The organism is Cupriavidus sp. GW821-FHT07C08 (assembly GCF_059419025.1).
The window spans coordinates 1-110,724 of the sequence record NZ_JBWKQZ010000033.1; the positions used below are offsets into that span (position 1 = coordinate 1).

A 110,724-nucleotide genomic window follows, 5' to 3' on the forward strand; every position below is an offset into this window, starting at 1 on the left:
TAGCGTCGTAAGGTAGCGGTTTGAACGGGATTTCCCCGGCTTCGGTGCTACTTTATTGCGTTGAGCGCGTAGCTTGGTGTTAGCGCCGGTGTAAAAATGACCCACCCCGCCGAAGTAAAACTGACCCACCTGGTGGAGGATGGCGGATTTGCCGCCGATGCTGACACAGGAGCAAGCAGTGGAAATCAGGGTATTGGCGAAACGAGGTGCGGGAGTGAGGGAGATTGCACGGCAGACGGGTCTGTCGCGCAACACGGTGCGGCGCTATTTGCGCGACGAACAAGCCTGCCGGTACGGGCCGCGTGAGTCCAGAGCGACGAAGCTTGAACCGTACCACGGCTATTTGCTGGAGCGAATCGAGGCGGCACGCCCACGCTGGATTCCGGCGACCGTGCTGCTGCGCGAGTTGCGCGAGCGCGGCTACGACGGCGGCGTCAGCCAACTCAAGGTATTTCTCGCACCGCATAAGCACGCCGAGCCCGAGCCGCTGGTGCGCTTCGAGACGGCGCCAGGCAAGCAGATGCAGGCCGACTTTACGGTCATTCGGCGCGGGCGAGATCCGCTGCTGGCCCTGGTGGCGACGCTGGGCTACAGCCGCGCCAGCTTCGTGCGCTTCACGGCCAGCGAGGATGCCGCGACGCTGTGCGCCTGCCTGGAAGAGGCGCTGGCCTTCTTCGGCGGCGTGCCCGAGCACATCCTGTTCGACAACGCCAAGTCGGTGGTCGTCGAGCGCGACGCGCACGGCGACGGCCGCCACCGCTGGAACCGGGAACTGTTGGCGCTGGCCGAGCGGTATGGCTTCGCGCTGAAGGTTTGCCGCCCCTACCGGGCCAAGACCAAGGGCAAGGTCGAGCGCTTCAATCGCTACCTCAAGGAGAGCTTCGTCGTGCCGCTGGCTGCCACGCTCAAACAAGCCGGGCTGAAGCTGGATGTCGAGGCCGCCAACCAGTACATCGGCCGCTGGCTGACGGAGGTGGCCAATACACGGGTCCATGCCACCACTGGTGAGCGCCCCGCGGTGCGCCTTGCCGTCGAGCAAGAGGTTTTGCTGCCGCTGCCGCAAGCGGGGAGACTGCTGCCTGTACCCACGTCCATGCGCCCCATCCCGCGCGAGAGCCTGCAGCACCCGCTGGCCGTGTATGACAGCCTGCTGGAGGTGGCGGCATGAACCTGCAGCACGAGCGCATTGCCAGCCTGTGCGGTCAGCTCAAACTAGACCGCGTGGCGCTGGAGTGGGGGCCGCTGGCACAGCGGGTGGCGACCGAGGATGCCAGTCTGGCCGACTTCCTGGAGCGGCTGCTCAACACTGAGGTTGCCGCCCGCGAAGAGCGCAAGCGTCAGGTGCTGACCAAGCTGGCGACGCTGCCATCGGTAAAGACGCTGGAGCAGTACGACTTCGGCTTCGCCAGCGGCGCGCCGCGCATGCAGATACAGGAGTTGGCCAGCCTGGCGTTTATCGAGCGCGCCGAGAACGTCGTGCTGCTCGGGCCGTCCGGCGTAGGCAAGACACATCTGGCGACGGCACTGGCCTATCGGGCCACGCAGGCTGGCATCAAAAGCCGCTTCCTGACGGCGGCCGACCTGATGATGCAACTGGCGACTGCCCGGCAGCAAGGGCGGCTGCGCGAATACTTCAATCGGGCGGTGATGGGTCCCAGGTTGCTGGTGGTCGACGAAATCGGCTATCTGCCCTTCGGGCGTGAGGAGGCGAACCTGTTCTTCAACGTCGTCGCCAAGCGCTACGAGCGGGGTTCGATGGTGCTGACCAGCAACCTGCCGTTTGCGCAATGGGCGAGCGCCTTTGCCGACGACCAGACGCTGACGGCGGCGATGCTTGACCGGCTGCTGCATCACGCGCACATCGTGCAGATTACAGGGGAAAGCTACCGGCTCAAGGACAAGCGCCGGGCAGGACAAACGAACGGCCGAGCCGCCGTCAAGGCGGCGGGCTGACGGGAGCCAGGTGGGTCAGTTTTACTTCGGCGATTCTTGCCAAAGTGGGTCAGATTTAAATCGGCGTTGACAGCTTGGCTTGCCGTTTTGACAGGGCCTGAATTTTCTTGCCTTTGTCGGCTAGTGCGCGCTCGCGTTGCTGAATGGCCAGCTCAAGCTGACCTCGTTCGTACTTTTTGAGTTCGACCAAGCCTGCATGGCGCATTTCAGCTTGCGTCAGCATGGAACCGACCTGATGCGAGGTAAAGCCTTCCCTCGTTAAGGTGGCGTAGGCGGTCGTTCGAGTGAGGTTTTGTCGATACAGAAGACTCCAAGCCTTACGCGCGCCCCACGACCAGCGTTCCGAGTTAACCGCCAACAAGGCGGCTAACTCGGGGGTCAGATTGAGGCGGGTTTCAAAGGTGTGGAGCAAAAGCCTACCTAGAGTACTGTATGGATATACAGTACTCTATGCTTTTCTCGTTACCCACGTCAACACTTTAAGCGACCCCCTTGCCTTTTGGGTGGCGTTTTTCCTTTTGGGGGATGGCGCCATGGCGCCAAGCCCCCAAACAATTCCGTATCTCCCCCATTGGCGCATAATCCCGCACTCGCACATTTTTTCAATCCATAGGAGCAGTACGTGTCCGAGCAGGAAGCCAGCTACGACCACGCCATCGGGCTAGCCAACCAGGGGCGCTTCATCGAAGCCCTGCAGATTGCCAACCAGCTGTCGCAGGCCCGCCCCGAGGTGGTTGATTTCGTCACGCTGCGGGCGCGGCTGCACTTTGACAACGGTGACGCCAACGCCGCGCTGGCGGTGCTGGACGAGGCGCTGGCGCGGCTTGATACGCAGCCGCTGCAGCCGCCGCACCGCTGGGCCTCGCGCGGCGTGATCGCGCACCGCTACGGCGCCATGCTGATGAGCCTGGGCCGCGATGCCGAGGCGCTCCCGTGGCTGCATGAGGCCGCGCAACGCAGCGGCCTGCTGACGGGCGAATGGGCCTCGCATTTCCACGCTGGCCTGGCCGCCCTGCGCTTGGGCGACATGGCCGCCGCGGCGCGTTACTGGCATGACCTGATGGTCCGCAATCCCGACCTGGGCGCCGACGACATCGCACCGCTGGTGACGGACTACATCGCCCGGGCCGAGGCCGCCGGCGTGCCGGTGGAGCCGCTGATGCGCGTCTGCCTGGGCCGCGTGGCGCTTGACAACCCGCATCTGCTGGCGCTCGATCCCGCCGCCGGTGACACCGTGGCCGCCGACCAGGCCGCCCGTGTGCTGGCCGAGCACCCTGACCACCCCGAGGCGCGCCGCCTGCGCGCACCGCTGCGCCACGGCGTGGGCGACGTGCAAGGGGCACTGGACGACCTGGCGGTCTACCTGCGCCAGGTACCCGACCCGCAGAGCCAGGTACGCGAACTGGCCTGGCGCCACCAGCTGGCGCAGCGCGCCGACAGCACCCAGCCGGCCGATCGCGAGCCGTGGCTGCGCTTCACGCTGACCGACCAGTCCGACGACGGTGCCGGCTACTACCGCGCCGCCATGGCGCTGGGCGAGTTCATCGACGAAGTGCCGGCCGCCGAGGCCGCGTTGCGGCCGGTGCTGGTGCAGGCCGGCCGTGCCGGCGTGGCGCGCTTCGACCAGTACTTCGCCACCGGCCAGGGCGATGCCGCGGGGCACGGCGGCAATGCCGACCCGCATGTCTATTCGCTGCTGTGCCGGCTGCTGTCGCGCAGCCTGCCGGCCGACGCCGCGCACGTGGACGAGCGCATCGCGCTGCACCAGCAGGGCATGGCCGCCAGCGAGTTCATCGACCACTGGATCGACCTGCTCGACTGCCACGCCGACGCGGGCCAGCACCAGAAGGTGGCCGAGCTGGCCGGCGAGGTGCTGAACCGCTACCCGCTGGAGCGCAATCCGGCTGACGTGACCTGGGCCTTCTGCCGCATGATCGCGGCCTGGAAGGCCATGGGCGGCGCCGAGCCGACCGAGGCCGCGCGCGCCGCGATGATGCATATGGATGCCCGGCTGGATGCGCTGCCGGTGGAAGCCCGCAGCGAGGCCGCGCACCCGATGGCGCATGCGCGCGCGCACTTTGCTTCGCTGCTGCAGGCGCAGGTGGCCGGCATGGACGAGCACGACCGCACCGATGCCCTGGCCGAGATCGAGGCCCAGCAGCGCCGCGCGCTGCTGGTGGAGGACGCTTGGCTGTACAACCGCTTCGGCCAGGTCTGGCGCGACATGGGCGAGCCCGAGCGCGCGCTGCCGCTGTTCGAGCAGGCCGTGGCGCTGACCGAGGGCGATCCGCTGGACCAAGCCGGCCCGCGCGTGCAGCGCGGGCTGGTCCACAACGCAGCGCGGCGCCACGATGCCGCGCTGGCCGACTTTGTCGCCGCCTTCGCCGTGCGTGACGACTGGGATGCCGAGGTGTACCTGCGCGCGGTGCAGTCGGCGCTTGGCCTGGACCAGCGTGAAACCGCGCTGGGGTATTTCGAGAAGGCCCGTGCCCGCGGGGCCGCGCAGGGCTCGACGCGCACTTTATATGCACAGGTGGAGGCCGCGCTGAAGGCAACGCGGCCGATGTGGAAAGTCTGGGGCGTCTGAAGCGTCGCTCCGGACCCGCGAACGGGCCGGAGATGTAAGGGATGTAAAAAACGCCATCCGGAGATGGCGTTTTTTACATGCAGATGACAGAAGTTGTGTGTGCGTTTTGTGCGGTGTCGGACAATCACTGACATGGATTGTGAAGTGCTTACATTACCATGTCGCCATGAATGGACTGAGCCAACTTTTTCCAAGCCTCCCGCTCGCGCCCGGCGGCCTGTTCTGGGTCGGGCTGGCGCTGGTCGGCGCCGGCCTGGCCGGTGAGCTGAGCCGGCGCTGGCTGCGCTGCCCGCGCATCGTCGGGTATGCCGCGGCGGGGCTTTGCGCCGGCATGCTGGGGCGCAGCATCGTCGACGAGAACATGATCAACCAGACCCGTATCCTGATCGATATGGCGCTGGCGCTGGCCTTGTTCGAACTCGGGCATCGCCTCTCGCTGACCTGGCTGCGCGCCAACCGCTGGCTGCTGCTGACCAGTGCCTTTGAAAGCCTGCTGACCTGGGGCCTGGTGGCGGCGGTGCTGCAATGGATCGGCGCCTCGCCCGGCGTGGCGATCCTGGCCGGCGGCATCGCGGTCAGCACCTCGCCCACCATCGTGCTACAGCTCAAGAATGAGTTGCGCGCCGACGGCCAGGTCACCGAGCGCCTGATGGCGATGGCCGCGCTCAACAGCATCTACGCCGCCGCCATCGTGCAGGTCGCCACCGGCTGGCTGCATTCGGAATATGGCAACCTGGGCGCGGCGCTGCTGCATCCGCTGTACCTGCTGGTGGGCTCGTGCCTGCTGGCGTGGGTGGTGGGCAAGCTCGGCCATGCCATCTATGACCGCATGTCGGCCGACGATCACTACAGCTTCCTGGTGCTGGTGGGCCTGGTGCTGTTCACGCTGGCGCTGACCCGGGTACTAAAATTGTCGATGCCGCTGACGCTAATGCTGGCCGGTGTCGTGTTCAAGCACCAGGACAACCAGCCGCATGTGTGGCCGCCGCATTTTGGCAGCGCGGGCAGCCTGCTGATCATCGTCATGGTGGTGTCGCTGGGCCTGCCGCTGACGGCACAGGACTGGGCCGTGGGCGGCGTCTACGCCATCGCGCTGGTGGTGCTGCGTCATGTGGCCAAGCTGGCGGGAGTGGTGTCGCTGGGCTCGTTCTCGGGCCTGAGCCTGCGCCAGTGCATGGCGCTGGGGCTGGCGCTGGCGCCGATGTCGGGCCTGGCCTTCCTGCTGATGCATGACGTGGCGCGACTCTACCCCGGTACCGGCCAGCCACTGGCGGCCATCATCCTGTGCGCGCTGGCCATCGAACAACTTTTCGGTCCGGTGATCGCGGCCTGGGCGCTGCGCTACGCAGGCGAAGTCCGCGTCGACATCCGGGCCAATGGAGGAGGGCGCTGATGTCGCTCGAACCGTTCAAGCATTCCGAGGCACTGACCTTCGGCGTGGAGCTGGAACTGCAGCTCGTCAACCGTCATGACTATGACCTGGCGCCATTCGCGCCCGACCTGCTGCGCGCGCTCAAGAGCGCCGAGCATGCCGGCGACATCAAGCCGGAGATCAGTCCGTCGATGATCGAGATCAGCACGGGGATCTGCCACAGCTACCAGCAGGCGCTGGAAGAACTGACCGTGATGCGCGACCTGATGGTGGCCGCCTCGCGCCCGCTGAACCTGGGCATTGCCGGCGGCGGCACCCACCCGTTCCAGCAGTGGGCCGACCGCACCATCTCGGATTCGCCGCGCTACCAGTACATCTCCGAGCTGTACGGCTACCTGGCCAAGCAGTTCACCGTGTTCGGCCAGCATGTGCATATCGGCTGCCCCAGCGCCGACGAATCGCTGTTCCTGCTGCACGCCATCGGCCGCTATGTGCCGCACTTTGTGGCGCTGGCGGCATCCTCGCCCTATGTGCAGGGCGTGGATACCGGCTTTGCCTCGGCGCGGCTGAATTCGGTCGCGGCCTTCCCGATGAGCGGGCGGGCGCCGTTCCTGCTGACGTGGGACGCCTTCACCGCGTATTTCGAGAAGATGCGCAATACCGGCGTGATCGAGAGCATGAAGGACTTCTACTGGGATATCCGGCCCAAGCCTGAGTTCGGCACCATCGAGGTCCGCGTGATGGACACGCCGCTGACGGTGCAGCGCGCCTGCGATATCGCCGCCTATATCCAGATGCTGGCGCGCTACCTGCTGCTGTCGCGCCCCTTCATGCCGCAGGAAGATGATTACCTGGTGTACACCTTCAACCGCTTCCAGGCCTGCCGTTTCGGGCTGGAGGGGGAGTACGTGCATCCCAACGAACTGACGCGCATGCCGATCGCCGACCATATCCTGTCGATCTGCAACGCGCTGGTGCCGCACGCCGAGGCACTCGGCTCGCTGGAGGCGCTGGCCAATATCCGCGCGCTGGCCGAGCGCCGCGACGGCGATGCCGAGTGGCTGCGCCAGGTCGATGCCGATGCGCGCAGCCAGCGTGAAACGGTGCGCAAGGCGTGTGACCGATGGGCTGCCTGAGCCTGCGCCGGGCTGCCCCCTGTCTTATTTGACGCTGTAGCCGCGCCCCTGCATGCAGGCGCCCCAGGCCTGGTAGTACGAGCCCATCGCCTGGCTGGTATTGGCCGCCGCCTGCTGGTTGGCCGCGTTCGCCTGGCGGCGCGACTGCCGGTGCGCCACGCCGCCCCCCACCGTACCCGCTGCAGCGCCGACCGCCGCGCCCTTGCCGGCATCGCCAGCCATCGCGCCCACCACAGCACCCGCCGCGGCGCCGCCCGCGGCACCCCGCACGCGCTGGCCACTCTGCGCCTGGGCCGGCGGCGGGGCGTTGGCGGCCTGTGCCGGATCCACGCCGGTCTGCTGCTTGGCCCAGCTGTAGCACGCGCCGTCGTCGCTGGCCTGCTGTTGCTGGCTCTGGCCCTTGGCCGGATAGGCCATAGGCTTGTTCTGCGCCATGGCCTGGGCCGGGATCAGCGCCGGGGTCAGCGCAATGGCCGCGGCCAGTACGCCGAGGCCACGGTACAGCTTGCGATGCGGGCATTGCTTCATGATGATCTTCCCCCACGGGTGTCGGCTACGCGGCGCTGGATGCACCGACCGGTGCGCAAGTGGCGAGCCGTTCTGTGAAGGCCAGTATTTGCGGCCCGCAGGGGTAAGTCAAATCAGCGTTTTGACGGCCTGATGTTATTTGTTTGTGGTGGGTGGCGGGGACAGCAGGAACGCGACCGCCTCCTGCCACCAGGCCGTGTCGACATGCCCGGTCCAGTCGTTATGCCCGGCGCCGCCGATCACCGCCAGCCGCCGGGGTTCGCCCAGCGACGCATAGAGCGCCTGGCCGAAGCGAGCCGGTACGATGGTGTCGCGTTCGGCGACCGCGACCATCACCGGGCGGCCGAAGCCTTCCAGGCTGGCCGCGCTGTCGTAGCGGTCGCGCAGCACCCAGCCGGCCGGCAGCCACGGATAGTGATGCGAGGCAATATGCGCAAGCTTGTCCCACGGCGTGATCAGCAGCACGCCGGCGACGCTCTCGCGCTGGCGCGCCGCGGCCGCTGCGGCCACGCCCGCGCCCAGCGACTCGCCGATCAGCAGCAGCGGGCCGCCGAACTGGCGCCGGGCCAGCGCGATCGATTGCTCCGCGTCTGCCACGAAGCTGCGCTCACCCAGCGCGCCGGTGCGCGGGCCGTAGGCCGGGTACTCGGCCAGGATCACGCGAAGGCCCAGCTTCGTCAGCGCGCTGGCGTAGTAGTCGCGATGCCCGGCGTGCCCGGCATTGCCATGAAAGACCATGGCGGTGGCGCGCGCCGGGCCGGCCGGCTCGGCGACCAGTCCGCGAAAGTCCTGCGGCCCCGGCCAGGCGCGCAGCCCGGGCGAGACCATGTCATCGACCGACGCCTTGTCCGGGAAGTAGAGGAAGTGATCCTGCAGCATGCTGATTCCGGCAAGCAGGACTAGTCCCGCGCCGAGCCAGCGCAGCACCCTGCGGCGAACCGATCCAGTCCGCGGCGACACCAGCCGCGCTGGCGCCGGTGCCGGGACGATGGCGGGCATGGCAACGCGCTCAGGCGCCGGCGAACACCGGTTCGCAGCGCACCTCGGTCCTGACCGAGTTGGCGATAAAGCAGGCGTCATGCGCGGCGTGGTGCAGGGCATCGAGCTCTTCGCGCGTGGGCTCGCGCTCGCCGCCAAACGTCACCTGCGGTCGCAGCGTCACCACGGTCATCGCCATCTTCCCGTCGGCGTTCCTTGCCATCACACCAGTGGCCGCATCGAGGTAGCGGTCGACGACGAAGCGTTGCTTCGCCGCCAGCGACAGGAACCACAGCATGTGGCAGCTGGACAGCGAGGCGATGAACATCTCCTCGGGATCGACCGCGCTCGCATCCGACATCGGCAATGGCACCACATGGGGCGACGACGATCCCGGGACTTCCGCGCCGCCGTCAAAGCGCAGCACATGCCTGCGGCTGTAGCGGTTGCCGGCGAAATCCTGCCCGTCGCGTTGCCACAGGACCTCTGCGGTGTATGTGGACATGCAAAGACTCCTAGCGTTGGGAAAACCTCAGGCGCCGTGCGGCACGCTTTCGCCGTCGCGCAGGCCCAGGCGCTGGTTGGCCGGCACGGCGACATCGATCAGCTTCGGGCGCGGCAGGTTCAGGTTGCGCATCATCTCGATGAACTCTTCGCGCGTGCGGCCGGCGACGCGGCTGTTGTGGGCGCGCTCCTGGCCGATGGTCGACGAGGTGCGGCCCTTGTAGTCGTGGGCCGGGTAGACCTGCGTGTCGTCGGGCAGCGCAAACAGCTTTCTGGTCAGGCTGTCGTAGAGCGTGCCGGCGTCGCCCGACTGGAAGTCGGTGCGGCCGCAGCCGTCGATCAGCAGGGCATCACCGGTGAAGACGCGGCGTACGATGCCGTCGGGCGTGGGCTCTTCCCACAGGTAGCTCATGCTGCCGGCGGTATGCCCGGGGGTATGGATGGCGCGCAGCACCTGCTTGCCGAAGGCGACAGTGTCGCCGTCGATCAGCTGCTTCTGGGCGGGCTTGATATCGCAGCCGGACGGCGCCGCCGTGTGCGCGCCGGTCTGCAGCGCAAGGTGGCCTGCCGAGGTGATGTGGTCGGCATGGGCGTGGGTCTCGACGACCCACGCGAGGTGCGCGCCGGTGTCTTGCAGCAGCGCCATGTCGCGTTCGAGCTGGTGGTCGACCGGGTCGATCAACAGCGCGTCCCCCGTGGCGGCGTCGATCAGCAGGTAGGTGAAGGTGGACGAGGTTTCGTCGAACAACTGGTGGAAGGTCTGCATGGCGGTCCTCTTCTTTTGCCATCGGGGAACGCCGCCATGATACGCCGCGCCATTCCGTTGGGCACTAGCAGCAGGGGTTGTCAGCACTCCACGATATTCACCGCCAACCCACCCCGCGCTGTCTCCTTGTACTTCGTCTTCATGTCGGCGCCGGTCTCGCGCATGGTCTTGATCACCGAATCGAGCGACACGTAATGCGTGCCGTCGCCGCGCAAGGCCATGCGTGCCGCGTTGACCGCCTTGACCGAGGCCATCGCGTTGCGCTCGATGCACGGGATCTGCACCAGTCCGCCAACGGGGTCGCAGGTAAGGCCGAGATTGTGCTCCATGCCGATCTCGGCAGCGTTCTCGACCTGCGCCGGGCTGCCGCCCTGTACCGCCGCCAGCGCGCCGGCGGCCATCGAGCAGGCCACGCCGACTTCGCCCTGGCAGCCGACCTCGGCGCCGGAGATCGACGCATTGAGCTTGTACAGCAGCCCGATCGCACCTGCGGTCAGCAGGAAGTCGACCACGCCTTGCTTGTTGGCGCCCGGCACGAAGCGGTCGTAGTAGTGCAGCACCGCGGGGATGATGCCGGCCGCGCCGTTGGTAGGTGCCGTGACCACGCGCCCGCCGGCGGCGTTCTCTTCATTGACGGCGATGGCATACAGGTTGACCCAGTCCATCACCGAGAGCGGGTCCGACAGCGTGCGCTCGGCGCGCTCGGTCAGGCTGCGGAACAGCTCGGGCGCACGGCGCTTGACCCTGAACGGCCCCGGCAGCTCGCCGTCGGTGCGGCAGCCGCGCGCGACGCACGCCTGCATCACGTCCCAGATATGCAGCAGGCCGCTGGTGACTTCCGCCTCGCTGCGCCACGTCAGCTCGTTCTCCATCATCAGCCGCGCGATGCTCTTGCCGCTGGCGCTGGCCATCTCCAGCATGTCCTTGCCGCTGCGGAACGGGTGTGGCAGCTGCTGCGCGGCATTGAGCACCTGCGTATTGGGTGCGCCCGCGGTCACGACGAAGCCGCCGCCGACCGACAGGTAGCGCGCCTCGCGCAGCGATGCACCGCTGGCGTCGAAGGCATGGAACTTCATGCCGTTGGGATGCTCGGCCATGGCCTCGCGCCGGTAGAAGGCGATGTGCTCCTTTTCGACGAAGGGCACGGCATGCTGGCCCAGCAAGGACAGCTCGCGGCTCGCGCGCAGCGCGGCCAGGCGCGTGTCGATCGAATCGGGGTCGATGGTGTCGGGGGCCTCCCCCATCAGGCCGAGGATCACGCCCTTGTCGGTGCCGTGACCCTTGCCGGTGGCGCCCAGCGAGCCGTACAACTCCACGCGCACGCTGGCCACCTGCGGCAGCAGGCCATCGCGCTCAAGCCCCTGCGCAAACATCAGGGCCGCGCGCATCGGGCCCACGGTATGCGAGCTCGACGGGCCGATGCCCACCTTGAACAGATCGAAAACGCTGACTGCCACGGGAAGTCTCCAGGATGTCGATGGCCCGTGCAGGGCTCTTGTCGTTTTGCAGCCTTCGCTCAGAACGGGCGCCGCACGGCGCGGCGCCCTTCATATCGAGCATAGTGCTTCGGCGGGCGCCCGGTGCCGCGGGCGGCCCGTCCGAAGCTCAGTCGACCACGTAGTCGCTGACCGGCACGCAGGCGCAGAACAGGTTGCGGTCACCGTACACGTTGTCGGCACGGCCGACCGGCGGCCAGTACTTCTGCGTGCGCAGCGATGCCACCGGGTACGCGGCTTCCTCGCGCGTGTACTTGTGGGTCCACTCGTCGGCGGTCACCACCGCAGCCGTGTGCGGCGCGTGCTTGAGCGGGTTGTCGTCGCGGTCGAAGGTGCCGTCGGCAACGCGGCCGATTTCCTGGCGGATCGCGATCATCGCGTCGATAAAGCGGTCCAGCTCGTGCAGTGCCTCGCTCTCGGTCGGCTCGATCATCAGCGTGCCCGGCACCGGGAAGCTCATGGTCGGGGCGTGGAAGCCGTAGTCCATCAGGCGCTTGGCCACGTCTTCATTGCTGATGCCGGTGTCCTTTTGCAGCGGGCGCAGGTCCAGGATGCACTCGTGCGCGACCAGGTCGTGCTGGCCGGTGTACAGCACCGGGTAGTACGGCGCCAGGCGCTTGGCCACGTAGTTGGCCGCCAGGATCGCGTTCTCGGTGGCGGCGGTGAGGCCGGCCGAACCCATCATCGCGATATACATCCACGAGATCGGCAGGATGCTGGCCGAGCCGAACGGCGCCGCCGACACGCCGCCGATGCCGCGGTCGTCACGGCGGTAGCCGACGCTGTCCTGGTTGGGCAGGAAGTCCGCCAGGTGCGCACCGACCGCGACCGGGCCCACGCCCGGGCCGCCGCCGCCGTGCGGGATGCAGAAGGTCTTGTGCAGGTTCAGGTGCGACACGTCGCCGCCGAACTGGCCCGGTGCCGCGGTGCCGACCATCGCGTTCATGTTGGCGCCGTCGACATAGACCTGGCCGCCGTGCTTGTGCACGATCTCGCAGATCTGCTGCACGCCCTGCTCGAACACGCCGTGCGTCGACGGGTAGGTGATCATGATGGCCGCCAGGTTCTTGCTGTGCTGTTCGGCCTTCTTCGCCAGGTCCTGCAGGTCGACGTTGCCGTCCTCATCGCAGGCCACCACCACCACCTTCATGCCGGCCATCTGCGCCGACGCCGGGTTGGTGCCGTGCGCCGACGACGGGATCAGGCAGATGTCGCGATGGCTCTCGCCGCGGCTGGCGTGGTAGGCGTGGATGATCAGCAGGCCCGCGTACTCGCCTTGCGAGCCGGCGTTGGGCTGCAGGCTGACCGCGGCGTAGCCGGTGGCGGCACACAGCATGGCCTCGAGCTGGTCGATCATCTCGCGGTAGCCCACGGTCTGGTCCAGCGGCGCGAACGGGTGGATCTGGCTGAACTCGGGCCACGTCACCGGGATCATCTCGCTGGTGGCGTTCAGCTTCATCGTGCACGAGCCCAGCGGGATCATGGTGCGGTCCAGCGCCAGGTCCTTGTCGGCCAGCATGCGCAGGTAGCGCAGCATCTCGTGCTCGGCGTGGTGCGTATTGAAGACCGGGTGGGTCAGGTATTCGCTGGCGCGTGCCAGTGCCGCCGGGAAGGCGTCCTGCGCGACGGCCTCGAGCTTGTCGAAGTCCAGTTCGGTGGGCAGCGGCTTGCCTTGCGTGAACACTTCCCACAGCGCGACCACGTCGGCGCGGCTGGCGGTCTCGTCCAGCGAGATGCCGACGCGCGTGGCGCTGATATGGCGCAGGTTGATGCCGCGCGCGGTGGCTGCGGCATGGATCGCATCGGTGTTGAAGCCGGTTTCCAGCGTCAGCGTGTCAAAGAAGCTGGCGTTGGTGCGCGCGAAGCCGAGCTTTTCCAGGCCGGCGGCCAGCGTCGCGGTCAGGCGATGCACGCGCTGCGCGATGCGCTTCAGGCCCTGCGGGCCGTGGTAGACGGCATACATCGAGGCCATCACGGCCAGCAGCACCTGCGCGGTACAGATGTTCGAGGTGGCCTTCTCGCGGCGGATATGCTGCTCGCGCGTCTGCAGGGCCAGGCGGTAGGCCTTGTTGCCCTGCGCATCGATGGTCACGCCCACCAGGCGGCCCGGCATCGAGCGCTTGAAGGCGTCCTTCACCGCCATATAGCCGGCGTGCGGGCCGCCGAAGCCCAGCGGCACGCCGAAGCGCTGCGAGTTGCCCACGGCCACGTCGGCACCCCATTCGCCGGGTGCGGCAATCAGCGTCAGCGCCAGCAGGTCGGCGGCAGCCACCACCAGGCCGCCGGCGGCGTGCACGTCGTCGGCAATGGCGCGGTAGTCGTTGACGTCGCCGTTCACGCCCGGGTACTGCAGCAGCACGCCGAAGGCGTTGGCCGCGGCGGCCTCGGCGGCGGGGCCGACCTTGACTTCGATGCCCATCGGCAGCGCACGCGTGCGTACCACTTCCAGCGTCTGCGGCAGCACGTCGTCGGCCACGTAGAAGGTGTTCGAGTCGTGCTTGTTCACGCGCTGCAGCAGCGTCATGGCTTCGGCCGCGGCAGTGCCTTCATCCAGCATCGACGCATTGGCGATGTCCAGGCCGGTCAGGTCGGTGACCATCTGCTGGAAGTTCAGCATCGCTTCCAGGCGGCCCTGCGAGATTTCCGGCTGGTAGGGCGTGTAGGCGGTGTACCAGGCCGGGTTCTCGAAGATATTGCGCAGGATGACGCCTGGGGTGACGGTGTTGTAGTAGCCCTGGCCGATAAAGCTCTTCAGCACGCGGTTCTTGCCTGCCAGGCCGCGCAGCTTTGCCAGCGCGGCTTCCTCGCTCAGCGGCTCGGTGAACTCGCCCATCGGCATGCCGTCGCGGCGGCGGATGGCGGCGGGGATGACGGCGTCGATCAGCGCGGCGCGGCTGTCATAGCCGAGCACCTTCAGCATGTGCTGCTGTTCGGGAGTATCGGGGCCGATATGGCGGGCGGCGAAGGCGTCGCGCGCCTCCAGTTCGGCCAGCGTGGGCCGGGTTACTTGGGCGGCGTTCATGGGAAGCGGGGCGTTCATTGGCAAGAACCTCGTGGGGTGCGCGCCGGCCGGTGGTCAGCCGGGACGGCGCGCGTCAGTCTGCAGTGGCCGGTCCATCGTTGGACCAGCGCCGCGGGCGTCAGGCGCCGACGCTGGCCTTGTAGGCGTCGGCCGACATCAGGCCGTTGACGTCGTCGCCGTTGGCCGGCTTGAGCTTGAACAGCCACGCGTCGAAGGCGTCGGCATTGACGCTTTCCGGCGCGGCCGTGGCGGCCTCGTTGACGGCGATCACTTCGCCGGCCACCGGGGCGTAGATGTCGGAAGCGGCCTTGACCGATTCGACCACTGCCAGCGCGTCGCCGGCACCGACCGACTTGCCCACTTCGGGCAGTTCCAGGAAGACGATGTCGCCCAGCGCGTCCTGCGCGTGGTCGGTGATGCCGATGGTGAGCGTGCCGTCGGCTTCGACGCGTACCCACTCATGCGACTCGGTGTACTTGAGGTCAGCGGGGAAATTCATGGAGGTTCTCCGGATACAGATCTGTTTCTTGTTGGGTGATGCCTGCCCGGCGAAGCTGCCGGCAGGCGAGGGCGACCGTTGGTATGAGCCTCAGCTCACGAGTGCCTTGCCATTACGCACAAACGGCAGTTTAACCACAGTCGCGTTGAGTTTGCGGTCGCGGATCTCCACCTGCACGGTATCGCCCACGGCGACATCCTTCGGCAGGCGGGCAAAGGCGATGGACTGCGACAGCGACGGGCTGAAGGTGCCGCTGGTGATTTCACCGTCACCGGCCGGGGTGATCACTTTCTGGTGGGCGCGCAGGACGCCGCCTTTGTCACGCAGGATCAGGCCGAGGAATTGCTGGCGCGAACCGGCAGCGGCCAGCGCCGCCTTGCCAGTGAAGTCGCGCTCGCTCTGCAGGTCCACCGTCCAGGCCAGGCCCGCATCCAGCGGCGAGGTGTTGATATCCATGTCCTGGCCGTACAGGTTCATGCCGGCTTCCAGGCGCAGCGTGTCGCGCGCGCCCAGGCCCGCCGGGCGCACGCCGGCGGCGTTCAGCTTTTCCCAGACGGCGGCAACGTTCTCGGCCGGCACCACCAGTTCAAAGCCGTCTTCGCCCGTGTAGCCGGTGCGCGCCACCATGATCTCGCCGATGGCCGGGTCCTGGACCACGGCGGCGTTGAAGGGCTTGAGCGCATCCGAAGGCTGGGTCGAGGGGAAGGTGCTCCACACCTTGGAGCGGGCGTTGGGCCCCTGCACGGCGACGATGGCCAGAGGCTGCACGCCTGCAGGCGCAACATCCTCACGGCGCGGCGTGATGGTCACATCGCTGCCGGTGGCGGCATTGCGCGCGCGGATCCATTCGATGTCGCCCAGCGCGGTGCTGGCGTTGACGACCAGGCGGAAGCGGTCCTCGGCAAAGAAGTAGACGATCAGGTCGTCGATCACGCCGCCTTTCTCATCCAGCATGCAGGAGTAGAGCGCCTTGCCCGGGGTCTGCAGCTTGTCGACATTGTTGGCCAGCAGGCCGCGCAGGAAGCTGCGGGTATTGGGGCCGGTGAGGTCGACCACGCACATGTGCGACACGTCGAACATGCCGGCGTCGGTGCGCACGGCATTGTGTTCTTCGATCTGGGAGCCGTAGTTGACCGGCATGTCCCAGCCGCCGAAATCAACCATGCGGGCGCCGAGGGCGCGGTGGATGGCGTTGAGGGGCGTGGCCTGGAGCGTCATGGAATCCTCTGGGGCAATCTCGGTTGGCGAAAACAAAAAAGGGCCATCCGCCGCAACGCTCGCCGCGCCTGAATGTGGCGTAGCAATCCGCTGCGGCGGATGACCCCTCTGTCCTCGATACCTGAGAGATTACAAGGCGGATCCTGCCGGACCCCGTCCTCGTGCGCCCCTTCGGTGGGCACGCTCGCCACGAATGGCGGGTGCCGCTCTCCAGAGTGCGGCATGCATCGTGTGCATATTGCATGCCGATCCGATCGGTCCGTGGTGCCTGAGAGTTTTCGGGTGATACCCCTTCGGCGGCGCAGGCAATGCGCGCTCTCCCGGTCGGATGCGCGCAATGTACGGGAGGCCCCGGCCTTTGTCAAACCGGCCAGGGGAGCCTGCCGTACCTGTCGCTGCGGGCTGGCTTACTTCTTCTTGTCGTCGGTGACAACGTTACCGATCACGCCGCCCACGGCCGCGCCACCCAGCGTACCCAGCGCACTGCCTTCGGTGAGGATGGCGCCGCCCACGGCACCCGCGCCCGCGCCAATGGCGGTATTACGCTGCTTCGGGGTCATGTCCGCGCAACCGGCAAAGGCCGCGACGGTCACGCCGATCAGGGTCACCTTGGTCAAAGTCTGCAGGGTTTTCATTATTGGCTCCGATGTGATGATTCAAGCATGTCAACCCCGCCGTGCAGGCCGGGGGACATACAGTTAGAGCGTTGCGTTGCGCGATTGGCTCCGGCCTTTACGAAGTGTTACGCCAGTGACACAACTGGCCCTGTCAACGCGGTTTGCGCTGACTGACCTGCCGCGGCCAGCGTGTTAACATCGTCAGCTTTGCCGCCGAGCCCGTTTTTGGGGTGCCGGCGTGTCCCGCCTGGCCTTCCGCTGTTCCTGCTGATTTCCCCGCCTCCAACCGCATCCCTCGCATGACCCATGGCCTGAACCCCGCCCAATCTGAAGCCGTCCGCTACCTGGACGGCCCTTGCCTGGTGCTGGCCGGAGCGGGCTCCGGCAAGACCCGGGTGATCACGCAGAAGATCGCGCATCTGATCGAGGACAAGGGTTTCGAGCCGCGCCATATCGCCGCCGTCACCTTTACCAACAAGGCGGCCAAGGAGATGCAGGAGCGCATCGGCAAGCTGATGGAGGGCAAGACCACGCGCGAGGGCAAGCGCATCCCGCTCAAGCAGCTGACGGTCTGTACCTTCCACTCGCTCGGGGTGCAAATCCTGCGCATGGAGGCCGAGCACGTGGGCCTGAAGCCGCAGTTCTCGATCATGGATTCGGACGACTGCTTCGGCCTGATCCAGGAGCAGCTCGGCACCACCGACAAGAAGCTGATCCGCGGCGTGCAGGGCACGATCTCGCTGTGGAAGAACGGCATGGTCGACCCGGAGGCAGCGATCGCGCAGGCCGCCAATGCCGACGAGCACCAGGCCGCGCTGGTCTACCGCAACTACGTGGCCACGCTGCACGCCTACCAGGCGGTGGATTTCGACGACCTGATCCGCCTGCCGGCCGAGCTGTTCGCGCGCAATGAAGCCGTGCAACTGAAGTGGCAGAACCGCCTGCGCTACTTCCTGGTCGACGAATACCAGGACACCAACGCCTGCCAGTACCAGTTGCTGAAACTGCTGGCGGGCGGCTCGCACCTGCGCGCGCCGGCCTTTACCGCAGTGGGCGACGACGATCAGGCAATCTATGGCTGGCGCGGCGCCACGCTGGACAACCTGCGCGGGCTGCAGACCGATTTCCCGGACCTGAAGGTGATCAAGCTGGAGCAGAACTACCGCTCCACCGTGCGCATCCTGGAAGCGGCCAACGCCGTCATCGCCAACAATCCCAAGCTGTTCGACAAGAAGCTGTGGAGCGAGCACGGCATGGGCGACCCCATCGCCATCCACCCGATGAACGACGAGGAGCACGAGGCCGAGTCGGTGGTGTTCCGCCTGTCCGCGCACAAGTTCGAGCGCCGCGCGCAGTTCCGCGACTACGCCATCCTGTATCGCGGCAACCACCAGGCGCGGCTGTTTGAGCAGATCCTGCGGCGCGAACGGATTCCCTATGTGCTGTCGGGCGGCCAGAGCTTCTTCGACAAGGCCGAGATCAAGGACATCTGCGCCTACCTGCGCCTGATTGCCAACCCCGACGACGATCCCGCCTTTATCCGCGCCATCACCACGCCGCGGCGCGGCGTGGGCAACACCACGCTGGAAGCGCTGGGCACCTTTGCTGGCCAGGCCAAGGTGTCGCTGTTCGAGGCCGCGATGATGGGCGGCATCGAAGGCAAGCTGCAGCCGCGCCAGTTGGAGCCCCTGCGCGTATTCTGCGAATCGATGGTGCGGCTGGCCGACCGCGCGGCCAAGGATCCGGCCACCGTGGTGCTGGACGATCTGATGGAAGGCATCCACTACGAGGCCTACCTGTACGACAGCTTCGACGAACGGCAGGCGCAGTCGCGCTGGACCAACACGCTGGAATTCCTGGACTGGCTCAAGCGCAAGGGCACCAAGCCAGAAGGCGCCGAGGGCGAGGAAGCCACCGGCTTCGACAATGCCGACGGCTTCGGCAGCGAAGGCAAGAACCTGCTCGAGCTGACCCAGACCGTGGCGCTGATGAGCATGCTGGAAGGCCGCGAGGAAGACCCCGACGCAGTGCGGCTGTCCACGCTGCACGCGTCCAAGGGGCTGGAATATCCGCACGTGTTCCTGGTCGGCGTGGAAGAGGGCATCCTGCCGCACTGCCGCGAAGACGAGGACATGAGCGACGAGAAGATCGAGGAAGAGCGGCGGCTGATGTATGTCGGCATCACCCGCGCCCAGCGCAGCCTGCATGTCAGCTGGTGCAAGAAGCGCAAGCGCGCGCGAGAGACCTACTCGTGCCAGCCTTCGCGCTTTATCGGCGAGATGAAGCTGGAGGAAGCGCCTGCGCCGGTCGATGAAACCCCGGCGATGAGCCCCAAGGACCGGCTCGGCGCGCTCAAGGCGCTGCTGGGAACCGGCGGCAAGACGGCCCCGGGCTGAGCGGCCTGCGCACGCGCCTGTCCTTACCGCGCGGCTGACGCCGCCAGCGTGACGTACTGCGAGCCGCGCTGCCCGTGCGTGAAGTCGAGCGGAAAATCGCCCACGTCCACGCGCCCCTGCAGCGCCCGCCGCATCTCGGCCGCGCCGCTGCCGCGCGGGCCGGCCAGCGCGCGCGCCAGCCACGCCGCGCCGATATAGCCGGCCAGCGTGGCCGGCGACGGCGGCTCATCCAGGTATTGCTTCATGCGCGCCACGTGTTCCTTCACCACCCGCAGCGTGGCCTGTTGCGGCCCGGGCGCGACCTGGGTCAGCACCATGCCCCCGCTGTAGCCAGCGCCCAGGATCTCGCGCGCGGCGGTGGCGCTGACCGACGACAGCCCGACCAGGAAACCGTACCAGCCCTGCACCGCCAGCGCGCGGCCGAGCCCGGCGTAGGCAAGGGTATCGCCCGCCACGATCACCGCGCCCGGGCGGGTCGCGGCGATGCGCCGGGCGGCGGCCTCGGGATTGGCGTCGAGCGGCACTGCGCGCGTCCCGGTCTGCGCCTCAAGCCGGGCCAGCGACGGGGCAGCGAAGTCCGGCGCCAGGGCCAGCGCGATGCTGGTCAGGCCATAGCTGCGCAGCTGACGTACCGCCGCGTCCAGTTCGGCCTGGTAGTCGGCGCGGGTGAACCAGACGTTGTCGGCCGTCAGCCCAAGGCCCGATAGCGGCGCCACGATCTGCACGCCGCGCCGGCCCAGCTCGGCCGATGCGGCCAGCGCCGGCAACAGCCGGTCGCCGGGGCCGAACAGCAGCTCGGCGAGGTCGGTATCGGCCAGCGACACCGCCTGCGCCAACGCGCGGCGCGGGTCGGGATCGGCGTCGCGGACCACGTGCGCGATGCGCACCGGGCCGTTGCCGGCGTTGACGGCGTCAAACATGACCTTGGCCCCGGCCAGGTAGTCGCGCGCAAGGTCGGCTTGCGCGCCGCCGCGGTCGAGCAGGTGGCCGACCACGACCGTGCGGCGCGCCTGCGTCTGCGCCAGCACTGGCCAGGCGGGCAGGGCCAGTGCCGCGCCGGCGGCGGCAAGCAGGCGGCGCCGTTGCCGGGCCGGTGCTGCCAGGTGGCTGCGCAGCGGTGGGTACGGCGAAAACATCGGAGTCTGGTCGGGAGTTGGCATTGCAGGGGCAGGTGACGCGCGGGCCGGCGGTGGCGCGCAGCGTATCCGCCACACATGACACCAATGTGACGCCCGCCGCCCGCAGGTCCAATGCCCGCGCTTGACGGCGGTCAACGCGCCAGCGGCGGTGCGGCCCTACGATGGGCTATCACACACCCATACCCCCGCGCCCCCATGACTCCGTCTGCCATGACTTCCCCTGCGCCCGACCGCCGCGCGCTGTCCGACTTCCGCGCGCTGGCCGGCCGCATCGACGGCAACGGCCCGCGCTATACCTCGTACCCGACGGCCGACCGCTTCCGCAACGGCCCCGACCTGTCGCTGTACCACGACGCACTGGCCGCCTGCCGGGCCGACGCGCCGGCGCCGCTGTCGCTGTATCTGCATATCCCGTTCTGCGAGAACATCTGCTACTACTGCGGCTGCAACAAGATCATCACGCGCGACCATGGCCGCAGCGCCCGCTACGTCAACTACCTGGGCCGCGAGATGGCGCTGGTGGCAGACCGGCTCGGGCCGCGCCGCCAGGTGCTGCAGTCGCACTGGGGCGGGGGCACGCCGACCTTCCTCGACCCCGGCGAGATGCGCCGCGTGATGGCGCTGCTGCATGAGCATTTCGAGCTGGCGGCCGAGGGCGAGCATTCGATCGAGATCGATCCGCGCCGCGTCGACCACGCCCGCATGGCGCTGCTGGCCGAACTGGGCTTCAACCGCGTCAGCCTGGGCGTGCAGGATTTCGATCCCGAGGTCCAGCAGGCCATCCATCGCATCCAGCCCTTCGAAGAGACCCGCGCCGTGGTGGATGCCGCGCGCACGCTGGGTTTCCGCTCGGTCAGCCTGGACCTGATCTACGGCCTGCCGCACCAGACCGCGGCGCGCTTTGGCCGCACCATCGAGCAGGTGCTGGCGCTGCGTCCCGACCGGCTCTCGGTCTATAGCTACGCGCACCTGCCGCATGTGTTCAAGCCGCAACGCCGCATCGACGAAAACGCCTTGCCGCCCGCGGGCGAGAAGCTCGACATCCTGGTCTCCACCATCGAGCGGCTGAGCGCCGAAGGCTACGTCTATATCGGCATGGACCATTTCGCGCTGCCCGACGACGACCTCGCCGTGGCCCAGCGCGAAGGGCGGCTGCAACGCAACTTCCAGGGCTACTCCACGCACGCCGGCTACGACCAGATCGGACTCGGCATTTCCGCGATCGGTGCGATCGCGGGGCGCTACGTGCAGAATGCGCGCACGCTGGACGAGTACTACGGCGCGCTCGACCACGGCCGCCTGCCGCTGGCGCGCGGCGTGGCGATGAACGCCGACGACCACCTGCGGCGCGAGATCATCGGTGACCTGATGTGCAATGGGGTGCTCGATATCCCGGCGCTGGAAGCGCGCCACGGCATCCGCTTCAGCACGGCCTTTGCGCCCGAGCTGGCCGACCTCGCCGCACTGGGCGCGGACGGGCTGGTGCAATGCGCGCCGGAACGCATCACCGTGACGCCACTGGGCCGGCTGCTGGTGCGGCGCGTGGCGATGGTGTTCGACCGTTACCTGCGCGAGGATGCCGCGCGGCCCGCGGACGCTGGTGCCCGGGCCGCCGCCGCCAACGATGGCGCGCAGCCGGTGCGCTTCGTGCCGCGGTACTCGCGCGTGGTGTAGCGGCCGCGCAGGCGGTACGGACGAAAAAAAGCCCGCGCACATTGCGCGGGCTTTTCGTTTGCAGCGGACGGACTTACTTGGCGGCGCTGGCCATATAGTCCGAGGCGGCGATCACGTCCGCGTCCGGGCCGGCGTAGCCACCCTTGGGCGGCATCACGCCCTTGCCCTTGAGCGCAAAGTTGTGGACCGCGTCCATGCCTTCCTTCAGGCGCGGCGCCCAGGCGGCCTTGTCGCCGAACTTGGGCGCACCGGCTACGCCGGCGGCGTGGCAGGCGGCGCAGACCTGCTCGTAGACCTTCTTGCCCACGTCGGCCGAAGCGGCCGGCGCAGCAGCGGGTGCGGCGGCAGCAGCTGCCGGGGCCGCAGCAGTGGGCGCTGCCGGTGCAGGCGCGGCAGCGGCGGCCGGAGCGGCGGCAGCTTCAGGGGCTGCGGCGGTCGCCGGCGCGGCGGCAGCCGGGGCAGCCGGCTCCGGGAACTTGGCGCCGCCGGCGTCGGCCATGTAAACCACGGCACGGGCCAGTTCATAGTCGGCGTAGTCGTCCGGCGTGGTGCCGGCGCGCGGGGCCATCGCGCCCTTGCCGTTCATCACCGACTTCATCAGGCCGTCAAAGCCCTGGCCGATGCGCGCGGCCCAGTCGCCGGCGTTGGCGTACTTGGGTGCACCCGCTGCGCCGGTGGCGTGGCACGCGGCGCAGATTTCCTTGTAGACCTGCTCGCCCGTCTTGAAGACGCGCGGTGCGTTGGGATCCTTGATTTCGAGCGAGGCGACCGGCTTGATGCGGTCGTTGACGGCTTCCGCCGTGGTGGCAGCCCCGGCGCTTTCCGTCGAGCCGTGTCCGACAAAGTTGACCAGCAGAATGATCACGATGATCGGCACCAGGAAAGCCGCGATCACGACTGCGATCAGCTGCTTCGGGGTTTTGATGGGAGACTCGTGTTCGTCGTGTTCGTTGTGGACGTCGCTCATACAGAACTCTCAGTTTTGCAGGAAACCTTCTGGCCGCTTACGCTCGGCTTGCTTATTCTGGCCCGGTCTTGGTCACTCGCTGACCGCTGTCCGGCCCCCATCCGGACCGCCCGTGCTGCCTGCGGCCCTTGCCTGACTTGGGTCTGTTGCTATTTGCGCGCTGCGGACTGTCTCCCGGACCGGGCCTGATTGTCGCCGACAACAAGCCGCGCGGCCTTGACCCCGGTCGACTCATTGCATCGGCGGTGTGGCGGGCACGATTTGACGCAAATAGCTGGCGATTATAGCGCCAAAGGCCCCCCGCCAGTGCCAAAAAGCGGCGGTTGCGAGACGTTCCCTGAAGCCTCTGGCGGGCCCGCATGGACGGCACGGGGCAAAAGCGGTATCCTATGCGACTTTCCTGCGGCGGCCACTCGCCCGCCGCAACCGCTGTACCCACAAACCGGTTGCAAAACCGTCCTGTGCGCCCGTAGCTCAATGGATAGAGTACTGCCCTCCGAAGGCAGGGGTTGCTGGTTCGATCCCAGCCGGGCGCGCCAAATTTCTTTCCGATATGTAGTGCGGTGTGATGCTGGTCGCGGACACGCGTGCCGGGCCGAAGCCCGAGACCGTCATGCAGCCAGGGCGGTCTTCCATAGCACCATCGCGCCGATGTTCAGCCCGACAGTTCCCCAGAAAATTGCCTGGAACGCCGCCTTGCGGTTCTTGTGCCGAAGCAGATGTTGGGCGGCCAGCGCGCCTGGCCAGCCCCCGCAGAGCGCGAGCAGGTGCAGATGAGCTTCAGGGATGCGCCATGCGTCGCGGCGGGCGCGCGCCTTGTCCTCCGCGTAGGCCAGGAACGCGATGATGCTGGCGAGGAGGCTGGCGATGCCGACCTGCCGGGGCAGATAGCCACCGAGGGCGCAGGCGGTGATGACCACCACGGCCGCGAGGCCGGCCAGCGCTGGCAGCCAGCTTGCCTCTTCGGCCTGCCTGGGCGCGCCGGCGATGGCGACGTCAAGCGCCTGTATCCGGCCATCCTTCCCCCTGGAGAGTTCGAAGCTGACTCGGTCGCCGGGCTTGGGCGTCACGGCGCGCGTTTGCAATGCCGTGATGTGGAAGAAGACATCTTTCGTGTCCGCGTGGACGTTGATGAAGCCGAAGCCCTTCTCGGCATGCCACGATTTGATGCGACCCGCTTTTCGCATATCTTTGCCGCGTGTTGGTATGAGGCAGCAAGTGTAGGCGAAGACCTGCGGCCGGCCACCGTCAGTTCGTGCCGGCGGGAGCCGGGGCGCTTCCCGGCGCGGGTTCCGGCATGCGATCGTCGCCGCGCAGCGGGCGCAGAGGCGCTTGCTATGATGCGGCCATGACCGACGACCTAGTCATCCCCCATCACGAATACCTGATCACGGCGATCCGGGCGCAGGGCGCGGGCGGCCAGAACATCAACAAAGTGTCCAATGCCGTGCACCTGCGCTACGACGTGTATGCCTCCTCGCTCGCGCCCGACCACAAGGAGCGCCTGCTGGCGCTGCACGACCACCGCATCACGCGCGACGGCGTGGTGGTGATCAAGGCGCAGCAGTTCCGCAGCCTCGACCAGAACCGCGACGAAGCGGTGCGGCGGCTGCACGAACTGGTGCGCAGCGTGGCCACGCCGCCGCGCGTGCGCCGGCCCACGCGGCCGACGCTGGCCTCGCGCCGGCGCCGGCTGGACAGCAAGAGCCAGCGCGGCCAGGTTAAATCGCTGCGCGGCCGGGTGTTCGAATAGCGTCTGGCATCAGCGCGCCGATTGCAGCGCGGCAATGCGCTGCTCGATCGGCGGGTGGCTGGAGAACAGCGCCATCCACGACTTGCCGCCGGCAATGCCCATCGCCTGCATGTTCTGCGGCAGGCCATCCGGCTCCAGGCCGCCCAAGCGGCGCAGCGCCGCCACCATCGGCGTGGGCGTGCCCATCATGCCGGCCGCGCCCGCATCGGCACGGAATTCGCGGCGGCGCGAGAACCAGGCCACGATGATGCTGGCCAGGATGCCGAACACGATTTCGCAGATGACCACCGTGACCATGTAGCCGATGCCCGGGCCGCTCGATTCCTCATCGTTCTTGCGCAGCATCGAATCGACGAAGTAGCCGACCACGCGCGCCAGGAAGATCACAAACGTGTTGACCACGCCCTGGATCAGCGTCAGCGTGACCATGTCGCCGTTGGCCACGTGTGCGACCTCGTGCGCCAGCACCGCTTCCACTTCTTCATGGGACATCGATTGCAGCAGGCCGGTGGACACCGCTACCAGTGAGCTGTTCCTGGTCGCGCCGGTGGCGAAGGCATTGGGTTCGCCATCGTAGATGGCGACTTCCGGCATCGGCAGGCCGGCGCGCTGCGCCAGTTTTTCGACGGTCTGCACCAGCCACAACTCGGTGCTGGTGCTGGGATGGGTGATGACCTGCGCGCCGGTCGACCACTTGGCGATGGTCTTGGACATCAGCAGCGAGATAAAGGCGCCACCGAAGCCCATCAGGGCGGCGAATGCCAGCAGCGTGCCCAGGTTCAGGCCGTTGGCGGTCAGGAAGCGGTTCACCCCCAGCACGCTGGCGGTGATGCTGAGGACAAGCATGACGGCGAGGTTGGTCGCCAGGAAAAGCAATACGCGTTTCATGTGTGTGTGGAGCAGTGGTGTGTAGGGCTGTACAGCCAGGATGCGGACGGGCCGCAGACGCGCGCCGCACGCTCAGGCGCGGCACGCAGGAACAGGCGGGCACGGCCAGGCCGCGCCGGTGGGACTCAGGCGCTCGGCGGACGCGGCAGCCGCGGCAGGTCGGGTTCGGGCAGCGGGGCGCTGGCATAGCGCGGCGGTCCGGCGCGGCCGCCCCAGGCGGCCAGGCGCAATGGAGATGCCGGCAGCAGTTGCTCGGCAAGGTCGGCGCCGGGCTGCCACTGCGGCTCGGCGGCTTCGGAAGCGGGTGACGGCTCGCCCGTTGCGGCGGTTCCGGCAGCGTCGTCGTTGCCGATGCCGGCCGCTGGCGCGGCAGACATCTCGCCGGTGGCCACCACGGCGTGCGCGAACGCTGCCGCCCAGCCCGGCAGGGGCAGGAAGGCCAGCATCATGACCAGCAGGAGTAGCCGGAGGGAGCGCACGAAGGGGGACGGCTTATCGGTAGAGGTGGAAGGAATTCTACAGGATGCGGCATGGCGCAGGCGCCGCCCGCAGGGCCCGTCGCACGCCGGCGTCACCCATTCAATAAGTGATGCATCGGGCACCATGGCAAGACCTGCCGGACGGGCCTACACTATCGCTAACCCTGTAGTCGTTACAGGGTACAAAGCGAGGATCATGGATCATGCGCATCGGCGAACTCTCCCGTACCAGCGGCTGCGATGTCGAGACCATCCGCTATTACGAACGCGAAGGCCTGCTCGACGCGCCGCGGCGCGAGGCCAACGGCTATCGCCGCTATGACGACGGCCACCTGGTCCAGCTGAATTTCGTGCGCCACTGCCGCTCGCTCGGCATGGGCCTGTCGGATGTGCGGCGGCTGCGTGAGTTCGAGCGCAATCCGTCGCAGGACTGCGACGACATCAATACGCTGCTGGACCGCCAGATCGCGCAGATCCATGCGCAGCGGGTGGCGCTGGAGGCGCTTGAGGGGCAGTTGCGCGCGCTGCGCGAGACCTGTCACCACCACCAGCCCGCCAGTGAGTGCGGCATCCTGCAGAACCTGCAGCAGGCCGCGGCCGGCGCGGCCTGTGAATGCCATGCGGGCGCGCACGAGGCCGGGCATGCTGCCAACGGGTGAGGCGCGCAGGCGCGTCGCTGTGCTACGATGGCTATTCCCGTGATCGCACCACTGCGGTGCACGGGCCCCGGCGGCAGCGCAGCCAGTGAGCGATGTAGTGAGCAACGACTTACGCGGCTCGCCTGTTCAGAGAACCATCCGCTGCCCCTTATCAAACATTCTGCATGACCATGACTGATCGCCTGACGCCGATGCCCGATGCGCCTGTCCGCCTGATGCGGACCGGCCGCGCGCACGCGTTTGCGATCGCCACGGCCAACATCCTGCCTCAGCGCGCCACGCGCGCGGTCTCTCCCCGCCGGATCAGCGCACCGCCTGATTCCGCCCGGTTCCCAGCCTGATTCGTCTCCATAGCGGGGCCCGGGCCGAACCGGGCCCGAGCCAGCGTTTTCAGTTTTTCCGGCCACCGCCGCAAGGCCCACGCCGGATTCGTTGATGTCCGCGCTGCCGCGCAAACGCCATACCTGCCAGACCTGACCGCCGCCGCCTGCCATGCTGGCCGGGCCGCGCCAACCACCTGACTGCCGGAGGACCCGCCATGACGGCCACCAAAACGAATACCGCCACCCTGTACCTGACCGAACTCGACGTGACCCGCCTGGAGCGCATCGCCAGCCGCGCCGGCTCGGCGCAACTTGAGGACATGCTCGACAGCCTGCTGGCGCGCGCCACCATCGTCGCGCCCGAAGAAATCCCGACCGACGTGGTCACCATGAACACGCGCCTGGTCTGCAACCTGCCGGGCGAGCAGGCCCCGCGCAACTGGACGCTGGTGTACCCCGACGCGGCCGACTTTGATGCCGGCCGCCTGTCGGTGCTGTCGCCGGTGGGCCAGGCGCTGCTGGGCGCGCGCGCAGGGCAGACCGTTAGCTACCGGCTGCCCGACGGCCGCGAGCAGCAGGTGAGTGTCGCCGGGATCGCGTTCCAGCCGGAAGCCAGCGGCCAGTACACGCTTTGAGCCGCATCCCGGCCGCCTGAGGCGTGCTGCCGGGGCCACGCAGGCACGTCCGGCGCCGCGTGTGCCTGGCGATCCATCGACACCATTCATCGGCAAGCCAGTCGTTTCACGACTCGCAACGCACCATTCGTCGCAGCGGTATTTCTGCTTGCGTGGACTGTGACTAATCTTCAGTCCGTGCTCGCATCGCAACATAGATTGCAGAGCGGCCGGAGTCTTATCCCGGTCCATACAAGAAAGAACGACGAAATCAGTTGAAGGAGTCCCAAATGATCGCCAGACGTATCCTTGGCGGCGCGCTCGTGTTCGCGGCTGTCGCCGCGTCCGCTGTGGCGTTGGCTGCCCCCGCTGCCAGCAAGGTTGGCAAGTTTGATGTGTATGCCGATGCGCTGAAGGCCGGCAAGTACGACGTGTATACGGACGGCGCCAAGCAAGGCAAGTTCGATACGTACACGGACGGAGCCCGCACCGGACGCTTCGACCCATACTCGGAAGGCTCGCGCCGCGACGGCAAATTCGACAGCTTCACCGAAGGCTCGCATAGCTTCAGCGGTGAGATCTCCAAGCAAGGCAGGTTCGATACCTTCAGCGAAGGTACGCACACCTTCACCGGTGATATTGCCGATCGTGCGCTCGACAACTCCCGCTCGGGTGACGGTTCGCTGTACGGCTATCGCGTCTGATCCTCGCAGGTCTTCCCAAAGACCTCGTGCGGCCACTGCGGTGGCCGCAAGTTTTCTCTCCCGCCTGCCCGGCTGACCTCCTCCTCCTTCTCTCTTCGCCAGGCAGGCGTTTTTCTATTCCGTCGGCTCGTGACCGCGTCAGCGCGCAGGCATGCTTATGCCGAAGGCGGCTGCGTGGCGGTCGCGTCGTGTCCGGGTTCCGGCTGCGCGCGCGGCAACCTGCGCGCGATCGCTGCATAGAGCAGCGGCACTGTCAGCGTACCCAGCACCGTCGCACCCAGCATGCCGCCCAGCACGCCGGTGCCGACCGCCTGCTGCGCACCCGCGCCCGGGCCGGTGCTGATCGCCAGCGGCACCACGCCCAGCACAAAGGCCAGCGAGGTCATCACCACCGGCCGCAGCCGCTGGCGCGCCGCGCGCGTGGCGGCCTCCACCGCGCCCATGGTGCCCGCACCGCTGCGCCGCAACTGCTCGGCATATTCGACGATCAGGATCGCGTTCTTGGCCGCCAGCCCCATGATCACCACCACGCCCACCTTGAAGTAGACATCGTTGGGCATGCCGCGCAGCCAGATCGCCGTGGCCGCGCCCATCAGGCCGGTCGGCACGATCGCGATCACCGCCAGCGGCAGGGTCCAGCTTTCATACAGCGCTACCAGGCACAGGAAGATAAACAGCAGCGACAGCGCGAACAGCCACGGCGCCTGCGTGCCGGTCTGCTCCTGCTCGAAGGCGCGCCCGGTCCAGCGCACGTCGTATTCCGGCCCGAGTTCGCGCACCAGTTCGGCCAGCCGCGTCATGGCCGCGCCGGTGGTGTGGCCCGGCGCCACCTCGGCATTGATGCGCACCGAGCTGAAGCCGTCGAAGCGTTCGAGCGTGACCTCGCCGCGTCCCCATTCCAGCGAGGCGAACGCGGCCAGCGACACCATCGCGCCCTGTGCGTTGCGCACGTGCACGCGCGCGAGCTGATCCGGCCGCATGCGGAAGGGCGCGTCGGCCTGCAGGATCACGCGCCGCACGCGGCCCTCGCGCGCGACTTCGTCGATATAGCGCGAGCCCAGCGTGGCCGACAGCGTGTGGTGCACGGTATCGGCATCGACGCCGAAGGCCTCGGCCTTGCGGTAGTCGATCTTCAGATCCAGCGCGGGCACCGGCTGGCCGGTGGTGGCGCGCACCTCGCCCAGCACTGGGTCTTGCTTGGCGCGTTCGAGCAGCCTGTCGCGCGCGGCGAAGAGCGCCTCGCGCCCCACCGGCTGGCGCGCGACCAGGCGCATGTCCAGGCCACCGATGCTGCCCAGTTCCGGTAGCGCCGAGCTGTTGTACGCAAACAGCTGCTCCGCGCCGCGTCCCGGCCAGGTTTCCAGCCCGGCCGACAGCCGCTCCAGCACGGCCTGGGCCGTGTGCTTGCGCCCGCGCGCCTTCCAGTCGGTCAGGCCGATAAACAGGCTGGCGCGCTGCTCGCCGCTGCCGCCGCTGGACCAGCCCAGCACGGCAAAGCTCGAATGCACCGGGTAGTGCTCGTCGCGCATCCATTGTTCCAGCCCGGCCACCAGCCGGCGCGTGTCGGCCTGCGTGCTGCCGGCGGGCAGCTCGACATCGACCACGATCTCGCCGGTATCCTCTTCCGGCAGGAAGCCGCTGGGCATCTTCCACAAGGCGTAGCCGCATGCCAGCGTCAACGCAAGATAGACCGCCAGCCAGCGCAGCCGCCTGTGCTGCAGCGCCTGCACCCAGCCGGCATAACGCCCGGTGAAGGCGGCAAAGCGCGCATCGAACCAGGCCAGCGGCCCGCGCGCCGGCGCCGCGCTGTGGCGCAGCAGGCTGGCGCACATGGCCGGCGCCAGCGTCAGCGCAAAGAACAGCGAGAACGCGATCGACACCGCCAACGTCACCGCAAAGTGTCGGTAGATCACGCCCACCGCGCTGCCGAAGAACGCCATCGGCACGAACACCGCGCACAGCACCAGCGTCACCGCCACCAGCGCGCCCGAGACCTCGCGCATCGAGCGCGCCGCGGCCTCCATCGCGCCCACGCCGTCGGTGCGCATGATGCGCTCGACGTTCTCGACCACCACGATGGCATCGTCCACCAGGATGCCGATCGCCAGCACCACGCCGAACAGCGTGATCACGTTCAGCGACAGCCCCAGCGCGTACAGGCAGGCGACCGTGCCCAGCAGCGACACCGGCACCACGATGCACGGGATCAGCGTCGCGCGCAGGTTGCCCAGGAACAGGTACAGGATCAGGAACACCAGCACCGTGGCTTCGACCAGCGTCAGCACCACGCGCGAGATCGAGGCCTGCACGAAGGTGGCGCCGTCATACGAGATCTCATAGTGCACGTCGCCCGGAAAGCCCTTGCTGGCGGCATCGAGCGCCGCGCGCACGGTGCGCGAGGTCTGCAGCACGTTGGCACCGTCGGCCAGCTTCAGCCCGATCGACGCTGCATTGCGCGTGTTGAGCGTGGAGCCGTAGCGGTAGTCGCTGGCGGCCAGCTCCACCCGCGCTACGTCGCGCAGCAGCACGGCCGAGCCGTCGGTGGCCGCGCGCACCACGATGCGCCCGAACGCCTGCGCATCGCTCATCGGCGCGGGCGGGCGCACGATCGCCTGGAACGGCTGGCCCGGCACCGCAGGCGCGGCGCCCAGCTGGCCCGGCGTCACGTTGCCGTTGCGCGCGCGGATGGCGGCCTCGACCTCGGCCGTGGTCAGGTTGAAGGCGTGCAGCTTGTCGGGATCGAACCAGATCCGCAGCGCGTACTCGGCGCCATACGGTTCGGCCTTGCCGATGCCGGGCAGGCGGCGCAGCAGCGGCAGCACCGAGCCGGCGGCAAAGTCGCCCAGCGCGGTCTCGTCCAGCTGCCCGCTGTCGGACACCAGCGACACGTACATGAAGGCGCTGCTGCTGGCCTGGTCGACATAGACGCCGCCGCGGCGCACCGCCTCGGGCAGCAAGGGCTCGGCCTGCGCCACGCGGTTGCGCACGTTGACCTGCGCCAGCTGCGGGTCGGTGCCCTGTCGGAAGCCCAGCGTCACCGTGGCGGTGCCGCCCTCGCTGCTGGAATCCAGGTAGAGCAGGCCGGGGATGCCATGCATCTGCTGCTCCAGCACCGCGGTGACGCGGTCCTCCACCGTGCGCGCGGACGCACCCGGGTAATCGGCATAGATGATCACCGTGGGCGGCGCCACCGCCGGGTACTGGGCGATGGGGATGCGGTTCAGGGCCACGAGGCCCGCTACCACGGTCAGGATGGCCAGCACCCAGGCAAACGCCGGGCGCTTCAGGAAAAACGACGCCATGTCAGGTCAGGGCTGGCACGGGCGCACGGCAAGTGAAGATCGGCCGTGGCTCCGGTGCGGTTGAAACGGAACGGCTTGGGTGTGGAGACGCCGCAAGGCTCAGCGGCAAGAGGCGGCAAGTCGCGGCAAAGCTGGGCCGATGTTGCTGATGGTGCCGATCTGGCCGCGGGGCGGGTCGCCTGTCGGTCAGCGGCCGCGTGGCCCGTCGACCGGGGCCGGCGTGCACCGCGGCGCGTGCAGGGGTCCTGTGGGGAGAACCCGGCGCTGCGGCAGGAAGGATCGATGAGGATTGACGCCGGCGACTGGCCGTCGCAATGCGGCCTTGCCGGCGATTATAGACAGGGAACAGGGTCCGGACAACGCAAACGTCACATTGCCGGCACCCCTCAGACGTCGGGGGTCAAGCCCGCGCTTACAGGTCGCGCGAGGCGAAGGTATCGCACTTGCGGATATCGCCGGACTCAATGCCGCGGCGCAGCCAGCGCACACGCTGCTCGCTGGAGCCATGGGTAAAGGCCTCCGGCACGACATAGCCCTGCGACTGGCGCTGCAGCCGGTCGTCGCCGATCGCGGCGGCGGCCTTCAGGCCTTCTTCGACATCGCCAGGCTCCAGCAGCTGCTGGTTGGCGCGCTGCGCGGTGGCGGCCCAGACACCCGCCAGGCAGTCGGCCTGCAGTTCCATGCGCACCGACAGCTGGTTCGCCTGCGCCTCGCCCATGCGGCGGCGCGCGCTGTCGACCTTGTCCGATACGCCCAGCAGGTTCTGCACATGATGGCCGATCTCGTGCGCGATCACATAGGCCTGGGCAAAGTCGCCGCTGGCGCCGAAGCGCTGGCGCAGCTCGTCATAGAAGGCCAGGTCGATATAGACCTTCTGGTCGCCGGGGCAGTAGAACGGGCCCATCGCCGACTGGCCGGTGCCGCAGGCCGTGGGCGTGGCGCCCGAGAACAGCACCAGCGTGGGGGCTGCATAGCGGCGGTTCAGCTGGGTTTCAAAGATGTGTTGCCAGGTGCGCTCGGTGTTGCCCAGCACCTTGCGCGTGAACACCGTCATCTGATCCGTCGCCGGCGGGCGGTTCACCTGATGCTGTTGCTGCTGCTGCGGGCCGGAGCCTTGCAGCACTGAGGCGCCCTGCATGATCAGCATCGGGTCGATGCCGAAGAAATAAGACGCTGCCAGTGCGATGACGATCGTGCCGATGCCAATGGTCTTTGGCCCGGCGCCGAACCCGCCGCCGAATCCGCCGCGGCGGTCTTCAACGTTCTGGCTTTCGGCTTCGTCATCTAGGCGCATGGGGGCTCCGGGGGTAGGGGGAATTGCAGGGTGGGGGGGTGGCAATCAGTATAGCAATCTGGGGTTGGATGCTATTTTTGGTGCGATGCGGTCGGGTGTCGTTCTTGGCGGGCGTGGGCTGTTTCGCCGGCGTAGCCGGCGAAACAGCAGCGCGTGCCAAGGACGACACCCGACCGCATGGTAACCAAGACAAACAAAAAAACACCACCCACTCGCCCTGGAGACGGGCAACGCAGGCGGTGTGCGGCAAAACAAAGAAACCGGGTTTGCACCCGGTTCCGTCATGACCTGAACGTTCCGGGACGGGAACGAAAGCAGCGCTGTCAGGCCAAGGCAGCCACACGCGCAGCCGGTGCGGTTGCCACCGCGCTGGCGCCAACTTCAGCCACGCGCAGCAAGTTGGTAGTCCCGCCTTGCCCGAACGGCATCCCCGCGGCGATGGTGATCTGGTCACCCGGCACGGCATAGCCTTCGGCCACCGCCGCGCGTGTGGCGGCTTCGACCATTTCATCCACGCTCTGCACATCCGGGCTCACGGTGGAGTGGACGCCCCAGGCAATGGCCAGGCGGCGCGCGATTTCCAGGTTCGGCGTGATGCTGACGATCGGCGCGCACGGCCGCTCACGCGCGGCGCGCAGCGCGGTGGCGCCCGATGACGTGTAGGTCACGGTCGCCGCGGCGCCGATGATCTGCGTGACTTCGCGCAGCGCCGCGCAGATCGCATCCTGGCGCGTGTTCAGCGGGGTCTCATGCTGGGCGTCGAGCAGGTTGCGGTACAGCGGGTCGCGTTCCACCTCGGTGACGATGCGGTTCATCATCGACACCGCGGGCACCGGGTAGCGGCCGTTGGCCGACTCTGCCGACAGCATCACCGCGTCGGCGCCTTCATAGATGGCGCTGGCCACGTCCGACGCTTCGGCGCGGGTCGGCACCGGCGAGTCGATCATCGATTCCAGCATCTGCGTGGCGATCACCACCGGCTTGCCCAGCTGGCGGCACACGCGCAGGATGCGTTTCTGCACGCCGGGGACGCGCTCGGGCGGCAACTCCACGCCGAGGTCGCCGCGCGCCACCATCACGGAATCGGACACGCGCACGATCTCTTCGAGCTGCTGCAGCGCGGCCGGCTTCTCGATCTTGGACAGGATGCCGGCACGGGTGCCGACGATCTCGCGCGCTTCGACGATGTCGGACGGGCGCTGCACGAACGACAGGCCGATCCAGTCAGCGCCCAGCGCCAGCGCGAAGTCCAGGTCCTTGCGGTCCTTCTCGGTCAGCGCGGGGATGGGGATCACGGCGTCGGGCACGTTCACGCCCTTGCGGTCGGACAGCGTGCCGTTGTTGACCACGCGCGTGGTGATGGTGCCGGTGGTCACCGCTTCGATCGACAGGCGTACCTTGCCGTCGTCGATCAGCAGCGACTGGCCCGGCTGCGCGGCGGCGAAGAGCTCGGGGTGCGGCAGGTAGACGCGGGTGCCGTCGCCCGGGGTGGGATCGCTGTCGAGCACGAACACATCGCCCGCGCGCACCGCGACCTTGCCGGCGGCGAAGGTGCCGATGCGCAGCTTCGGGCCCTGCAGGTCGGCCAGGATCGCGATCGGGCGGCCGGTCTCGGCCTCGATCTTGCGCACGGCGTCGTAGCGCGCACGGTGGTCTTCGTGCGTGCCGTGGCTGAAGTTCAGCCGGAACACGTCGGCGCCCGCCTCGAACAGTTCGCGGATCACCGCGATGTCGGTGCTTGCGGGTCCAAGCGTGGCAACGATCTTCGCTTTGCGCTGGCGTCTCATGATGTCTCCTCTTCCATTCTCGGACGGCGCGCCACGTGGCGCGCCGGGTAATGCTGTTCAGGTGAACGACTGCTTCGGTACGGCGGTGCTGCGCTGACGACTGCAGGCCTACACGATCAGGATGGCGCGGAAGTCATTCACGTTGGTGCGGGTCGGACCGGTGACGATCAGGTCGTCCACGCCGGCAAAGAAGCCATACCCGTCGTTGTTGTCCAGGTGCGCGCGCGCCGACAGCCCGCGCGCGGCGGCGCGGGTCAGGGTGTCGGGCGACAGCAGCGCGCCGGCGTTGTCCTCGGAGCCGTCGATGCCGTCGGTGTCGCCGGCGATCGCGTGCACGCCGGCCAGGCCGTCGAGCGCCACCGCCAGGGCCAGCAGGAACTCGGCATTGCGCCCGCCGCGGCCCTTGCCGCGCACGGTCACGGTGGTCTCGCCGCCGGACAGGATCACACAGGGCTTGCTGAAGGGCTGGCCGCGCTGCGCCACCTGGCGCGCGATGGCGGCATGCACTTCGGCCACTTCGCGGGCTTCGCCCTCGATGCAGTCGGACAGGATGTGGGCCTCGTAGCCCAGTTCACGCGCGCGCGCGGCCGCGGCTTCCAGCGATTGCTGCGCGGTGGCCAGCGTCACGTTGCGGTGGCCCTCGAAGCGGGCATCGCCGGGCTTGGGCGTTTCGCCGGCGCCGCTTTCCAGGTGGGCGCGCACGTTGGCGGGGACTTCAATGCCGTACTTGGCGATGACGGCCAGCGCGTCGGCGCAGGTGGTCGCGTCGGGCAGCGTCGGGCCGCTTGCGATCAGGGTCGGGTCATCACCGGGGATATCGGAAATCAGCAGCGTCTCGACGCGTGCCGGGGCGCAGTGCAGCGCGAGCCGGCCGCCCTTGAGCGCCGACAGGTGCTTGCGCACGCAGTTCATCTCGCCGATGCTGGCGCCGCTGCGCAGCAGCGCCTTGTTGACGGCCTGCTTGTCGGCCAGCGTCAGGCCGGGCGCTGGCGCGGCCAGCAGCGCCGAACCGCCGCCGGAGATCAGGCACAGCACCAGGTCGTCGGCAGTCAGGCCCTGCACCAGTTCCACCATGCGTTGCGCGGCGCGCGCACCGGCTTCGTCGGGAACGGGGTGCGCGGCTTCCACCACTTCAATGCGCTGGCAATCGGCACCATGGCCGTAGCGCGTCACCACCAGGCCCGACAGCTCGCCTTGCCAGTTCGCCTCGACCGCCTGCGCCATCGCGGCAGCGGCCTTGCCGGCGCCGATCACTACCGTGCGGCCCTTGGGCGGCGTGGGCAGGTGCGGCGGCAGGCAGTGGCTGGCGCTGACGGAAGCGACCGCGGTATCGAACAGGTCGCGCAGCAACGCGCGCGCGTCGGACTGTCCGGGATGCGCTGCGGCGCGCTGGGGCGAGAGCAGGGCGGCTTGAGGTTCGGTGGCGAGCATGAAAAGTCCTGGTGCTGACGGGGAAAGCTAGTCGTCCCCGCAGGGCGGGGACGACGTGGTTGCTGCTTACTTGGCGATCTGGTGGTTAGACATGATCTCGATCGCGCGGCACAGGGCCGAATGGTCCTGTTTGCCAAGGCCGTTGGCGGCGCAGGTGTTGAACAGCTCCTGTGCGGTGGCGGTGTTGGGCAGTGCCACGCCCAGGGCCTTGGCACCCTGCAGCGCCAGGTTCAGGTCCTTCTGGTGCAGCTCGATGCGGAAGCCCGGGTCGAAGGTGCGCTTGACCATGCGCTCGCCGTGCACTTCCAGGATGCGCGAGGCCGCGAAGCCGCCCATCAGCGCCTGGCGCACCTTGGCCGGATCGGCGCCGGCCTTGGAGGCGAACAGCAGGGCTTCGGACACGGCCTGGATGTTCAGCGCGACGATGATCTGGTTGGCCACCTTGGTGGTCTGGCCGTCACCGTTGCCACCGACCAGCGTGACGTTCTTGCCCATCAGGTCGAACAGCGGCTTGACCTGGTCATAGGCTTCCTGCGGGCCGCCGACCATGATCGTAAGCGTTGCCGCCTTGGCGCCCACTTCACCGCCGGACACCGGTGCGTCCAGGTACGAGGCGCCCAGCTTGTTGATGCGCGCGGCGAAGTCCTTGGTCGCGATCGGCGAGATCGAGCTCATGTCGACCACGATCTTGCTGTGGCTGGCTTCCTTGCCGGCAGCCTTGAACGCGGCGGCCACGCCCTTTTCGCTGAACAGCACGGCTTCCACGTGCGGGGTGTCCGGCACCATGATGACGATGATGTCGGCACGCTTGGCGACTTCCTCGGCGCTGGTGCAGACGGTCACGCCTGCATCGACCAGCGCTTGCGGGGCCGGGTTGACGTCATGCACGAACAGCGTGTGGCCGGCGGCGCGCAGGTGGCCCGCCATCGGTGCGCCCATGATGCCCAGGCCGATGAAGCCGACGTTGCGTTGGTTTGCCATGTTGATGTCTCCTTGAATGAGATTAAGTCTGTCTTGGTTGGCGTAGGTGGTAACCCGTTACTGCACGCCGTGCTCGGCGCGCCAGCCCAGGCCGGCTTCGGTGGTGGTCTTCGGCTTGTACTCGCAGCCGATCCAGCCGTTGTAGCCGATCTCGTCCAGGAACTTGAACAGGAAGTGGTAGTTCAGCTCGCCGGTCCCCGGTTCATTGCGGCCCGGGTTGTCGGCCAGCTGCACGTGCCTGATCTTCGGCAAGTTGGCCTTGATGGTGTTGGCGATCTCGCCTTCCATCCGCTGCATGTGGTAGATGTCGTACTGCACGTACAGGTTGGGCGCATTGACCTGGTTGATCAGGTCCAGCGCCTGCTGCGTGCGCGACAGGAAGAAGCCGGGAATGTCGAAGGTGTTGATCGGCTCGACCAGCAGGTCGATATGCTCGGCGGCCAGCGCGCTGGCGGCGAAGCGCAGGTTTTCCACCAGCGTTTCCTGGGCCTGCTCGCGCTTGACGTTCTGCTGCTGGATGCCGACCAGGCAGTTCAGCTGGCGCACGCCCAGCACCTTGGCGTACTTGATGGCCTCGCCCACGCCGTCCTGGAACTCGCCAACGCGGTCCGGGTGGCAGGCAATGCCGCGCTCGCCCGCTTCCCACTTGCCGGCGGGCAGGTTGTGCAGCACCAGGTCCAGCTGGAAGCGGTTCAGGCGGTCAGCGATCTGGTCCGCGTGAAAGGCATAGGGGAAGAGGAATTCCACGCCGCGGAAGCCCGCGCGCGCGGCGGCTTCGAAGCGGTCGAGAAACCCCACTTCGTTGAACAGCATGGTGAGGTTGGCCGCAAGTTTAGTCATGAGTCTCTCCGGTTTAGTTGTGTTGTCGTTCTGCCGGTGCAGAACCGGTGATGCAGGGGCGCTGGATTTGCGCGGGCCGTAGCCCGCGCTTCCATGTTGGAATGGTGCTGCTTACGCCGTTTCCACTTCTTCCTTCAGGATCGCTTCCTCGATGTCCTCGAGGTCTTCGATCGGCTCGAACTCGTTGACGTTGTCGATCTCGGTGCCCATCGCGATATTGGTCACGCGCTCCAGGATCACCTCGACCACCACCGGCACCGAGAACTCGGCCATCAGGTCGCGCGCTTCGGCAAAGGCCGGGGCGATGTCTTCCGGCTTGAACACGCGGATCGCCTTGCAGCCCAGGCCCTCGACCACCTTGACGTGGTCCACGCCGTAGCCGTTCAGTTCAGGCGAGTTGACGTTGTCGAAGGCCAGCTGCACGCAGTAGTCCATCTCGAAGTTGCGCTGCGCCTGGCGGATCAGGCCGAGGTAGGAGTTGTTCACCACCACGTGGATGTACGGCACCTTGAACTGCGCGGCCACGGCCAGCTCTTCGATCATGAACTGGAAGTCGTAGTCGCCCGAGATCGCCACCACGTCCGAATCCGGCGAGGCGGTCTTCACGCCGATCGCGGCCGGGATGGTCCAGCCCAGCGGGCCGGCCTGGCCGCAGTTGATCCAGTGGCGCGGCTCATTGACCGACAGGAACTGCGCCGCGGCGATCTGCGACAGGCCGATGGTGCTGACGTAGCGCACGTCGCGCGGGAAGTACTGGTTCATCTCGCGGTACACGCGCTGCGGCTTGACCGGCACGTTGTCGAAATCGCTCTTGCGCTGCATGGTGCGGCGGCGCTTCTGCACGTCGGCCACCCACGACTTGCGGCACGGCAGGCGGCCGGCCATCTTCATTTCGCGGGCAACTTCGACGAACAGTTCCAGCGCGGCCTTGGCGTCCGACACGATGCCCAGGTCCGGGCCGAACACGCGGCCGATCTGGGTGGGCTCGATATCGACGTGCACGAACTTGCGGCCCTTGGTGTAGACGTCGACGCTGCCGGTGTGGCGGTTGGCCCAGCGGTTGCCGATGCCCATCACGAAGTCCGAAGCCAGCAGCGTGGCGTTGCCATAGCGGTGCGAGGTCTGCAGGCCGACCATGCCGGCTTGCAGCGGGTGGTCGTCGGCCAGCACGCCCCAGCCCATCAGGGTCGGCACCACCGGCACGTTGACCAGTTCGGCGAACTCGACCAGCAGGTCCGCCGCGTCAGCGTTGATCACGCCGCCGCCGCACACGATCAGCGGGCGCTCGGCCGCGTTCAGCATCGAGATGGCCTTCTCGATCTGGGCGCGCGAGGCAGCCGGCTTGTACGGCTGCAGCGGCTGGTAGGTGTCGACATCGAATTCGATCTCGGCCACCTGCACGTCGAACGGCAGGTCGATCAGCACCGGACCCGGGCGGCCCGAACGCATGATGTGGAAGGCTTGCTGGAACACTTGCGGCACCAGTGCCGGCTCGCGCACGGTCACGGCCCACTTGGTCACGGGCTTGGCGATCGATTCGATATCGACGGCCTGGAAGTCTTCCTTGTACAGGCGGGCGCGCGGGGCCTGGCCGGTAATGCAGAGGATGGGGATCGAATCGGCCCAGGCCGAGTACAGGCCGGTGATCATGTCGGTGCCGGCGGGGCCCGAGGTGCCGACGCAGACGCCGATGTTGCCCGGCTCGGCGCGGGTGTAGCCTTCGGCCATGTGCGAGGCGCCCTCGACGTGGCGGGCCAGCACGTGGTTGATGTTGCCCGACTTGCGCATTGCCGAGTAGAACGGGTTGATGGCCGCGCCCGGCACGCCGAATGCCGTGGTCACGCCTTCCTTCTCCAGCACGGCGATTGCCGCGTCAATTGCTCTCATCTTTGCCATGATCTTGTCTCCAGTGATGGTGTGAATTCCGTTGGAGTCGATCCTATTCCCGCAGGCGGGGTGGGATAAACAGAAGGGAGATCAGTTGATTCGATACCTGGGGTACGCAATATCGCCTTGGAAGCCCAATTGGACGGTCGGCGAGCGTACGCCGGAGTAGGCAATTGGATATGTGGTGTGACGGTACGGGCACGCAGCGCAGCGGTGGGTACGGGCCGGCGCCGGCGGGCCGCCGCAGCGCAGTGCGGCAAAATGGCGGGATTCCTCGCCATCCGGGCCGACCATGTATTCCAGGCTGCCGTCTACCTACGAACTGCTTGAAGCGCTTGCCGCCGCCCCGCCCGGGCCGGCCGCCGACCCTGCGGCGCCGGGCGGCCGCCTCGGGCGCGCGCTGTGGGTGGGCTTTATCGGGGCGCTGGTCGCGACCATCCTGAGCGGCGCGGCCCTGGCCGTCTGGCGGCTGTGGCTGAAGCACCCGGTGCCGCTGTGGTCGCTGCGGACCTTCGAGGCGCTGCTGGCCCTGTCGGCCGCCTGCTATGTCGGCGCCGGACTCACGCGCGCCGGCATCGTGCTGGCCAGGCTGCGCCATCCGCTGCGCTGGCAGGCCGCCGAGATGGACCGCCACAGCGTGGCCGAGGATGCGCTGCTGCGCCGGCTGGCGCGCATCCCGCCGCCGCAGCTGCAGGCACGCCAGCGGCGCGTGGTGTTGCAACTGCGGTTGTGGGAAGGTGCTGCGCGCACCCTGGCAATGCTGCTGGCACTGGCGCCGGCCGCGGCCGTGGTGGCCGCGCTGCCGCGTCATCAGGCCATGGCCGGGGCGCTGCTGTGGATCTACGGCGTGATGGTGGTGACCGGCGCGGCCTGCTACCTGTACCTGCACGTGCAATGCAGCCGCCCGCTGCGGCGGCTGGCCCATGTGCTGGGCGAAGCGGCCGAGATGAACGCGCAGGTCAGAGCGCGGGCGGCTCCGGGCGGCTGATTCCGCACCGGCGCCGGGTGACGCGGCCTGCCCCTGGCAGCGGCCCTGACGCGGCCATATGCGGATGCCGCGATCCTGCCCATCAGCCGCGCAGGGATGCCACATCCCCGGGGATGCCGCACAATGGCGCCCGGGAGACGAATATCCGATGGACAAACTCAAGCAAATCGAAGCCTTTATCGCCGTGGTGGAGCACGGCAGCATGGCGGCCGCGGCGCTCACGCAGAACGTGACGCCGGTGATGATCGGCCGCCGCATCAACGCGCTGGAAGCCCGCATCGGCGTCAAGCTGCTGCACCGGTCCACGCGCCGCATCGCCGTGACCGAGCAGGGCGCGGTGTTCATGGAGCAGTGCAAGAAGGCGCTGGCCGACCTGGACCGCGCCGAGATGCTGATTGCCGAAGGCAAGCACAAGGCCACCGGCCACCTGATCGTTTCGGCACCGGCGGCGTTCGGGCGCAAGCACGTGGCACCGCACGCGCCGGCGTTCCTCACGGCCAACCCGGAAGTGCAGATCTCATTCAACCTGACCGACCGCGTGGTCGACCTGGTGCGCGAAGGCTATGACGTCGGCATCCGCATCGGCGGCGCCATCGACCCGAACTTTGTCGCGATCAAGCTGGCGTCGAACAAGCGCGTGGTGTGCGGCACGCCGGCGTACTTCGCCAGGTACGGCGTGCCGCAGACGCTGGACGACCTGGCCCAGCACAACTGCCTGGCGTTCAACCTGCAGGGCGGCCAGCAGCGCGGCTGGTACTTCAGCCAGAACGGCAAGACCGTGACCGTGCGCGTCAACGGCAACCTGGACTGCAACGACGGCGAGCTGCTGCACCGCTGGACCGGCGAGGGCCTGGGCCTGGGCTGGCGCTCGACCTGGGAGATCCTGCCGCAGCTGGAGAGCGGCGAACTGATCACGGTGCTGGACGAATACGCGCTGCCGGACTACGACATCCTTGCCGTGTACCCGCAGCAGCGCCCGGTGCCGGCCAAGATCCGTTTCTTCATCGAGCACCTGAAGGCGCAGTTCGCGCGCCCGGGCTACTGGATGGACACGGCGGGCGGCAACTGAGGCCGCCGCCGAGCGCGATGCCGATCACAGCCTGGCTGGCCGACCTGGTGGTCATCGTGCATGGGCTGTTTATCCTGTTCGTGGTGGCGGGCGGCCTGCTGGCATTGCGCTGGCCGCGTGTCGCATGGCTGCACCTGCCAGCGGCGGCATGGGGCGTGCTGATCGAATGGTCCGGCTGGATCTGCCCGCTGACGCCGCTGGAAAACACGCTGCGCCAGGCTGCGGGGCAGGCGGGCTACAGCGGCGGTTTTGTCGAGCGCTACCTGCTGCCGCTGATCTATCCGGCCGGGCTCACGCCGGCGGTGCAGCTGTGGCTTGGCCTGGTGGTGCTGGTGGTCAATGTGGCAGTCTATGCGTTGTGGTGGCGCCGCCGGCGAGCCGCGCGGCACCACCACTGAGCGGCCTGCTTCAGCCCGCCGGCTCGAAGCGCGGCGCGCGCTTCTGCATATTGGCCAGCACTGCCTCGCGCTGGTTGGGCGAGCCGACCAGCCGGTCCTGCTCGTCGGACTCGGCCTGCAGGATGGCGGCATTGTCGCCGCGCTCCACCACCGCCATCAGGCGCTTGGCCGCGCGGATCGCATCCGGGTTCTTCTGTGCCACCTGGCGCGCGGCTTCCAGCGCCGCGGCGCGCGGGTCGTCGGCAAGGTAGGTGCCAAGGCCCAGTTCGCAGGCTTCGGTGCCGCTCAGCACGCGCGCGCTGTAGATCAGCTCGCGCAGCACGTCGGGGCGCACCAGGCCGCGCGTGAGCACCATGCCGGCCATGTCGGGCACCAGCCCCCACTTCATTTCCATGACCGACAGCCTGGTATCGGGCGCGACGTAGCGTACGTCCGCCCCCAGCGCCACCTGCAGCCCGCCGCCGAAAGCCACGCCGTGGACCGCGGCGAAGACCGGCACCGGCAGTTCGCGCCAGACCATGCACGCGTACTGCGGGCGATTGGACATGCCGTGGGTACGCTTGCCGAGGCGGCCCGCGCCGATGCTGTCGTTGTGGGATTCGCCGCCGCCGTCCGACAACATGCCCGCCATGCGGCCCATGTCCAGCCCCGCGCAGAAGGCGCGGCCTTCGCCGGACAGGACCACGGCGCGCAGGTCGGGCATGCGCGCCAGTTGCTCGCCGGTCTCGACCAGTGCGTCGAACATGGCCTGGTCGAGCGCGTTCATCTTGTCGGGGCGGTTCAGGCGGACATCGGCGACGCCGTCTTCGATGGTGACGAGGATACGTTCGTTGCTGCTGGCGCTCATGCGCTGGCTCCTTGTGATGCGGGTTCTCAACGGCCCTTGAACTGCGGCTTGCGCTTCTCCATGAAGGCGGCCACGCCTTCCTTGCAGTCATCGCTGCGGCTGGCGCGCGACTGCAGCGTGGCTTCCACTTCGAGCTGCGCGGCCAGGTCGTTGTCGAAGCTCTGGTTGAGGGCTTCCTTGATCATGCCGTAGGCCATGGTCGGCATGGTGGCCAGGTGGCGGGCCAGCTTGCCGGCCTCGTCCTGCAGCGCGTCGTCGGCGTGGACCTTCCACACCAGGCCGATGCGCTGGGCTTCCTCGGCATCGATCTTCTCGGCCAGGATGGCCAGCGCGCGGGCGCGCATCTCGCCGGCATAGCGCGGCACGAAGTAGGTGCTGCCGGCGTCCGGGACCAGGCCGATCTTGGAGAAGGCCTGCAGGAAGCTGGCCGAGCGGGCCGCCAGCACCACGTCGCCCGCCAGCGCCAGGCTCATGCCGGCACCGGCGGCCACGCCGTTGACCGCGGTGACGACCGGCTTGGGCATCTGGCGCAGCGTCATGATGATCGGGTGGTAGCGCTCGCGCAGCAGCGTGCCGGAATCGGTGATGCCATCCTTGCCGCGCGCGGCCAGGTCGGCGCCGGCGCAGAAGCCGCGGCCCGCGCCGGTGATCAGCACGGCGCGCACCGCGGCGTCGCCGGCGGCGCGCTCCACGCCCTCGCGCAGCTCGCGCATCAGGTCGCCGTTCATCGCGTTGAGCACGTCCGGGCGGTTCAGGGTCAGCGTGGCCACGCCTTCGCTGGCTTGATAGAGGACGGATGCCGTCATTGGGGGTCTCCTGGTCTCGTGGTCGGTATTCGGTACGGTGATTACTGCGGCTTCTTCAGCGCATCGGCCGAGGCGTCGCCCAGCTTGCTGCCGCCGTCGCAGTCGAGGATGGTGCCGGTGACGTAGTGCGCGTTGTCGCTGCTGAGGTACATCGCGGCATCGGCGATATCGTCCTTGGTGCCGTAGTCGCGCAGCGCCAGGCGGGCCTTGTAGCGCGCCTCCATCTCGGGCGTGGGCGCCAACCGGGCCATGCCTTCGGTGTCGGCGATCGGGCCGGGCGAGATGCCGTTCACGCGCACCCCGGCCGGACCCCATTCCATCGCCAGGCACTTGATCAGCATGTTGATGCCGGCCTTGGCGGCGCAGGCATGGGCCTGGAACATCATGGCGTTGACCGCCTGCGGCGCGGTGATCGCGATCAGCGACGCACCCGGCTTGGCCAGGTGGTCGAAGCTGGCGCGGAACACGTTGAAGGTGCCGAGCAGGTCGATGTCGACCACGGTCTTGAAGGCATTGGCCGACATGCCGACCACGGGCGCGAGGAAGTTGCCCGCGGCGCCGGAGATCACCACGTCGATCGGGCCCAGTTCGTCCTGGGCGCGCGCGAAGGCCGCTTCCACGGCGGCATAGTCGCGCACGTCGGCGGCCATGCCGATGGCGGTGCCGCCGGCCGCGGTGATGGTGTCGGCGGCGGCCTGGATGCGCTCGGCGGTGCGGCTGATCAGCGCCAGCTTCGCCCCGGCGCGCGCGAAGCCGTGCGCGATGCCGAGGTTGATGCCGGAGGAGGCGCCGGCGACGAATACGGTCTTGCCGACAAAGGCGTCGGCGCGGAAGGCACTGGGCATGGGAAGTCCTCTCGATCGATGGTCAGGCGATGCGGGCCGCAATCCGGCGTCAGGCAGGACCGCGGCGGGGCGAAATGCAGGGGAGGGCTAGCGCCGGCGGCGTGGCGGCACGGCAGGTATCGCGCGATGGCGCATGACGGTCTCCATGTATCTGTTCTGGTGTGCGTCCGCCCCGGGTGCTGCGAGGGCGGCGCCGGCCTCTGGTTCGGGCCTCCGGCATCCTAACCCGAAGCCGGAATTCGATTTCGCGTATCGCCGGCAATGCCCGCCACCGCGGACGCAACAATGGCGGCGCCGGGAATGCCGTCCGGGCGCTGCAACTAGCTGGCGGGAAAGGGAAAAACGGGTGCGGGACCGCGAGGCGGCCAAGCGGCGGGACAGGGCGCCATTCCGTAGCGCAAAACCCAGTCCTCAGAAAAAAGAAAGCCCGCACACCGTTGCAGCGTGCGGGCAGCCTTCCGACGATGAGGTGCCGGAAGGCGGAGTGCTCATGAAGTGCGCCCCCGCGTCTTCATGGCGGGGTCAAGTGTGCGCGCGGGCTGCAGGGGCCGCTTTGACTCACATCAAGTGGACGCCTACGCGAGCAGCGCGGTCACCAGGTCCTTGCCGCGCGACACCGGCGCGGTTTCCTCGAAATGCAGCGCACCTTCCACGTGGCCCAGGTGGTCCACCATCAGCGCGACGGCCCGCTCGACATCGCCGGCGCGGGCGGCCTCGATGAATTCGCGGTGCTCGTCCGACGAGCAGGCCGCGTCGCGGCGCGACTGGTACAGCATGGTGATGACCGCGCTGCGCGTCGACAGCTCGCGCATCATCTCGGTCAGCACGCCGTTGCCGACCACCTCGGCCAGCACGATATGGAAGTCGCCCAGCAGCCGGGTGCGCACCTGCGCATCGTTGCCCGTCAGCGCCTTGCGCTCGGCCGCCAGGTGCTTGTCGATGCGCTTGTAGTCGGCCGGGGTCGCCTTGGCGACGAACTCGCGCGCCAGCGCCGCTTCCAGGATGCGGCGCACCGCGAAGACCTCGCGCGCCTCTTCGGCGCTGGGCTTGGCCACGAAGGCGCCCTTGTCCGGCACGATCTGGATGACCTTGTCCTTGGACAGCATCAGCAGCGCCGCGCGCACCTTGGTGCGGCTGACGCGGTAGACACTGGCCAGGGCCTCCTCGCGCAGCTTGGTGCCGGGCGGCAGGCGGTGCGAAACGATGGCCGCGACTATGTCTTCGGCGATCGCCTCGGCGGTCATGTCAGGATCGATATGCTCGGGCATGGCAGCGCACTTGCGCAGAGGCTGCGCGGTTGGGGAGATGCGTGATTCTAGTCTACTGCGGCAGATGAATCGTCCCCGAGGGGCTGCGCAGCAAGGTCATAGGCTAGGCGCAAAGCGCAGCAATAGCACGGCTATTGCGAGCATTTGCAACGACGCCTACGGCCTTGAGGCGCAGTCCAGCGGGGGCGAGCTCATCTGATGCAGTGGACTACCGCCCTGGCACGGCGACCGGAGATCCGGCGTCCACGCCGTCCTCCGCCATCGCGGCCAGACCCGCATCCAGGTCGGTCGCTTCAATGGTGCCGTTGAGCACGCCATGGGCCCGTTCGCGGTCGATATCCTTCTCCCAGGCGGCCACCACCACGGTCGCCACGCAGTTGCCGATCAGGTTGCCGAGCGCGCGGGCAATGCCGATGAACCAGTCCACCGACAGCACCAGCACCAGCCCGATCGCCGGAATCGCCGGGTGCGCCGACAGCGTAGCCGCCAGGATCACGATGGCCGAGCCGGGGATGCCGTGCGCGCCCTTGGAGGTGACCAGCGCCACCGCCAGGATGCCAAGCAGGTCGCCCAGCGCCAGCGGCGTGTTGGTCGCCTGCGCGATAAACACCGCGGCCAGCGTCAGGTAGATCGAGAACGCATCCAGGTTGAACGAGTAGCCGGTCGGGATCACCAGGCCCACCACCGACTTCTTGATGCCCATGAACTCCAGCTTCTTCATCACTTGCGGCAGCACGCTGTCGGACGAGGCCGTGCCCAGCACCACCAGCAGCTCGGCGCGCAGGTAGCGGATCAGCTTGATCACCGAGAAACCGCACACGCGCATGATCGTGCCCAGCACCACCAGCACGAAGATGGCCACCGCGCCGTAGAACAGGAACACCAGGAAGCCCAGCTGCTTGAGCGAGCCGATACCGTACTTGCCCACGGTAAAGGCCACCGCGCCCAGCACGCCCAGCGGCGCCAGCTTGATGATGAAGCCCATCATCTTGAACAGCGTGTGCGAGAAGGTATCGATCAGCCTGACCAGCGGCCGGCCCGGCTCACCCACCAGCGACAGCGCGCAGCCGAACAGGATCGATACCACCAGTACCTGCAGCACGTCGCCATTGGCAAAGGCACCGAACACGGTATTGGGGATCAGCTTGAGCAGGAAATCGACGGTGCCCTGGTCCTTCACCTTGGTGGCATTGTCGATATAGCCGGCGATGGCCGACGCGTCGAGCGAGCGCGGGTCGACATTCATGCCGACGCCGGGCTGGAACACATAGGCCAGCAGGATGCCCAGCGCCAGCGCGATGGTGGTGACGATCTCGAAATACACCACTGCCTTGATGCCGACGCGGCCAACCTTCTTCAGCTCGCCCGCGCCGCAGATGCCGGCCACCACCACGCAGAACACGATCGGGCCGATCAGCATCTTGATCAGCTTGATAAAGGCATCACCAAGCGGCTTGAGCTTGGCGGCGAACTCGGGGAAGGCCAGGCCGAGTGCCGTGCCAATCACCAGGGCAATCAGCACCTGGCCAAACAGCGAACGGGTGAAGCGGGTATGCAAACGGGGCTGGGGGGTGCCGGGGCGGGGCTGCGAGGGAACTGCATGCTGCATGGTTGTCTCCGTACCGGGCCGGTCCGGCGCCTGTGCATTGGCTGGTGCTGGCTGGCCCATCTGATCCAGGAATCACCGGCGGCCCCGTACTGCTCTACTGGCGGGTGGCTGCCGGCCTTACGTTCCGTGCGGGGCTTCCGGGTCGGGAGCGCGCCACCTCGCGGATAGCCCCCCTGTTGAGGCGGAATCCACGCAATCGCCTGACCGGACCGGATTGTCCGCGGCAAATTGTCTGAACGTGGAAGCGAATATAGTGCATATCATTTTTGTATGCAATTTTTGAATTCACTGTGCTACCATGAATCGCACAGAATAGAGCTTCGGCCCGGGCGCCCCGCCCGCGCCGGCAGGCCTTGCGGCAGACACCGGCAGGCCTTGCCGGACCACCCGCCGCGGCGTTCACGCACTTCCAGCAGGAGACAACGCATGGCAGCAAATCCGTCGCCGTCCGCCGCAGAGACTGGCACGCGCATCATGGCCTGGGCCGACGCCCTGGCCGTCCACACCGAGCAGCCCGGCATGCTCACCCGAACCTACCTGACCGAGGCCCACCACGGCGCCGCCGCGCAGCTGACCGAATGGATGCAGCAGGCCGGCATGACGGTGCGGCGCGACGCCGCCGGCAACGTGATCGGCCGCTATGAGGGCACCACGCCCGACGCGCCAGCGCTGCTGACCGGTTCGCACTTCGACACCGTGCGCGACGGCGGCCGCTATGACGGCAACCTCGGCGTGATCCTGCCGACCGCGTGCGTGGCCGAATGGAACCGCCAGGGCAAGCGCTTCCCGTTTGCGATCGAGGTGGTCGGCTTTGCCGAGGAAGAGGGCGTGCGCTTCAAGGCCACGCTGCTGGGCAGCCGCGCCATCGCCGGCACCTTCGACAACAACGTGCTGGACAATGTCGACGACAGCGGCAAGACCATGCGCCAGGTGATGCGCGAGGCCGGTTTCGACCCCGCTGCCTTGCCCGCCGCCAGGCATGACAGCAGCCAGGTCGCGGCCTTTATCGAAGTCCATATCGAACAAGGTCCGGTGCTGCTCAATGAAAACCTGCCGGTGGGCGTGGTGACCGCCATCTCCGGCGCCACCCGCTTTATCGTCGAACTCGAAGGCCTGGCCGGACACGCCGGCACGGTGCCGATGGACATGCGCCGCGACGCCGCCATGGCCGGGGCCGAGATCGGCCTGTATATCGAGAAGCGCTGCGGCGGCAAGCCGGGCCTGGTCGGCACGGTCGGCCAGTTCAACGTGCCCAACGGCGCCACCAACGTGGTGCCCGGCCATGCGGTGTTCTCCATCGACATCCGCTCGGGCATTGATGCCGAGCGCGAGGCCGCCGCCAACGACGTGCTGGCCGAGATCGAGCGTGTGTGCGCGCGCCGCAACGTGCGCGCGCAAGTGCGCAAGACCCACGAGGCGAAGAGCGTGCCGTGTGCCCCGTGGCTGCAAGAGCAATGGGCCGCCGCGATTGCCCGCCAGGGCGTGCCGGTGCGCCATCTGCCGTCGGGCGCCGGCCACGACGCCATGGCCATTGCCGCCATCGCCGACGTTGCCATGCTGTTTGTGCGCTGCGGCAACGGCGGCATCAGCCACCATCCCACCGAAACCATGACCGCCGAGGATGCAGCCCTGTCCGCGCGCGTGTTCAGCGATTTCGTCGAGCACTTCCGCCTGCCGCAGTAAGCCAGCGCAGACTCCCCGGAACCCACCCGAACCCTCCTCCGTAGTTAAGAGAACAAGTCATGACCGCACGAGACAATATGAACCCCACTGAAACCACGCTGACGCAATTCATCGACCAGCACCGTCCGGAACAGGAAGCCTTCCTGGCCGAACTGGTCAAGGTTCCCTCGGACAACCCCGCAGGCGACTGCGACGCCCATGGCAAGCGCGCCAAGGAACTGCTGGAGGGCCTGGGCTTCACGGTGGAGGCGCACAAGGTGCCGGACGAGCTGGTGAAGGCAGCCGGCATGATCAGCGCCACCAACCTGGTCGTGCGCAAGCAGTTCGGCACGGGCGGCCCGACCATCGCCATGAACGCCCACGGCGACGTGGTGCCCCCGGGCCTGGGCTGGACCAAGGACCCGTACGGCGGCGAAGTGGCCGACAGCGAGCACGGCCCGGTCATGTACGGCCGCGGCGTGGCGGTGTCCAAGTCGGATTTCGCCACCTACACCTACGCCGTGCTGGCGCTGATGGAAGCCGAGAAGCAGGGCGCCACGATCAACGGCGCGGTCGAGCTGCAGTTCACCTATGACGAGGAAACCGGCGGCGACATCGGTCCCAAGTTCCTGCTCGACAACAACCTGAGCAAGGCCGACTACGCCATCTCGGCCGGCTTCTCGTATGGCATCACCTCGTCGCACAACGGCTGCCTGCACGTCGAAGTGACGGTCAAGGGCAAGCAGGGCCACGCCGCCATGCCGCACACCGGCGTGGACGCGATCGAAGCCGCCACCCACATCCTGCAAGCCATCTACGGCCTGCGTGCCGAGCTGGCCACGCGCAAGTCCAAGGTGCCGGGCATCGACACCGCCACGCTGAACGTGGGCCTGATCAAGGGCGGCATCAACACCAACGTGGTGCCTGACCTGGTGACCTTCCGCGTCGACCGCCGCATGATTCCCGAGGAAATCGGCTTCGACGCCGAAGGCGAGATCCGCGCCGTGGTGGAAAAGGCCGCCAAGGACCGTCCGGGCATCGAAGTGAAGGTCGAGCGCATCATCCTGGCCGAGCCGCTGTCGGAACTTCCGGGCGTGGAAAAGCTGATCGGCGCCCTGAAGAGCCGTGCCGAGTCCGTGTTCGGCGTGGAGATCCCGGTGCAAGGCGTGCCGCTCTACACCGACGCCCGTCACTACACCAAGCGCGGCATCCCGACCGTGCTGTACGGCGCCGGCCCGCGCACGCTGATGGAAGCCCGCGGCCATAACTCGGACGAGAACCTGCGCCTGAACGACCTGAACCGCGCGACCAAGGTGGTGGCGCTGGCGCTGTCGGATCTGATGAAGTAAGTCATTTCATTGAGCCGGACCGCCAATAGGCGGTTGGCCAATACAAAAGCGCCACGGAAACCCCGTGGCGCTTTGCTTTTATGTTCTCGATCTGTTGTGCTGGTTGCCAACGGCACGTTGCACCCTAGGAAGGGCGCCGCGATGTGTGCGCGATCCCCACAATCCAGATCACTCCTTCGTTGAGTTCGTAAATCAGTCGGTAGTGCTCGTGCGCCACGAATTCACGAGCGCTCGGCGAGCGGCCTGCCGTTCCAAGTTCAGGGAATTTCTGCAGCCGCGCAGCCGCCTCATTGAACCGCTTTTCCATCCGGACAGCGGCAACCGGATCATGCTGTGCGATGAAGCTCCGGATCGCTGTACGTTGTTGCAGTGCCTGTGGCGTCCAAATGAGCCTCAAGCTTTCCGCAATATCGCGGCACACCACTCGGCGGACTCGGTTTCCACCTGCTCGTTTGGAATGCCGATGCCGGCACGCATCGAAGCCCTGCCTTCCTCAACCATCTGCTGGAAAAGGACCTCGTCGTCGCGGGCTTGCTGGCGCCGCGCCAGATACTCGCGCACCAGCGCCTCAGCAACCTGCGAGGTGGTAAGGCCTTCAGCCGCGGCCTCGGCCATGAATGCATCACGCAATTGCGGGTTCAGCGTGAGAATGAACGTGGTCTCTTCCGACACAGGGCCCCCGCGTGCCTATGGGACACGTCTGAACTTGCCGCGGCCGATTCCGCCTACTCCGGCAGCGTCGTCGCCCCCGCCCCCAGCACCCGCTGCATCAGCACCGTATCGATCCACTGCCCGTGCTTGAACCCCACCGCCTCCAGCCGGCCGACAGTGCGGAAGCCCAACCGTTCATGCACGGCCAGCGAACCCGTGCCTTCGCCGCCTGCGGTGCAGGCGATCACGGCGACCATCTGGCGCCAGGGCCCGGTCTCGCAGCGGGCGACCAGTTCGGCCAGCAGGGCCTGGCCCAGGCCCTCGCCGACGCGGCGGTAATCGATATAGATCGAGTCCTCGATGGCAAAGCGGTAGGCGCTGCGCGCGCGGTAGGACGAGGCATAGGCATAGCCCAGCACCTCGCCGTCGCGCACGGCGACCAGGTAGGGCAGGCCCTTGCGCTGCACGTCGGCAAAACGCTGCTGCATCTCGTCCAGGCTCGGCGGCGCTTCCTCGAACGAGGCGCGGCCGTGCAGCACGTGGTGCGCGTAGATGGCGTGGATGGCGGGAACGTCGGCGGGCGTGGCGTCGCGCAGGGTGAAGGGTTTGCGCGTGCCGGCGGACGGCGTCGTGGTGGAAAGGGTGGTGGAAGTCATCGGGAATGGCGCCCTATGCAAGGACTTGGGGCAACGCAGGATGCGTGCCGGGCACATGCACCAGCCTGATGCTGCGCGAGGGCCGGTGTCTTGTATATAGTGCGGATTGATTTGCACCGCATTAGTGCCAACGCCCCGGGGCGGGGCACGGCAACGACAAGAAAGGACCCTGCCATGATCACCATCTACCACAACCCCCGCTGCTCCAAGTCGCGCGAAACGCTCGCCCTGGTCCAGGCCGCCAGCGAGCGGCTGGGCGAACCGGTGGAAATCGTGGAATACCTCAAAGAGCCGCCGTCGCTGGCCACGCTGCGCCAGTTGCACACCATGCTGGGCGTGCCGGTGCGCGAGATGCTGCGCGACAACGAAGCGCCGTATGCCGAGCTGGGCCTGGCCGATCCCGGCCTGACCGAGGCCGAGCTGCTGGCGGCCGTGGCAGACAACCCGATCCTGCTGCAGCGCCCGGTGGTGGTGCGCAACCGCCGCGCCGCGATCGGCCGGCCGCCCGAGAACGTGGCGCCGCTGCTGGCCTGAGCCAGCCAATGCACGGCCCCAAATAAAACCGGCCCCCACGTTGTGGGGGCCGGCCGGTGCTTGAGGCAAACAGCTTCAGGCGGGTCGTCTAATGAACACCCAGCCAGTGCATGGCCTCCTGACCGAAAGCGATGGCCGCAAGCACGACCAGCAGCACCACCAGCGTCACCGTGCTGACGTATAGCGTGGCCTTGGCGACTTCGGCGTCCTCATCCGAGGTGTGGCGATGGGTAATGGGCGTGGCGCCCCGCGTGGCATGCGGCCAATGGATCCGGCCGGCCAGGTCTTTCAAGTGCAGGTCGGTATGAAAACGCATGATCGACACCTCCTCGGCAGGCGCCGCGCGATCCGGGCAACATAGCTCAAACGGCATATGGCGTGGCTGCGCAAGTGCGCCGGATAGTCTGTGGCTCGTTTCGCCCGGTACGCCATATCCGCTTCTACTATAGGCGCGCTGGCGTCAGATGCGTACGCAAGCCTGCAAGGGGCGTGCCGCCGGGGCTGCCGCGGCGCAGCAACCGGTTCAGGGATGCCCGGGCGAAGGTGAGGGCTCGCTAGCATCCGCTGCCGCGTCGGGCACCACGTTGGCCAGAGCGGCCTCGCGCTCACGCAGCGTAGCCAGCATGTTGCAGAACAGCGCACCCTGTTCAAGCGCATCATCCAGCGCCACATGGGTGTGCGGCAGCGGATCCATCCAGGCGGCCGGGAAGGCCGCCTTGACGGTCTTGCGATAGGGGCGCCCGGTCAGCGCAAAGCCCAGCGTCTTGATGTCGAGGGCGGCCCAGCCAAAGGGCGAGCGCCCGGCGAACCGCATCATGTACCAGAACATCCAGGTGAAATCGAAGCCGGCCGGGAAGGCCACGAAGACCGGCTTGCCGGGCAGGCTCTCGACCCATTCGACATAGCGGACCATGGCGTCCTCGGGCCGCTGCAGGTCGCGCCGGCAGGCGCTCCAGGCCTCGGGCTGGGTCTGCCACCACTGCATCTGCACCGGGTGGCCGGCGGCGCCGGGCAGGGTCTCGAGGTTGGCGGAAAACGTGCCCACCACGGTCTTGTCCGCCAGCATCGCCGCGGACGCGAACGACAGCATCGAATGCGGGCCCGGGATCGGGCCGTCGGCCTCCACGTCGGTGCTGACGTAGATCTCCGGGCGGGTGTCGGGCGCCTGTCGCTTGGCCATGGCGTCAGCCCACGTCGATCAGATGGTCAGCCACGTAGGGGTTGTTGCGACGCTCTTCGCCGAAGGTCGAGACCGGGCCGTGGCCGGGGATGAAGGTCACGTCATCGCCCAGCGGCCACAGCCGCGTGCGGATCGAGCGGATCAGGTCGGCGTGGTTGCCGCGCGGAAAGTCGGTGCGGCCGATCGAGCCGGCGAACAGCACGTCGCCCACCACCGCCAGCCGGTTGGCGCGCGAGAAGAACACCACGTGGCCGGGCGTGTGGCCGGGACAGTGGTAGACCTCCAGCGTCTCGTTGCCGAACTGCACGGTGTCGCCGTTCTCCAGCCAGCGGTCTGGCTCGAAGCTCTCGGCCTGGCCGAAGCCGAAGCGGCGCGTCTGCTCGGGCAGCTGCTCGATCCAGAAGCGCTCGTCCTGCTGCGGGCCTTCGATCGGGATGCCTAGCTCGCGCGCGAGCGCCGCGGCGCCGGCGCAGTGATCGACATGGCCATGCGTCAGGAAGATCTTTTCCAGCGTGACGCCTTGCTCCTTGACCGCCGCGCAGATGCGATCCAGGTCGCCGCCGGGATCGCAGACCGCGGCGCGGCCGGTGCTTTCATCGATCAGCAGCGAACAGTTTTGCTGGAAGGGCGTGACGGGAATGAGCAGGGCTTTCATGGACGATTTCTTGTGCGCCGGGCGCCTTCTGGCCGGGCGCCACGGACTGGCCCGCACGGACGGCGGGCGGTGCCCAGCATTGTAGCGCCGGGCGGCGATTCACCGCCCCCGATGCAAGCCGCGTGCATTATGCGTTACCCGCGCAAAAGCCCTGTCTCGGGCGGAAATCCCTTGCCACAAGCGGGATTCCGGGCAGATAGGCCACGATGGTGCGAAATCGCACAGACTTCGTAACAAATTGAAAGAGATAGTCGTAAAGAGTCAATGTTAGACTGCCGCCCATGTTACGGATCTCCGCTCTCGCCAAGCGCTGGCAACGGCTTGCCAAGCTCGGCGCATGCACCGCATGCGCCGTGGTGCTGGCCGCCTGTGCCACGCCCCCTGAAGGCAACAACGCAAGCAACGACAACGCTGGCGCTGTACCCACGCGCGCGGCAAAGAACGGCAAGGCCGGCAGAATCGATCGCACCGACGCCGACAAGTCCGCGCGTGCCTCGGACAGCGGCAGCTGGAACCTGTTCGGCTATGACGCGGACGAAGGCCGCAGCGGCAGCTCGCTGGAAGGCCTGCGCGCCGACATCGGCACGTTCGAGCAGCGCGGCGTCGCGTCCTGGTACGGCAAGGGCTTCCACGGCCGCAAGACCGCCAACGGCGAACGTTTCGACATGCGCGCCATGACCGCCGCCCATCCTTCGCTGCCGCTCGACAGCTGGGTGCTGGTGCGCAACCTGCGCAATAACAAGGTAGCAGTGCTGCGCATCAATGACCGCGGGCCGTACCACGGCAACCGCGTACTGGACGTGTCCTTCGGCGCCGCACGCCGCCTCGGCTTCGTCGACCGCGGCGCCACCAACGTTGAAATCCGCCGCCTGACGCGCACCGAAGTGGCCGCGCTGGGTCCGCAGGTCGATGCCGGCGGCACCGAGGCCGGCGACGGCAGCGGCGACGACGACGTATCCGTGCCGGAACTGGCCAATTCGCTGGCGCCCGCCAAGGCGCGCAAGTCGACCAGGGCCAGCGGCAAGACCGTCAAGCGCACACGGCGCTGACCAGGGCAGCGCCGCCGCATGCCGCCGCGCGCTGACACCTCCGCTTTACCTTCCTCCCCCCAATCCCGGGACCACGCGCGGGCCGCGTCAGTCCTCTGCCTGACCCGCGCGCTGTGCCAGCGCCAGCTGGTAGAGCGCATCGGTGCCGGCGCCGGTGATGGCGGCCGCGAGCTTGGCGGCGCGCTTGGCCGGCAGTTCCGCCAGCAGCAGCGCCAGCACGCGCTGGGCTTCGGCATCCGGCAAGCCGTCGGCGGCCGTTGCGGCGCCAGCGCCTTCCACCACCAGCACGAATTCCCCCTTGGCCCGGTTCGGGTCGGCGGCCAGCCAGGCCGGCGCCTGCGCCACTGGCAGCACCGCGATGTCCTCGAACAGCTTGGTCAGTTCACGCCCGACCAGCAGCCGGCGCTCGCCTGGCAGGCCCGCGGCCAGCGCGGCCAGCGTGTCGGCAATGCGGTGCGGCGCCTCGTAACAGACCCAGGCGTGGTCCAGCGCCGCCAGCCGGGCGATGGCCTCGGTGCGCGCCTTGGGCTTGCTGGGCAGGAAGCCGACAAAGGTGAAGCGGCCCTCGCCGGCATCGAGCATGTCGCCCGCCACCGACAGCGCGGCCACCGCGGCACTGGGCCCGGGCAGCGGCACCACCGGATGGCCGGCGGCGCGCACCGCCTCGACCAGGCGCGCACCCGGGTCGGAGATGCCCGGCGTACCGGCATCCGAGACATAGGCGATGCGCTCGCCGGCCGCCAGGCGCGCCGCGATGCGGCCCGCGGCCTCGCGCTCGTTGTGCTCGTGCACGGCCACCAGCGGCCGCTGCAGGCCCACGCGCGACAGCAGCTGGCCGGTATTGCGGGTGTCTTCGCAGGCCACGGCGTCGGCCAGGCCGAGCACATGCAGCGCGCGCAGCGACAAGTCGGCGACGTTGCCGATGGGCGTGGCCACGACATAAAGGGTGCCGGCCGGGTAGGACTGGCTGGCCGCCAGGGAGATCCAGTCACTCATGCTTGAGAACTTCCGTTGATGCGATCATTCAAATCCACGACGCAGTTGCAAACCACACAGCTACGCGGTGCGCAGGCGGAGGACCGGGCCCTGGCACACCTGCGGCGCCAGGGCCTGGAGCCCGTGGTTCGCAATTATCGCTGCAAAGGCGGCGAGATCGACCTGGTCATGCGGGCGCCGGACGGCACGCTGGTGTTCGTTGAGGTGCGCCAGCGCAGCGGCCGGGGCTTCGGCGGCGCCGCCGCCAGCGTCACGCCGGCCAAGCAGCGCCGCGTGCTGCTGGCGGCCGCGCATTACCTGGCCACGCTGGCGCAGGTGCCGCCGTGCCGCTTCGACGTGGTGGCCCTGGAACCCGGCCGGCTGGACTGGCTGCAGCATGCCTTTGACCAGGATGCCGCCGGGGCTGGTTCATAATGCGCGGCAGACCCTGAGGTACGATCCGCGGATCGCAATGGCAACAACAAGGCCCCCAGAGCCATGAGTATCGACAGTATCCAGCAACAGTTTCTAGACAGCGCCGAGACCAAGCGACAGGCTGCGGCGGTGATGGCCCCTTATATCGACGCCGCCGTGGAACGCATGGTCGGCGCGCTGACCAGCGGCAACAAGATTTTGGCCTGCGGCAACGGCGGCTCCGCAGCCGATGCGCAGCACTTTGCCGCCGAACTGGTCGGGCGCTTCGAGCGCGAGCGCCCGGGCCTGGCCGCGATCGCACTGACCACAGACAGCTCGATCCTGACCGCGATCGGCAACGACTATGACTTCAGCAAGGTGTTTTCCAAGCAGGTCGAGGCGTTGGGCCAGCCCGGCGACATCCTGCTGGCGCTTTCCACCTCGGGCAATTCGGCCAACGTGATCGCCGCCATCGAAGCCGCGCGGCAGCGCGAGATGGCCGTGATTGCGCTGACCGGCAAGGGCGGCGGCACCATTGCCGGCCTGCTCGATGAATTCGATATCCACCTGTGCGTGCCGAGCGAGCGCACCGCGCGCATCCAGGAAGTGCACCTGCTGACCCTGCATTGCCTGTGCGACGGCATCGACGAGGCACTGCTCGGGGAAGCCTGATCCTGCCTTCCTCCCATTCCCAACATCCAGCCACAGCAAGGACCGCATGACGAACCTGCCCACTACGCAAGCCCCCCGGAACGGCGCCGGCGCGCGCCATCCTTCCCGCACCGCCGGCCTTGGCCGCGCCAGCCTGGCCGCGGCGGCCGTGCTGGTCTGCGCCACCCAGCTCGCCGGCTGCTTCCCCGTGATCGCCGGCGCCATGGGGACCGGCGTGGCCATGGCCACCGACCGCCGCCCGGCCGCCACCCAGACCGTGGACCGCGGCCTGCAGCTCGAGGCCGAGAGCACCATCAACTCGCGCTACAGCGGCCAGGCTCGCGTCAACGTGACCGTGTTCAACCGCAAGGTGCTGCTGACCGGCGAGGCCAGCAACGACAACGTCAAGCAGCAGATCGAACAGTACGTGCGCGGCCTGCCCAATGCGCGCGTGGTGATCAACGAGCTTGAGATCGTCAACTCGCCCGGCTTCATGACCCAGAGCCAGGACGCCTACCTGACCAGCAAGGTCAAGACGCTGATGATGACCGCCGAGGGCGTGCCGTCCAACTCGATCAAGATCACCACCGAGAAGAGCGTGGTCTACCTGCTGGGCGTGGTGACCGCGGCCGAGGGCGACCGCGCCACCGACGTGGCGCGCAATGCCTCGGGCGTGACCAAGGTGGTCAAGGCCTTCGACTACGTCAACGACACCGAGCGCGCGCGCCTGGACGCGGCTTCCACCTCGCAGAACCCGTCGTTCGACGGCAATGTCGGCACGCCGGCGCCGGTGCAGTCGGTGCCGGGCGTGGGCGGTCCGGTCGATGCGCCGGCCGGTGCCGCCGCTGGCACGGCGGCGACCACCAGCCCGGTCGCCGCACCGGTGACTTCGCCGGTGACACTGCCGCCGGGCCGCAACCTGCCCTGAGCGCGCCCGGTCCAGCTTCCGGGGCCGATCTCGACGGCGTCCGCTCATGCGGACGCCGTTTGTCCTTCTGCGGTTTTCACCGCACACCGCCCCGCCCGATGTGCTACGGTTGCCACGCCGGCCGCCCCCCGCGGAGTCCAGCGCCGGCCCCTACACGGAGCGAGACCATGACAATCTTCCCCCGGCCCGCTGTATTGCTGCGGCTGGCGCTGCTGGCCGCGGCGCTGTGCGGCGCCCGGCCGGCGCTGCCGGCAGACAGCGCTGCCCCTGCTACCGATGCCGCGCTGCGTGCGCGCAGCCAGGCCGCTGCCTGCACCAGCTGCCATGGCCCCGCCGGGCGCGCGCCGGCGGGCAGCACGATCCCGCCGCTGGCCGGCCGCCCGCAGGCGGAACTGGCCGCGCAGATGCAGGCCTTCAAGGCCGGCACGCGGCCGGCCACGGTGATGCACCAGATTGCCAAGGGCTACAGCGACGACCAGATCGCGGCCATCACGGCGTGGTTCGCCGCGGTGCGCTGACAGCGGGGGACTACCATGCAAAGACGAAGCTTCCTGGGCGCCGCGGGCGCCGCAGTACTGGGTTCGGTCGGGGTCGGGGTCGGGGCGGCACGCGCCGCGGCGCCGGCCAGGGTGGTGGTGGTAGGTGGCGGCTACGGCGGCGCCACCGCTGCCCGCTACCTGCGCGAGTGGAGCGGGCAGGCGATCGAGGTCACGCTGGTCGAACCCAATCCGGCCTTTGTCTCCTGCCCGCTGTCGAACCTGGTGCTCGGCGGCAGCCGGCAGCTGGCCGACCTGACCTTGCCGTACGACGCGCTGGTGCGCCGCCACGGCGTGCGGCTGGTGCGCGATACCGCCGTGGCCATCGACCCGGCCCGGCGGACCGTGCGCCTAGCGGGCGGCTCCACGCTGCCGTACGACCGCCTGCTGCTGTCGCCGGGCGTCGAGATGATGAGCGATGCGCTGCCCGGGCTGAAGCAGCCCGGCGGCGACCAGGTCCTGCACGCCTGGAAGGCCGGTCCGCAGACCGTGGCGCTGCGCCGCCAGCTGGAGGCCATGCCGGACGGCGGCACCTATGCCATCAGCATCCCGCTGGCGCCGTACCGCTGCCCGCCGGGACCGTACGAGCGCGCCTGCCAGGTGGCGTACTACTTCAGGCAGCACAAGCCGCGCAGCAAGGTGCTGATCCTCGATGCCAACCCCGATATCACCTCCAAGGCCGGGCTGTTCCGCAAGGTGTGGGCGTCGCAGTACCCCGGCCTGGTGGAATACCGGCCGCAGTTCAACGCGGTGGATGTGGACCCCGCCACGCGCACGCTCAAGTTCGAGGTGCAGGACGACGAGCGTGTCGATGTGCTCAACGTGCTGCCGCCCCAGCGCGCCGGCGCGATCGCGGTGTCGGCGGGGCTGGCCACGGCCAATGGCAAGTGGTGCGAGGTGGACTTCGTCACCTTCGAGTCGCGCGCCGCGGCCAATATCCACGTGATCGGCGATGCCATCCAGATTGCACCGCTGATGCCCAAGTCGGGCCATATGGCCAACCAGCACGGCAAGGTCGCCGCCGCGGCCATGGTCGCGCTGCTGTCGGGCCGGGCACCCGACCCGCAGCCGCTCTACAACAACACCTGCTACAGCTTCACCTCCGACCGCGAGGCGGTGCACGTGGCCAGCGTGCACCGCTATGACGCGGCGCAGAAGACCATGATCACGGTGCCGGGATCGGGCGGGCTGTCGGAGGCGCCGAACCAGCTCGAAGGCGACTACGCGCTGGCGTGGGCAAAGGGCATCTGGGCGGAGATGCTGGGGTAGGGGCAGGACCGCTCGCCCTGCCGCGCGGCAGGCGCGAGCCATGCCCCGAAGGCCGCGGGCTGCTACCCTATGGGTTTTGTCCGGCACTGCGCCGGGCCGCACCCCAGCCCCCTCATGCAAGCCAGAGACCGTCTCCTCGCCCTCGCCATTGTCTGCGTCTGGGGCGTCAACTTCGTCGTCATCAAGGTTGGCCTGGCGGGCATGCCGCCGATGCTGCTGGGTGCGCTGCGCTTCCTGCTGGTGGCGTTCCCGGCGATCTTCTTCGTGCCGCGCCCGCGCGTGCCGTGGCGGCTGCTGCTGGCCTACGGCGTCACCATCAGCCTGGGCCAGTTCGCCTTCCTGTTCTACGCCATGGCGGTCGGCATGCCGGCCGGACTGGCCTCGCTGGTGCTGCAGTCGCAGGCCTTCTTCACGCTGGCCATTGCGGCGCTGTGGCTGGGCGAGCCGGTGCGCTGGCACAACATTGCGGGCATGGCGGTGGCGGCGGGCGGGCTGGCCCTGATCGGGGCCGGTGCCGGCAGCGCCGGCGGCATGAGCGTGGCGGGCTTCGTGCTGACGCTGTGCGCGGCGTTCTGCTGGGCCAGCGGCAATATCGTCAGCAAGAAGATCGGCCCGGTTGACCTGCTGGGGCTGGTGATCTGGGGCGCGCTGATCCCGATCGTACCGTTCGCACTGCTGTCGCTGTGGGTCGAGGGCCCGGCGCGCATCATGCAGAGCGTCACCCATGTGTCGGGCATGGCCGTGTTCGCCGTGGCTTACCTGGCCTTTGCGGCGACGGTGTTCGGCTACACCATGTGGGGCCGGCTGCTGACGCGCTACCCGGCCAGCCAGGTGGCGCCGCTGACGCTGCTGGTGCCGGTGGTGGGGCTGGTGTCGGCGCATGTGCTGCTGGGCGAGGACCTGTCCGGCGCGCAGTGGGCGGGCGCGGCGGTGGTGATGGCCGGGCTGCTGCTCAACGTGTTCGGCCAGCGCCTGTGGGCGGGCAGGGCGCTGGCGCGCCGCTGATCCTCCCGAAGCGGCTATGCTGTGCCGCATCAGTGGGTAAACACTATATGCGCATTCACGCATATACGAATATATTGAATGGCATGGAAGAGCTGGATCGCGTATTCGAAAAGGTATCGGGCTACTTCAGCCTGTTGGCGGAGCCGACGCGGCTGAAGATCCTGCACGCCTTGTGCGATGGCGAGAAGCCGGTCAGCACGGTGGTCGAGACGGTGGGTTCGTCGCAGACCAATGTGTCGCGGCATCTCAACGCGATGTACCGCTCGGGCGTGCTGTCGCGCCGCAAGGAAGCGAACCTGGTGTTCTACGCCATTGCGGACGAAAGCGTGATCGAGCTGTGCCGCACGGTCTGCGTGCAGGTGGCGAGCCGGCTGGAGGACAGCGCCTTGTCCTCCGGCGTGGTCGACCGCTTCATGGCACAGCCGGCACCCGAAGCTCCGGCGCGCAAGCGGCGCACCGCTGGCTAGCTCAGCTCTTCCGGCAAACGGATCGCTGCGGCACCCGTTGCAGCGGCCCGATAACAGGCACGCCGACCGGTCCATAGGACCGTGGCGAGCGCGCCGGAGGAGACTGAATTGCAGGAACGGAACCGGCCCGGGCGTATCGTGCCCGCGCCCGAGCACTTCGTCAGCGCATCGCTGCAGCAGGACATCGGCCGGCATGGCCTGGACGCGCCGCGGCGCGACTTCCTGCGCAAGAGCTTCCTGGGCGCGGCCGCGGGGATTGCCGCCGCCACGGCGGGCCGCCAGGCGCTGGCGGCCGACGGCGATCCCGCCATCCTGCAGCCGCAGCCCTGGGCCACCTCGCTCGGCCAGCCGGTGGCGGCACGCCCGTACGGGCAACCCTCCGTGCATGAGAAAAACCTGGTGCGGCGCGAGTCGCCGGGCCTGACGCGTGTCTCTGCCGCTTCGGTGGCCTTCGCGCCGCTGCAGGGCTTCTTCGGCATCATCACGCCCAACGGCCTGCATTTCGAGCGCCACCACCAGGGCTGGCACGATATCGACCCGGCCCGTCACCGCCTGATGCTCAACGGCCTGGTGCGCACGCCGCGCGTCTACACCATGGACGATCTGATGCGCCTGCCGGCGGTGTCGCGCATGCATTTCATCGAATGCGGCGCCAATACCGGCATGGAATGGGGCAATGCGGCCGTGCCCACGGTCCAGTACACCCACGGCATGCTGTCGTGCTGCGAGTTCACTGGCGTGCCGCTGCGGGTGCTGCTGGACGATGCCGGCGCCGACCTGCGCCGCGGCCGCTACCTGCTGGCCGAAGGCGGCGATGGCTCGTCGATGACGCGCACCATCCCGATGGAGCTGGCTGACGAGATCATCGTCGCCTGGGGCATGAACGGCGAAATGCTGCGCCCCGAGAACGGATATCCGCTGCGGCTGGTGGTGCCGGGCGTGCAGGGGGTGTCCTGGGTCAAGTGGCTGCGCCGGCTGGAGCTGGGCGACCAGCCCTGGAACGCCAAGGACGAGACCATCCACTATGTGGACATGATGCCGGACGGCAAGCTGCGCCAGTACACCTCGATCCAGGAGTGCAAGTCGGTCATCACCACGCCTTCGGGCGGGCAGCAGCTGGTGGGCAAGGGCTTCTACAACATCAGCGGGCTGGCGTGGTCGGGGCGCGGGCGCATCAGGCGTGTCGATGTCTCGACCGACGGCGGGCGCAACTGGCGCACCGCGCGCCTGGAGGCGCCGGTGCTGTCCAAGTGCCTGACGCGCTTCAACCTGGACTGGGTCTGGGACGGCGGCCCCGCCATCCTGCAAAGCCGCGCCATCGACGACACCGGCTACGTGCAGCCGAAGCTGGGGCAGCTGCGCGCGGTGCGCGGCACGCGCTCGATCTACCATAACAACGCGATCCAGAGCTGGCAGGTGGCAGCAGGCGGCGAGGTGTCCAATGTCCATGTGGGCTGAGTTCAGGACCGCCGCTGCCCTGGTGCTGGCAGCCGTCAGCGCCGCCCCGGCCTGTGCAGGCACGGCCGACGCGCGCGCGGCGCTTGGCCGCACCGCGACGCCCGCCGAAGTCGCCGCGTGGGACATCGACGTGCGCCCGGACTTCCAGGGCCTGCCCAGGGGCAGCGGCACGGTGGCGCAGGGGCAGAAGGTCTGGGACGGCAAGTGCGCGTCGTGCCACGGCGACTTCGGCGAATCCAACGAGGTGTTCTCGCCGCTGGTTGGCGGCACCACCGCCGAGGACATCAGGCGCGGCCGCGTGGCCGGAATGACCGGCAACCAGCCGTACCGCACCACGCTGATGAAGGTCAGCACCGTCAGCACGCTGTGGGACTACATCCACCGCGCCATGCCGTGGAACGCGCCCAAGAGCCTGAGCGTGAGCGACGTCTACGCCGTCACCGCCTATATGCTGCACCTGGGCGAGATCGTCCCGGCCGACTTCACGCTGTCTGACGCCAATATCGCCGAGGTCCAGCGGCGCATGCCCAACCGTGACGGCATGACCACCGGCCACGGCCTGTGGCCGGGGCGCGGCCGGCCGGACACGCGCAATACGGCCTGCATGCAGGACTGCGCCGGCAAGGTGGTGATTGCCTCGTCGATACCGGACTATGCCCGCGATGCCCATGGCGAACTGGCGCAGCAGCAGCGGGCCTTCGGCCCGGTGCGCGGCGTGGCCGCGGGCAGTGCAGCATCGAAAAGTGCTGCATCAGCGTCTGCGGAGCCGGCCACGCCGGGCGCGCGCCTCACCGGCCAGTACCAGTGCATGGCCTGCCACGCAATCGACCGCAAGCTGGTGGGGCCGTCCTTTGCCGACATCGCCGGCAAGTACAAGGGCCAGGACGCGCATGCCGCGCTGGCGCGCAAGGTCAAGGCGGGCGGGCAGGGCGCATGGGGCAGCGTGCCGATGCCGCCGCAGCCGCAGATCCCGGATTCGGATGTGCAGGCCATGGTGGGCTGGATTCTTGAGGCAAAATAGCGGACTGGCCACCGCAGTGCCCCCAGGCGGGGGCCAGTGTGTGCCGCGAAGCCATTGCAGTACGACCCAGCGGCCTTTGCCGTCCCCACGGCTTTACAGAGTTTGGAGAGCTTAACAATGAAGCAGTTTGTCATCGCAGCGCTGATGTTCGGCGCCGCCGCATCGGCCCACGCGGTCGATGCCGCCAAGGCACAGGAGATCGCCAACAAGAACGCCTGCATGGGTTGCCACCAGGTCGACAAGAAGCTGGTCGGTCCTTCCTACAAGGAAGTGGCCGCCAAGTACAAGGGCGACAAGAACGCCCTCGCGACCCTGACCAAGAAGGTCAAGAGCGGTGGCTCGGGCGTCTGGGGCCCGGTGCCGATGCCCGCCAATGCGGCGGTCAGCGACGCCGACCTGAAGACCGTGGTCGAGTGGGTGCTGGCTGGCGCCCCCGCCAAGTAAGCCTTACCGACCAGGCGGGCAGTCCGCCGATGCACCAGGCCGGGCGGTGAATGCCGCGCGGCCAGGACAGACCAGCGGCCGGCCATGTACCGGCCGCATGAAGATCCCCGAAGCGGTCATCGACCGACTGGAACGGAGTAGCCGGAGAACAATGAATGAATTCCAAACGACGAGAAGTGCTGCGGGTCACCGCTGTCCTGTCGCTGATGGCCGCCACCGGCCTGATCAGCGAAGCGCAGGCGGCCGAGTGGAACAAGAACGCCTTTGACGGCAAGAGCGTTGCCGACGTGATCAAGGCGCTTGGCGGCAGCGGCACCGAGAAAAGCACCGCCATCACCTTCACCGCCCCCGATATCGCCGAGAACGGCGCCGTGGTGCCGGTGGCCGTGACCAGCACCATCCCGGACACCGAGCAGATCGCGATCCTGGTGGAAAAGAACCCCAACACGCTGGCCGCCGACTTCGTCATCCCGGCCGGCACCGAGCCGTTCGTCTCCACGCGCGTGAAGATGGGCCAGACCTCGGTCGTGCATGCCGCGGTCAAGGCCGGCGGCAAGTGGTACGTGGCATCGAAGGAAATCAAGGTCACGCTGGGCGGCTGCGGCGGCTGACGCCGCGCCCCGGATCGAGATTCCCAAACTGCAACAGGAGAAACACATGGCAGACCCGATGCGCGTACGCGCCACCGAAAACGGCGGCGTGGTTGACGTCAAGATTCTGATGAAGCACGACATGGAAACCGGCCAGCGCAAGGACGCGTCCGGCAAGGTCGTGCCGGCCTGGCATATCCAGTCCGTGACCGCCCAGTGCAAGGGCAAGGAAGTGTTCCGCGCCCAGTTCGGACCGGCGGTGTCGAAGGACCCGTTCCTGAACTTCAAGTTCAAGGGCGGCGCCAAGGGCGACAAGGTCGCCGTGACCTGGATCGACAACAAGGGCGACAAGCGCACCGACGAAGCGACCATCGCCTGACAGCCGTTCCGCGGCCGGCAGGCCACGCCGTCGTCTGCTAAGGTTCGGGACGGATGCCGGGACTGGCCCGGCGGGAAGGAACAACATGCGGCGAGCATTTATTCGAGCATCGGCGGCACTGGCCGCCATCGGCCTGAGCGCCAGGGCGGCGGCGCAGGCTGCCCCGGCTGCTGGCAAGGGCGGGCGCGTGAAGGTGGTGTACCAGCTGTCCGAAGGCATCGACCAGGCGGTGCGCGCGATGGGCAACCTGCGCAACCACCTGAACGGCGCGCCGGGAACGAAGATCGTGGTGGTGGCGTTCGGCTACGGCATCGATTTCCTGGTCGAAGGCGCCAAGGATGCGCGCGGCAACACCTTTGACGGCCCGGTGGGCGCGCTGGCCTCGGCCGGGGTGGAGTTCCGCGTGTGCCGCAATACGCTGACGGCGCGCAAGATCCCGGAATCGAGCCTGTTGATGGAAGCCAAGGTGGTACCGGCCGGCGTGGTCGAGATTGCGCGCCTGCAGGCCGAAGAAGGCTACGCCTATATCAAGCCCTGAGCCGGGCGGCGTAGCTTCCGGCAACAAGAGAGAGAACGGCCCGCCACGGTGCGAGGCCGCGAGGAGAAGCCCCATGAACACCATCCGAAGCCTGGCCCGGCGCGCCGCGCTGGCCGCGGCGGCCACCGCCGCAGTGGCCTCTGCCGCCGCCGTGCATGCGCAGGGCAGCACCGCCGAAGAAATCGCCAAGTACCGCCAGATGCTGGCCGAAGGCAATCCCGCCGAACTGTGGGAAGCCGCCGGCGAAGAGTTGTGGAAGAAGCCGGCCGGCCCGAAGAACGCCTCGCTGGAACAGTGCGACCTGGGCAAGGGCCCGGGCGTGACCAAGGGCGCCTACGCCGAGCTGCCGCGCTACTTCAAGGACACCAGCAAGGTAATGGACCTGGAGCAGCGGCTGGCTTACTGCCGCATGACGCTGCAGGGGCTGAGCAAGGAAGAGGCAATGAAGAACCCGTTCTCGTCGTCGGGCAAGCCGTCCGAGATCGAGCGCCTGGTGGCCTACCTGACCGGCGAGTCGCGCGGCGTGAAGATGAACGTGCAGCTCAGCCATCCCGAAGAAAAGCGCACCTATGCGCTGGGCGAGAAGATGTTCTTCTACCGCGGCGGCGCCTATGACTTTGCCTGCGCCACCTGCCATGCGGTGGACGGCCAGCGCATCCGCCTGCAGGACCTGCCCAACCTGCTGACCGACAAGGGCGCGCAGGCGGCCTACACCACCTGGCCCGCCTACCGCGTCTCGCAGGGCGAGGTCCGCACCATGCAGCACCGCCTGTACGACTGCCTGCGCCAGCAGCGCTTTCCCGAACCCGCCTATGGCTCGGACGTGATCACCGCGCTGACCATGTTCCTGGCGAAAAACGCCAACGGCGGGACCTACGACGGCCCGGCGATGAAGCGCTGACCAGTACGGGAGAGACAACATGCAAACACAACACCAGGCACTGGCCATCGCGGCCCTGGCCACCCTGCTGGCAACCGGCGCCCACGCGCAGGACAGCACCAAGGCCCGCGCGCCCAAGGGCAAGCCCGCCGCCGTCAGCGGCGCAGACATGAAGCACCTGATCGAGGATTCGTTCTCGTCGCGCGGCCCGGTCACGGTCGAGGGCGTGCTGAACCAGGACGGCATGCAGCAGGCCTGCAGCCAGTACCCGGACCGCACCAAGGTGCCGGCGAAGCTTGCCAAGAAGATCGAAGCCGCCGAGCTCAAGCAGGTGAAATACCCCGCCGAAGACAAATGGCTGGGCGACTGGAAGGAAGGCGAAAAGGTCGCCCAGAACGGCCGCGGCATGCAGTTCACCGACCAGGTCGGCGGCACCAACGGCGGCAACTGCTATGCCTGCCACCAGATGACCAAGGCCGAGATCTCGTTCGGCAATATCGGCCCGTCGCTGTACCAGTACGGCAAGCTGCGCGGCAACTCGCAGGAGGTCATCAAGTACACCTGGGGCAAGATCTGGGACTCCAGCGCCTACGCCGCCTGCTCCAACATGCCGCGCTTCGGCCACAAGGGCATCCTGACCGAGGCCCAGATCCGCGATGTGATGGCGCTGCTGCTCGACCCGGCCTCGCCGGTCAACCAGTAAGGCCGATGCGCGCGCCTGCCGTGTTGCTGCGCTGGCTGCTGGCCTTCAGCCTGGCCGGCGCTGCAGCCGGCGCGGCAGCGCTGGAGGTCGGCGACACCGTGCGCCTGCCCGACGTGCGCACGCTCGACGGCCGCACCCTCGGCGCCGCCGCGCTGGCCGGCAAGCCGCTGGTGGTCGAGTACTGGGCCTCGTGGTGCCCGTTCTGCGCGATGCAGAACCCGCGCCTGCAGAAGCTCCATGAACGCACGCGCGGCACGCCGCTGCAGGTGCTGACCATCAGCATCGACAAGGATCCGCGCGAGGCCGCCGACTACATGAAGAAGCGCGGCTACACCTTCCCGGCGACGATGGATTCGCCCGCGCTGCAGGCCGTGTTCGGCAAGCGCAAGGGGCTACCGGAGCTGTACGTGATCGACGCGCGTGGCCGCGTGGTGCAGAAGGAAGTGGGCGAAATGCTCGAAGACGACGTGGCGGCGCTGGAGCGGTACGCGCGGCCATAGTTTTGCGATGGCGGACGCCTGTGCCACGGGCCGACCGCCACCGTCAATTCTAGGAAGAGACATGAACCGACGCGAGTTCCTGCAGGTGCTGGCCATTGCCGGCGCCGGCGGCATGACGTTCCCCCATCAAGACGCGCACGCCGCGCAGGCCGCCGAGGCCATGTACGAGCTGCCGCGCTTTGGCAACGTCCACCTGCTGCATTTCACCGACTGCCATGCGCAGTTGCGGCCGGTGTATTTTCGCGAGCCAAACGTCAACCTGGGTATCGGCGACTATGCCGGCAAGCCGCCGCATCTGGTCGGCGACGCGCTGCTGCGCCAGTACGGCATCCGCCCCGGCACGCCGCAGGCGCATGCGTTCACCTACCTGGATTTCAACGAGGCCGCTCGCCGCTATGGCAAGGTCGGCGGGTTTGCGCACCTGGCCACGCTGGTGAAACGGCTGAAGGCGGGCCGGCCGGGTGCCTTGCTGCTCGATGGTGGCGATACCTGGCAGGGCTCGGCCACCGCGCTGTGGACCAAGGGCCAGGACATGGTCGATGCCGCGCTGGCGCTGGGCGTGGACGTGATGACGCCGCACTGGGAGATGACCCTGGGCGCGGACCGCGTCAAGGAGATCGTCGACAAGGACTTCAAGGGCAAGGTCGCCTTCCTGGCGCAGAACATCAAGACCAATGATTTCGGCGATCCGGTATTCGATCCGTACGTGATCCGCGAGATCAATGGCGTGCCGGTGGCCATCATCGGCCAGGCCTTTCCGTACACGCCCATCGCCAACCCGCGCTACTTCGTGCCGGACTGGACCTTCGGCATCCAGGAAGAGAACCTGCAGCAGGTCATCGACGCAGCGCGCGGCAAAGGCGCGCAGGCGGTGGTGCTGCTGTCCCACAACGGCATGGATGTGGACCTGAAGCTGGCCTCGCGCGTGCGCGGGCTAGACGCCATCCTGGGCGGCCATACCCATGACGGCATGCCCGCGCCGGTGCCGGTGAAGAATGCCGGCGGCACCACGCTGGTGACCAATGCCGGCTCCAACGGCAAGTTCCTCGGCGTGCTGGATTTTGACGTGAAGGGCGGCAAGGTCGCGGACTTCCGCTACCGGCTGCTGCCGGTATTCGCCAACTACCTGCCGGCCGACCCTGCCATGGACGCGCTGATCAAGAAGGTTCGCGCGCCCTATGAGCAAAAACTAGGCGAAGTGCTGGCCGTCAACCGCGGCCTGCTGTACCGCCGCGGCAACTTCAACGGCACCTTCGACCAGCTGATCCTGGACGGCCTGATGCAGGCCCAGGGCGCGCAGATCGCGTTCTCGCCGGGCTTCCGCTGGGGTACCACGCTGCTGCCGGGCGAGGCCATCACCATGGAACACCTGATGGACCAGACCGCCATCACCTACCCGTACACCACGGTGACGCAGATGAGCGGCGAGACCATCAAGACCATCCTGGAAGACGTGGCCGACAACCTGTTCAACCCCGACCCGTACTACCAGCAGGGCGGCGACATGGTGCGCGTGGGCGGGCTGCAGTACACCATCGATCCGACCGCCGGCATGGGCAAGCGCATCAGCGACATGCGCCTGGCCGGCAAGCCGCTGGAAGCCGGCAAGACCTACAAGGTGGCGGGCTGGGCCCCGGTGGCCGAAGAGGCGCGCCAGGCCGGCGGCGCCCCGATCTGGGACGTAATGGCGCAGTGGCTGCGCAGCACGAAGGAAGTCAGCGCCCGCCCGCTGAACCTGCCGCGCGTGCGCGGCATGGACGGCAATCCGGGCATGGCAGCCTGATGTTGCACAGCGCCCTCATGCGCCGCCGCGAGGATTGAAGGGCGCCGCCGTATTACGCTACAATCAACCGCCACGGGCCGATAGCTCAGCTGGGAGAGCGCTGCGTTCGCAATGCAGAGGTCGGGAGTTCGATCCTCCTTCGGTCCACCAGATATCCCGCGCAAAAGCCCCGGAAAGCCAACGCTTTCCGGGGCTTTTGTGTTTCTGCTGCCTGCGCTGTCCGCCATCTCGCGCTGGCAGCCGCCATACGCTATCGTTGACCCCTCGGCACAGGCGTATGCGCCTTGTGCCGCCGTCAATCCACACCCGCCGGGGCCTTGTTCGATCCCATGCAAGCCAACAGGAAATCGGGCCACCCGCTGGCGATGTACCTGCGCTGGCAATCCTGAATCTCAAGAGACATCCATGAGCCACATCCTGCTGATCAACCCGAATACGTCGAGCGCCACCACGCAGATGATGGTCGAGATCGCGCGCGCCTGGTTCGCGCAGGCCATGGCAGCGCCGCCGGCCGTGGTCGGCGCGACGGTCACGCGCGGGGCGCCGATGATCATCGACGAAGACGATCTTGCCGTGGCCGCTGAGGCGATCTGCGATGCAGACATGCTGCGCCTGGCCGGCGGTGCCGACGGCGTGATCGTCGGCGCCTTCGGCGACCCCGGCATCGAGGCCCTGCGCGCGCACCTGTCGGTGCCGGTGGTGGGCATCGGCGAAGCCTCGATGCGTGCGGCCGCGGTCGGGCGGCGGCGCTTCGGCATTGCCACCACCACGCCGCGGCTGGCGGCGTCGATCAGCGCCAGCGTGCGCCGGCAGGGGTTGGACGAACTCTTCACCGGCGCACGCTTCACCGAGGGCGATCCGCGTGCACTGGGCGGCGCGCCGCGGCAGCAGGAAGACCTGCTGGCGGGCGCGGTCGATACCTGCATCCGCGCCGATGGCGCGCAAGCCGTGATCATCGGCGGCGGCCCGCTGGGCGAGGCCGCCCGGGCGCTGGGCCAGCGCTTTCCGATTCCCGTCATCGGCCCGGTGCCGGCCGCGTGCGAAGCCATGTCGCAGGCGCTGCGCTATTGCCCGGCGGCGTGAGCCGGCCCGTGGGGACAACAAGGAGCGCGAGCGATCTGCCCGGCCGTGTGGATCGCGCCAGCGTGCAGGCGCGGGTAGCGCTAGGCGACCCGGGTCGGCCGGCGGGCCTTCATTGCTGAGGGCCGTACCTGTTGCAGCGCGCGCAGCGACTGCAGCGCGTCCTCGACCGCCTCGATGCCGTCGCGCAGGCGGCCGATGGCATAGCCAAGGCGGCTTTGCGCGTCGGCGTCAGGGGTGGAAAGGTTCTCTAATGCATCGACTTCCGCCTGCATCTGTCCGACCAGGCGGCGCAGCTGGGATGTGCTGTGCGAGGCAAGTGACCGAATCGCCATCGTTGGGTCCTCCTTGCAGTGTCCGGGTGTGCCCGTCCTGTGTAACGGTAAAGGCGACACCAAAACTTCGCCAGCGCTGTTACGAAATCGGCACGGCAGCGCCGCCATGGCCCACTCCGCCCATCGCGGATGTTGGGCTATAGTCACCCGATGGAATCGGAACACAACCCTCTGCGGCCAGCATCCGCAGGCCTGCCGGACGACGCCACCGCCGCCAGCCCGGCCGAGGTCGACGCGCGCCACCGGGCCGGCCGGCGCAGCACGCTGGTCAGCGTGGCCGTCAATATCGGCCTGACCTCCGCGCAGGCAGTGGCCGGCGTCATCTCTGGCTCGCAAGCGCTGATCGCCGACGCTGCGCATTCCCTCTCAGACCTGCTGTCCGACTTCGTGGTGCTGCTGGCCGGCTGGCAGAGCCGCAAGGACCCGGACGCCGACCACCAGTACGGCCACCTGCGCTTCGAAACCGCGGCGTCGCTGGCACTCGGCGCGCTGCTGCTGGCGGTTGGCGCGGGCATGCTGTGGGCGGCGGTGGACAAATTGCAGCATCCGGCCAGCCTGCAGCCGGTGCAGCCGGTGGCCTTGTGGGTGGCGCTGGCCGCGCTGGTGTCCAAGGAGCTGCTGTTCCGCTACATGCTGGCGGTGGCGCGGCGCGTGCGCTCGGGCATGCTGGTGGCCAATGCGTGGCATGCGCGCTCGGATGCGGCCTCGTCGCTGGTGGTGGCACTGGGCATTGGCGGCAACCTGCTGGGTTACCACATGCTCGATCCGGTGGCGGCCATCGTGGTGGGGCTGATGGTGGCGCGCATGGGCCTGCGTTTCGGCTGGGATGCGCTCGACGACCTGATGGACCGCGCGGCTGACGAGGAGACCGTCGCGGAGATCCGCGCGACCATGCTGGGTACGCCCGGTGTGCTGGGCCTGCACGACCTGCGCACCCGCAAGATGGGCGACCAGGTGCTGGTGGACGTGCACCTGGAGATCGATGCCACGCTGACGGTGGCGCAGGGCCATGCCATCGCAGTCGAGGCCCGGCGCCGCGCCTTGGAACATCATCACGTCCTCAACGTGATGACGCACGTCGACCCCGTATACATGAGCAGCCAGGCCAGCGCTGCCTGAGCCCGGTCTGTGGATATCTTCGCCGGTTGCTGGGGATAACTGCCCGGACAAGCTGTGCCCCGCCTGGGGGCGCCTTGTGGGACGTATACGGATAACTCCGGCACCCACGCCGCCGACGTATACGTGGCCGCCGGGCTATCCCGGCGAATCAGGGTTATCCCGGAGTGGTTATCTTTGCTGCAAGTCCCTGAGCCCAAAGGGAAAAGGTGACTTATCCACGGCCTGAGGCCTGGTTTACCTACTACTACTATGTTTACATATGTAAACAATATTAAAGACATAGGCAGGACCGTTGCGCTGTTCGCGGTGGCCTGACGTTTACGCGGGCATGGTCATGCGCCGGCGTATACCGTCGCCGCCAGCCGGCGCACGCGGACGTATACCTGGCGCGCACCGGGTATACGTCCGCGCAACACTAGCGCGGCACCTTGAAGGCCTTGCGCGCAGCCAACACCTCGGCACGGGTCGTGCAGCCTTCCTGGTGGTCATTGACCAGGCCCATCGCCTGCATCAGCGCGTACATGGTGGTGGGGCCGACAAAGCGCCAGCCGCGCTTCTTCAGGTCCTTTGACAGCGCCGTGGATTCCGGCGAGGTCGCCATGGTGCGCAGCACCTCGGGTGTCAGCACCCTGGGCCGGCTGGCCGGATCGGGCTCGAAGCGCCAGAAGTAGGCGGCCAGCGACGATTCCGTCTCCAGCAGTTCGCGGGCCCGCTGCGCATTGTTGATGGCCGCCTCGATCTTGCCGCGGTGGCGCACGATGCCGGCGTCGCCCAGCAGGCGAGCGATATCGCGCTCGCTGAAGCGCGCCACCTTCTCGATGTCGAAATGGGCAAACGCCTTGCGGAAGGCCTCGCGCTTGCGCAGGATGGTCAGCCAGCTCAGCCCGGACTGGAAGCCTTCCAGGCACAGCTTCTCGAACAGCCGGCGGTCATCGGCGACCGGGAATCCCCACTCGGTGTCGTGGTAGTGGCAATAGTCCTCCAGCGTGCCGCACCAGCCGCAGCGCACCGGTGCTTCCTTCTTGCTTGTCATGGGTACCTGTTCCCTGTTGAAAGTCCCGGACGCCGGCCAGGCTCTCGCCGACCGGCGCATTTGCTGCGATCATGCCCGCACCTGAGAGATTGCGGAAGGCTGAAAATGGACATGCGATTGACAACCCTGGACGAAGACGGATGGGAGCTCGACGACGCCGAGCCCATCGCCGCCGCCCATCCCGACACCTTCTGGATGCCCCCGCGCGAGGAACGTGATGCACTCGCACCCGGCCAGCTGGTCAAGCTGATCTTCCGCATCCTGGTCGCCGACGAGACGGGCAGCGAAGAGGTTCACGTGGAGCGGATGTGGGTGATCGTCACCGGGCGCGAAGGCAGCCTTTACACCGGCGAGCTTGACAACCAGCCGTATTGCACCGAGGAGATGAACCCGGGCATGCCGCTGTGCTTCGAGGCGCGGCATGTGATCAATATCCACCGGGACGAGGATGAAGCCGGCTAGGCGGCCTGTCAGCGGACAACAAGAAAGCCAGCCTCGCGGCTGGCTTTCTTGCCTGGAACTGGAGCAGACAGTTCAGGCCAGCTTCTTGCCCGTGCGGTCGTGCATGAACGCCAGCGCAATAAAACTCACCACGGCAGCGGCGATCACGTAGTAAGCCGGCGCCAGCTTGTTCTGCGTCGACTCGATCAGCCAGGTCACGATCAGCGGCGCAAAGCCCCCGAAGATGGTCACGGCGAAGTTGTAGGCCAGCGACAGCCCGGTGGAGCGCACCTCGGTCGGGAACTGCTCGGCCAGCACGGCCGGGGCCGGGCCGGTAAAGGCCGCCAGCAGGATGCCCAGCACGATCTGCACCTGCAGCAAGGTCTGCGTGCTTGGCGACACATTGAGCCAGTGGAACAGCGGATAGGCCAGCACGCCGATCAGCAGCGCGACGATGCCCAGCATGCGCTTGCGGCCCATGCGGTCCGACAGCATGCCCATCAGCGGGCACAGCACCAGGATGATGGCGCCGCACAGCGCGGTCGACTTGAAGGTCGCGCCCAGCGGCAGGCCCAGCTGCTGCTTGGCGTACGACGGCATGTAGAACACCAGCACGTAGGTGCACACCGTCCATAGGATGGTCACGCCCAGGCCGGCCAGCACTTCGCGCGGGTGGTCGCGCAGCACCTGCGTGAGCGGCGAGAACTTGACCTTGGCGGCCTTGCGGGCGGCCTGGCGCGCCTCGAACTCGGGCGGCTCGTCCAGGTGCGAGCGGATATACATGCCGACCGGGCCGATCAGCAGGCCGAACAGGAACGGGATGCGCCAGCCCCAGGCATCGATCTGCTCGGGCGACAGGCCGTTGGTGACCAGCGCGCCCATGGCCGCGCCCAGCATGAAGGAGATGCCCTGGCTGGCCTGCTGCCAGCTGGCGTAGGCGCCGCGCTCGGCGTCGGGCGCGTGCTCGATCAGGAAGGCAGTGGCGCCGCCCACCTCGCCGCCGGCGGAGAAGCCCTGGATCAGGCGCGCCAGCACGATCAGCGCCGGTGCCCACAGGCCGATCTGGTTGTAGGTCGGGGCCAGGCCGATGATGGCCGTGCCCAGCGCCATCAGCAGGATGGTCAGCGTCAGCGCCGCCTTGCGGCCCACGCGGTCGGCGTAGACGCCGAGCACGATGGCGCCGACCGGTCGCATGAAGAAGCCCACGCCGAAGGTGGCGACGGTCAGCAGGAACGAGGTCAGGTCATCGCCGGTCGGGAAGAACAGCTTGGCGATGATGACGGCAAAGAAGCTGTAGACGGTGAAGTCGAACCATTCCAGGCCGTTGCCGATGGTGGCGGCGATGATCGCCTTTCGTCGGGTGGCGCTGGAAATATCGGGGATGGGGGCGGTAGTCGCGGTCATGAAGCGTCGGAAATGCAGGGAAACCGCAATGTTAAGCGATTCCTTAATTTTCGATCCGCCCCTGATCCGCTGTGAACGCGCTCAGAAGCTGGCCGCCAGCCCCAGCGAGACGCCCGACACGTTGTTGCCGAACACATAGCGCACCACCGCCCGGATCCGCGTGACAAAGACCTCGTGCGCGCTGGTGTCCAGTTCCAGCCCGGTGCCGAGCGTGGTCAGGTAGTTGAAGCCGAGGATGCCGGCCTGGCTGCCGAGGTAGTGTGAATGGGATAGCTCAAGCACGTACCGCACCGGCCGGTCGAACGCATGCATCCCGGTTGGCGCCCGCCAGCGCGCCCACAGGTTGGCGGTCTGCGCCGTGGCCGTTCCCGTCACCGAGCTGGTCGTGCCGCCGAAGCTCTGCAGGTGGATATTGGTGTAGCGCAGTTCCACGTCGATCTCGTAGTTCTCGCGGTAGTGCTCCCAGTCCAGCATCACCGATCCGCCCAGCCCGTAGGCGTTCAGGCTGCCGCCGTCGAGGAAGTTGATCTGGCGGTCGGTGACCTGCTCGACCGCGAACTTGCCGATTGACAGGTCGCTGGAGACATTGCCCAGCGAGGCGTTGAAGATCGGGCGGAACACCAGTTCCTTGTTGGCCGTCAGCGGAAAGTCCCAGCCCACGCCGATGGTGCCGGAAAAGGTGTTCCAGCGGGTCGGGATGGCGCGGGACTCGGCGCCATTGGTGGCAACGAAGGTGGGATCGTAGCGGCTGTAGGCGATAGCGCCTTCCAGGTAGAGCGGGAACGACTTGCTGATGGTGAAGCCGCCGCCCAGCTGCGACATGACGATGCCGGGATCGTTGGTGCTGGTGTTGTTGATCGACAGCGAGCTGGAGGTAAGGTCCGGCACCACCGAGTACGCCATCAGCGACAGCACCGCGTTGGCGTGCCGCTGCACATTGGCCCCGGCCAGGCTCAGTCCGGGCGTGCCCTGGGCATGTGCCGCGCCGGCGGCCAACAGCGCCGCCGCGCCCATGGCGGCCAGGGCCGCCCGCCAAAGGGGCCGCGAGCGGCGGCTTGGCGCGGGGTGGAACCGGCGGTGTCGCTGGCGTGCGGACATGAACAATCTCTGTGCAGTCGGTGCCGGTGCGCGCTGCAGTGCGGCATGCGGCGGTCTCCAGCGCATTCTAGCGACGCAGGATAGGGTGGGAGCGTCGCGCGAAATCTTTCAGATCGGACTGTTGCCGCCTTACATCGGCGCGGCGGCGCCGGTCAGCCGGCAGGATGGCGCCGGGTTGACGGCCTGGAGGGCGGGGCGGGCGGGGAGGGCGGCGTAGCCGGCATGGCCGGACAGGCAGGCGCCGGCCGGCGGCGCGTGAGCCACAGCAGCAGGGCACTGGCGGCCCAGCCGGTCACGAACACGGTGTCGCCGACATGGTTCAGCCAGGCTGCCGCCGCGGGCGTGCCGGCCAGGGATGCCAGCAAGCCGGCCGGCAGGCGCGCCAGGATCCACAGGGCGACGGCGGGCACGCTGCCGTAGACGCCCGGTTGCCACCAGTGGGCCAGGAAGGGAGGGTGCCGCCCGGGGCGGCGCGGGATGCGCGGTACCACCGAAGTCTCCGGCCACACATGGCGCGCAGGGCGTGCCGGTGGCATCAAGGCGTTGCAGGAGCCCCGCCGGATGACACCCCGGCGGACTCACGGTTGCATCATAGGCTGATCGCCCCTGGCTGCGCTGCCGGTGCCCGAGGCGCTGTGTGCGCCACGCCACGCTGCGCCCGGGCATTCAACTTTTTTGCACGATGTGTCCGCAAATGGCGCCCGTGCCGAGCTCGGATCTTTGCCAAACTGGATGCAGGTACACAAACAGTTTGAAGGTGGTCCCGCCATGCTTCCCTCGCTTTATATTTCCCACGGTTCCCCGATGCTCGCCATCGACCCCGGCCCCACCGGCGCCGCCTTCGATGCGCTGGGCGGACAGCTGCGCGCCCGGCGCCCGCGCGCGGTGCTGGTGATCTCGGCGCACTGGATCTACAGCACGCTGGCTGTCACCAGCCGCGAGCGCCAGGAAGCCTGGCACGACTTCGGCGGCTTCCCGCGCGAGTTGTACGCACTGCGCTACGACGCCCCGGGCTCGCCGGCGCTGGCCGAGCGGGTCAAGGCCCTGGTCGAGGCGGCAACGGTCCCTGGCGCCGGGTTTGTCGGCCAGGACGACGAGCGCCCGCTGGACCATGGCGCCTGGATGCCGATGCGCCACTTCTTCCCGAATGCCGACGTGCCGGTGGTGCAGCTGGCGCTGAACCCATACCTGTTGCCCGCCACGCAGATCGAGATCGGCCGCGCGCTGGCCCCGCTGCGCGACGAGGGCGTGCTGGTGCTGGCGTCCGGCAGCTTCACGCACAACCTGCAGGAAGTGTTTGGCGGCGGCCGGCGCGATCAGCATGGGCCGCAGGCCGAGCCGTATGTGGAAGCCTTCCGCGGTTGGATGGCGGGTGCCCTGGACGAGGCCCTGGCCACGGGCGATACCGGCCGCATTGCCGACTACCGCGCCCAGGCGCCGTATGCGCGCCGCGCGCACCCGACCGACGAGCACCTGCTGCCGTTCTTCGTGGCGCTGGGCGCGGCGTTGGGGCCGCAGGCTGCCAGTGGCGCAGGAGCGGCGCCGGCCAGCGTGTCGCGGGTTGCCGATGAAGTGACCTATGGCGTGCTCGCCATGGACAGCTTCGTGTTCGAAGGCCTGGGCGCCGGCGCGCCGCTGCGCGCGGCCGCCTGACGCCTTACCGCTCGGCCGGGGCCTGCGCCGCTGGCGTGCCGGCGTGCGCCGGCAGGTAGCGTCGTGCCGAGCGCGCGCCCGCTAGCGCAATCCAGCCCATGGTCAGCGCCACCAGCGCCAGCCCAATGCGCAGGTTGGCCAGGTGCGCCACCCCGCCGATCAGCACCGGCCCCAGCAGCAACCCCAGGTAGGCAAAGCGCGCCACGCGCGAAATCGCTTCGGCCGGCGCCACGCCCGGCAGCCGCGAAGCGGCAACGAAGAAGATCGGCACCATGTTTGCCGCGCCCAGTCCCATCAGCGTAAAGCCCGCCAGCGCGGCCAGCGGCAGCGGCGCCAGCAGCGCCAGCGCGATGCCGCCAAAGCCCAGCCAGGCACTGCCAGTCAGCGTGGCGCCGTCGCCCAGGCGCGCGCGCAGGCGGTCGCCGCCGAAGCGTCCGCACGCCATCCCGGCCGAGAACGCGGCGTAGCCCAGGCTGATCCAGCCATCGGGCGCCTGCGCCACGTCGCGCATATAGACGCTGGTCCAGTCGTACATCGCGCCCTCGCCGATCAGCCCGAGGAAGGCCAGCAGCCCCAGCAGCCACAGCGCGCGCACCGCATGGTCGCGATGGTGGGCCGTCGATGGCAGCACCGGATGATCCGCCAGCAGCCCGGGCAGCGTACCGAGCGCCACCGCCGCGGTCACGCCCGCCATCATCTCCGCATGCGCCAGCGGCGCCACGCCCAGCGACAGCATCAGGCCGCCCGCGCCCGCGCCCGCACCCGCCATGCCGCCCAGGCTGAACATGCCGTGCAGCGCCGACATCACGGGCCGCGTGCGGCTGGCCTCGACCGTGGCTGCCTGCGCGTTCATGGCGACATCGAAGGCCGCATTGGTCATGCCGAATGCCGCCAGCGCGGGCAGCAGCAGCCAGAACGACGGCATCGCCAGGATCGCCACCGTGGCCAGCGCGAACAGCAGCCCGCCCGCCATCGACGCCCGTGCGCTGCCCGCACGTGCCACCCAGCGCCCGACCGGGCCCATCGCCAGGATGGCGCCGCCGGCCACGGCTAGCATCGCCAGCGACAGCGTTGCGTCGGACAGGCCGAAGCGTGCCTTGATGGTGGGGATATGCACGCCCCACGTGGCAAAGGTGGCGCCATTGACGAAGAACAGCGCCATGGTGCCGCGCGTGGCGCGCGACACCGCGGCCGGTAAGGGCGCGGAGGCGGTCGGGGAATGCGGATCAGGCATGGGAGGGTGCGGCAGGCGGGGCAGCGGTGCCCCTGCAAAAGCCGTCATTGTCCCGCATCGGCGTGAGGCGGGTATGACGCTACCGGCTGGCGGTATCCACGCGCAGCAGCCCGCGCCGGTGCAGCGCGTAGCCGAAGGCCAGCAGCGCGCCCAGCGCCAGCGCCACCATCACCCACAGCATCAGCCAGTAGCCGCCGGCGGCACGCCACAGCAGCGCGCCCAGCCATGGCGCGGCGGCCTGCATCAGCAGCACCGGCGTCATCATCAGCCCGTTGAGCGTGGCGTAGTGATGGCGCGAGATCAGTTCCGGCATGGCCATCGCGCGCAGCATGGTGTTGACGCCATTGGCGCAGCCGTACAGCACCGCGGCCACCATCAGCCAGGCACCGTGCCCCAGCGCAAAGCACAGCAGCCCGGCGCCCATCAGCGCATAGACCGGCAGCGACAGCCGCACCGGGTGGCGCACCCCCGCGCGCATCATCAGCATGCGGCCCGCCACCTGGGCCGGGCCGATCAGGGCGGCTACCACCAGTTGCTGCGCCACCGGCATGCCCTTCTCGGTCAGCATCGGGATCAGGTGCGCGCCCAGCAGCGAGGCCACCACCGCGGTCGCGGTAAAGGCCAGCACCACCGCCCAGAACACCGGCTGGCGCAGCGTGGCGCGGGCAATGTCGCGGCTGCCGGCCTGGCCGTCGGCGGGGGTCATGCCGGTGTAAGTGGGATGCAGCGCGTAACGCATGCGCGCGTGCAGCGGCGCGCAGACCAGCAGGTTGAGCGCGGCAAAGCCGATCAGCGTCGGGCGCCAGCCCAGATGGATCACCAGCCATTGCGCCAGTGGCACGAAGATCGTGCTGGCAAAGCCGGCCATCAGCGTGACCACCACGATCGGCTTCTGGTACTGGTCGCCATAGGCCTGGCGCAGCACCACGAAGGCGGGCTCGTACAGCGTAGTTGCCATGGCCAGCCCGATCGGCACCCACATCAGCAGGAACACGCTCTGCGACGGCGTCCACGCCCACAGCAGCAGGCCCAGCCCGGCCAGCACCGAGCCCGCGCCCATCACCTTGCGCGCCGGTGCGCGGTCCAGCAGCCGCCCCACCGCGAACGAGCACAACGCCCATACCAGCAGCCCCAGCGAATAGCCGCCCGCCAGGAAGGGCTTGGACCAGCCCAGGCTGCGGATCATGGGGTCGATGAAAACAGTGAAGGCGAAGAACAGCGTGCCCCAGGAGATGGTCTCGGTCAGGCCGAGGATCCAGACCAGCCGGCGCGGCGGCGTGGCGGAGTGCGCGGGTCCGGTGCGTGCCGGGCTGGCGTCAGGGTCTGTGCTGGCGGCGTCCGCGTCGGAGCTGGCTTCCAATGTTGTCATGGCGGGCCCGGCGGGGGTGGTCGCCATGGGTGGCGGCGCGTGGGGCCAGTCGGAAATTGTAGCGATCCCGCGCGCACTCTGCGCACGGGGTGCCGTGGGGCACGCGCGTTACTGTGCGGTCACCGGCGCGGGCGGTCCCTTGAGCTCGACCACGTTGCCGTCCGGATCGCTCACATAGAGCGACGGTCCCTTGCCTTCGGCGCCAAAGCGCTGCGCCACCTCGCCGGCCTGTACGCCATGCCGTGCCAGTTGCGCCCGCACCGCGTCGGCATCGAACGGGTCGATGCGCAGGCAGAAATGGTCCAGGTTGCGGCCCTCCGCACCCGGTCCCGCGCCGCCGGCGCGCCCGAGCGGGCCATCGAGCGCGACCAGGTCGATCAGCCCGCTGCCCGCGCGCAGCTGCGTCAGGCCCAGGTCGGTTTGCTCGCGTTCCACGCTGCAGCCGAGCACCTCGACATAGAAGCGCCGCAGCGCGTCCACGTCGGCGCTGCGCAGTACCAGGTGGTCGATGCCCAGGATGCGAAACATGGCGGCCTCAGTGGTGCAGTCCGTCGTAGTCGATGACTTTCAGGCTGTCCAGGTCGACATTGTCCAGGCAGCGCACATTGACCGCGGCCATCGGCTTGCCGTCCTTGTCCTGTCCGTCCGCATACGGGCCGCAGCCGCACACCGGGCAGAAGCGGTGCGCGATCTTCATGGTGTTGAAGCGGTAGGTGGAGGCATTGCTCTCCGGCGTTTCCAGCTTGAACGTCGCGCGCGGCACGAACCACAGCAGGTGGCCGCGCCGGCGGCAGATCGAGCAGTTGCAGCGGATCACGCTGGGGATGCTGTCGGCCTCCACCTCGAAGGCAATGGCGCCGCAGTGGCAGCTTCCGTGGAAAGTCATGTCGTCTCCTTGATGTCGGTCCGGCGTGCCCACTAAATATCGGGAATCAGTCGTTTGCCCAGGCTGACCGCCTCGTCGGGTGCATAGCCCAGCTTGTCGTAGAAATCGATCACGGCGCGGTTGCCTGCGCGTACCAGCAAGTTGATCTTGGGGCAGCCGCGCTCGATCAGCAGCTGCTCGGCATGCGCCATCAGCATGCGCCCGTACCCCTTGCCCTGCAGGCCGGGCTGTACCGCCAGATAGTAGACCCAGCCGCGATGCCCGTCGAACCCCACCATGGCAGTGGCGACGGGATGGCCGTCGATGTCACCGACCAGGAACAGCTCAGGCTGCTCGGTCAGCTTGCGCGCGATATCGCGCTGCGGGTCGTTCCACGGACGGGTCAGGCCGCAGGCCTGCCACAAGGCAATGACGCAGGATTGGTCTTCAGGTCGGAAAGGACGGATCAGCATGCTTGGTGGTGCGCCGCAATATGCCGGCACATTGTTAGCTTTTTGACAGTGTAGCGCCGCTGCGGGTGCCACAATGCCTACAAAACATGACCAGACGATGCGCGGCCATCGCGCACGCTGCCACAACAGGAGACCCGCATGAGCGACATCCACGCGCCTGCACGCGCCACCTTCAGGCATATGGAACACGGCACCCACGAAGACTGGGCCGCCATCTCCGCCGAGTTCATGCCGTTCGCGCGGGCGCTGCCGGATCGCGTGCTGGCGCACCTGCGCCTGCTGGATGGCGATTGCGGCGGCTTTCCCGTGGACCGGCTCACGCATTCGCTGCAGACCGCGACGCTGGCGCACCGCGACGGCCAGGACGAGGAATACGTGGTCTGCGCGCTGCTGCACGATATCGGCGATACGCTCGGCAGCTTCAACCATCCCGATATCGCCGCCGCCATCCTCAAGCCATTCGTCAGCCCCGAGAACCTGTGGATGGTGGAAAAGCACGGCGTGTTCCAGGGCTACTACTTCTTCCATCACCTCGGCCTGGACCGCAACCTGCGCGAGCAGTACCGCAGCCAGCCCGAACTGTTCGAGCGCACCGCGGAGTTCTGCCGCAAGTACGACGGCGCCGCCTTCATGACGGACTATGACACGCTGCCGCTGTCGTTCTTCGAGCCGATGGTGCGGCGCGTGCTGGCGCAGCCGAGGAACTCGATGTATGTGAGGCCGGGAGAAGCGACGCTGGCACAGCCCTGAAAGCACAACGGCCTCGCTTCATGCAAAGCGAGGCCGTTGTGCCATGCCGTGGCCAGTCAGGCCGCGCGCTGCGCCGTCTCCGGATGGCGGAACTGCTCCAGCAACTTGGCCCAGCGTCCGCGTACCGCCTTCAGGTTGTTTTCCTTCACATGCCCGAAGCCACGGATATCGTCCGGCAGGTTGGCCAGCGTCACCGCGGTGTCGTAGTTGGCGGCATTGAGGCCCGCCACAAGTTCATCCAGCAAGACCCGGTACTCGCCGATCAGCGCGCGCTCGGTGCGGCGCTCCTCGGTCTTGCCGAAGATGTCGAAGGCACCGCCGCGCAGGCCCTTCAGCTTGGCCAGCACGCGGAACAGCTTCATCGTCGACGGACCGAACTTGCGCTTGATCAGGTGGCCCTTGTCGTCGCGCTTTGACGTCGTCGGCGGTGCCAGCCAGAAGTTGAGCTGGTAGTCGCGGCCCGGCTCGCCTTCAAACTGGGCGCGCAGCTTGTCCAGGAAGACAGGGTCGGTGTAGAGCCGCGCCACTTCGTACTCGTCCTTGTACGCCATCAGCTTGGCCAGGTTGCGCGCCGCAGCCTCGGTCAGCGGCAGGGCCTTGCCGCTGCCAGCCAGCGTGCTTTCGGCCACGCGCACGCGGTCGATGGCTTCGCGGTAGGTGCGCGCGTAGGCGGCATCCTGGTAGGCCGTCAGGTGTTCCATGCGCCGGCCGATCAGCTTCTCCAGCATCGCGCCGCTCGAAGTCGGCATCTTGACCACCTCCGCGCCTTCCGCGGTGTTCTTCAGCTTGCCGGTCAGCGACAGCACGTGCTCGGGGTCGTGCGCCATATGGCGGCCCCAGTCGAACGCGGCCTTGTTCTTCTCGACGGCGACGCCATTGAGTTCGATGGCGCGCTCCAGCGCCTGCAGCGTCAGCGGGATCCAGCCCTTCTGCCAGGCGTAGCCCAGCACCAACGGGTTGGTGTAGATCGCGTCGCCCAGCAGTGCCACGGCGAGACCCGAGGCGTTGATGAACTCGCACTTCTCGCCCACGGCGGTGCGCACGTCCTGCTCGGCCGACAGGCCGGGGAACTGCCACTTCGGGTTCTTGATGAAATCCGCCGTCGGCGTCTGCGCCGTGTTGACCACGGCGCGGGTGCGGCCGGCCTGGGTCTTGGAGATGACTTCGTCGGTGGCCGACACGATCGCATCGCAGCCGATCACGAGGTCCGCCTCGCCCATCGCGATACGGGTGGCGTGCAGGTCGTCCGGGCGCGCGGCAAGCTGCACGTGCGACAGCACCGCGCCGCCTTTCTGCGCCAGGCCCGCCATGTCAAGCACGGTGACGCCCTTGTTCTCCAGGTGCGCGGCCATGCCGAGCAGGCCGCCGATGGTCACCACGCCGGTGCCGCCCACGCCGGTCACCAGGATGCCGTAGGCGCGGCGGATCGGCGGCAGTTCCGGGTCAGGCAGCGCGGGCAGGGTGTCCATCGACACGCCGTGCTGCTCGGGCTTGCGCACCTGCGCGCCTTCGGCCGTGACAAAGCTCGGGCAGAAGCCGTTCAGGCACGAGAAGTCCTTGTTGCACGACGACTGGTTGATCTGGCGCTTGGTGCCGAAATCCGTTTCCAGCGGCTCCACCGACAGGCAGTTCGACTTGACCGAGCAGTCGCCGCAGCCTTCGCACACCGCGTCGTTGATAAAGGCGCGGCGTTGCGGGTCCTCCATCGTGCCGCGCTTGCGGCGGCGGCGCTTCTCGGTAGCGCAGGTCTGGTCGTAGATCAGGATGGTGCAGCCCGGCACCTCGCGCAGTTCGCGCTGCACGCTGTCGAGCTGGTCGCGGTGATAGATCGTGATGCCTTCGGGCAGCTTGATCGCGCCGTTGTACTTCTCCGGCTGGTCGCTGACGATGACGATCTTCTTCGCGCCTTCGCTGTGCACCTGCCAGGCGATGTCCCGCACCGACAGCTGGCCGTCCACCGGCTGGCCGCCGGTCATCGCCACCGCATCGTTGTACAGGATCTTGTAGGTGATATTGACGTTGGCCGCGATCGACGCGCGGATCGCCAACAGACCGGAGTGAAAGTAGGTGCCATCGCCCAGGTTGGCGAACACGTGCTTGTCGCCCGCGAACGGCGCCTGGCCGATCCACGCCACGCCTTCGCCGCCCATCTGGCTGAAGGTGCTGGTATTGCGGTCCATCCACACCGTCATGTAGTGGCAGCCGATGCCTGCCAGCGCGCGCGAGCCCTCGGGGACGTTGGTCGAGGTGTTGTGCGGGCAGCCCGAGCAGAACCACGGCTTGCGCTCCGCCGTCACGCGCGGCGTGGCCAGCGCCTTTTCCTTGGCCTCGATGATGGCCAGGCGCGCGGTGATGCGCGCGCGCACGTCCATCGGCAGCTCGAACTTGTCCAGGCGCGTGGCGATGGCCTTGGCAATGATCGCCGGCGACAACTCATAGTGCGCCGGCAGCAGCCAGTTGCTCTGCGGGATCGACCATTCGCCGCCCGCGTTGTCCTTCTCGTCGAACTTGCCGTAGACCTTGGGGCGCACGTCATCGCGCCAGTTGTAGAGCTCTTCCTTGAGCGCGTACTCCATGATCTGGCGCTTCTCTTCGACCACCAGGATTTCCTGCAGGCCTTCAGCAAAGGCGCGGGCGCCGTGCGCCTCCAGCGGCCACACGCAGCCGACCTTGTACAGGCGGATGCCGATCTGCGAGCAGGTGGCATCGTCCAGGCCCAGGTCGGCCAGCGCCTGGCGCGTGTCCAGGTAGGCCTTGCCGCCGGTCATGATGCCGAAGCGAGCGTGCGGCGAATCGATCTCGATGCGGTCGATCTTGTTGGCGCGCACATAGGCCAGGCCCGCGTACCACTTGTAGTCGAGCAGGCGCGCTTCCTGTTCCAGCGGCGGATCCGGCCAGCGGATATTCAGGCCGCCCGGCGGCATGATGAAGTCTTCCGGCAGAACGATCTGCACGCGGTGCGGATCCAGTTCCACCGAGGCCGACGATTCCACCACGTCGGTCACGCACTTCATCGCCACCCATAGGCCGGAGTAACGGCTCATGGCCCAGCCGTGCAGGCCGTAGTCCAGGTACTCCTGCACGTTCGACGGATAGAGCACCGGCAGGCCGCAGGCCTTGAAGATGTGCTCGGACTGGTGCGCTAGCGTCGAGGACTTGGCCGAATGGTCGTCACCGGCCAGCACCAGCACGCCGCCATGCTTCGACGATCCCGCCGAGTTGGCGTGCTTGAACACGTCACCGGTGCGGTCCACGCCCGGCCCCTTGCCGTACCACATGCCGAACACGCCATCGAACTTGGCATCCGGATACATGTTCACCTGCTGCGACCCCCATACCGAGGTAGCGGCCAGGTCTTCGTTCAGGCCGGCCTGGAACACGATGTTGTGCGCGGCGAGGTGCTTCTTGGCCTTCCACAGCGACAGGTCCAGCGCGCCCAGCGGCGAGCCCCGGTAGCCGGAGATAAAACCGGCGGTGTTCAGCCCGGCGGCACGGTCGCGTTCCTGCTGCAGCATCGGCAGGCGTACCAGTGCCTGCGTGCCGCTGATATAAATGCGGCCACGCTCCAGCGTGTATTTGTCTTCGAGGGAAACGTTTTCGAGCGCGCGGCGGATGGCGTCGCTGACCGGAGGGGTCAGGGGGGCATTCATAGGTGCTCCTCTATGGGCGTGCTGTCGGGATCACCGACACCTACAGTTGTGGGCGACCGCCTCGTAGCCTCTTGTGAAGGCGTAGGGCGGTCGTGTCTCTGCGCGGCATGGTAGCACCGCCACATAATTGGCGGTACCTTGCAATGCAGCACAAAGCGTGCCCGTCGCGCCCGTGATTTCCCGTATGGACAGGGGTTCGCGTGTACACTGCGTTGCATCGAGATGGCCCCGTGCCGCTGCCAGGCTGTCTGCGATGCGCCACACCTGCACAGCCAGCCTGGTGCAACCTGATTTCCGATTGCCCGTCCTGATGTACGCATGAGACGGGCAAACCAGTGACTACCTGAACATGACCAATTCCCCCCGCCAGGGCACCGCGACCCTGGCCGTGCTGATCGACGCCGACAACGCGGCGCCCGCCATCGTCGAAGGCCTGCTGGCCGAAGTCGCCAAGTACGGCGTGGCCGCCGTCAAACGCATCTACGGCGACTGGACCCGGCCCAACCTGGCCGGCTGGAAGGAGCGCCTGCTGTCGCACTCGATCCAGCCGATCCAGCAGTTCCGCTACACCGTGGGCAAGAACGCCACCGACAGCGCCATGATCATCGACGCCATGGACCTGCTCTACACCGGGCGCTTCGACGGCTTCTGCATCGTCTCCAGCGACAGCGACTTCACCCGCCTGGCCTCGCGCATCCGCGAGCAGGGGCTGACCGTCTATGGCTTCGGCGAGCGCAAGACCCCCAAGCCCTTTGTCACCGCCTGCGACAAGTTCATCTACTCCGACGTGCTGCGCGCCGACGCGGATACGGAAGGGACCGAAGGCGTCGACGGGGCTGCCGCGCCCACGCGCAAGCGCAGCACTGGCGAGCTGCGCCAGGACTCGCGCCTGGTGCGCCTGCTGCAGAACGCGGCGCAGGCGGTGTCGGATGAAGACGGCTGGCTGACGCTGGGCAGCATGGGCAACCATATCGCCAAGCAGGCGCCGGAATTCGACTCGCGCAACTACGGCTACGGCAAGCTTTCCGAGCTGGTGCAGGCCACCGGCCTGTTCGAGGTCGAGACCCGCAACGGCGGCAACAACAAGACCATCTGGATCCGGCTTAAGAAGCGTTCCAAGGGGGGCGGGGAGAGCGACGGGCGTGGCCAGCCGCAGCCGCAGCAGTCGCAGCAGCAGCGCCAGGCCCAGCAGGCCCAGGCACAGCCTGAAGCGCGCCGCCAACCGGCACCGGCGCCCGTGCCCGCGGATCCGCCTGCGCCCGTCGTGGCCCAGCCAGAGGCGGCGCCTGAGCCGGCGCCAGTGCGCGAACCCGCGATCGGGCAGTCTGTCATCGCCGCCGAAGTGGCCGAACCGGAGCCCGTGGCCGAGCCGGTGGCGGAGGCAGCGTCGCAGGCTGAGTCCAAGGCCCGCCCCGCACGCAAGCGCGCCACGCGCCGCCCCGACGTGACGCTGAGCGAAACCCCGTGGCCGATCGACCAGTCGATCTTTGCCGCGCCGGGCACGACGGTGCTGTCGGCTCAGATTGAAGCGCAGCCAGAGGCCCAGCCCCAGCCCGAGGCAGCCGCTGCCGAGGCGGTGCCCGCCCGTGCACCGGCCAGGAAGACGCGCAAGCGCCCGGCCAAGAAAGCGGAGTAATGTGGCCGGCCGGCGTAATGCCGGCCCTACCCGCCAAAGAAAACGCCGGCTTCGCGCCGGCGTTTTCTTTGGCAGAGGCCCTTACCGCACCAACTGGTTGATTTCGATGATCGGCATCAGCACCGCCAGCACGATCAGCAGCACCACCACGCCCATGGTCAGGATCAGCAGCGGCTCCAGCAGGCTGGTCAGGAACAGCGTGCGGCGTTCCAGTTCCTGCGCCTCGCCCTGGGCGGCGCGGTCCAGCATCACCGGCAGGTTGCCGGTGGCTTCGCCGGAGCGGATCAGGTGCACCAGCACCGGCGGGAACTGGTTCTGCGCTGCCAGCGCGCGCGCCAGCGAGGCGCCTTCGCGCACGCGGGTGTTGGCGTCTTCCACGTTGGCGCGCAGCGCCTCGTTGGTCAGGGTCTCGCCCGCGGCCTGCAGGCTGCGCAGGATCGGCACCCCGGCCGACACCAGGATGGCCAGCGTGCCAGCGAAGCGCGCGGTGTTGTAGCCACGGATCAGCTTGCCCAGCAGCGGCGCGGTCAGCAGCCAGCGGTGCCATTCCAGCCGCACCGCGGGCTGGCGCAGCAGGCGGCGGATGCTGAACGCCGCCACCGCGATCACCGCCAGCGCCGCCCACCACCAGTTGCGCACGAAGTCCGACAGCGCCAGCATGACGATGGTCAGCGTCGGCAGCTTCTGCTTGGTGTTGGCGAACACGCTCACCACCTGCGGCACCACGTACGACAGCAGGAAGATCACGATGGCGAACGCCACCACCGTGACGATGGCGGGGTAGGTGAAGGCCAGCCGGATCTTGGAGGTCAGGGTGTTGCGCGACTCGATATAGCCGGCCAGCCGCTCCAGCACCAGTCCCAGGTGGCCGGAGTGCTCGCCGGCCGAGACCAGCGCGCGGTAGATGTCGGGGAAGTCGCGCGGGTGCTGCGCCAGCGCCACCGACAGCGAGCTGCCGCCCATCACCTCGGCGCGGATGCCGGCCAGTAGCTCGTGCACATAGGCGCGCTCGGCCTGGTCGGCCAGTGCCCCCAGGGCCTCGTCCAGCGGCAGCCCGGCCACGATCAGGCTGGCCAGCTGGCGCGTGAACAGCGCCTGCTCCTGCGTCGACAGCCTGCGCGCGAACAGCTGGCTGCCGCTGCGCGGCGCCAGGCCGGCACCAGCCAGCGGGTCGACGGTCAGCGGTGTCAGCCCGCGCGCGCGCAGCTGCGAACGCGCCTGGCGCGGGCTGTCGGCCTCGATCACGCCGCGGTCGGTCTTGCCGGCGGCGTCGGCGGCTTCGTAACGGAAGGCTGGCATCCGGGCGGCTCCGCTTTAGTCGCGCGTCACGCGCAGCACTTCCTCAAGCGAGGTCGCGCCGCTGTCGACCCAGCGCTGCGCGTCGCCGCGCATGGTGTGCATGCCGTGCGCCAGCGCCACCTGCTTGATCTCGGACTCCGGCGCCTGTCGGTGGATCATGGTGCGGATCTCGTCACCGACGGTCAGCAGCTCATACACGCCCATGCGCCCCTGGTACCCCGACTGGCCGCACTTGTCGCAGCCCACCGGGTGCCACACGGTCTGCAGCGGCTTGCCCTGCGCGTGCAGCACCTCGGCCTCGGCGGCAGTGACCTCGATCACTTCCTCGCGCTTGCAGTGCTGGCACAGGCGGCGTACCAGCCGCTGCGCCAGCACCCCCAGCAGCGATGACGCCAGCAGGAACGGCTCGATCCCCATGTCGACCAGCCGCGTCACCGCCGAGGCCGAGTCGTTGGTGTGCAGCGTGGCCAGCACCAGGTGGCCGGTCAGCGAGGCCTGCACCGCGATCTGCGCGGTTTCCAGGTCGCGGATTTCGCCGATCATGACCACGTCCGGGTCCTGGCGCAGGATCGCGCGCAGGGCCTTGCCGAAGGTCATGTCGATGCGCGCGTTGACCTGGGTCTGGCCGATGCCGTCGAGGTCGTACTCGATCGGGTCTTCCACCGTCATGATGTTGGTGGTGCGCGCATCCAGCCGCGACAGCGCCGCATACAGCGTGGTGGTCTTGCCCGAGCCGGTCGGCCCGGTCACCAGCACGATGCCGTGCGGCTGGCGGATCAGGTGGTCGAAGCCGCGCAGCGTGCCGGGCGCCATGCCCAGCTTGGCCAGGTCGAGCCGGCCCGCTTCCTTGTCCAGCAGGCGCAGCACCGCGCGCTCGCCGTGGCCGGTGGGCAGGGTCGAGACCCGCACGTCGACCGGGCGCCCGCCCACGCGCAGCGTGATGCGGCCGTCCTGCGGCAGGCGTTTCTCGGCGATGTCGAGCTGCGCCATGATCTTGATGCGCGAGATCAGCGCGCCGTGCAGCGCCTTTTTTGGCCGCACCACGTCGCGCAGCGTGCCGTCCACGCGAAAGCGCACCACCGACGACGACTCGAACGGCTCGATATGGATATCCGAGGCGCCTTCGCGCGCGGCCTGCGTCAGCAGCGCATTGATCATGCGGATGATCGGCGCGTCGTCCTCGGATTCAAGCAGGTCCTCCACCGCCGGGATGTCCTGCATCAGGCGCGACAGGTCGACCTCGCCTTCGACCTCGCCCACCACCTGCGCGGCGCTGCCGGCGTCCTGGCGGTTGTAGGCATCGGCCATGGCGAGTTCCAGTGCCTCGGGCTCCAGCACGCGCAGGCGCAGCGCGCCATGCACGCGCGCGACCTCGGCCAGCGCGGTCGGGGACGTGGCGCGGGTCACCCAGACTTCCAGTCCGTCAGGGCGCTGGTGCGCCACCAGCAGCGGCGCCTCGCGCGCAAAGCCGTACGAGACCAGCCGCGCGGCCATCGGCGAGGGCGGCTCCAGGGTCTCGGCCGGCGCGCTGGCGCCGGCGGGCAGGGCAGTTTGGACTTCGCTAGCCATGTCGGGGCCTAGTTCTGGAACGCAGACTCGCCGCGCAGGCTCAGCGGCTGGGGTGCGTTCGCCGGTGCTTGCGGCAGTTGCTGCGGTGCCGGCTGCATGGGCTGTGGCTGGCCCGGCACGCCGGGCTGCGGGGCATTCTGCGGAAGGGACTGCTGCAGGGGCAGCGGGGCGGCAACCGGGCCGTTTGCGCGCGGATCGATGAACGGCGTGGCCGGTGCGTCGGCCGGCGGCAGCAACGGCGTGTTGGTATCACGCACCATGATGTTAGGCGAAACAAAGCCCTGCTGCTGCGCGCGCATATAGTCGTAGCGGTCCTGCGTCAGGCGGTCGGTGGCGCCGGCCGTGCGCATCACATAGGGGCGCAGGAACACCAGCAGGTTGGTCTTGGAGCGGTTCTTGTTCTCGTAGCGGAACAGGCCGCCGATCCATGGAATGTCGCCCAGCAGCGGCACCTTCTGCACGCCGTCGCCGTATGAGTCCTCGATCAGGCCGCCCAGCACGATGATCTGGCCGTCGTCGACCAGCACATTGGTCTCGATCGAGCGCACATTGGTAGTCGGGCCCTGGATCAGGTTGGCGGTGGACTGCACCACCGACGACGATTCCTGGAAGATCTGCATCTTCACCAGCCCGCCGTCGGTGATCTGCGGCTTCACGCGCAGCGTGATGCCCACGTCCTTGCGGTCGAAGGTCTGGAACGGCGTGACCGAGGCCGCGCCGCCGGTCTGGGCATAGGAGCCGGTGGTGATCGGGATGTTCTGGCCGATCAGGATCTTGGCTTCCTCGTTCTCCAGCGTGATCAGGTTCGGCGTGGACAGCAGGTTGACGCTGCCGTTGGTGCCGAGTGCGCGCAGCAGCGCGCCCAGGCCCAGCGCCTTGTTGACGATGCCCAGGTTCAGGCCGCCCACGTCGGGCACCAGCTGCTGCGCGGCGACGATGCCGGCGCTGCGGTTGCTGTCGAACAGCGCGCCGGCCAGCGACAGGTTCAGGATGTTCTGCCCGCCGGTACCGAAGTTGGTGCCGGCAAAGACGTTGTTGTTGCCGCCTGGCGAGCTGATCAGGCCCTGCCACTGGATGCCGAGCTGGCTCGCCTGCGTGGCGGTGACCTCGACGATCATCGATTCGATGTAGACCTGCGCGCGGCGCGCGTCGAGGTCGTCGATCACGCCGCGCAGATTGCGGTAGACCGGTTCGCTGGCGGTGATGATGAGCGAGTTGGTGGACTGGTCAGCCTGGATGATGCCGCCGGTGGTCGGCTGGGTACTGGTGCCGAACGACGCGGCGAAGGCCGAGTTGCCATAGGTGCCGCCGGAGCCTCCCGCCGCGCCGGTGCCGCCCCGCATGCTGGCCTGGGTGCCGGTGGCGCCGCCGGTGAACTGCCCGCCGGCCGGCGTCGAGACATTGGTCATGCCCCCCGCGCCGCCGATGCCGCCGGCCTGCCCGCCGGGCTGGGTGGCGCTGGCAAAGCTGCTGTCGGCGGCGACAATGGCGCGCAGCGTGGCCGCCAGCTTGACCGCATCGGCGTTCTTCAGCGGCACCACCCAGATATTGCCGGGGCGCGCATAGGGCTGGTCGAGCTTCTCGATCAGCTGGCGCGCCTGCTGCAGCCGCGCGCGGCTGGTGGCGCGGATCATCAGCGAATTGCTGCGCGGCTCCGCCACCACCGAGGTGCGCAGGCTGGCGTCGACGCCCGGTGCGCCGCCGCCGGTGGCGCCCGCGGCGCCGGGGTCGAGCAGCTTCTGCAGCACCGCCGCGGTATCGCTGGCCAGGGCGTGCTTGAGCGGCACCAGCTCGACCTCGCCCGAGGCCGGCGCATCGACCGCGGCGATGATGCGCGCCAGCCGGCGCAGGTTGTCGGCGTAGTCGGTGATGACCAGCGTGTTGTTGGCCGGGTAGGCGGTGATGGTGTTGTTGGGCGCGATCATCGGCCGCAGCACCGGCACCAGGTTGTTGGCCGATTCATAATTCAGCCGGAACACCTGCGTCACCACCTGGTCGCCGCGGCTGGGGCTGGCGCCGATCACCGTGGGCGAGCCCTGCAGCTTGGCGTCGGCCTCGGGCACGACCTTGGTGAAGCCGTTGCTCTCGACCATGGCATAGCCCTGCATGCGCAGCACCGAGCCCAGCGTCTGCAGCGCCTGCGCGCGCGAGACCGGCTGCTCGGTGACCAGGTTGACCGTGCCCTTCACGCGCGGGTCGATCACGAAGTTCTTGCCGGTGGCCTGGCCGACCGCCTTGACCACCGAATCAAGGTCGGCGTTGACGAAGTTCAGCACCACCTGGTCGCGGTTGGACGGCGTGATGTCGGGCGGCGCGGGCGGGGTGCCGGTGCGCGCGCCGGGCTGGGCCCACAACGGCGCGGGCGCCAGCAGCGAAAGCCCGCACAGCAGGGCCACGGCGCGGACGCAGGCGGTGTGGAATACAGGTCGGATGGCGTGGGTTTTCATAGTCATTTCCGGGCGCTCCTGGATTGGCCTGGCATCAGAAGCGCAGCCTTGTCACATGGTTGTCTCGTCGTCCCAGCAGGCTCAGCAGGCTGGTCAGTTGAGTTGCCGCTTCGGGCTCGGCGTGCGCGGTGCCCTCGAAGCGCGCCTGCCGCCCCAGCGTGCCGCTGCCCTCCAGGTGCAGCGGCCCGGCGATGGTGCTCAGCTGCAGCTTGCCGCCACCCTCGCCGGTCCAGTCGAGTTCGGCGCGGTAGCTGCCCAGCGGGCGCAGCCGGCTCACGGCCGACGACACCTGTTCGATGCGCAGCGTCATATGGCCGCGCATGCCCTGGCCCGAAAAGCGCCCCTGCAGCGTGGACCAGTCCACGCGCATCAGGCCGTCCGGGCGCAGCGTATTGAACGGCGCGCCGATGCCTTCGAGCAGCGCCGCGGGCAGCTGCATGGCGCCTGCCTGCGCGCTCCAGCCGCCGGGGGTCACGGTGATGGCGACCGGCGCGGCCATGGCCTCGGAGTGGCTTACCACCAGGCGCGCGCTGCCGCCCAGCAGCGGCCAGAACGCCAGCGTCCATTGCAGCCGGCCGGGCAGCACGGTTGCGGTCTGGCTGCCGGCGCCGGCCGACAGCGCCAGCGTGGCGCTGCCATGCCAGAGCGAGCCGCTGGCATCGGCCAGCAGTACCCGTCCCTGCGTCTGCGTGGCCACGCGCGCGGCGATCCATGCGGCCGGCAGCATCGCCACCACAGTCACGGCAGCGCTCACCAGGCCAAGCGCCAGCCAGCGCAGGCGCCGCCATGCGGCCGGCTGGCGCAGCTTGCGGCGCGGCAGGCGCAGCGTTTCCAGCCGTACCATCAGCTGCGGCCGCCCGGACCCTGCAGGGTCGCGCTGACGTTCACCAGCGCCGTGGCGCCGACATAGACAATACGGGCGTCGATCACCTTCATGCGCTGCTGCTGGCGCACGTCCTGCAGCCAGCCGCTGACCGCGCCGAAGGGCACCTTGTCCAGCTGCACCTGCACGCTGTTGTCGGCGCCGGCGGCCAGCCGGGTCGCCTTCAGGCCGTGCTGGCCCAGGCTGTCCTGCAGCGCCTGCGTGAGCGCGTCACCACGCAGCGACGGCGCCGGCGTGGCCTTCAGGCCGCGGGCTTCCTGCGCCAGGGTTTCCATTTCGGCAAGGTCGGCGCGCAGCTTGGGCAGGTTGCGCGCCAGGCGCTCGCGGCCGTCGGCGGCCGGCTCCCACAGCACCAGGTAGCCGATCACCAGCGCCAGCACGGCGCCGCCGCCGGCCAGGATGGCCTGTTCGCGCGGGTTGCGCGCCGACCAGAAGGCGTTGAAGCGCTCCTGCCACGCCTGCGGCACGGACGGGCGCAGCCGCGCCAGGCGCGTGCGCAGCGCAGAGGTCGCGCCTGGCCGGCTGGCGCGTGGCGTCTGGCTTCGGGCTGTGTCTTTCATGGGGTTCATGCTGGTGGGCCCGCTTACAGGCCGGGCCTGACGGTCCAGCGCGAGCCGGGCGTCACCGGGGTGCCTGCGCTGCTGCTGGTACTGCCAGCGGCACTTCCGGCCTTGTCTTCTTCCATCTGCAGCCCGGCCTGGCGCGCGGCGCTGCGCAGCCCGGCCGTGTCCGTGCCCGGCTTGAGCGTCACCACCAGCATGCGGCCGCGGTACTCCAGCGCCTGCAGCGCGTCGGGCGGCAGCCTGCGCGCGGCCTGGGCAAAGCGGTCGGCCAGCGGCAGGAAGTCTTCCGGCGTGCTGCGGCCGCTGGCGGTGCGCAGCTGCTCGACCTGCCGCCGCATCTGCAGCGGCGCGTCGAGCACGGTCTGGATCTGCGGGAAGGCGCCGTGCAGCGCCTGCAGCTGCGCGGCTTCCAGCCGCTGCTGCTCGCGCCGCAGCAGCAGCCAGTGCGTATTCATGCCAATGATCTGCACCAGCACGACGCCCGCCAGCAATGCCAGCGGCACGCGCCATGCCACCAGGTTCCAGCGGTCGGCACGGCCCTGCGCGAATTCAAACTGCGCCAGGTCCAGCGCCGGCTCGCGCAGGCTGTCCTGCGCGCCTTCGATCCACAGCTGCCAGCTGGTGCGGGCGGCCTGGCGCAGGTCGGGCACCGGCGCCGCGGCGGCAGCGTCGGCATCGGCATACCAGGTGCCGGCAGGCGCAAGCGCCTGCCACGCGGCCAGGGCATCGTCGCCCAGCAGCAAGCCGTAGCCGGCGTGTGCGCCGGTGCGCACGGTCAGTTGCCACTGGCGCGCGGCGTCGGCAGCGGTGGCGGGCAGTTCGCCGCTTAACGCATCGCTCAACTCGCCGCTCCGGGCGAGGGCGCTGGCGGCGGCTTCGACCACCAGCGTGGCCGCCGGCGCCGGCGCTTCAGCGTTCGCCAGTGACGGCTCGGTGCTGGCTTGCGCGGCGGCGGCCAGCGGCACGCACAGCTGCGCGGCCAGCACATGGCGGCGACGGTGGCGGTGTTCGGCAAAGGCGTCGAGCACGGCGCGCAGCCAGGCGCGGTCGGCCACCATCAGCAGCCGCTGGCGCGATCCGCGCGCGGCGCTGCCGTCCAGGGCAGGGCCCACGCCGATATGGCACGGCTGTGCATCGGTGGCGAGCGCGTCCTCGACCAGGTTGGGCAGCGCCTGCTTCAAACGGGCGGGCGGCAGCGGCGGCACGCTGGCGGTGGTCAGCAGTACGTCGCTGGCGGCGAGGATCAGCACCAGGCGCTCGGCCGCGGGCAGGTCAGCGATGCGGGCGTGGCCTTCGCGCAACACTTCCGGTGCCGCACGGGCCTGGCCACGCCGCGCCGCGTCGGCCGTGGCCGTGCGCACCAGCGCGAACGGCAGGGTGCCGAACTGCCACGGTTGCGGCTGGTCATGCGGCCGGTGCGGCAGGCGGACGTACAGGGTGGTGCTCAAGATTTCCTTGCTTTGGCGTCAGTGGAACGGCTCGGGCAGGCGCATGGCCGGTTGGGATGCGCCCTGGATCGCCCCGGAGTCAGAAACTTGCCGGGGCGCGGGGATGCCGGCGGGCGGCCAGAAAGGCCGGACGGCGGCGGGTGGGCTGGGGCCACGCTCGCGCCAGCGCCGCAGCATACCTTGCCTGTGTGACTAAACCGCGTCAATACCATTCTCCCCGGTTGCTTGCGCGTGCAAATTCGGCCTGCTGCCTGGTTTGGTGGGCGCCGCTCAGCGCAGGTCCGGCAGCCGGTCCGCATCCTGGACCCAGACCACGCGCGTGGTATTGGCCGTGCCCAGCGGCTCACCGCGGAAGATCAGCGACACCTGCAACCGGGTGGCGCGCTCGTGCCGCACCAGTCCGTAGACCAGGAAGTAGTGCGTGCGCACGTCGAGCAGGTTGCCGAGGTTGGCGGCATCCGCCTGCGGCGCCACCGCGGCCAGCTGGGTCTGCAGGTTGCCCAGGTTGTTGAAGTAGGCGCGGTCGCGCTGGCGCACCAGTTCGCGCGCGCGCTCCAGCGGCAGCTTGTCGATGACCGCGGCCAGCACCTCGGCCTCGGCGGTGTTGGCGTTGACCAGCGTGCGCTCGGGCAGCACGGTGACAAAGGGCTCCAGCACCGCCACCATCTCCGGCGTGTAGCCGGGCAGCGCCATCAGCCCCTGCACGCTGTCCAGCGGGCGCGGCGCCGGCTGGCCGCTGGCATTGCCGCCCTGCGCGGCCTGCAGCATGTAGCGCGCCGTGGTCTCGGCCAGTGCCGGGTTCAGGCCGACCGTCTGCAGCAGGCGGCGGTATGCGGCCTGCGCCGCCGGGTCGACCGAGGCCGTGCGGCCTGCCTGGCCGCCTTCGCCGCCGGTGGCGGTCCACACCACCAGGTTGGCCAGGTTCAGGCGCGCCTGCGCATCCAGGATGCGGCCCGACAGGAACGAGGTCTCGCCCGCGACATCGGTGCGCAGTGCCGCGCCGAGGAAGTCCGACAGCCGCGTCTCGGCGATCGGCACCGCCCACGGCTCGCCCAGTTCGTCGACATTGGTGCGGCGCTGGTCGTCGCGCAGGATCAGCCGCGCCCAGTCCACGGCGGCACGCTCGATCCAGGTGGCCTGGGCCAGCAGCCGCTGGTTCTCGATGGCGCGGATCTGCACCTGCTGGCGCCACAGCATGCCGGACACCACCACCACGGCCAGCGTCACCATCAGCAGCGCGGTGACCACGGCCGCACCGCGCGGGCGGCGGCGCAACGGCACCAGGCGAGGCGGGCGGCTGGCTTGCCTCATAGCCCGGTCATGCAGATCTTCTGGAACTGCCGCGGCGCATCGCCGTCGCCCATGCGGGCGAAGATGGTCAGTTCCACCGCGCGCACCGCGGTGTTGGGCTGCGCCGCGCCGGGCGCGGAGGCGGCCACGGCGCTGGCGGCGTTGCCCGCGAACAGCACGTTTCGGATGCGCGCGCTGTCGGCCTGCCAGCCGGCGGGCTCCACCCATGCGCGCATGCTCATGCCGTCCACGTCGGCCAGCACGCGCCGCACCTGCGCAGTGTTGCTGCCGCCCTGGCGCAGCGCCAGCAGCGCCGACTGCAGGCCGGCGCGGCTGTCCACCGGCGGCGCGGCCACGCGCACCAGGGTATTGCCGTCGAGCTGGTACGACAGCACCTGCCAAGTCGGCGGCAGGCCTTCGTCGCGCCGGTCGCGCACCAGCAGCAGCCGGTTCTGGCCGATCTCGACCGGGCTGGCCTGCAGCAGCGTGGGGTTGGCCAGGTGCTCGCAGTCGGCCTGGAGCTGGCCGTAGAGCACTTTCAGCGCGTCCAGGCGCGCATCGTGGTCGGTGAGGCGCTCGCGGCTGCGCGTCAGGCTGTCCAGCGCGCGCCAGCCTATCACCGCCATCACCGCCAGCAGCGTGATGGCGACCAGCATCTCCAGCAGCGTGAAGCCGCCGGGCCGCCGCGGGCGGCGGCGCTCAGAGCACGTTGCGGGTTTCATTGGGGACAATGGTGACCAGCCACGCCAGGCGTACGGACTTGTCCGTGGCGGACGGGTAGACCGCGATCTCGACGCGGCGGAAAACGGGATTGGGCGTGCCCGAGACGGATTGCTCGCAATACAGCGGCGTGCCGCCCTGCGGGCAGGCATAGCCGCTGACGCCGGGCTCGGGCCAGGTCTTGGCCAGGCGCAGCGCGGCCAGGTGGTTCTCGGCGCTCCACTCGGCCAGCATGCGCGCCTGCAGCGACGCGCTGGCATCGACCATCGAGCCCATCGCGCGCATCGCCGCGGTCAGCGCGACCGCCAGGATGGTCAGCGCCACCAGCACTTCGATCAGCGTGAAGCCGGCGTTGCGCCCGCGCCGGGCCGGCCAGGGCAAGGAGCGAGGGCAGGGTTTCATGGCGTGCTGGCGAAATAGCGGCCGCTGCCGTCGCCGGCAACGTCCACGCGGATATCGCCGCGCACCAGGATCAGCCGCTGCGGAGCATCGATCAGCTCGCGCCCGAAGATCAGCCGGGGCGGGCTGCTGGTCCCGGTGCTGCGGCCCCCTTCGGCCACGATCACCTGGTCCAGCGACAGGCGCCAGTGGCCTGGGGCAAACACGTCGGTACGCATGGGGATCCAGCCGTTGGGGGTCGATTCCAGGAAGCGCCAGCCGTTGGCATTGCCCTCCCAGGCGAGCGGGCGGGCGCCAAGCTGTGCCTCTTCCTGCGCCAGCTCGAACAGCCGCGCGATGCGCTGGCCGTCGTCTAGCACGCGGCCCCGTTCATTGGGCGAGGCGTTGACCGCCACCAGCGAGATCACGATTCCGGCGATCACCATGACCACCAGCAGCTCAAGCAACGTAAAGCCGCGGCGCCGGGGGCCGGGCGCGCGGCGGCGCGGCGCCGTGGTCATGGTTGCAGGGGGGGCGGCGGGACTGCGCTTATTCCCAGTTGCCGATGTCGGCGTCGTTGCCGTTGCCGCCGGCCTGGCCGTCGGCGCCGAAGCTGAACACGTCGATCTCGCCGCGCACGCCCGGGTTCAGGTACTGGTAGGGATGGCCCCAGGGATCCTTGGGCAGCTTTTCCAGGTAGCCGCCGCCCTTCCAGTTGTTGGGCACGGGCTCGGTGGTGGGCTTGACCACCAGCGCGGCCAGGCCCTGCTCGGTGGTGGGGTAGCGGCTGTTGTCCAGGCGATACAGCTTGAGCGCCTGCATGATCGACGAGATGTCCTGGCGCGCGGCCACGATGCGGGCCTCGTCCGGACGGCTCATGATCTTGGGCACCACCAGCGCCGCCAGCACGCCAAGGATCACGATCACGACCATGATCTCGATCAGGGTGAAGCCGCGCGCACGGCGGGCACGCACGGGACGGACGGGGCTGGCAATCTGGGGAGTGAATCTGCGCATCGTCGGTGGACCTCTTGGCTTGAATGGCTGGGCCCGCACCGGTTGGGGGGCGGCGGGCCGGGTTCGCCAGTCAGTATAACCGGCGCCACATGACTGTTTTATGGGCGGCCCCTTCGGCACCTCAGCATTGTCTGATCCGGATCACAGTTACTGAGGACGGGCATCCGGCAGGGAAATAACTTGCATCCTGGATGCATCTTTTTTAAGATGGCGACACGATGCAACTGACCCGCTTTTCCGACTATGCGTTGCGCCTGCTGATGTACGTCGCCCGTGGCGATGGCAGCCGGCCGATCACCATTGCCGAGGTGGGGCAGCAGTTCGACATCTCGCACAACCACCTCGTCAAGGTGGCGGCGCGGTTGTCGAAGCTGGGCTGGATCAGTGCCACGCGGGGCCGCCACGGCGGCCTGCAGCTGGGTCCCGGCGCCGAGCGGCTGACCATCGGCACCATCCTGCGCGAGCTGGAAGGGCACAAGGCGGTGATCGACTGCAACAACCCGCCCTGTGCGCTGAACGGCAACTGCCGCCTGAAGCGCGCGCTGGACGTGGCCGAGCAGGCTTTCTACCGCGCCCTGGACGACGTCACGCTGGCCGATGTCACCGGCAGCCAGACGGCCGAGTCGATCATCCGCCTGCATCGCGATTTCCTGAACCGGCATTCGGCCTGAGCTGATCCTGTCCGCCCCGGGCCGGCGAGAGCCGGTTTTATTTTGAGCAAAAACATGCATTTTATTTGCATGATTTAAAACGGAGTGTTTCCTGATGCTGTCCGCCGCTTCCCGCCCCTATATCGATGCAAGCGTCCCCGTGCTGCGCGAGCACGGCCTGGCCATCACCACGCATTTCTACCGCGAGATGTTCGCGGACCGGCCCGAGCTGACGCAGATGTTCAACATGGGCAACCAGGCCAACGGCAGCCAGCAGCAGTCGCTGGCCTCGGCCGTGTTCGCCTATGCGGCCAATATCGATAACGCCGCGGCGCTGGGGCCGGTGCTCGAGCGCATCGTCCACAAGCATGCGGCCGTGGGCCTGACGCCCGCGCACTACCCGATCGTCGGCCGCCACCTGCTGGGCGCCATCTCCGCGGTGCTGGGCAAGGCCGCCACGCCGCCGCTGCTGGCCGCCTGGGACGAGGCCTACTGGCTGCTGGCCGGCGAGCTGATCGCCGCCGAGGCGCGCCTGTACCAGCGCACCGGCGTGGCCGCCGGCGAGCTGACGCCGGTGCGCGTGGTGCGGCGCGAGGCGCAGGGCGACCAGGTGGTGGCGCTGACGCTGGCTGCCGCCGACGGCCAGCCACTGCGTGCGTTCCGCCCGGGCCAGTACATCAGCGTCGAGGCGCGCCTCGACGATGGCCAGCGCCAGCTGCGCCAGTATTCGCTGTCGGCCGAAAGCGGGCTGCCGACCTGGCGCATCTCGGTCAAGCGCGAGGCGGGTGACCGCACCACCCCGGCCGGCGCGGTGTCCAACTGGCTGCACGCCAACGCCCAGGAGGGCACGGAACTCAAGGTGAGCGCGCCGTTCGGCGAGTTCACGCCGGCGCTCGACGGGCGCCGTCCGCTGGTGCTGCTGTCGGCCGGCATCGGCATCACGCCGATGCTGTCGGTGCTGCGCACGCTGGCCGCGCAGGGATCGCAGCGCCAGGTGCTGTTTGCCCATGCCGCGCGCGATGGCCGCCACCACGCCCATCGCGCCGACCTGCAATGGGCGCGCGAACGCCTGCCGCAGCTCGCCACGCACATCAGCTATGAAACCCCGCAAGCGGGCGACGTTGCCGGCCGCGACTACGACCACGCCGGCACCATGCCGGTGGCCGAACTGCTGCGCCAGCCCGACCTGCAGCGCTTTGTCGACGGCAGCTTCTACCTGTGCGGACCGCTCGGCTTCATGCAGGCGCAGCGCCATGCGCTGGTCAGCGCGGGCGTGCCGGTGGCGCATATCGAGCGCGAAGTGTTCGGGCCGGACCTGCTGGACGACCTGCTCTAAGCGTCGGCGGGGCGGCACCGGCACGGCAGACAGTGTCATGGGGCTCTGGTACGCTTGGCGCGTCTGCGCTCACGCGCCTTTGCCCGCCTTGTGGGTATCCAGGGTCCCGATCCCATGCAACTGTCCCTCCGGCCATCGCTCCGCTTCAATGCCTCCGCGCCCTGGCTGCCGCGCCTGGCCAGCCTGGTGCTATTTATCGCGCTGTGTGCGCTCGCCACCTACTGGGTGCTGACCTTCAGCGCGATGCGTACCATCCCGGTGCCGCAGAGCGCGCGCGTGGCCCAGACCGAGGCGGTCGAGACCGGCGCGGTCGCGACGCTGTTCGGCGGCTCGGCGCAGGGCGGCCCGCGTGACGTGCAGCTGATCGGCGTAGTGGCCGAGGTGGATGGCGGCGCGGGCGCGGCAATCGTGTCGATCGATGGCGGCCCGCCCAAGGCGGTGCGAGCCGGCGCCGAGCTGTCGCCGCAGATCCGGCTGGCGGAGATCCGCCAGCGTGCGGTGGTGATCGAGCGCAGCGGCGTGCGTCAGGAAATCGTGCTGCCGCTGCAGGCCGGTGCCGCGCGCGGCGCACCGGCAGCGGCCGGTGCCTTGCCCACGCCGCCCGCCGGCGCCGCGGCGCCGATGGCAACGCCGATGCCGCCCCCGGCGCCGGTCGTGAGCCAGCTCCCGACCCAGCAGCCGCAAGGCCAGGCGCCTGCGCAGCAGGCCCAGCCCGCGCAACCGCAGCCGCAACCGGTCGATCCGCGCCAGTACCAGCCGCTGATGGCACCGCAGGCGGCCGGCGAAGGCCAGCTGGCGCCGAAGGACTGATTCCGGGCGCCAAATATTCGCGCTTGCTTGCGTTCCCTTACGGCGCGCAGGCCTTTCTGTGAGCCGGGTAACATCGTATTAAAAGCGCCAACTTCCCCGCATCGTCTGCGTTCTAGTCCGTACATGCCAAACGTGATGAAAAGGAGCAAGACATGCAACGCAATCACAAGCCGCAGATCCTGAAGCAGTTCCTGGCCGCATCGGCCGCCCTCCTGGTCGCCGGTGGCGCATTTGCCCAGGCCAGCGTTCCCGCCGCACCCGCTGCGCCGGCCGGCAAGCCCGGCATGGGTCACCATCACCACCACGGTGGCGGCATGTGGATGAAGTCGATCGATACCGACGGCGATGGCGCGATCTCCAAGGCGGAAGCCGACGCCTGGTTCAACAAGCTCGACACCAACCACGACGGCAAGATCGACAAGGCCGAGATGGATGCGCACCGCAAGGCCGCCATGGCCGAGCATCATGCGCGCATGCAGGCAGCCTTCGACGAGAAATTCAAGGCTGCCGACAAGAACGGCGATGGCGCGCTGACCAAGGCTGAGGCCAACGCCGGCCTGCCGCGCCTGGCCAAGCGCTTCGACCAGCTCGACGCCAACCACGACGGCAAGCTGACCCGCGACGAAATCCGCGCCGGCATGGAGAAGATGCATCGCGAACACTCGCAGCGCGGCGACCGCGGCCCGCGTGGCCAGGGGGCTCCGGGCGGCCAGCCGGCACCCGCGGCACCGGGCTCTCCATCCACCAGCGGCGGCTGACCGGCCCTGGCAGGGCCGCGCCAGCGGACACTGCCAGCGACGTCGCCAAGCGCGCGAGCCTTAGGGTTCGCGCGCTTTTTCTTTGCCTGTTCGCTTTATGCGTGCACCAGGAAGAACCTGACCTCGCCCGCAAACGCCCGTAGAATGCCGCTTCCCTGTTTGCCGGGCTTGGCACCATCCTTGCCTGCTTCCGGCTGGCGGGGCGCGGCCGCGATTTGCGGTGGCGCCACCGCCCAGGTTTGCCCAGCCCGACCGGCTGCCGCGCGAGTGACCGATAAGGCTGTCAGCTCACCAGAAGCGGCCCTGAATCGGACGTAATTACACAAAAAATTGCGTATTTGTGCACGGCTTGCTAAATTTGCGCAAAAAAATTGCCAATAAACATATTGCGGAGCAACAATATCGTGAGCAAGGTGGAGTTGGACAAGATCGACCGGAAGATCCTGGAAGTGCTGCAGACCAACGGCCGGTTGACCAACCTGGAAGTGGCCGAGCGCGTCAACCTGTCGCCCAGCCCCTGCCTGCGCCGCATCCGGCGGCTGGAGGAGATCGGCGTGATCCGGCAGTACGCAGCGCTGCTGGAGCCCAACAAGATCGGACTTGGCCTGCTGGCCTATATCAATGTCCGGCTGGAAAAGCATGGCGGCGCGCCCAAGGGCAAGGCACCGCTGGACCTGTTCCGCGCCTCGATCGCGGTCTGGCCGGAGGTGGCCGCGTGCCACGCCATGACCGGCGAAATGGACCTGCTGCTCAAGGTCTATGTGGAAGACATGGAGCACTTCGCACGCTTCATGCAGGAACAGCTGCTGGCGCACCCGTCGGTGATCGACGTGCGTTCCAGCTTTGCGCTGGAAAGCATCAAGGACACCACGGCGCTGCCGGTAGGCGGCGCGGCCTGATGCGGCAAGCCTGAGGCCGCAAATAAAAACGGCGCATCGTGGCGATGCGCCGTTGGCGTGGAACCAGCAATAAGCGGACCCGCGGAGCTCAGGCGGTGTGCTTCTGCGGCACCATGGTGCGCCAGAAGCGCAGTCCGAAGCGGCGCGCGTCGCGCAGGTTGCGGCGCACCGCGTAGTCCAGGTCGGCGAGCTGCTCGTCCAGCGCTTCAGTCAGGCGGCTGGCGGTGTCGGCCGGCGGCAGTTCCAGATAGGCATCGGCCTCGCCGTAGGCGTACTGGACCTTCATGCCGGCCTTCTTGGCAATGTGCATCATCGCGGCGTTGCGCGACAGGCAGTGCATGTACAGCGTGCGCACGTTGGTGTTGCGGCCGTGGATCGCGGCACGCTCGAACAGCGCGCTGCCGATGCCGCGACCGCGGGCGCTGCCCGACACCGACACGCCGAACTCCGCCACGCGGCCCTGGGCGTTGTCGCGCAGGTTGGCGAAGTGGCCTACGCCGATCAGTTCGAGCTTGTCGTCGTACACGCCGAACACGCTGTCATGGTCGAAGTCGATGCTGTCGACATAGGCTTCGATCACGTGGTCGCCCACGGACTGGCCAAAACGGAGCAGGCGATCCTCCTCGCCCAGGGCGAGGAAATGCTTCAGCAGGCGCGAGCGATGGTGGGCCGCCAGCTCGCGCACCAGTACGGTGGCGCGGTGGGTGGCCTGTGCGGCTTCGGCTGCCTTGCGCAGATCTTCGTCGGTCAGTGCGCCGACGGCCTTGCTCAGTTCGAGCGGGTTCACGATTATTTCCTTCCTAGTGCAGTCACAGATAAAAATAGGCACTGCGTTGGTGTTCCGCCAGGCACTTTTCCCTGGCTCGGTGCAAGACTCGGGGGAAACACCATCTTGATGCGGCGCCAAAAGTATTGTAGTGGAATTGTCAGTTCGGCGTAAGCTTCCTGCGCCGCAGCAGGCCGCCGTCTTGTCACAGCATCAATAAAAATCGAATAAAATCAACAGCTTGAAAAAATGTGATGAATTGTTGCCGGGCGCCGGATGTGGATTTGGTGCAACGCCACAATTTCACGCTTTCCCCGCAGATTCGTCCGCTCCCTTGCCCAGCCGATCGCCTTTGATGACCGAGCCCCCAATCGTTGTGATCTACGCGCATCCCTTGCCCAGCCGTTCGCGCGTCAACCGGCCGCTGGCCGATGCACTGGCCGCGCTGCCGCAGGTACAGGTACGCGATCTCTACCGGAACTATGTCGACTATGACATCGACGTCGTCGCCGAGCAGCGCGTGCTGTCGGTCTCTGACACCATCGTGCTGCAGTTCCCGGTGCGCTGGTACAGCGTGCCGGCGCTGCTCAAGCTGTGGCTCGATGAGGTGCTGGAGCCAGGCTGGGCCTATGGCCCCGGCGGCACCGCGCTGCGTGGCAAGTCCTTGCTGGCGGTGGTGAGCACCGGCGGCACAGCCGATGCCTACGGGCCGGACGGCACGCATGGCCACCCGATCGGGGACTTCCTGCTGCCGCTGGAGCAGACCGCCTTGCTGTGCGGCATGAACTGGCTGCCGCCGGTGGTGCTGCACGACGCCAACAATGCCGACGCCCAGGTGCTGGCCGAGCATATCGCCCACGTCTGCGGGCGGCTGGGCACCGGCGCCGCGCCGGCGGGGGGACAGGCATGAACCAGCACGATTTCCTGATTGCGCTGCTGGTGTTCCTGGTGGCGGCGGTGGTGGCGGTTCCGCTGGCGCGGCGCGGCGGCCTGGGCGCGGTGCTGGGCTACCTGCTGGCGGGGGCGGCGATCGGGCCGTTTGCGTTGCGCCTGGTGACCAATGTCGAATCGATCCTGCATTTCTCCGAGTTCGGCGTGGTGCTGATGATGTTCGTCATCGGCCTGGAGCTGGAGCCGCGCAAGCTGTGGGCACTGCGGCGGAGCATCTTTGGCTACGGCGGCGCGCAGCTGGCCGCCTGCGCGCTGGTGATCGGCGCGGTGGCCGCGCTGGCGGGCGCGCCGTGGCAGGTGGCGCTGGTGGCGGGCCTGGGGCTGGCGTTGTCGTCCACCGCGATCGCGCTGGCGACACTGACCGAGCGCAACCTTTTCGGCACGCCGGCGGGGGCGGCCAGCTTCGGCATCCTGCTGTTCCAGGACATCGCCGCGATCCCGATGATCGCGCTGTTGCCGCTGCTGGCCACGCAGGGCGCCGAAGGCGCGGGTCCGGGCGCGGCTGGCTGGCTGGCGGCAGGCAAGGCGGTGGCGGTGATCGGCGCGGTGGTGGCCGGCGGCCGCTACCTGGTGCGCCCGGCGCTGCGTTTTATCGCCCGCACCGACATGCGCGAGATGTTCACCGCGTTTGCGCTGCTGCTGGTGGTGGGCATTGCGTTGATGATGGACGCGGTGGGCTTGTCGATGGCGCTGGGCACCTTCCTGGCCGGCGTGCTGCTGGCCGATTCGGAATACCGCCACGCGCTCGAGGCCGACCTGGAGCCGTTCAAGGGCCTGCTGCTGGGCCTGTTCTTCATGGCCGTCGGCATGTCGATCGACTTTGCCGTGCTGGCGCGCTCGCCCTGGCTGGTGCTGGGTCTGGTGGCCGCCTTCGTGGTTGCCAAGACCGCGTTGCTGGTGCTACTGGCGCGGTATTTCGCCATCGCCCGCGGCCAGCGGCTGCTGTTTGCGCTGCTGATCTCGCAGGGCGGTGAGTTCGCCTTCGTGGTGTTCGGCGTGGCCGGCACCGCCGGCCTGCTGCCGCGCGAGACCGAGGCCCTGCTGGTGCTGGTGGTGGCGCTGTCGATGGTGGCCACGCCCTTGCTGCTGCTGGCCTATGACCGGCTGGTGGCGCCGCGCCTGGGCAGCGGCAAGGCCCGGCCGGACGAAACCATCACGCCGCAGCACAATCCGGTGCTGATCGCCGGCTTCGGGCGCTTCGGCCAGATCGTCGGCCGCCTGCTGTACACCCAGGGCGTGGGCGTGACAGTGCTGGACCACGACCCCGACCAGATCGAGTTCCTGCGCCAGTACGGCTTCAAGGTCTTCTATGGCGACGCCACCCGGCTGGACCTGCTGGAGGCCGCGGGCATTGCCGACGCGCGCATCCTGGTGGTCGCCATCGACGGCATGGACGAGGGCCTGGAACTGATCGACCGCGTGCGCCAGCGCTTTCCGGAACTGCAGATCTACGCCCGGGCGCGCCACGTGTCGCATGTCTACCAGCTCAAGGACCGCGGCGTGCATCTGTTCGAGCGCGAGATGTTCGAGGGCTCGCTGATGCTGGGGCGCCGCGTGCTGGAGGGGCTGGGCTTCGATCCGGCCGAGGCCCGCAACGTGGCCCTGCGTTTCCGGCGCCACAACATCCAGGCGATCGACCGCTTCTATCCGCATTACACCGACCAGAAGAAGCTGGTCTCGCTGGCACGCCAGGCGCGCGACGAACTGGAAGAGATGTTCCGCCAGGACCGCGAGCAGCGGCGCCAGCGCGAAGAGGCCGAGTGGATGTGAGCGGCAGGGCGGCGGGCCAGCGCCGCGTCAGCGCACGGCCGCGGCCCGGCCGGGCAGGCCGCCTTCGAGCAGGTCGACCACCATCTCGGCAAACGCTGCATAGGACAGCCGGCCGCCCGGCTTGAGCCAGGTGAAGGTCCAGTTGATCATGCCGAAGATGGTCATGGTCAGCGCGGTCTGGTTCTCGCGCGTGACGCGCTCCGGGTAGGCCCGGCGCAGCAGGCGCGAGAAGGCCGCGACCACGTCGCGCTCGCGGCCCAGGATCAGGTCGCGCTGGGTCTCGGCCAGGAACTTGACGTCGTTGATCAGCGCGATATGGCGCGTCTGCGAGGTCTCGTACTCGGCCAGGAAGGCACGGATCAGGTTGCCGAAGGCTGCCTTGTCGGTGCGCGCGTGGCGCTCGGCGTCGGCCTCCACTTCAGTGACGAGCAGCATCAGCCGGCGCGTGTAGCGGTCCAGCAGGTCGAACAGGATCGCTTCCTTGCTCTCGTAATAGTGGTACAGCCGCGCCTTGGAGGTGCCGCAGGCGGCGGCCAGGTCGGCCATCGAGGTGCTGGGGTAGCTGCTGTTGGCAAAGGCGGCGGCGGCCAGGTCCAGGATCTGCTCGCGCTGCGCCTCGAAATCGGGTGCCTTGGTACGGGCCATATTCTCGTTTATTCGCCGCCGGTGCCACCGCTGCCGACATGGCGGCGCAGTTCGCAGGTATCGAGCGAGTCAGCATTGCCGCGCAGCACCAGCTGGCCCATGGCGATCAGCTCGCGGCAGCGCCAGAACACGAACCAGTCGCTGGCCAGCAGACCTTCGATCGCGCCCATCACGCTGCCCACCATCTGCGCCGCGGGCGTCCACTCGGACGGGGCGCGTTCCATGATGATCTCGTCGATGGTGTGGTACGCCGCCGGCACCAGCGTGTTTCCCTTCCAGAGCCGCACGTCGGCGTTTTCCTTGACGTTCTGCTGCCACTCGTAGCCGAGGCGGCCAAGGCGCAGCACCGAGACCGGGGCGATGGTGGAAAAGCGCCGCGCCAGCCGCGCGGGCGTGTACATGCCGATCGCCGCCAGGTTGCCCTGCGCGGGCATTTCCAGCTCGCGCAGGTCCATGGCGACTTCATTGATCCGCTGCGGCGCCTGGTACAGGTGGAATACCACCCGGCGCAGCATCAGCTGGTCGGCCGCGCTCTGGCCGTGCCAGATGGCCACTTCCATGTCGTCCTGGCGCAGCGCCTGGAGCTGGTCCAGCGCCTGGCGCATCTCGGCGCCGAAATCGATGTCCGTATGCGGGGCGACCCGCTGCCAGAAGCCGGAGCGGATCAGGCCGGTGCTGTCGATGTCGGCCAGCGGTCCCACCGCCAGGTCGTCGCGCAGCACCACGACAGGGTCCGGCCGCGCAGCCTGGGCCAGGGCCTGGCGCAGGGTCGTGCCTGCTACATCACCATTGACGACGTGGATATATTGCATGGCCGTGATTGTATATGGGTGGGACGGTTCGCTGGCACCGCCGCGGCGGCGATGCGACAGGCGGGGTCGCCGCCCGCCCGGTCACTGCCCTGCAAGCATCGCGCCAGCAGGAAGCCGCCTGCCGCCATTGTAGTCACGGCCCGTGCTGGCCAATGTCGGCAATTGTCTGTATACGCACGCGCCGGCGTGCCCCGATCAGCGTTCGTCGTAGCTGACCACTACCCGCGGTGTGAGCGCCCGTGCCTGGCAGGTGAGCACGAAGCCCTTTTCCATCTCCCACGGCTCGAGCGTGTAGTTCTTTTCCATCTCCACCTGGCCTTCCAGCACCTTGGCGCGGCAGGTACAACAGACGCCGCCCTTGCAGGCGTAGGGCAGGTCCAGCCCGGCGGCCAGCGCGGTGTCGAGCACGTTGGCGTCTTCCAGCGGCAGGCGCATGCTGTGCTGCTTGCCGTCGAGCACCACCACCAGTTCGGCGGTGCCGGCATGGTCGGCGTGCGCGGGGGCCGGCTTGCGCCTGGCCTGGGCCAGCGGCACGCCGAAGCGCTCGGCGTGGATGCGGTGCGGGTCGAGGCCGGCGTCGCGCAGCGCCGCCTCGGCCTCGTCGATCATCGAGGCCGGCCCGCAGACAAAGGCCGCGTCGATGTCTTCCACCGGGATCAGGGTCTGCAGGAAGGCCGTCACGCGGGCATGGTCGAGCCGGCCGTGCAGCAGGTCCACCTCCTGCGGCTGGCGCGACAGCACGTGGTAGAGCGTAAAGCGCGCCAGATACTGGTTCTTCAGGTCTTCCAGCGCCTCGGAGAAGATGATGCTGTCGACGTTGCGGTTGCCATAGACCAGCGTGAAGCGGCTGTGTGGCTCGGCCTGCAGCGTGGTGCGGACGAGCGACAGCACCGGCGTGATGCCGCTGCCGGCGGCAAAGGCCACGTAGTGGCGTGCGGCGCTGGCATCGAGCGGCACGTGGAAGCGCCCGTCGGGGGTCATCACGTCGATCACCTGGCCCGGGGTGATGGAGTCATGCAGGTGCGTGGAAAAGAGTCCGTCCTCGACCAGCTTGACCGCCACGCGCAGCTCGCCGTGCGCGTCGTAGTCCTGCACGGCCGAGCAGATCGAGTAGGAGCGGCGCAGGTCCTTGCCGTCGACCGGCGCCTTCAGCGTCAGGAACTGGCCCTGGGTGAAGCGGTAGGCATCGCGCAGCGCGTCCGGCACCTCGAAGGCGATCGAGATGGTGTCGGCGGTCTCGGGGCGCACCTGCGCCACGCGCAGCGGATGGAACTGTGGGGTCATGGCAGCCTGGCTTCGGCCCGGCGGGGCTCTCAAGAAACGGAACTGAAGGGGGCTGGATTCATGCGGCCACCTCCACTGGATTGAGCTGGACGCCCAGCGCGGCGGCACGCCGTTTAAGGGCGGCGATGCTGCGCTGGCGCTGTTCTTCTTCGTAGCGCTGCTGTCCCTGATCGACGAAAGCCTCACCACGGGTCAGCATGAAGTAGACCATTCTCGCGAGCTTGTGGGCAACAGCCGTGTTGGCGCGCGGCTTGTCCATGCGAGTGCCCAGCCGGCGGTAGAACGCGCCGAGTGCGGAGTCGCTGTGGGCCAGGCTCATCGCCGCCATCTTCAACGCCTGACGCGCACGGTTGGCTGATCGTTTGGTGGTCGAGGACAGCACCTTGCC

Annotated in this window: 108 protein-coding genes, 2 tRNA genes, 1 pseudogene and 2 riboswitches; of the genes and pseudogenes, 50 read left to right on the forward strand and 61 right to left on the reverse strand. The window is 68.3% G+C overall.

The features are described 5' to 3' along the window. Positions 1-157 precede the first annotated feature (157 nt). Together istA and istB are read left to right on the forward strand one after the other, a co-directional pair. Positions 158-1,168 carry an IS21 family transposase gene (gene istA, locus AC07UK_RS31175; protein ID WP_435385429.1) on the forward strand — a complete coding sequence of 337 codons (1,011 nt, stop codon included), beginning with the start codon at positions 158-160 and terminating at the stop codon, positions 1,166-1,168. Further along, positions 1,165-1,953, forward strand: coding sequence for an IS21-like element helper ATPase IstB (istB, locus tag AC07UK_RS31180; RefSeq protein WP_435384821.1), 789 nt, complete (start codon positions 1,165-1,167; stop codon positions 1,951-1,953). The genes istA and istB overlap by 4 nt, the downstream gene beginning before the upstream one ends. A gap of 55 nt (positions 1,954-2,008) precedes the next feature. Here the strand turns inward: istB and AC07UK_RS31185 are convergent, their stop codons facing one another. After that, positions 2,009-2,365, reverse strand: coding sequence for a hypothetical protein (locus tag AC07UK_RS31185; protein ID WP_494688131.1), 357 nt, complete (start codon positions 2,363-2,365; stop codon positions 2,009-2,011). 210 nt (positions 2,366-2,575) lie between these two features. On the opposite strand from AC07UK_RS31185, the gene AC07UK_RS31190 reads away from it, so the two are divergent. From AC07UK_RS31190 to AC07UK_RS31200, 3 genes are all read left to right on the forward strand, one after another. Beyond that, complete coding sequence (locus AC07UK_RS31190; RefSeq protein ID WP_436222938.1) at positions 2,576-4,540, forward strand: tetratricopeptide repeat protein; 1,965 nt, start codon at positions 2,576-2,578, stop codon at positions 4,538-4,540. Between the two features lie 166 nt (positions 4,541-4,706). Then, on the forward strand, positions 4,707-5,933 hold the full coding sequence (locus AC07UK_RS31195; protein ID WP_013958375.1) for a cation:proton antiporter: 1,227 nt from the start codon (positions 4,707-4,709) through the stop codon (positions 5,931-5,933). Continuing rightward, positions 5,933-7,048, forward strand: coding sequence for a YbdK family carboxylate-amine ligase (locus AC07UK_RS31200; RefSeq protein ID WP_436222937.1), 1,116 nt, complete (start codon positions 5,933-5,935; stop codon positions 7,046-7,048). The genes AC07UK_RS31195 and AC07UK_RS31200 overlap by 1 nt, the downstream gene beginning before the upstream one ends. A 24-nt stretch (positions 7,049-7,072) precedes the next feature. Here the strand turns inward: AC07UK_RS31200 and AC07UK_RS31205 are convergent, their stop codons facing one another. The 9 genes from AC07UK_RS31205 to AC07UK_RS31245 form a co-directional block, all read right to left on the reverse strand. Next, complete coding sequence (locus tag AC07UK_RS31205) at positions 7,073-7,576, reverse strand: glycine zipper domain-containing protein (protein ID WP_010812175.1); 504 nt, start codon at positions 7,574-7,576, stop codon at positions 7,073-7,075. Between the two features lie 135 nt (positions 7,577-7,711). Beyond that, entirely contained in the window at positions 7,712-8,575 is an 864-nt protein-coding gene (locus AC07UK_RS31210; RefSeq protein WP_436222936.1) for an alpha/beta hydrolase, read from the reverse strand. A gap of 10 nt (positions 8,576-8,585) precedes the next feature. Further along, entirely contained in the window at positions 8,586-9,059 is a 474-nt protein-coding gene (locus tag AC07UK_RS31215) for an OsmC family protein (protein ID WP_436222935.1), read from the reverse strand. 27 nt (positions 9,060-9,086) lie between these two features. Beyond that, entirely contained in the window at positions 9,087-9,824 is a 738-nt protein-coding gene (locus AC07UK_RS31220; RefSeq protein WP_013958370.1) for an MBL fold metallo-hydrolase, read from the reverse strand. Between the two features lie 80 nt (positions 9,825-9,904). After that, positions 9,905-11,281, reverse strand: a complete 1,377-nt coding sequence (locus AC07UK_RS31225) for an L-serine ammonia-lyase (protein WP_494688130.1) — start codon at positions 11,279-11,281, stop codon at positions 9,905-9,907. Between the two features lie 148 nt (positions 11,282-11,429). Further along, positions 11,430-14,360 (reverse strand): aminomethyl-transferring glycine dehydrogenase, encoded by a 2,931-nt coding sequence (gene gcvP / locus AC07UK_RS31230; RefSeq protein WP_494688129.1) that lies wholly within the window; start codon positions 14,358-14,360, stop codon positions 11,430-11,432. A gap of 100 nt (positions 14,361-14,460) precedes the next feature. After that, entirely contained in the window at positions 14,461-14,841 is a 381-nt protein-coding gene (gene gcvH / locus AC07UK_RS31235; protein ID WP_010812169.1) for a glycine cleavage system protein GcvH, read from the reverse strand. Positions 14,842-14,931: 90 nt separating this feature from the next. Next, entirely contained in the window at positions 14,932-16,059 is a 1,128-nt protein-coding gene (gene gcvT, locus AC07UK_RS31240) for a glycine cleavage system aminomethyltransferase GcvT (RefSeq protein WP_494688128.1), read from the reverse strand. 98 nt (positions 16,060-16,157) lie between these two features. Further along, positions 16,158-16,283, reverse strand: a riboswitch (glycine riboswitch). 21 nt (positions 16,284-16,304) lie between these two features. Next, positions 16,305-16,392, reverse strand: a riboswitch (glycine riboswitch). Positions 16,393-16,466: 74 nt separating this feature from the next. Further along, the gene (locus AC07UK_RS31245) at positions 16,467-16,694 is read right to left on the reverse strand and encodes a YMGG-like glycine zipper-containing protein (RefSeq protein WP_436222931.1); all 228 of its coding nucleotides are present in this window, start codon (positions 16,692-16,694) and stop codon (positions 16,467-16,469) included. Positions 16,695-16,975: 281 nt separating this feature from the next. On the opposite strand from AC07UK_RS31245, the gene AC07UK_RS31250 reads away from it, so the two are divergent. Beyond that, positions 16,976-19,072 (forward strand): UvrD-helicase domain-containing protein, encoded by a 2,097-nt coding sequence (locus AC07UK_RS31250; RefSeq protein WP_114131709.1) that lies wholly within the window; start codon positions 16,976-16,978, stop codon positions 19,070-19,072. Positions 19,073-19,095: 23 nt separating this feature from the next. Here the strand turns inward: AC07UK_RS31250 and AC07UK_RS31255 are convergent, their stop codons facing one another. Beyond that, complete coding sequence (locus AC07UK_RS31255; protein WP_494688127.1) at positions 19,096-20,208, reverse strand: ABC transporter substrate-binding protein; 1,113 nt, start codon at positions 20,206-20,208, stop codon at positions 19,096-19,098. A 198-nt stretch (positions 20,209-20,406) separates the two neighbouring features. On the opposite strand from AC07UK_RS31255, the gene hemN reads away from it, so the two are divergent. Next, a complete protein-coding gene (gene hemN, locus AC07UK_RS31260) occupies positions 20,407-21,885 on the forward strand; it encodes an oxygen-independent coproporphyrinogen III oxidase (RefSeq protein ID WP_494688126.1) in 1,479 nt (492 codons plus the stop codon). Positions 21,886-21,958: 73 nt separating this feature from the next. Here hemN and AC07UK_RS31265 read toward each other — a convergent pair whose 3' ends face one another. Beyond that, on the reverse strand, positions 21,959-22,852 hold the full coding sequence (locus tag AC07UK_RS31265) for a c-type cytochrome (protein WP_494688125.1): 894 nt from the start codon (positions 22,850-22,852) through the stop codon (positions 21,959-21,961). Between the two features lie 463 nt (positions 22,853-23,315). Here AC07UK_RS31265 and AC07UK_RS31270 point away from each other — a divergent pair. Continuing rightward, positions 23,316-23,391: transfer RNA gene (locus AC07UK_RS31270), tRNA-Arg, on the forward strand. A 72-nt stretch (positions 23,392-23,463) separates the two neighbouring features. Here the strand turns inward: AC07UK_RS31270 and AC07UK_RS31275 are convergent. After that, entirely contained in the window at positions 23,464-24,039 is a 576-nt protein-coding gene (locus AC07UK_RS31275) for a DUF1294 domain-containing protein (protein WP_436222926.1), read from the reverse strand. A gap of 161 nt (positions 24,040-24,200) precedes the next feature. Between AC07UK_RS31275 and arfB the strand changes: the two genes are divergently transcribed. Beyond that, positions 24,201-24,605 (forward strand): alternative ribosome rescue aminoacyl-tRNA hydrolase ArfB, encoded by a 405-nt coding sequence (gene arfB / locus AC07UK_RS31280; RefSeq protein WP_494688124.1) that lies wholly within the window; start codon positions 24,201-24,203, stop codon positions 24,603-24,605. Between the two features lie 9 nt (positions 24,606-24,614). Here arfB and htpX read toward each other — a convergent pair whose 3' ends face one another. Beyond that, positions 24,615-25,493 carry a protease HtpX gene (gene htpX, locus AC07UK_RS31285; protein ID WP_013958356.1) on the reverse strand — a complete coding sequence of 293 codons (879 nt, stop codon included), beginning with the start codon at positions 25,491-25,493 and terminating at the stop codon, positions 24,615-24,617. 125 nt (positions 25,494-25,618) lie between these two features. After that, on the reverse strand, positions 25,619-25,972 hold the full coding sequence (locus AC07UK_RS31290; protein WP_494688123.1) for a hypothetical protein: 354 nt from the start codon (positions 25,970-25,972) through the stop codon (positions 25,619-25,621). A 203-nt stretch (positions 25,973-26,175) separates the two neighbouring features. Between AC07UK_RS31290 and AC07UK_RS31295 the strand changes: the two genes are divergently transcribed. From AC07UK_RS31295 to AC07UK_RS31305, 3 genes are all read left to right on the forward strand, one after another. Beyond that, positions 26,176-26,631, forward strand: a complete 456-nt coding sequence (locus AC07UK_RS31295) for a Cd(II)/Pb(II)-responsive transcriptional regulator (RefSeq protein WP_013958354.1) — start codon at positions 26,176-26,178, stop codon at positions 26,629-26,631. Positions 26,632-27,169: 538 nt separating this feature from the next. Further along, complete coding sequence (gene rnk, locus AC07UK_RS31300) at positions 27,170-27,589, forward strand: nucleoside diphosphate kinase regulator (protein WP_010812155.1); 420 nt, start codon at positions 27,170-27,172, stop codon at positions 27,587-27,589. 269 nt (positions 27,590-27,858) lie between these two features. After that, positions 27,859-28,272, forward strand: a complete 414-nt coding sequence (locus AC07UK_RS31305) for a hypothetical protein (protein ID WP_436222922.1) — start codon at positions 27,859-27,861, stop codon at positions 28,270-28,272. 155 nt (positions 28,273-28,427) lie between these two features. Here the strand turns inward: AC07UK_RS31305 and AC07UK_RS31310 are convergent, their stop codons facing one another. From AC07UK_RS31310 to gcl, 7 genes are all read right to left on the reverse strand, one after another. Next, on the reverse strand, positions 28,428-31,574 hold the full coding sequence (locus AC07UK_RS31310) for a multidrug efflux RND transporter permease subunit (protein WP_494688121.1): 3,147 nt from the start codon (positions 31,572-31,574) through the stop codon (positions 28,428-28,430). Positions 31,575-31,986: 412 nt separating this feature from the next. Continuing rightward, the gene (gene ypfJ, locus AC07UK_RS31315) at positions 31,987-32,868 is read right to left on the reverse strand and encodes a KPN_02809 family neutral zinc metallopeptidase (protein WP_494688120.1); all 882 of its coding nucleotides are present in this window, start codon (positions 32,866-32,868) and stop codon (positions 31,987-31,989) included. A gap of 323 nt (positions 32,869-33,191) precedes the next feature. Continuing rightward, positions 33,192-34,655, reverse strand: a complete 1,464-nt coding sequence (pyk, locus tag AC07UK_RS31320; protein ID WP_494687638.1) for a pyruvate kinase — start codon at positions 34,653-34,655, stop codon at positions 33,192-33,194. A gap of 108 nt (positions 34,656-34,763) precedes the next feature. After that, positions 34,764-36,086 (reverse strand): glycerate kinase type-2 family protein, encoded by a 1,323-nt coding sequence (locus tag AC07UK_RS31325; protein ID WP_494687637.1) that lies wholly within the window; start codon positions 36,084-36,086, stop codon positions 34,764-34,766. Positions 36,087-36,152: 66 nt separating this feature from the next. Next, entirely contained in the window at positions 36,153-37,067 is a 915-nt protein-coding gene (glxR, locus tag AC07UK_RS31330) for a 2-hydroxy-3-oxopropionate reductase (protein WP_078198250.1), read from the reverse strand. A gap of 57 nt (positions 37,068-37,124) precedes the next feature. Beyond that, positions 37,125-37,907: a hydroxypyruvate isomerase gene (hyi, locus tag AC07UK_RS31335; RefSeq protein ID WP_494687636.1), complete on the reverse strand. Its 783-nt coding sequence runs from the start codon at positions 37,905-37,907 to the stop codon at positions 37,125-37,127. Positions 37,908-38,018: 111 nt separating this feature from the next. Continuing rightward, positions 38,019-39,803: a glyoxylate carboligase gene (gene gcl / locus AC07UK_RS31340; protein ID WP_494687635.1), complete on the reverse strand. Its 1,785-nt coding sequence runs from the start codon at positions 39,801-39,803 to the stop codon at positions 38,019-38,021. Positions 39,804-40,086: 283 nt separating this feature from the next. Here gcl and AC07UK_RS31345 point away from each other — a divergent pair, with 283 nt between their 5' ends. The 3 genes from AC07UK_RS31345 to AC07UK_RS31355 all read left to right on the forward strand — a co-directional run bounded on the left by AC07UK_RS31345 (position 40,087) and on the right by AC07UK_RS31355 (position 42,249). After that, complete coding sequence (locus tag AC07UK_RS31345) at positions 40,087-40,782, forward strand: hypothetical protein (protein WP_494687634.1); 696 nt, start codon at positions 40,087-40,089, stop codon at positions 40,780-40,782. A gap of 148 nt (positions 40,783-40,930) precedes the next feature. Next, a complete protein-coding gene (locus AC07UK_RS31350; RefSeq protein ID WP_494687633.1) occupies positions 40,931-41,851 on the forward strand; it encodes a LysR family transcriptional regulator in 921 nt (306 codons plus the stop codon). A 17-nt stretch (positions 41,852-41,868) separates the two neighbouring features. Beyond that, positions 41,869-42,249 (forward strand): DUF2784 domain-containing protein, encoded by a 381-nt coding sequence (locus AC07UK_RS31355; protein ID WP_494687632.1) that lies wholly within the window; start codon positions 41,869-41,871, stop codon positions 42,247-42,249. Positions 42,250-42,259: 10 nt separating this feature from the next. On the opposite strand, the gene AC07UK_RS31360 is transcribed toward AC07UK_RS31355, so the two are convergent. The 5 genes from AC07UK_RS31360 to AC07UK_RS31380 form a co-directional block, all read right to left on the reverse strand. Continuing rightward, a complete protein-coding gene (locus AC07UK_RS31360) occupies positions 42,260-43,096 on the reverse strand; it encodes a crotonase/enoyl-CoA hydratase family protein (RefSeq protein WP_494687631.1) in 837 nt (278 codons plus the stop codon). 26 nt (positions 43,097-43,122) lie between these two features. Beyond that, positions 43,123-43,902, reverse strand: coding sequence for an enoyl-CoA hydratase-related protein (locus AC07UK_RS31365; RefSeq protein WP_035816090.1), 780 nt, complete (start codon positions 43,900-43,902; stop codon positions 43,123-43,125). A 41-nt stretch (positions 43,903-43,943) separates the two neighbouring features. Beyond that, positions 43,944-44,747: an SDR family oxidoreductase gene (locus AC07UK_RS31370; protein WP_494687630.1), complete on the reverse strand. Its 804-nt coding sequence runs from the start codon at positions 44,745-44,747 to the stop codon at positions 43,944-43,946. Between the two features lie 575 nt (positions 44,748-45,322). Beyond that, the gene (locus AC07UK_RS31375; protein ID WP_013958339.1) at positions 45,323-46,015 is read right to left on the reverse strand and encodes a GntR family transcriptional regulator; all 693 of its coding nucleotides are present in this window, start codon (positions 46,013-46,015) and stop codon (positions 45,323-45,325) included. 208 nt (positions 46,016-46,223) lie between these two features. Then, the gene (locus AC07UK_RS31380; protein WP_041228234.1) at positions 46,224-47,624 is read right to left on the reverse strand and encodes a C4-dicarboxylate transporter DctA; all 1,401 of its coding nucleotides are present in this window, start codon (positions 47,622-47,624) and stop codon (positions 46,224-46,226) included. Positions 47,625-48,050: 426 nt separating this feature from the next. Between AC07UK_RS31380 and AC07UK_RS31385 the strand changes: the two genes are divergently transcribed. Then, positions 48,051-49,307, forward strand: a complete 1,257-nt coding sequence (locus AC07UK_RS31385; RefSeq protein WP_436222909.1) for an allantoate amidohydrolase — start codon at positions 48,051-48,053, stop codon at positions 49,305-49,307. Between the two features lie 59 nt (positions 49,308-49,366). Next, complete coding sequence (locus tag AC07UK_RS31390; RefSeq protein WP_013958336.1) at positions 49,367-50,635, forward strand: M20/M25/M40 family metallo-hydrolase; 1,269 nt, start codon at positions 49,367-49,369, stop codon at positions 50,633-50,635. A gap of 124 nt (positions 50,636-50,759) precedes the next feature. Here the strand turns inward: AC07UK_RS31390 and AC07UK_RS31395 are convergent, their stop codons facing one another. Genes AC07UK_RS31395 through AC07UK_RS31405 form a run of 3 tightly spaced genes read right to left on the reverse strand, consistent with a single transcriptional unit; the run spans position 50,760 to position 51,942 of the window. After that, on the reverse strand, positions 50,760-51,032 hold the full coding sequence (locus tag AC07UK_RS31395; protein WP_456806828.1) for a type II toxin-antitoxin system RelE/ParE family toxin: 273 nt from the start codon (positions 51,030-51,032) through the stop codon (positions 50,760-50,762). Continuing rightward, positions 51,029-51,307, reverse strand: a complete 279-nt coding sequence (locus AC07UK_RS31400) for an antitoxin of toxin-antitoxin stability system (RefSeq protein ID WP_494687629.1) — start codon at positions 51,305-51,307, stop codon at positions 51,029-51,031. The genes AC07UK_RS31395 and AC07UK_RS31400 overlap by 4 nt, the downstream gene beginning before the upstream one ends. Before the next feature lie 53 nt (positions 51,308-51,360). Beyond that, positions 51,361-51,942 carry a GNAT family N-acetyltransferase gene (locus AC07UK_RS31405; RefSeq protein ID WP_494687628.1) on the reverse strand — a complete coding sequence of 194 codons (582 nt, stop codon included), beginning with the start codon at positions 51,940-51,942 and terminating at the stop codon, positions 51,361-51,363. Between the two features lie 174 nt (positions 51,943-52,116). Between AC07UK_RS31405 and arsC the strand changes: the two genes are divergently transcribed. Further along, entirely contained in the window at positions 52,117-52,476 is a 360-nt protein-coding gene (arsC, locus tag AC07UK_RS31410) for an arsenate reductase (glutaredoxin) (protein ID WP_035816098.1), read from the forward strand. 88 nt (positions 52,477-52,564) lie between these two features. On the opposite strand, the gene AC07UK_RS31415 is transcribed toward arsC, so the two are convergent. The 3 genes from AC07UK_RS31415 to AC07UK_RS31425 form a co-directional block, all read right to left on the reverse strand. After that, positions 52,565-52,792, reverse strand: a complete 228-nt coding sequence (locus AC07UK_RS31415) for a hypothetical protein (protein WP_114131740.1) — start codon at positions 52,790-52,792, stop codon at positions 52,565-52,567. A gap of 207 nt (positions 52,793-52,999) precedes the next feature. Next, positions 53,000-53,656 (reverse strand): exonuclease, encoded by a 657-nt coding sequence (locus AC07UK_RS31420; protein WP_494687627.1) that lies wholly within the window; start codon positions 53,654-53,656, stop codon positions 53,000-53,002. A gap of 4 nt (positions 53,657-53,660) precedes the next feature. After that, positions 53,661-54,311 (reverse strand): MBL fold metallo-hydrolase, encoded by a 651-nt coding sequence (locus AC07UK_RS31425; RefSeq protein WP_494687626.1) that lies wholly within the window; start codon positions 54,309-54,311, stop codon positions 53,661-53,663. Positions 54,312-54,592: 281 nt separating this feature from the next. Here AC07UK_RS31425 and AC07UK_RS31430 point away from each other — a divergent pair, with 281 nt between their 5' ends. Continuing rightward, entirely contained in the window at positions 54,593-55,360 is a 768-nt protein-coding gene (locus tag AC07UK_RS31430; RefSeq protein WP_436222903.1) for a septal ring lytic transglycosylase RlpA family protein, read from the forward strand. A gap of 87 nt (positions 55,361-55,447) precedes the next feature. Here AC07UK_RS31430 and rsmI read toward each other — a convergent pair whose 3' ends face one another. Continuing rightward, positions 55,448-56,356: a 16S rRNA (cytidine(1402)-2'-O)-methyltransferase gene (rsmI, locus tag AC07UK_RS31435; RefSeq protein WP_010812129.1), complete on the reverse strand. Its 909-nt coding sequence runs from the start codon at positions 56,354-56,356 to the stop codon at positions 55,448-55,450. Between the two features lie 18 nt (positions 56,357-56,374). On the opposite strand from rsmI, the gene AC07UK_RS31440 reads away from it, so the two are divergent. From AC07UK_RS31440 to AC07UK_RS31530, 19 genes are all read left to right on the forward strand, one after another. Then, positions 56,375-56,770: a YraN family protein gene (locus AC07UK_RS31440; RefSeq protein WP_340530996.1), complete on the forward strand. Its 396-nt coding sequence runs from the start codon at positions 56,375-56,377 to the stop codon at positions 56,768-56,770. A gap of 63 nt (positions 56,771-56,833) precedes the next feature. Next, positions 56,834-57,421 carry a phosphoheptose isomerase gene (locus AC07UK_RS31445; RefSeq protein ID WP_153954251.1) on the forward strand — a complete coding sequence of 196 codons (588 nt, stop codon included), beginning with the start codon at positions 56,834-56,836 and terminating at the stop codon, positions 57,419-57,421. A gap of 46 nt (positions 57,422-57,467) precedes the next feature. Beyond that, the gene (locus AC07UK_RS31450; RefSeq protein ID WP_013958327.1) at positions 57,468-58,328 is read left to right on the forward strand and encodes a BON domain-containing protein; all 861 of its coding nucleotides are present in this window, start codon (positions 57,468-57,470) and stop codon (positions 58,326-58,328) included. A 167-nt stretch (positions 58,329-58,495) separates the two neighbouring features. Beyond that, the gene (locus tag AC07UK_RS31455) at positions 58,496-58,846 is read left to right on the forward strand and encodes a c-type cytochrome (protein WP_013958326.1); all 351 of its coding nucleotides are present in this window, start codon (positions 58,496-58,498) and stop codon (positions 58,844-58,846) included. A gap of 15 nt (positions 58,847-58,861) precedes the next feature. Further along, complete coding sequence (locus AC07UK_RS31460; protein WP_494687625.1) at positions 58,862-60,133, forward strand: FCSD flavin-binding domain-containing protein; 1,272 nt, start codon at positions 58,862-58,864, stop codon at positions 60,131-60,133. Positions 60,134-60,247: 114 nt separating this feature from the next. Then, the gene (locus AC07UK_RS31465; protein WP_211980402.1) at positions 60,248-61,138 is read left to right on the forward strand and encodes an EamA family transporter; all 891 of its coding nucleotides are present in this window, start codon (positions 60,248-60,250) and stop codon (positions 61,136-61,138) included. 47 nt (positions 61,139-61,185) lie between these two features. Next, positions 61,186-61,605: an ArsR/SmtB family transcription factor gene (locus AC07UK_RS31470; RefSeq protein ID WP_494687624.1), complete on the forward strand. Its 420-nt coding sequence runs from the start codon at positions 61,186-61,188 to the stop codon at positions 61,603-61,605. 108 nt (positions 61,606-61,713) lie between these two features. After that, on the forward strand, positions 61,714-63,063 hold the full coding sequence (soxC, locus tag AC07UK_RS31475) for a sulfite dehydrogenase (protein ID WP_494687623.1): 1,350 nt from the start codon (positions 61,714-61,716) through the stop codon (positions 63,061-63,063). Continuing rightward, on the forward strand, positions 63,047-64,084 hold the full coding sequence (locus AC07UK_RS31480; RefSeq protein ID WP_494687622.1) for a c-type cytochrome: 1,038 nt from the start codon (positions 63,047-63,049) through the stop codon (positions 64,082-64,084). Before soxC ends, AC07UK_RS31480 begins: the two co-directional genes overlap by 17 nt. Positions 64,085-64,201: 117 nt before the next feature. Beyond that, positions 64,202-64,528: a c-type cytochrome gene (locus tag AC07UK_RS31485; RefSeq protein WP_436222896.1), complete on the forward strand. Its 327-nt coding sequence runs from the start codon at positions 64,202-64,204 to the stop codon at positions 64,526-64,528. Positions 64,529-64,683: 155 nt separating this feature from the next. Further along, a complete protein-coding gene (soxY, locus tag AC07UK_RS31490; protein ID WP_013958319.1) occupies positions 64,684-65,139 on the forward strand; it encodes a thiosulfate oxidation carrier protein SoxY in 456 nt (151 codons plus the stop codon). Between the two features lie 46 nt (positions 65,140-65,185). Then, positions 65,186-65,497 (forward strand): thiosulfate oxidation carrier complex protein SoxZ, encoded by a 312-nt coding sequence (gene soxZ / locus AC07UK_RS31495; RefSeq protein ID WP_013958318.1) that lies wholly within the window; start codon positions 65,186-65,188, stop codon positions 65,495-65,497. 85 nt (positions 65,498-65,582) lie between these two features. After that, entirely contained in the window at positions 65,583-66,035 is a 453-nt protein-coding gene (locus AC07UK_RS31500; protein ID WP_436222895.1) for a DsrE family protein, read from the forward strand. A gap of 73 nt (positions 66,036-66,108) precedes the next feature. Next, positions 66,109-66,936 carry a sulfur oxidation c-type cytochrome SoxA gene (soxA, locus tag AC07UK_RS31505; protein WP_436222894.1) on the forward strand — a complete coding sequence of 276 codons (828 nt, stop codon included), beginning with the start codon at positions 66,109-66,111 and terminating at the stop codon, positions 66,934-66,936. A gap of 19 nt (positions 66,937-66,955) precedes the next feature. Continuing rightward, entirely contained in the window at positions 66,956-67,618 is a 663-nt protein-coding gene (gene soxX, locus AC07UK_RS31510; protein ID WP_436222893.1) for a sulfur oxidation c-type cytochrome SoxX, read from the forward strand. 5 nt (positions 67,619-67,623) lie between these two features. Then, the gene (locus tag AC07UK_RS31515; RefSeq protein ID WP_494687621.1) at positions 67,624-68,118 is read left to right on the forward strand and encodes a TlpA family protein disulfide reductase; all 495 of its coding nucleotides are present in this window, start codon (positions 67,624-67,626) and stop codon (positions 68,116-68,118) included. A 61-nt stretch (positions 68,119-68,179) separates the two neighbouring features. Then, the gene (gene soxB / locus AC07UK_RS31520; RefSeq protein WP_494687620.1) at positions 68,180-69,901 is read left to right on the forward strand and encodes a thiosulfohydrolase SoxB; all 1,722 of its coding nucleotides are present in this window, start codon (positions 68,180-68,182) and stop codon (positions 69,899-69,901) included. Positions 69,902-69,975: 74 nt separating this feature from the next. Then, positions 69,976-70,051: transfer RNA gene (locus tag AC07UK_RS31525), tRNA-Ala, on the forward strand. 255 nt (positions 70,052-70,306) lie between these two features. Next, positions 70,307-70,984, forward strand: coding sequence for an aspartate/glutamate racemase family protein (locus AC07UK_RS31530; protein WP_494687619.1), 678 nt, complete (start codon positions 70,307-70,309; stop codon positions 70,982-70,984). 80 nt (positions 70,985-71,064) lie between these two features. On the opposite strand, the gene AC07UK_RS31535 is transcribed toward AC07UK_RS31530, so the two are convergent. Further along, positions 71,065-71,316, reverse strand: coding sequence for a hypothetical protein (locus AC07UK_RS31535; protein WP_010813430.1), 252 nt, complete (start codon positions 71,314-71,316; stop codon positions 71,065-71,067). Positions 71,317-71,466: 150 nt separating this feature from the next. Between AC07UK_RS31535 and AC07UK_RS31540 the strand changes: the two genes are divergently transcribed. Next, positions 71,467-72,435 carry a cation diffusion facilitator family transporter gene (locus AC07UK_RS31540; protein WP_436222889.1) on the forward strand — a complete coding sequence of 323 codons (969 nt, stop codon included), beginning with the start codon at positions 71,467-71,469 and terminating at the stop codon, positions 72,433-72,435. Positions 72,436-72,850: 415 nt separating this feature from the next. Here the strand turns inward: AC07UK_RS31540 and AC07UK_RS31545 are convergent, their stop codons facing one another. Further along, the gene (locus tag AC07UK_RS31545; protein ID WP_436222888.1) at positions 72,851-73,468 is read right to left on the reverse strand and encodes a DNA-3-methyladenine glycosylase I; all 618 of its coding nucleotides are present in this window, start codon (positions 73,466-73,468) and stop codon (positions 72,851-72,853) included. Positions 73,469-73,573: 105 nt separating this feature from the next. On the opposite strand from AC07UK_RS31545, the gene AC07UK_RS31550 reads away from it, so the two are divergent. After that, on the forward strand, positions 73,574-73,930 hold the full coding sequence (locus AC07UK_RS31550) for a DUF2314 domain-containing protein (RefSeq protein ID WP_436222887.1): 357 nt from the start codon (positions 73,574-73,576) through the stop codon (positions 73,928-73,930). Between the two features lie 72 nt (positions 73,931-74,002). On the opposite strand, the gene AC07UK_RS31555 is transcribed toward AC07UK_RS31550, so the two are convergent. The 3 genes from AC07UK_RS31555 to AC07UK_RS31565 all read right to left on the reverse strand — a co-directional run bounded on the left by AC07UK_RS31555 (position 74,003) and on the right by AC07UK_RS31565 (position 76,947). Continuing rightward, the gene (locus AC07UK_RS31555; RefSeq protein ID WP_494687618.1) at positions 74,003-75,313 is read right to left on the reverse strand and encodes an MFS transporter; all 1,311 of its coding nucleotides are present in this window, start codon (positions 75,311-75,313) and stop codon (positions 74,003-74,005) included. 81 nt (positions 75,314-75,394) lie between these two features. Next, on the reverse strand, positions 75,395-76,411 hold the full coding sequence (locus tag AC07UK_RS31560) for a hypothetical protein (protein ID WP_436222885.1): 1,017 nt from the start codon (positions 76,409-76,411) through the stop codon (positions 75,395-75,397). Between the two features lie 152 nt (positions 76,412-76,563). Next, positions 76,564-76,947 carry a hypothetical protein gene (locus AC07UK_RS31565; protein ID WP_494687617.1) on the reverse strand — a complete coding sequence of 128 codons (384 nt, stop codon included), beginning with the start codon at positions 76,945-76,947 and terminating at the stop codon, positions 76,564-76,566. 232 nt (positions 76,948-77,179) lie between these two features. Here AC07UK_RS31565 and AC07UK_RS31570 point away from each other — a divergent pair, with 232 nt between their 5' ends. Then, positions 77,180-78,064 (forward strand): DODA-type extradiol aromatic ring-opening family dioxygenase, encoded by an 885-nt coding sequence (locus tag AC07UK_RS31570; RefSeq protein ID WP_494687616.1) that lies wholly within the window; start codon positions 77,180-77,182, stop codon positions 78,062-78,064. A gap of 4 nt (positions 78,065-78,068) precedes the next feature. Here AC07UK_RS31570 and AC07UK_RS31575 read toward each other — a convergent pair whose 3' ends face one another. From AC07UK_RS31575 to AC07UK_RS31595, 5 genes are all read right to left on the reverse strand, one after another. Continuing rightward, a complete protein-coding gene (locus tag AC07UK_RS31575) occupies positions 78,069-79,298 on the reverse strand; it encodes an MFS transporter (protein WP_494687615.1) in 1,230 nt (409 codons plus the stop codon). Between the two features lie 79 nt (positions 79,299-79,377). Further along, positions 79,378-80,694 (reverse strand): MFS transporter, encoded by a 1,317-nt coding sequence (locus tag AC07UK_RS31580; RefSeq protein WP_436222881.1) that lies wholly within the window; start codon positions 80,692-80,694, stop codon positions 79,378-79,380. Between the two features lie 81 nt (positions 80,695-80,775). Further along, positions 80,776-81,195 carry a VOC family protein gene (locus AC07UK_RS31585; protein WP_436222880.1) on the reverse strand — a complete coding sequence of 140 codons (420 nt, stop codon included), beginning with the start codon at positions 81,193-81,195 and terminating at the stop codon, positions 80,776-80,778. Between the two features lie 7 nt (positions 81,196-81,202). Further along, positions 81,203-81,553 carry a GFA family protein gene (locus AC07UK_RS31590; RefSeq protein ID WP_013958300.1) on the reverse strand — a complete coding sequence of 117 codons (351 nt, stop codon included), beginning with the start codon at positions 81,551-81,553 and terminating at the stop codon, positions 81,203-81,205. Positions 81,554-81,585: 32 nt separating this feature from the next. Next, positions 81,586-82,005 carry a GNAT family acetyltransferase gene (locus tag AC07UK_RS31595; protein WP_041228224.1) on the reverse strand — a complete coding sequence of 140 codons (420 nt, stop codon included), beginning with the start codon at positions 82,003-82,005 and terminating at the stop codon, positions 81,586-81,588. A gap of 138 nt (positions 82,006-82,143) precedes the next feature. Here AC07UK_RS31595 and AC07UK_RS31600 point away from each other — a divergent pair, with 138 nt between their 5' ends. Then, complete coding sequence (locus AC07UK_RS31600) at positions 82,144-82,755, forward strand: HD domain-containing protein (RefSeq protein WP_436222879.1); 612 nt, start codon at positions 82,144-82,146, stop codon at positions 82,753-82,755. A gap of 56 nt (positions 82,756-82,811) precedes the next feature. Here AC07UK_RS31600 and AC07UK_RS31605 read toward each other — a convergent pair whose 3' ends face one another. After that, positions 82,812-86,405 (reverse strand): indolepyruvate ferredoxin oxidoreductase family protein, encoded by a 3,594-nt coding sequence (locus AC07UK_RS31605; RefSeq protein WP_494687613.1) that lies wholly within the window; start codon positions 86,403-86,405, stop codon positions 82,812-82,814. Positions 86,406-86,754: 349 nt separating this feature from the next. Here AC07UK_RS31605 and AC07UK_RS31610 point away from each other — a divergent pair, with 349 nt between their 5' ends. Beyond that, positions 86,755-88,041 carry an NYN domain-containing protein gene (locus tag AC07UK_RS31610; RefSeq protein ID WP_494687612.1) on the forward strand — a complete coding sequence of 429 codons (1,287 nt, stop codon included), beginning with the start codon at positions 86,755-86,757 and terminating at the stop codon, positions 88,039-88,041. 81 nt (positions 88,042-88,122) lie between these two features. On the opposite strand, the gene gspF is transcribed toward AC07UK_RS31610, so the two are convergent. From gspF to gspG, 11 genes are all read right to left on the reverse strand, one after another. Continuing rightward, complete coding sequence (gspF, locus tag AC07UK_RS31615; RefSeq protein WP_013958294.1) at positions 88,123-89,340, reverse strand: type II secretion system inner membrane protein GspF; 1,218 nt, start codon at positions 89,338-89,340, stop codon at positions 88,123-88,125. 15 nt (positions 89,341-89,355) lie between these two features. Continuing rightward, positions 89,356-90,909, reverse strand: coding sequence for a type II secretion system ATPase GspE (gene gspE, locus AC07UK_RS31620; RefSeq protein ID WP_494687611.1), 1,554 nt, complete (start codon positions 90,907-90,909; stop codon positions 89,356-89,358). Between the two features lie 8 nt (positions 90,910-90,917). Then, on the reverse strand, positions 90,918-93,356 hold the full coding sequence (gene gspD / locus AC07UK_RS31625) for a type II secretion system secretin GspD (RefSeq protein ID WP_494687639.1): 2,439 nt from the start codon (positions 93,354-93,356) through the stop codon (positions 90,918-90,920). 34 nt (positions 93,357-93,390) lie between these two features. Beyond that, a complete protein-coding gene (gene gspN, locus AC07UK_RS31630) occupies positions 93,391-94,200 on the reverse strand; it encodes a type II secretion system protein N (protein WP_494687610.1) in 810 nt (269 codons plus the stop codon). Then, positions 94,200-94,808, reverse strand: coding sequence for a type II secretion system protein M (locus tag AC07UK_RS31635; RefSeq protein WP_114131653.1), 609 nt, complete (start codon positions 94,806-94,808; stop codon positions 94,200-94,202). Before AC07UK_RS31635 ends, gspN begins: the two co-directional genes overlap by 1 nt. Positions 94,809-94,822: 14 nt before the next feature. Further along, on the reverse strand, positions 94,823-96,250 hold the full coding sequence (gspL, locus tag AC07UK_RS31640) for a type II secretion system protein GspL (protein WP_494687609.1): 1,428 nt from the start codon (positions 96,248-96,250) through the stop codon (positions 94,823-94,825). Positions 96,251-96,520: 270 nt separating this feature from the next. Continuing rightward, entirely contained in the window at positions 96,521-97,561 is a 1,041-nt protein-coding gene (gspK, locus tag AC07UK_RS31645) for a type II secretion system minor pseudopilin GspK (protein ID WP_494687608.1), read from the reverse strand. Further along, on the reverse strand, positions 97,558-98,262 hold the full coding sequence (locus AC07UK_RS31650; RefSeq protein ID WP_494687607.1) for a PulJ/GspJ family protein: 705 nt from the start codon (positions 98,260-98,262) through the stop codon (positions 97,558-97,560). The genes gspK and AC07UK_RS31650 overlap by 4 nt, the downstream gene beginning before the upstream one ends. Beyond that, positions 98,240-98,662: a type II secretion system minor pseudopilin GspI gene (gspI, locus tag AC07UK_RS31655; RefSeq protein ID WP_436222870.1), complete on the reverse strand. Its 423-nt coding sequence runs from the start codon at positions 98,660-98,662 to the stop codon at positions 98,240-98,242. Before gspI ends, AC07UK_RS31650 begins: the two co-directional genes overlap by 23 nt. Continuing rightward, positions 98,659-99,159, reverse strand: a complete 501-nt coding sequence (locus tag AC07UK_RS31660) for a GspH/FimT family pseudopilin (protein WP_436222869.1) — start codon at positions 99,157-99,159, stop codon at positions 98,659-98,661. The genes gspI and AC07UK_RS31660 overlap by 4 nt, the downstream gene beginning before the upstream one ends. Before the next feature lie 28 nt (positions 99,160-99,187). After that, positions 99,188-99,655: a type II secretion system major pseudopilin GspG gene (gene gspG, locus AC07UK_RS31665; RefSeq protein WP_436222868.1), complete on the reverse strand. Its 468-nt coding sequence runs from the start codon at positions 99,653-99,655 to the stop codon at positions 99,188-99,190. Positions 99,656-99,873: 218 nt separating this feature from the next. Here gspG and AC07UK_RS31670 point away from each other — a divergent pair, with 218 nt between their 5' ends. The 5 genes from AC07UK_RS31670 (at position 99,874) to AC07UK_RS31690 (ending at position 104,108) form a co-directional block, all read left to right on the forward strand. Next, positions 99,874-100,326 carry an RrF2 family transcriptional regulator gene (locus AC07UK_RS31670; RefSeq protein ID WP_436222867.1) on the forward strand — a complete coding sequence of 151 codons (453 nt, stop codon included), beginning with the start codon at positions 99,874-99,876 and terminating at the stop codon, positions 100,324-100,326. A 94-nt stretch (positions 100,327-100,420) separates the two neighbouring features. After that, entirely contained in the window at positions 100,421-101,641 is a 1,221-nt protein-coding gene (locus AC07UK_RS31675) for a globin domain-containing protein (protein ID WP_494687606.1), read from the forward strand. A 114-nt stretch (positions 101,642-101,755) separates the two neighbouring features. Next, on the forward strand, positions 101,756-102,451 hold the full coding sequence (locus AC07UK_RS31680; RefSeq protein WP_436222865.1) for a type II secretion system protein N: 696 nt from the start codon (positions 101,756-101,758) through the stop codon (positions 102,449-102,451). A gap of 152 nt (positions 102,452-102,603) precedes the next feature. Then, complete coding sequence (locus AC07UK_RS31685) at positions 102,604-103,209, forward strand: EF-hand domain-containing protein (protein ID WP_494687605.1); 606 nt, start codon at positions 102,604-102,606, stop codon at positions 103,207-103,209. 404 nt (positions 103,210-103,613) lie between these two features. Further along, positions 103,614-104,108 carry an Lrp/AsnC family transcriptional regulator gene (locus AC07UK_RS31690; RefSeq protein WP_010813460.1) on the forward strand — a complete coding sequence of 165 codons (495 nt, stop codon included), beginning with the start codon at positions 103,614-103,616 and terminating at the stop codon, positions 104,106-104,108. 88 nt (positions 104,109-104,196) lie between these two features. On the opposite strand, the gene AC07UK_RS31695 is transcribed toward AC07UK_RS31690, so the two are convergent. Beyond that, entirely contained in the window at positions 104,197-104,895 is a 699-nt protein-coding gene (locus tag AC07UK_RS31695) for a GNAT family N-acetyltransferase (protein ID WP_010813461.1), read from the reverse strand. Between the two features lie 334 nt (positions 104,896-105,229). Here AC07UK_RS31695 and kefF point away from each other — a divergent pair, with 334 nt between their 5' ends. Together kefF and kefC are read left to right on the forward strand one after the other, a co-directional pair. After that, positions 105,230-105,784, forward strand: a complete 555-nt coding sequence (kefF, locus tag AC07UK_RS31700; protein WP_436222863.1) for a glutathione-regulated potassium-efflux system oxidoreductase KefF — start codon at positions 105,230-105,232, stop codon at positions 105,782-105,784. Next, positions 105,781-107,595 carry a glutathione-regulated potassium-efflux system protein KefC gene (kefC, locus tag AC07UK_RS31705; protein WP_436222862.1) on the forward strand — a complete coding sequence of 605 codons (1,815 nt, stop codon included), beginning with the start codon at positions 105,781-105,783 and terminating at the stop codon, positions 107,593-107,595. Before kefF ends, kefC begins: the two co-directional genes overlap by 4 nt. Positions 107,596-107,622: 27 nt before the next feature. Here the strand turns inward: kefC and AC07UK_RS31710 are convergent, their stop codons facing one another. From AC07UK_RS31710 to AC07UK_RS31725, 4 genes and pseudogenes are all read right to left on the reverse strand, one after another. After that, a complete protein-coding gene (locus AC07UK_RS31710; protein WP_436222861.1) occupies positions 107,623-108,240 on the reverse strand; it encodes a TetR/AcrR family transcriptional regulator in 618 nt (205 codons plus the stop codon). An 8-nt stretch (positions 108,241-108,248) separates the two neighbouring features. Continuing rightward, entirely contained in the window at positions 108,249-109,052 is an 804-nt protein-coding gene (locus tag AC07UK_RS31715; protein WP_041228219.1) for a DUF1835 domain-containing protein, read from the reverse strand. A 195-nt stretch (positions 109,053-109,247) separates the two neighbouring features. Further along, on the reverse strand, positions 109,248-110,336 hold the full coding sequence (paaE, locus tag AC07UK_RS31720; protein ID WP_436222860.1) for a 1,2-phenylacetyl-CoA epoxidase subunit PaaE: 1,089 nt from the start codon (positions 110,334-110,336) through the stop codon (positions 109,248-109,250). 58 nt (positions 110,337-110,394) lie between these two features. Further along, a pseudogene (locus AC07UK_RS31725) lies at positions 110,395-110,724 on the reverse strand (IS110 family transposase); the annotation flags it as partial.

What these genes read in the sequence shown, in the direction of transcription:
- istA (WP_435385429.1), top strand. Translation starts at nt 158, where the DNA reads ATGCTGACACAGGAGCAAGCAGTGGAAATCAGGGTATTGGCGAAACGA.
- istB (WP_435384821.1), top strand. Translation starts at nt 1,165, where the DNA reads ATGAACCTGCAGCACGAGCGCATTGCCAGCCTGTGCGGTCAGCTCAAA.
- AC07UK_RS31195 (WP_013958375.1), top strand. Translation starts at nt 4,707, where the DNA reads ATGAATGGACTGAGCCAACTTTTTCCAAGCCTCCCGCTCGCGCCCGGC.
- AC07UK_RS31200 (WP_436222937.1), top strand. Translation starts at nt 5,933, where the DNA reads ATGTCGCTCGAACCGTTCAAGCATTCCGAGGCACTGACCTTCGGCGTG.
- AC07UK_RS31205 (WP_010812175.1), bottom strand. Translation starts at nt 7,576, where the DNA reads ATGAAGCAATGCCCGCATCGCAAGCTGTACCGTGGCCTCGGCGTACTG.
- AC07UK_RS31210 (WP_436222936.1), bottom strand. Translation starts at nt 8,575, where the DNA reads ATGCCCGCCATCGTCCCGGCACCGGCGCCAGCGCGGCTGGTGTCGCCG.
- AC07UK_RS31215 (WP_436222935.1), bottom strand. Translation starts at nt 9,059, where the DNA reads ATGTCCACATACACCGCAGAGGTCCTGTGGCAACGCGACGGGCAGGAT.
- AC07UK_RS31220 (WP_013958370.1), bottom strand. Translation starts at nt 9,824, where the DNA reads ATGCAGACCTTCCACCAGTTGTTCGACGAAACCTCGTCCACCTTCACC.
- gcvP (WP_494688129.1), bottom strand. Translation starts at nt 14,360, where the DNA reads ATGAACGCCCCGCTTCCCATGAACGCCGCCCAAGTAACCCGGCCCACG.
- gcvH (WP_010812169.1), bottom strand. Translation starts at nt 14,841, where the DNA reads ATGAATTTCCCCGCTGACCTCAAGTACACCGAGTCGCATGAGTGGGTA.
- gcvT (WP_494688128.1), bottom strand. Translation starts at nt 16,059, where the DNA reads ATGACGCTCCAGGCCACGCCCCTCAACGCCATCCACCGCGCCCTCGGC.
- AC07UK_RS31245 (WP_436222931.1), bottom strand. Translation starts at nt 16,694, where the DNA reads ATGAAAACCCTGCAGACTTTGACCAAGGTGACCCTGATCGGCGTGACC.
- AC07UK_RS31250 (WP_114131709.1), top strand. Translation starts at nt 16,976, where the DNA reads ATGACCCATGGCCTGAACCCCGCCCAATCTGAAGCCGTCCGCTACCTG.
- AC07UK_RS31255 (WP_494688127.1), bottom strand. Translation starts at nt 20,208, where the DNA reads ATGTTTTCGCCGTACCCACCGCTGCGCAGCCACCTGGCAGCACCGGCC.
- hemN (WP_494688126.1), top strand. Translation starts at nt 20,407, where the DNA reads ATGACTCCGTCTGCCATGACTTCCCCTGCGCCCGACCGCCGCGCGCTG.
- AC07UK_RS31265 (WP_494688125.1), bottom strand. Translation starts at nt 22,852, where the DNA reads ATGAGCGACGTCCACAACGAACACGACGAACACGAGTCTCCCATCAAA.
- AC07UK_RS31275 (WP_436222926.1), bottom strand. Translation starts at nt 24,039, where the DNA reads ATGCGAAAAGCGGGTCGCATCAAATCGTGGCATGCCGAGAAGGGCTTC.
- arfB (WP_494688124.1), top strand. Translation starts at nt 24,201, where the DNA reads ATGACCGACGACCTAGTCATCCCCCATCACGAATACCTGATCACGGCG.
- htpX (WP_013958356.1), bottom strand. Translation starts at nt 25,493, where the DNA reads ATGAAACGCGTATTGCTTTTCCTGGCGACCAACCTCGCCGTCATGCTT.
- AC07UK_RS31295 (WP_013958354.1), top strand. Translation starts at nt 26,176, where the DNA reads ATGCGCATCGGCGAACTCTCCCGTACCAGCGGCTGCGATGTCGAGACC.
- rnk (WP_010812155.1), top strand. Translation starts at nt 27,170, where the DNA reads ATGACGGCCACCAAAACGAATACCGCCACCCTGTACCTGACCGAACTC.
- AC07UK_RS31305 (WP_436222922.1), top strand. Translation starts at nt 27,859, where the DNA reads ATGATCGCCAGACGTATCCTTGGCGGCGCGCTCGTGTTCGCGGCTGTC.
- AC07UK_RS31310 (WP_494688121.1), bottom strand. Translation starts at nt 31,574, where the DNA reads ATGGCGTCGTTTTTCCTGAAGCGCCCGGCGTTTGCCTGGGTGCTGGCC.
- ypfJ (WP_494688120.1), bottom strand. Translation starts at nt 32,868, where the DNA reads ATGCGCCTAGATGACGAAGCCGAAAGCCAGAACGTTGAAGACCGCCGC.
- pyk (WP_494687638.1), bottom strand. Translation starts at nt 34,655, where the DNA reads ATGAGACGCCAGCGCAAAGCGAAGATCGTTGCCACGCTTGGACCCGCA.
- AC07UK_RS31325 (WP_494687637.1), bottom strand. Translation starts at nt 36,086, where the DNA reads ATGCTCGCCACCGAACCTCAAGCCGCCCTGCTCTCGCCCCAGCGCGCC.
- glxR (WP_078198250.1), bottom strand. Translation starts at nt 37,067, where the DNA reads ATGGCAAACCAACGCAACGTCGGCTTCATCGGCCTGGGCATCATGGGC.
- hyi (WP_494687636.1), bottom strand. Translation starts at nt 37,907, where the DNA reads ATGACTAAACTTGCGGCCAACCTCACCATGCTGTTCAACGAAGTGGGG.
- gcl (WP_494687635.1), bottom strand. Translation starts at nt 39,803, where the DNA reads ATGGCAAAGATGAGAGCAATTGACGCGGCAATCGCCGTGCTGGAGAAG.
- AC07UK_RS31345 (WP_494687634.1), top strand. Translation starts at nt 40,087, where the DNA reads ATGTATTCCAGGCTGCCGTCTACCTACGAACTGCTTGAAGCGCTTGCC.
- AC07UK_RS31350 (WP_494687633.1), top strand. Translation starts at nt 40,931, where the DNA reads ATGGACAAACTCAAGCAAATCGAAGCCTTTATCGCCGTGGTGGAGCAC.
- AC07UK_RS31355 (WP_494687632.1), top strand. Translation starts at nt 41,869, where the DNA reads ATGCCGATCACAGCCTGGCTGGCCGACCTGGTGGTCATCGTGCATGGG.
- AC07UK_RS31360 (WP_494687631.1), bottom strand. Translation starts at nt 43,096, where the DNA reads ATGAGCGCCAGCAGCAACGAACGTATCCTCGTCACCATCGAAGACGGC.
- AC07UK_RS31365 (WP_035816090.1), bottom strand. Translation starts at nt 43,902, where the DNA reads ATGACGGCATCCGTCCTCTATCAAGCCAGCGAAGGCGTGGCCACGCTG.
- AC07UK_RS31370 (WP_494687630.1), bottom strand. Translation starts at nt 44,747, where the DNA reads ATGCCCAGTGCCTTCCGCGCCGACGCCTTTGTCGGCAAGACCGTATTC.
- AC07UK_RS31375 (WP_013958339.1), bottom strand. Translation starts at nt 46,015, where the DNA reads ATGCCCGAGCATATCGATCCTGACATGACCGCCGAGGCGATCGCCGAA.
- AC07UK_RS31380 (WP_041228234.1), bottom strand. Translation starts at nt 47,624, where the DNA reads ATGCAGCATGCAGTTCCCTCGCAGCCCCGCCCCGGCACCCCCCAGCCC.
- AC07UK_RS31385 (WP_436222909.1), top strand. Translation starts at nt 48,051, where the DNA reads ATGGCAGCAAATCCGTCGCCGTCCGCCGCAGAGACTGGCACGCGCATC.
- AC07UK_RS31390 (WP_013958336.1), top strand. Translation starts at nt 49,367, where the DNA reads ATGACCGCACGAGACAATATGAACCCCACTGAAACCACGCTGACGCAA.
- AC07UK_RS31405 (WP_494687628.1), bottom strand. Translation starts at nt 51,942, where the DNA reads ATGACTTCCACCACCCTTTCCACCACGACGCCGTCCGCCGGCACGCGC.
- arsC (WP_035816098.1), top strand. Translation starts at nt 52,117, where the DNA reads ATGATCACCATCTACCACAACCCCCGCTGCTCCAAGTCGCGCGAAACG.
- AC07UK_RS31415 (WP_114131740.1), bottom strand. Translation starts at nt 52,792, where the DNA reads ATGCGTTTTCATACCGACCTGCACTTGAAAGACCTGGCCGGCCGGATC.
- AC07UK_RS31420 (WP_494687627.1), bottom strand. Translation starts at nt 53,656, where the DNA reads ATGGCCAAGCGACAGGCGCCCGACACCCGCCCGGAGATCTACGTCAGC.
- AC07UK_RS31425 (WP_494687626.1), bottom strand. Translation starts at nt 54,311, where the DNA reads ATGAAAGCCCTGCTCATTCCCGTCACGCCCTTCCAGCAAAACTGTTCG.
- AC07UK_RS31430 (WP_436222903.1), top strand. Translation starts at nt 54,593, where the DNA reads ATGTTACGGATCTCCGCTCTCGCCAAGCGCTGGCAACGGCTTGCCAAG.
- rsmI (WP_010812129.1), bottom strand. Translation starts at nt 56,356, where the DNA reads ATGAGTGACTGGATCTCCCTGGCGGCCAGCCAGTCCTACCCGGCCGGC.
- AC07UK_RS31440 (WP_340530996.1), top strand. Translation starts at nt 56,375, where the DNA reads ATGCGATCATTCAAATCCACGACGCAGTTGCAAACCACACAGCTACGC.
- AC07UK_RS31445 (WP_153954251.1), top strand. Translation starts at nt 56,834, where the DNA reads ATGAGTATCGACAGTATCCAGCAACAGTTTCTAGACAGCGCCGAGACC.
- AC07UK_RS31450 (WP_013958327.1), top strand. Translation starts at nt 57,468, where the DNA reads ATGACGAACCTGCCCACTACGCAAGCCCCCCGGAACGGCGCCGGCGCG.
- AC07UK_RS31455 (WP_013958326.1), top strand. Translation starts at nt 58,496, where the DNA reads ATGACAATCTTCCCCCGGCCCGCTGTATTGCTGCGGCTGGCGCTGCTG.
- AC07UK_RS31460 (WP_494687625.1), top strand. Translation starts at nt 58,862, where the DNA reads ATGCAAAGACGAAGCTTCCTGGGCGCCGCGGGCGCCGCAGTACTGGGT.
- AC07UK_RS31465 (WP_211980402.1), top strand. Translation starts at nt 60,248, where the DNA reads ATGCAAGCCAGAGACCGTCTCCTCGCCCTCGCCATTGTCTGCGTCTGG.
- AC07UK_RS31470 (WP_494687624.1), top strand. Translation starts at nt 61,186, where the DNA reads ATGCGCATTCACGCATATACGAATATATTGAATGGCATGGAAGAGCTG.
- AC07UK_RS31480 (WP_494687622.1), top strand. Translation starts at nt 63,047, where the DNA reads ATGTCCATGTGGGCTGAGTTCAGGACCGCCGCTGCCCTGGTGCTGGCA.
- AC07UK_RS31485 (WP_436222896.1), top strand. Translation starts at nt 64,202, where the DNA reads ATGAAGCAGTTTGTCATCGCAGCGCTGATGTTCGGCGCCGCCGCATCG.
- soxY (WP_013958319.1), top strand. Translation starts at nt 64,684, where the DNA reads ATGAATTCCAAACGACGAGAAGTGCTGCGGGTCACCGCTGTCCTGTCG.
- soxZ (WP_013958318.1), top strand. Translation starts at nt 65,186, where the DNA reads ATGGCAGACCCGATGCGCGTACGCGCCACCGAAAACGGCGGCGTGGTT.
- AC07UK_RS31500 (WP_436222895.1), top strand. Translation starts at nt 65,583, where the DNA reads ATGCGGCGAGCATTTATTCGAGCATCGGCGGCACTGGCCGCCATCGGC.
- soxA (WP_436222894.1), top strand. Translation starts at nt 66,109, where the DNA reads ATGAACACCATCCGAAGCCTGGCCCGGCGCGCCGCGCTGGCCGCGGCG.
- soxX (WP_436222893.1), top strand. Translation starts at nt 66,956, where the DNA reads ATGCAAACACAACACCAGGCACTGGCCATCGCGGCCCTGGCCACCCTG.
- AC07UK_RS31515 (WP_494687621.1), top strand. Translation starts at nt 67,624, where the DNA reads ATGCGCGCGCCTGCCGTGTTGCTGCGCTGGCTGCTGGCCTTCAGCCTG.
- soxB (WP_494687620.1), top strand. Translation starts at nt 68,180, where the DNA reads ATGAACCGACGCGAGTTCCTGCAGGTGCTGGCCATTGCCGGCGCCGGC.
- AC07UK_RS31530 (WP_494687619.1), top strand. Translation starts at nt 70,307, where the DNA reads ATGAGCCACATCCTGCTGATCAACCCGAATACGTCGAGCGCCACCACG.
- AC07UK_RS31535 (WP_010813430.1), bottom strand. Translation starts at nt 71,316, where the DNA reads ATGGCGATTCGGTCACTTGCCTCGCACAGCACATCCCAGCTGCGCCGC.
- AC07UK_RS31540 (WP_436222889.1), top strand. Translation starts at nt 71,467, where the DNA reads ATGGAATCGGAACACAACCCTCTGCGGCCAGCATCCGCAGGCCTGCCG.
- AC07UK_RS31545 (WP_436222888.1), bottom strand. Translation starts at nt 73,468, where the DNA reads ATGACAAGCAAGAAGGAAGCACCGGTGCGCTGCGGCTGGTGCGGCACG.
- AC07UK_RS31550 (WP_436222887.1), top strand. Translation starts at nt 73,574, where the DNA reads ATGGACATGCGATTGACAACCCTGGACGAAGACGGATGGGAGCTCGAC.
- AC07UK_RS31555 (WP_494687618.1), bottom strand. Translation starts at nt 75,313, where the DNA reads ATGACCGCGACTACCGCCCCCATCCCCGATATTTCCAGCGCCACCCGA.
- AC07UK_RS31560 (WP_436222885.1), bottom strand. Translation starts at nt 76,411, where the DNA reads ATGTCCGCACGCCAGCGACACCGCCGGTTCCACCCCGCGCCAAGCCGC.
- AC07UK_RS31565 (WP_494687617.1), bottom strand. Translation starts at nt 76,947, where the DNA reads ATGCCACCGGCACGCCCTGCGCGCCATGTGTGGCCGGAGACTTCGGTG.
- AC07UK_RS31570 (WP_494687616.1), top strand. Translation starts at nt 77,180, where the DNA reads ATGCTTCCCTCGCTTTATATTTCCCACGGTTCCCCGATGCTCGCCATC.
- AC07UK_RS31575 (WP_494687615.1), bottom strand. Translation starts at nt 79,298, where the DNA reads ATGCCTGATCCGCATTCCCCGACCGCCTCCGCGCCCTTACCGGCCGCG.
- AC07UK_RS31580 (WP_436222881.1), bottom strand. Translation starts at nt 80,694, where the DNA reads ATGGCGACCACCCCCGCCGGGCCCGCCATGACAACATTGGAAGCCAGC.
- AC07UK_RS31585 (WP_436222880.1), bottom strand. Translation starts at nt 81,195, where the DNA reads ATGTTTCGCATCCTGGGCATCGACCACCTGGTACTGCGCAGCGCCGAC.
- AC07UK_RS31590 (WP_013958300.1), bottom strand. Translation starts at nt 81,553, where the DNA reads ATGACTTTCCACGGAAGCTGCCACTGCGGCGCCATTGCCTTCGAGGTG.
- AC07UK_RS31595 (WP_041228224.1), bottom strand. Translation starts at nt 82,005, where the DNA reads ATGCTGATCCGTCCTTTCCGACCTGAAGACCAATCCTGCGTCATTGCC.
- AC07UK_RS31600 (WP_436222879.1), top strand. Translation starts at nt 82,144, where the DNA reads ATGAGCGACATCCACGCGCCTGCACGCGCCACCTTCAGGCATATGGAA.
- AC07UK_RS31605 (WP_494687613.1), bottom strand. Translation starts at nt 86,405, where the DNA reads ATGAATGCCCCCCTGACCCCTCCGGTCAGCGACGCCATCCGCCGCGCG.
- AC07UK_RS31610 (WP_494687612.1), top strand. Translation starts at nt 86,755, where the DNA reads ATGACCAATTCCCCCCGCCAGGGCACCGCGACCCTGGCCGTGCTGATC.
- gspF (WP_013958294.1), bottom strand. Translation starts at nt 89,340, where the DNA reads ATGCCAGCCTTCCGTTACGAAGCCGCCGACGCCGCCGGCAAGACCGAC.
- gspE (WP_494687611.1), bottom strand. Translation starts at nt 90,909, where the DNA reads ATGGCTAGCGAAGTCCAAACTGCCCTGCCCGCCGGCGCCAGCGCGCCG.
- gspD (WP_494687639.1), bottom strand. Translation starts at nt 93,356, where the DNA reads ATGAAAACCCACGCCATCCGACCTGTATTCCACACCGCCTGCGTCCGC.
- gspN (WP_494687610.1), bottom strand. Translation starts at nt 94,200, where the DNA reads ATGGTACGGCTGGAAACGCTGCGCCTGCCGCGCCGCAAGCTGCGCCAG.
- AC07UK_RS31635 (WP_114131653.1), bottom strand. Translation starts at nt 94,808, where the DNA reads ATGAACCCCATGAAAGACACAGCCCGAAGCCAGACGCCACGCGCCAGC.
- gspK (WP_494687608.1), bottom strand. Translation starts at nt 97,561, where the DNA reads ATGAGGCAAGCCAGCCGCCCGCCTCGCCTGGTGCCGTTGCGCCGCCGC.
- AC07UK_RS31650 (WP_494687607.1), bottom strand. Translation starts at nt 98,262, where the DNA reads ATGAAACCCGCAACGTGCTCTGAGCGCCGCCGCCCGCGGCGGCCCGGC.
- gspI (WP_436222870.1), bottom strand. Translation starts at nt 98,662, where the DNA reads ATGAAACCCTGCCCTCGCTCCTTGCCCTGGCCGGCCCGGCGCGGGCGC.
- AC07UK_RS31660 (WP_436222869.1), bottom strand. Translation starts at nt 99,159, where the DNA reads ATGACCACGGCGCCGCGCCGCCGCGCGCCCGGCCCCCGGCGCCGCGGC.
- gspG (WP_436222868.1), bottom strand. Translation starts at nt 99,655, where the DNA reads ATGCGCAGATTCACTCCCCAGATTGCCAGCCCCGTCCGTCCCGTGCGT.
- AC07UK_RS31670 (WP_436222867.1), top strand. Translation starts at nt 99,874, where the DNA reads ATGCAACTGACCCGCTTTTCCGACTATGCGTTGCGCCTGCTGATGTAC.
- AC07UK_RS31675 (WP_494687606.1), top strand. Translation starts at nt 100,421, where the DNA reads ATGCTGTCCGCCGCTTCCCGCCCCTATATCGATGCAAGCGTCCCCGTG.
- AC07UK_RS31680 (WP_436222865.1), top strand. Translation starts at nt 101,756, where the DNA reads ATGCAACTGTCCCTCCGGCCATCGCTCCGCTTCAATGCCTCCGCGCCC.
- AC07UK_RS31685 (WP_494687605.1), top strand. Translation starts at nt 102,604, where the DNA reads ATGCAACGCAATCACAAGCCGCAGATCCTGAAGCAGTTCCTGGCCGCA.
- kefF (WP_436222863.1), top strand. Translation starts at nt 105,230, where the DNA reads ATGACCGAGCCCCCAATCGTTGTGATCTACGCGCATCCCTTGCCCAGC.
- kefC (WP_436222862.1), top strand. Translation starts at nt 105,781, where the DNA reads ATGAACCAGCACGATTTCCTGATTGCGCTGCTGGTGTTCCTGGTGGCG.
- AC07UK_RS31710 (WP_436222861.1), bottom strand. Translation starts at nt 108,240, where the DNA reads ATGGCCCGTACCAAGGCACCCGATTTCGAGGCGCAGCGCGAGCAGATC.
- AC07UK_RS31715 (WP_041228219.1), bottom strand. Translation starts at nt 109,052, where the DNA reads ATGCAATATATCCACGTCGTCAATGGTGATGTAGCAGGCACGACCCTG.
- paaE (WP_436222860.1), bottom strand. Translation starts at nt 110,336, where the DNA reads ATGACCCCACAGTTCCATCCGCTGCGCGTGGCGCAGGTGCGCCCCGAG.